At 49.8% G+C, this 82,329-nt stretch carries 64 protein-coding genes (1 of these 64 cut by a window edge); 8 read left to right on the top strand and 56 right to left on the bottom strand.

The window, feature by feature from the left end:
- Positions 1–140: 140 nt before the first annotated feature.
- The 4 genes from WFK81_RS28145 to WFK81_RS28130 form a co-directional block, all read right to left on the bottom strand.
- The gene (locus WFK81_RS28145; protein ID WP_336790471.1) at positions 141–920 is read right to left on the bottom strand and encodes an AraC family transcriptional regulator; all 780 of its coding nucleotides are present in this window, start codon (positions 918–920) and stop codon (positions 141–143) included.
- Between the two features lie 18 nt (positions 921–938).
- Positions 939–1,514 (bottom strand): LysE family translocator, encoded by a 576-nt coding sequence (locus WFK81_RS28140; RefSeq protein WP_336790469.1) that lies wholly within the window; start codon positions 1,512–1,514, stop codon positions 939–941.
- A gap of 74 nt (positions 1,515–1,588) precedes the next feature.
- Complete coding sequence (locus WFK81_RS28135) at positions 1,589–2,470, bottom strand: nicotianamine synthase family protein (RefSeq protein ID WP_336790467.1); 882 nt, start codon at positions 2,468–2,470, stop codon at positions 1,589–1,591.
- A gap of 76 nt (positions 2,471–2,546) precedes the next feature.
- The gene (locus tag WFK81_RS28130; protein WP_336790465.1) at positions 2,547–3,464 is read right to left on the bottom strand and encodes a glycoside hydrolase family 43 protein; all 918 of its coding nucleotides are present in this window, start codon (positions 3,462–3,464) and stop codon (positions 2,547–2,549) included.
- 187 nt (positions 3,465–3,651) lie between these two features.
- On the opposite strand from WFK81_RS28130, the gene WFK81_RS28125 reads away from it, so the two are divergent.
- Positions 3,652–4,176, top strand: coding sequence for a hypothetical protein (locus tag WFK81_RS28125; protein ID WP_336790463.1), 525 nt, complete (start codon positions 3,652–3,654; stop codon positions 4,174–4,176).
- On the opposite strand, the gene WFK81_RS28120 is transcribed toward WFK81_RS28125, so the two are convergent.
- From WFK81_RS28120 to WFK81_RS28035, 18 genes are all read right to left on the bottom strand, one after another.
- On the bottom strand, positions 4,163–5,353 hold the full coding sequence (locus WFK81_RS28120) for a Ger(x)C family spore germination protein (protein WP_336790461.1): 1,191 nt from the start codon (positions 5,351–5,353) through the stop codon (positions 4,163–4,165). The genes WFK81_RS28125 and WFK81_RS28120 overlap by 14 nt on opposite strands.
- A complete protein-coding gene (locus tag WFK81_RS28115) occupies positions 5,340–6,464 on the bottom strand; it encodes a GerAB/ArcD/ProY family transporter (RefSeq protein WP_336790460.1) in 1,125 nt (374 codons plus the stop codon). The genes WFK81_RS28120 and WFK81_RS28115 overlap by 14 nt, the downstream gene beginning before the upstream one ends.
- Positions 6,465–6,478: 14 nt before the next feature.
- Positions 6,479–8,101, bottom strand: coding sequence for a spore germination protein (locus WFK81_RS28110; RefSeq protein ID WP_336790458.1), 1,623 nt, complete (start codon positions 8,099–8,101; stop codon positions 6,479–6,481).
- 185 nt (positions 8,102–8,286) lie between these two features.
- A complete protein-coding gene (araD, locus tag WFK81_RS28105; RefSeq protein WP_336790480.1) occupies positions 8,287–8,979 on the bottom strand; it encodes an L-ribulose-5-phosphate 4-epimerase in 693 nt (230 codons plus the stop codon).
- A 97-nt stretch (positions 8,980–9,076) separates the two neighbouring features.
- Positions 9,077–10,174 (bottom strand): GntR family transcriptional regulator, encoded by a 1,098-nt coding sequence (locus WFK81_RS28100; RefSeq protein WP_336790456.1) that lies wholly within the window; start codon positions 10,172–10,174, stop codon positions 9,077–9,079.
- Positions 10,175–10,300: 126 nt separating this feature from the next.
- On the bottom strand, positions 10,301–11,899 hold the full coding sequence (locus tag WFK81_RS28095) for a xylulokinase (protein WP_336790454.1): 1,599 nt from the start codon (positions 11,897–11,899) through the stop codon (positions 10,301–10,303).
- Positions 11,900–12,018: 119 nt separating this feature from the next.
- On the bottom strand, positions 12,019–13,230 hold the full coding sequence (locus WFK81_RS28090; RefSeq protein ID WP_336790452.1) for an SGNH/GDSL hydrolase family protein: 1,212 nt from the start codon (positions 13,228–13,230) through the stop codon (positions 12,019–12,021).
- A gap of 27 nt (positions 13,231–13,257) precedes the next feature.
- Positions 13,258–15,600, bottom strand: a complete 2,343-nt coding sequence (locus WFK81_RS28085; RefSeq protein WP_336790450.1) for a glycosyl hydrolase family 95 catalytic domain-containing protein — start codon at positions 15,598–15,600, stop codon at positions 13,258–13,260.
- Positions 15,601–15,615: 15 nt separating this feature from the next.
- Positions 15,616–16,860, bottom strand: coding sequence for an endo-1,4-beta-xylanase (locus WFK81_RS28080; RefSeq protein ID WP_336790448.1), 1,245 nt, complete (start codon positions 16,858–16,860; stop codon positions 15,616–15,618).
- A gap of 107 nt (positions 16,861–16,967) precedes the next feature.
- The gene (locus WFK81_RS28075) at positions 16,968–17,912 is read right to left on the bottom strand and encodes a carbohydrate ABC transporter permease (protein ID WP_336790479.1); all 945 of its coding nucleotides are present in this window, start codon (positions 17,910–17,912) and stop codon (positions 16,968–16,970) included.
- Between the two features lie 16 nt (positions 17,913–17,928).
- Positions 17,929–18,834 carry a carbohydrate ABC transporter permease gene (locus WFK81_RS28070; RefSeq protein ID WP_442956104.1) on the bottom strand — a complete coding sequence of 302 codons (906 nt, stop codon included), beginning with the start codon at positions 18,832–18,834 and terminating at the stop codon, positions 17,929–17,931.
- 5 nt (positions 18,835–18,839) lie between these two features.
- Entirely contained in the window at positions 18,840–21,386 is a 2,547-nt protein-coding gene (locus tag WFK81_RS28065) for a DUF5696 domain-containing protein (protein WP_336790444.1), read from the bottom strand.
- A 16-nt stretch (positions 21,387–21,402) separates the two neighbouring features.
- A complete protein-coding gene (locus WFK81_RS28060; RefSeq protein WP_336790442.1) occupies positions 21,403–22,038 on the bottom strand; it encodes a YIP1 family protein in 636 nt (211 codons plus the stop codon).
- Complete coding sequence (locus WFK81_RS28055) at positions 22,010–23,473, bottom strand: hypothetical protein (protein ID WP_336790440.1); 1,464 nt, start codon at positions 23,471–23,473, stop codon at positions 22,010–22,012. The genes WFK81_RS28060 and WFK81_RS28055 overlap by 29 nt, the downstream gene beginning before the upstream one ends.
- Before the next feature lie 16 nt (positions 23,474–23,489).
- On the bottom strand, positions 23,490–24,362 hold the full coding sequence (locus WFK81_RS28050) for a carbohydrate ABC transporter permease (RefSeq protein ID WP_336790438.1): 873 nt from the start codon (positions 24,360–24,362) through the stop codon (positions 23,490–23,492).
- A 1-nt stretch (position 24,363) separates the two neighbouring features.
- Entirely contained in the window at positions 24,364–25,335 is a 972-nt protein-coding gene (locus tag WFK81_RS28045) for a carbohydrate ABC transporter permease (protein ID WP_336790436.1), read from the bottom strand.
- A 15-nt stretch (positions 25,336–25,350) separates the two neighbouring features.
- Complete coding sequence (locus WFK81_RS28040) at positions 25,351–28,245, bottom strand: extracellular solute-binding protein (RefSeq protein ID WP_336790477.1); 2,895 nt, start codon at positions 28,243–28,245, stop codon at positions 25,351–25,353.
- A gap of 115 nt (positions 28,246–28,360) precedes the next feature.
- Entirely contained in the window at positions 28,361–29,752 is a 1,392-nt protein-coding gene (locus WFK81_RS28035) for an extracellular solute-binding protein (protein WP_336790434.1), read from the bottom strand.
- A gap of 260 nt (positions 29,753–30,012) precedes the next feature.
- Between WFK81_RS28035 and WFK81_RS28030 the strand changes: the two genes are divergently transcribed.
- On the top strand, positions 30,013–30,768 hold the full coding sequence (locus WFK81_RS28030; protein WP_336790432.1) for a helix-turn-helix domain-containing protein: 756 nt from the start codon (positions 30,013–30,015) through the stop codon (positions 30,766–30,768).
- Positions 30,769–30,894: 126 nt separating this feature from the next.
- Here WFK81_RS28030 and WFK81_RS28025 read toward each other — a convergent pair whose 3' ends face one another.
- From WFK81_RS28025 to WFK81_RS27965, 13 genes are all read right to left on the bottom strand, one after another.
- Positions 30,895–33,576 carry an endo-1,4-beta-xylanase gene (locus WFK81_RS28025; protein ID WP_336790430.1) on the bottom strand — a complete coding sequence of 894 codons (2,682 nt, stop codon included), beginning with the start codon at positions 33,574–33,576 and terminating at the stop codon, positions 30,895–30,897.
- Positions 33,577–33,699: 123 nt separating this feature from the next.
- Complete coding sequence (locus WFK81_RS28020) at positions 33,700–34,584, bottom strand: ABC transporter ATP-binding protein (protein ID WP_336790428.1); 885 nt, start codon at positions 34,582–34,584, stop codon at positions 33,700–33,702.
- A gap of 3 nt (positions 34,585–34,587) precedes the next feature.
- Positions 34,588–37,458 (bottom strand): ABC transporter permease, encoded by a 2,871-nt coding sequence (locus WFK81_RS28015; protein ID WP_336790426.1) that lies wholly within the window; start codon positions 37,456–37,458, stop codon positions 34,588–34,590.
- A gap of 51 nt (positions 37,459–37,509) precedes the next feature.
- Entirely contained in the window at positions 37,510–38,571 is a 1,062-nt protein-coding gene (locus WFK81_RS28010) for an efflux RND transporter periplasmic adaptor subunit (RefSeq protein WP_336790423.1), read from the bottom strand.
- A complete protein-coding gene (locus tag WFK81_RS28005; RefSeq protein ID WP_336790421.1) occupies positions 38,525–39,262 on the bottom strand; it encodes an ABC transporter ATP-binding protein in 738 nt (245 codons plus the stop codon). The genes WFK81_RS28010 and WFK81_RS28005 overlap by 47 nt, the downstream gene beginning before the upstream one ends.
- A 190-nt stretch (positions 39,263–39,452) precedes the next feature.
- Complete coding sequence (locus WFK81_RS28000) at positions 39,453–40,463, bottom strand: endo-1,4-beta-xylanase (RefSeq protein ID WP_336790419.1); 1,011 nt, start codon at positions 40,461–40,463, stop codon at positions 39,453–39,455.
- A gap of 21 nt (positions 40,464–40,484) precedes the next feature.
- Positions 40,485–41,999, bottom strand: a complete 1,515-nt coding sequence (locus WFK81_RS27995; protein ID WP_336790417.1) for a glycoside hydrolase family 43 protein — start codon at positions 41,997–41,999, stop codon at positions 40,485–40,487.
- Positions 42,000–42,037: 38 nt separating this feature from the next.
- Positions 42,038–42,535, bottom strand: a complete 498-nt coding sequence (locus tag WFK81_RS27990; protein WP_336790415.1) for a DUF1854 domain-containing protein — start codon at positions 42,533–42,535, stop codon at positions 42,038–42,040.
- The gene (locus tag WFK81_RS27985) at positions 42,535–44,727 is read right to left on the bottom strand and encodes an ABC transporter ATP-binding protein (RefSeq protein ID WP_336790413.1); all 2,193 of its coding nucleotides are present in this window, start codon (positions 44,725–44,727) and stop codon (positions 42,535–42,537) included. Before WFK81_RS27985 ends, WFK81_RS27990 begins: the two co-directional genes overlap by 1 nt.
- A 218-nt stretch (positions 44,728–44,945) precedes the next feature.
- Positions 44,946–46,376, bottom strand: coding sequence for a glycoside hydrolase family 43 protein (locus WFK81_RS27980; protein WP_336790411.1), 1,431 nt, complete (start codon positions 46,374–46,376; stop codon positions 44,946–44,948).
- A gap of 112 nt (positions 46,377–46,488) precedes the next feature.
- A complete protein-coding gene (locus tag WFK81_RS27975; protein WP_336790409.1) occupies positions 46,489–48,132 on the bottom strand; it encodes a response regulator transcription factor in 1,644 nt (547 codons plus the stop codon).
- Entirely contained in the window at positions 48,125–49,873 is a 1,749-nt protein-coding gene (locus WFK81_RS27970; protein ID WP_336790407.1) for a sensor histidine kinase, read from the bottom strand. The genes WFK81_RS27975 and WFK81_RS27970 overlap by 8 nt, the downstream gene beginning before the upstream one ends.
- 4 nt (positions 49,874–49,877) lie before the next feature.
- Complete coding sequence (locus tag WFK81_RS27965; protein WP_336790405.1) at positions 49,878–51,551, bottom strand: extracellular solute-binding protein; 1,674 nt, start codon at positions 51,549–51,551, stop codon at positions 49,878–49,880.
- Between the two features lie 252 nt (positions 51,552–51,803).
- On the opposite strand from WFK81_RS27965, the gene WFK81_RS27960 reads away from it, so the two are divergent.
- Positions 51,804–53,510 carry an RICIN domain-containing protein gene (locus WFK81_RS27960; RefSeq protein WP_336790404.1) on the top strand — a complete coding sequence of 569 codons (1,707 nt, stop codon included), beginning with the start codon at positions 51,804–51,806 and terminating at the stop codon, positions 53,508–53,510.
- Positions 53,511–53,858: 348 nt separating this feature from the next.
- Positions 53,859–54,680: a helix-turn-helix transcriptional regulator gene (locus WFK81_RS27955; RefSeq protein WP_336790402.1), complete on the top strand. Its 822-nt coding sequence runs from the start codon at positions 53,859–53,861 to the stop codon at positions 54,678–54,680.
- On the opposite strand, the gene WFK81_RS27950 is transcribed toward WFK81_RS27955, so the two are convergent.
- From WFK81_RS27950 to WFK81_RS27935, 4 genes are all read right to left on the bottom strand, one after another.
- Positions 54,649–56,187, bottom strand: coding sequence for a carboxylesterase/lipase family protein (locus WFK81_RS27950; protein WP_336790400.1), 1,539 nt, complete (start codon positions 56,185–56,187; stop codon positions 54,649–54,651). The genes WFK81_RS27955 and WFK81_RS27950 overlap by 32 nt on opposite strands.
- 76 nt (positions 56,188–56,263) lie before the next feature.
- The gene (locus tag WFK81_RS27945) at positions 56,264–58,054 is read right to left on the bottom strand and encodes a hypothetical protein (RefSeq protein WP_336790398.1); all 1,791 of its coding nucleotides are present in this window, start codon (positions 58,052–58,054) and stop codon (positions 56,264–56,266) included.
- A gap of 43 nt (positions 58,055–58,097) precedes the next feature.
- The gene (locus tag WFK81_RS27940) at positions 58,098–59,009 is read right to left on the bottom strand and encodes a carbohydrate ABC transporter permease (protein WP_336790396.1); all 912 of its coding nucleotides are present in this window, start codon (positions 59,007–59,009) and stop codon (positions 58,098–58,100) included.
- Entirely contained in the window at positions 59,006–59,860 is an 855-nt protein-coding gene (locus WFK81_RS27935) for an ABC transporter permease subunit (RefSeq protein WP_336790394.1), read from the bottom strand. Before WFK81_RS27935 ends, WFK81_RS27940 begins: the two co-directional genes overlap by 4 nt.
- 422 nt (positions 59,861–60,282) lie before the next feature.
- Here WFK81_RS27935 and WFK81_RS27930 point away from each other — a divergent pair, with 422 nt between their 5' ends.
- Entirely contained in the window at positions 60,283–61,215 is a 933-nt protein-coding gene (locus WFK81_RS27930) for a cation diffusion facilitator family transporter (protein ID WP_336790392.1), read from the top strand.
- Positions 61,216–61,303: 88 nt separating this feature from the next.
- On the opposite strand, the gene WFK81_RS27925 is transcribed toward WFK81_RS27930, so the two are convergent.
- The 13 genes from WFK81_RS27925 to WFK81_RS27865 all read right to left on the bottom strand — a co-directional run bounded on the left by WFK81_RS27925 (position 61,304) and on the right by WFK81_RS27865 (position 72,322).
- Positions 61,304–61,906 carry a hypothetical protein gene (locus WFK81_RS27925; RefSeq protein ID WP_336790390.1) on the bottom strand — a complete coding sequence of 201 codons (603 nt, stop codon included), beginning with the start codon at positions 61,904–61,906 and terminating at the stop codon, positions 61,304–61,306.
- Between the two features lie 171 nt (positions 61,907–62,077).
- A complete protein-coding gene (locus WFK81_RS27920; RefSeq protein ID WP_336790388.1) occupies positions 62,078–62,647 on the bottom strand; it encodes an SF0329 family protein in 570 nt (189 codons plus the stop codon).
- A 112-nt stretch (positions 62,648–62,759) separates the two neighbouring features.
- The gene (locus tag WFK81_RS27915; RefSeq protein ID WP_336790386.1) at positions 62,760–63,659 is read right to left on the bottom strand and encodes a response regulator; all 900 of its coding nucleotides are present in this window, start codon (positions 63,657–63,659) and stop codon (positions 62,760–62,762) included.
- Positions 63,660–63,665: 6 nt separating this feature from the next.
- On the bottom strand, positions 63,666–64,919 hold the full coding sequence (locus WFK81_RS27910) for a sensor histidine kinase (RefSeq protein ID WP_336790384.1): 1,254 nt from the start codon (positions 64,917–64,919) through the stop codon (positions 63,666–63,668).
- Positions 64,920–64,996: 77 nt separating this feature from the next.
- Complete coding sequence (locus WFK81_RS27905) at positions 64,997–65,647, bottom strand: amino acid ABC transporter permease (protein ID WP_336790382.1); 651 nt, start codon at positions 65,645–65,647, stop codon at positions 64,997–64,999.
- A gap of 42 nt (positions 65,648–65,689) precedes the next feature.
- Positions 65,690–66,343 carry an amino acid ABC transporter permease gene (locus WFK81_RS27900; protein ID WP_336790380.1) on the bottom strand — a complete coding sequence of 218 codons (654 nt, stop codon included), beginning with the start codon at positions 66,341–66,343 and terminating at the stop codon, positions 65,690–65,692.
- 75 nt (positions 66,344–66,418) lie between these two features.
- The gene (locus WFK81_RS27895) at positions 66,419–67,267 is read right to left on the bottom strand and encodes a glutamate ABC transporter substrate-binding protein (protein ID WP_336790378.1); all 849 of its coding nucleotides are present in this window, start codon (positions 67,265–67,267) and stop codon (positions 66,419–66,421) included.
- 68 nt (positions 67,268–67,335) lie between these two features.
- Entirely contained in the window at positions 67,336–68,064 is a 729-nt protein-coding gene (locus WFK81_RS27890) for an amino acid ABC transporter ATP-binding protein (RefSeq protein ID WP_336790376.1), read from the bottom strand.
- 242 nt (positions 68,065–68,306) lie between these two features.
- On the bottom strand, positions 68,307–68,621 hold the full coding sequence (locus WFK81_RS27885; RefSeq protein WP_336790374.1) for a hypothetical protein: 315 nt from the start codon (positions 68,619–68,621) through the stop codon (positions 68,307–68,309).
- Positions 68,618–68,983 carry a DUF6864 domain-containing function gene (locus WFK81_RS27880; RefSeq protein ID WP_336790372.1) on the bottom strand — a complete coding sequence of 122 codons (366 nt, stop codon included), beginning with the start codon at positions 68,981–68,983 and terminating at the stop codon, positions 68,618–68,620. Before WFK81_RS27880 ends, WFK81_RS27885 begins: the two co-directional genes overlap by 4 nt.
- A gap of 149 nt (positions 68,984–69,132) precedes the next feature.
- Positions 69,133–69,951, bottom strand: coding sequence for a carbohydrate ABC transporter permease (locus tag WFK81_RS27875; RefSeq protein ID WP_127490645.1), 819 nt, complete (start codon positions 69,949–69,951; stop codon positions 69,133–69,135).
- Positions 69,952–70,863, bottom strand: a complete 912-nt coding sequence (locus tag WFK81_RS27870; protein WP_336790370.1) for a carbohydrate ABC transporter permease — start codon at positions 70,861–70,863, stop codon at positions 69,952–69,954.
- A 91-nt stretch (positions 70,864–70,954) separates the two neighbouring features.
- The gene (locus tag WFK81_RS27865; protein WP_336790368.1) at positions 70,955–72,322 is read right to left on the bottom strand and encodes an extracellular solute-binding protein; all 1,368 of its coding nucleotides are present in this window, start codon (positions 72,320–72,322) and stop codon (positions 70,955–70,957) included.
- 168 nt (positions 72,323–72,490) lie between these two features.
- Between WFK81_RS27865 and WFK81_RS27860 the strand changes: the two genes are divergently transcribed.
- Together WFK81_RS27860 and WFK81_RS27855 are read left to right on the top strand one after the other, a co-directional pair.
- The gene (locus tag WFK81_RS27860) at positions 72,491–74,044 is read left to right on the top strand and encodes a helix-turn-helix domain-containing protein (protein ID WP_336790366.1); all 1,554 of its coding nucleotides are present in this window, start codon (positions 72,491–72,493) and stop codon (positions 74,042–74,044) included.
- Complete coding sequence (locus WFK81_RS27855; protein WP_336790364.1) at positions 74,041–75,795, top strand: sensor histidine kinase; 1,755 nt, start codon at positions 74,041–74,043, stop codon at positions 75,793–75,795. The genes WFK81_RS27860 and WFK81_RS27855 overlap by 4 nt, the downstream gene beginning before the upstream one ends.
- A 43-nt stretch (positions 75,796–75,838) precedes the next feature.
- On the opposite strand, the gene WFK81_RS27850 is transcribed toward WFK81_RS27855, so the two are convergent.
- The 4 genes from WFK81_RS27850 to WFK81_RS27835 all read right to left on the bottom strand — a co-directional run bounded on the left by WFK81_RS27850 (position 75,839) and on the right by WFK81_RS27835 (position 81,123).
- Positions 75,839–76,669, bottom strand: a complete 831-nt coding sequence (locus WFK81_RS27850) for a carbohydrate ABC transporter permease (protein WP_336790362.1) — start codon at positions 76,667–76,669, stop codon at positions 75,839–75,841.
- 12 nt (positions 76,670–76,681) lie between these two features.
- Positions 76,682–77,581 (bottom strand): carbohydrate ABC transporter permease, encoded by a 900-nt coding sequence (locus WFK81_RS27845; protein WP_336790360.1) that lies wholly within the window; start codon positions 77,579–77,581, stop codon positions 76,682–76,684.
- Positions 77,582–77,662: 81 nt separating this feature from the next.
- Positions 77,663–78,976, bottom strand: a complete 1,314-nt coding sequence (locus WFK81_RS27840) for an ABC transporter substrate-binding protein (RefSeq protein WP_336790358.1) — start codon at positions 78,974–78,976, stop codon at positions 77,663–77,665.
- A 53-nt stretch (positions 78,977–79,029) separates the two neighbouring features.
- Positions 79,030–81,123, bottom strand: coding sequence for an amylo-alpha-1,6-glucosidase (locus tag WFK81_RS27835; RefSeq protein WP_336790356.1), 2,094 nt, complete (start codon positions 81,121–81,123; stop codon positions 79,030–79,032).
- Between the two features lie 238 nt (positions 81,124–81,361).
- Between WFK81_RS27835 and WFK81_RS27830 the strand changes: the two genes are divergently transcribed.
- Positions 81,362–82,329, top strand: the 5' portion of a protein-coding gene (locus WFK81_RS27830; protein WP_336790354.1) for a LacI family DNA-binding transcriptional regulator. 49 nt of this gene lie beyond the right edge of the window; 968 of the gene's 1,017 nt are visible here — the first part of the coding sequence; its start codon is at positions 81,362–81,364; its stop codon lies beyond the right edge, outside the window.

Below are 82,329 nucleotides of genomic sequence, written 5' to 3'. Positions count from 1 at the left end.
TTCAGATTCCGCCTCACGGCGGACACCCTTGCTCTTGGCTAACGGTAGGCGTTCGCCAGCCCCCGTTCGGGACTTTCACCCTAGAGATGACGCCCATGCTGGGCGTACACAAAAATAACGGTTAAGCAGCTGCTTAACCGTTATTGGAAATGCGAGATATAGTCAAAAGCCGTTGTGCCGTAGACGCTCTTGAAATGTTTATTCAGATGAGTCAAATCCACGAAACCGCATGCGGCTACCGCCGAATAAATATCCTTGCTGCTCTCGATAAGCTGCTTGGCCCTTTCGATCTTGCTGTTTAGAAAATATTGATACGGCGATATCCCGGTATGAGCCTTGAATAATCGGATAAGCTGGTATTTTGACAATCCCAGCTCCATGCAAATCTCATCCAGCTTCAGGACATGCTCCAGGTTGGCGTGAATCATGTCTTTCGCTTTTCTGATCAAGGCATGATCCTGTCGCGTGCGGAAAGTCGAAAGGCTGGAATCAGCAAGGCGATCCGTTAGAGCAAGCAAAAATTCGCTGCACAACGCTTCATCCTTTTCGCTTAAGATCGCATTCGTTAAATTCAGAACCCTGTGCTCCAGTTCCCGGTCGTACACGATAGGATTTGAAAACCGAACAATCTCCTTCTTCTCCATAACCTCGAGCAGCAGCTGCGGCTCAATATACAGCATGACGTAATCAAGCCCCGCCTCGTCATGCGCCATTCCGTCATGCGTCTGTTCCGGATTAAACAGCATAACGCCGTTCTTATGGGATAACTGCAGGCTGCCGTCCAGGTTATAACGCTGAATGCCGCGCAAGGTAACGCCGATGGCATATTCCCGATGGGCATGCTTCTTATATTTAAACTCCGTCATGGTAGCCGATAACGCGGTAATGCCGGCCGACTTTTTATAAATAAACCACTCCATCTTATTCACCTCGCAAAGCTATACCCAAATCATAACGGCAGCGTAAGTTAAAAATAAAGCCATAACCAGATTAGCACCCGTATGATGCTTCTGCAAAAACGTTTTGAAGACTGTTCCGAAGAGAACCCATGTAAAAAAGGCCGCAAATCCGATCAAAGTGATGGCTGCAATACCAACGGACACTCCCGTAAACCCGCTATAAGTGGGCAAAATAAACGCCGGGATAACGGTTAACGCAAACAAAACGGTCTTGGGATTCAAAAACTGCAGCAGGACGCCAAACCGAAAGGAAGCATTTTGGTTGACGTCCGATTCCGAATGCCGGCTTCGGACCATCCGGTAAGCGAGATAGACCATATAGGCGCTTCCGATAACCTGGAGGACCGTAATAAACTTTGGCATTACCGTCAGAAGCACCGAATTTAACGCGGCCGAACAGACAAGCAGCAAACCAAAGCCAATCGTCGATCCATAAGAGAAGATCATCGCCTTTTTCGTTCCCGCGTTTTTTACGGTGGACAAGATCAGAATATTCGTTGGTCCTGGTGTAAACGTGGCAACCAGACAATAAACAAAAAAAGATGTAGTATCCATGAGAAGCCGCTCCTTTCACGCTCTTCTCATATCCTACATCCGAATGGAAATCGCCTATAGTATATTATTGCAGCTTATTCTAAGCCTTTGTGCTTCAAAAATAAAGTGGAATTGATGACCAAACCCTCGTCAGGCTGCGTCCGTCCAACGATATGCCATCCTTGGCTGCGGAGATCCTCCTCATCAATCGCTTCATACATAATCTGTTTCATTCCCTCAGCGGTTCGCATGGCGACCAGGGAATCCGAGGCGGTGCGGCTTATCTGTTCCAGCACGGCCTGCTTGTTTCTCACAAGACTGGCGACAAAGATCCGGTTATACGAGCCGTAATCGAAATTCGCTCCATTCTCCAATACGACCCTTACTTTTGCCGCGAATTCCATATGCTCGAGCAAAGTGCGGGACGCCTCGTAAGCCACTATGTCTTTCTCCAGGCAGACTACCTCCACACCGCTAAACAGATGCAGAATCATGGGACTTAGCGGCATAGGCCCGCTGCCCACAAACACAATGGGAGAACGTTCCGTTTGACGGCTTGTATCGGTAAACCGACGGAGGGCATCCAGTTCCCGCTTAACAAGTGCTATGTAAACCGGCCAATTCGGGAGACTTTTTACGGCGTCCAGAACGGAATCCTTCGTTTGGCAAGCCTGTCTGGAATCGCTGAGCTCGGTAAGAAACTCGGCTTCCGAGAGCTTATCCTGCAGCTGGCGCTGATGCGCTTGAATATACTCGCTGCTCAGAACGGCTTGTACCTCCTCCGGCAAATAACGGGAACGCAGCTGAAGAAAAAGGCGGCTAATGACGTTTGTTACCAATTGATTTGCCGGAGACAAATCTATTTCCTTCTGAAGAAGCTCATTGGCTTCGCGGATAAAAGCGATAAAGTCTTCAACGACCTGCCATCTTGGCAGGCTGCCCTCAGGCAACACGGATCCCGCAGAGTATACTTCCATTTGCCCAACTCTCCTTCATTCTGCATTACTGAGAATATATTCAACAGAATCAGAATGTAGAAGATTTGTCCGCAGATTACAGTTTACGGGCCAGAACGCCTTCGAAGGTGATTTTCACGGGACGAATCGTATTGTCTTCGTTAAAGTATAGCGGATCGATGCATACCACCCGGTGGTTCGAAGCCGTTTCGGTTAACGGGCGCCTGTGGTAGACAATGTAATACTCGTCCGTATCCGGGATTTGAATATATCCGTGATGCCCCGCCCCGGTCGCTACTTCCGGATCCTGCTGCAAGATGGTATCAATCCTCTCGAAAGGTCCTAGCGGCGAATCCGCAAGCGCATAGGCTACCCGATAATGAGGACCGCCCCATCCGCCTTCCGCCCACATAAAGACATACCTGCCGTTCCGCTTGATCATGCAAGGTCCTTCCACATAGTCCTTTGGCGTTACTTCGCGATAGACGGTTCCGTCCTCGAATGGAAGCAGGCTGATCATATCCTCTCCTAGCAAGGCGACATTGCAATGTCCCCAACCTCCGTAGTAGAGGTACACCTGTCCGTCCTCATCACGAAAAACATGCGGATCGATAGGCTGCGCGCCATGATGGAACCGGTCAATCAGCGGTTTGCCAATCGCATCGCGGAACGGTCCCTCCGGACGGTCCGCGACTCCGACGCCGATGCCCCCAAGCTCATCGTTGCTTTGAATATCGTTTGCCGAGAAATAGATATAATATTTGCCGTTGCTCTCAATCGGCGAAGGGGCCCACACCGCTTTATCCGCCCACTTGAAATCTTTCTTGTCTAGAACCCGTTCTACCTTGGTCCAGTTGACAAGATCGTCGGAATAGAACGCGTCCAGAAACAGCTGTTCTTCGTATTTCGCCGAATAAGTCGGGTAAATCCAATACCGCCCTTCAAAGATTCTTGCTTCCGGGTCGGCATACCAGCCAGGGAAAACGGGGTTACCGGATGTAAGGCTATTATTCATGGATTATTCCTCCTAATAGAAATGAATGCAGTAAACTTTCATCTACTAGAATAAAGTCAATCCGCCAAGATTGTAAGCCCTTTCTTATTGGATTACAGAAAAAAATACGGCAGGTTTAAAAAGAAGCCGATCGGTGAATGCTGATCGAATACCCTTCCCCCGTATCATGGTTATAGGAGACGTCCGCATGGATATAAACAACAATCCGTTGGTAAAAAAGGCTTATGCAAGCCCCAAATTAAGACAACACCTCTTAAACAAAGGCACGATGTTTCTATATTGCGATTATGCAGGCTTCCCTTTGCACAAGGCTTACGGGGCCGCTTGTTGTACCGTTTTTGACCGGACGATCAGCCTATCCGCCAAGAAGCTGCCGATTTCAGAGGATCACGGCTCAAACTACGGCGAGATCATGGCGATTATTTTCAGCCTGGAAACCCTTGCGGCAGCAAGAGCAGGATTAGAGCATCAGCCTAAAATCGCCGTCGTTTACACCGACTGCATCCGCATTCCGCATTTGCTGGCGCATCCGCAAGCTGAGGGGGAGCCGGGAAGAAAGGAACTGTTAACCGCTTTGGCTAAGTTCAACCGCAGACTCCCCGATATCAAGCTTCAGATCAAATACATAAGCAAGCATAAGAAAAACAACTGCCTGCATCGACTGGCTCATAATGCCGCCCGAGAGGCTGCGCGTTCGTTTATTTTGTCGTAGAGCCATAATCGGTCACTCGCAGATCGATATCCAAGTTAACTTTCGAAGCGCTGAACGTGTCATCCCAGTTGGCTTTGACCTCTTTCCATAGCTTTGGCTTCTGGATCCTCACTGCCTCGCCGAATTTGGCTACATCCACCTTATAGCGGGTCTGCATGGAGGCCAGCAAATGCTCCATCATGCTCGTCAGCTTGCTCTTAAATAACTTCTCTGCCTCTTTCTGATAGGACCTCAAGGAAGGGTCCGCCTCTAAATCCCAGTCTTCGCTGATCCTGCCTTCGGTTTCAACGCGGACCCTGAAGGTGATCCGGTTGTCTTTATCCGTCTCTACCCGGATACGGGTTTTCATGGCTTTCATCTCGTAGGTGATTGGATTATCATGCTCATCGTTGGTTTTGATCGTGCCGCTATCCCCTTGGTTTGTCAGCCAGTTGACGCATTCCACGTCTTCCTGCGACAAATTCCCGATCCAGCGTCCGGTATCCCCTTTGATAATGCCGGCTCCCGAGAATTCGATATGTTTTTTGGCCTGAATAATATTCTGAAGAATAAAGCTTTGTTTGGAATGCATCAAGGCATCCAGATCCGTCAGTAGAACGGCGTCCATAATCTTGCTTGTCCGGAACTGGTTATGCACAACATCGTTAATATAGAAAGACGGTACCTCGTCGGGAGTTTTTGTCGTTATGGCTTGTATGGCCTTGCCCGAGCTAAGAAAAATCTTCACGCTTGGCCGAATATCGTTATCGCGAAGCATAAAATTCGTCACCTGCCTGATGCTCCTCTCTTGAAGCAGCTGCGTGGAGATCACGATAATTTTCAAGTGATGGCCAATAATAGGCTTATTCAAGCGAAGGGAAAACTGGCGAAAGATCTCGAGAATGGAATCGCCGGTTCCCGTAATATTCGTATAAGGCGAAGTCTTGCCCTTTGTTTCATCCTTGGACCCGACCTTCAAGGGCACAATTTGAACCGTCGCCGTTATTTTATTCTGCTTGGAATAGCTTCCTCCCTCTTGTTCAAGTTCTTTTTCCACCGGGCTCTCATTATTGCCACTGTCTAACGCCATCCCCGCATAAATCGCAAGGTCTTCAATCTCATTGCTGCTCCAGCAGCCGGATTGCGTGATCAGAAATGCTGCGGCAAGCAGCAGTACCGGAAACCTAAGTCTTCTCATGCCGAGTACCGCCTTTGGATCTTATAAGAGCAATAAGCGTAAGACTGACGGGAAACAAAATAAACAAAAGGACGCTAAAATATCCGATGTCATCTCCAAGCCTGAACAGCTCATTAATATTTTTGGGAACCATGGCCGCAAGGAAGATAACCGGTACTAGCGCAAAAATAACCGGTTTGTAAGGAAGGTTGAACAATTGCGACAGACCAAGGGATGAATTGTAAAAGAAGCTGCTGTAGTTGCAGAACATCTGCATCAGCCAAATGACCATTAGAGGGAATTCGAACCGTTCGAAGAGAAACCCCGTAATCTCAAAGCTTCGGATCAGATCAATCGTTGGCCATGTACTGGTCACTGCCGAATCGACGGACAAACCGCCAATGACCATAATAATGGTAATAAAATAAATGCCGGCAGGAATGGCGATTCCGGTCAGCATCGCTTTTAGCGCCTGCTTTGGATGTTCCAATTTTGCCACAAGCGTCATGACGACCTCACACCCCGAGTAGACGAGAATGGTGGATTTCAACCCCTTGATAACGGGAAAGATTCCGTCGCCAAGAACCGGTCTCAAATTGTCGATATGAAATAACCTCAAGCTCAGCACATAGGAAACAATCAGAATAAACAAGCTGATGGGAAATACAACCTGACCCACCCGCGCGATTGCATTAATGCCTCCTCGAACCAAATAAGCGCCTAGCCAAATAAACGGAATTATGATCGCCCAGATCGGCGTGCCTTCCAGCAAATAAAACATCGTTACCTCCGACATCGCGCGAATCTCGAAGCCCGCAATTACGATGTAATACAGGATTAATAACAGGCACCATAAAATTCCGGGATACCGGCCTGCCAAGATTTGCGTATATTGATAGACGGTCTTGCCCGGAAAGCGCAGACTTAATTTAACCATCAGCGTTACAACAAGCATAATGATCAGGCCGCCCATCAGAACGGATATCCAGCTGTCAGGCGTTTTTACCGTCTCGCTGACGCTTCTTGGCAAGGTCAGAATGCCCGCTCCCAGCATCGAATTATTTAAAACCAGCGCCGCCTGCGAAGATGTGATTTTGTCGTCCGGCGCAAGAAATGATTTTGAAACAGACATCGTTTCCCTCGATTCTACCTGCGTTTGTTTTGTATCGTTTTCATTAGCTTTGGTCTCCTCTTCATCAAGAAGATCGGTACGCGCAGGAAGAAATCCTTCCAATCGCTCCAGCGGTATGGGCTTAACGGAGTTAGATAGGGAACGCCAAAGCTTTTTAGCTTGGATAAGTGACTGCAGATCAGCAAGAAGAACAGGATGGTTCCAAACATGCCTAGAATCGAGGCGAACAGCATCGCGACGAACCGGAGGAGCCGAAGCGTAATCCCCGCGCTGTAGACCGGAATCGAGAAGGAGGATATCGCTGTTACCGCAACAACGATAACAAGAAATGGACTGACGATCCCCGCTTGCACCGCCGCTTCCCCGATAACAAGACCGCCTACGATCCCCATCGCGGGTCCAATCGGCTTCGGCAGCCGAATTCCCGCTTCTCTCAATAATTCGATGGAAATTTCCAGAATCATAACCTCGATCAAAGCCGGAAAAGGAACGTTCTGCCTCGTTTCAATAATCGTTAAGGCAAGCTCCGTAGGAATTAATCCCGGATGAAAGGAAATAAACGAAATATAAAGGGATGGGGCCATGACCGCAATAAAGGCAGCCAAAAACCGCAGCATTCGCAACAGGGAACCGGGCAGCCAGCGTTCGAAATAATCCTCCGGGGACTGCAGCAGCATGCTGAATGTAACGGGAACAATCAGAGCAAACGGCGTGCCGTCCAGCAAAATCGCAATTCTGCCTTCGAGCAGCGCTGCGATAACCCGGTCTGGACGCTCCGTATTTTGGATTTGCTGAAAAGGACTTAAATAATTATCCTCAATCAATTGTTCAATGTAACCGGACTCGGCAGCAAAGTCGAGCTTGACCTTTTCGATCCGGTCGTTAACCTCTTTCAATAAATCCGGGTTTACGATTTGATCCAAATATACGATGGCCAGCTCCTTCTGAATGGTGTGGCCAACCGTATAACTTCGGATTTGCAAGTTTTCCGTAACTCCCTGCTTTCTCAGCATAGCCGTGTTTACGTTTATATCTTCCGTAAAGCCAATGCGGGATCCGCGCAGCAGAGATTCGGATACCGGCTCCGTTATATCGCGGGCGGGTCCGCTTGGCGGATTGATCAGCAAGCCTTCATTGTGACCGTCAATTATTAGAGCCAAATAGCCAAACAAGATGGCTTTCTTAAGCTCCTCCATGGAAGAGGTCGCATGAGCCGAGCTCGTCGGTAAACGGTTTATGATCGGGAGAGGGAGATTGGCTTCGGTATCCTGCAGCATTTGCATAATCCCCAGCTTAAGCACTTGATCCTCCTGCATGCCCTTTACAAAAATGAGAGCGGCACGGACCTTTGCATTCCCCATGGTTAATTCGCGTATGACGACATCGCTGTTTACCCCAACCGTGCTCCGGATATTATCCATATTGGCATCGTAATTTGCGGTAATGGGATCACTAGGCGTTGCATTGTCCGAGGAAGAATTTAAGCTTGTTGCCCCGCCAGAAGAGACCAGCTTATCATCAGCAAGCGAAACCAGCGATTTGTACAGCCAGTAAAGCAGAATGGGAACGACAAGAGCTATTAACGCCTGGAAAAACACGCTCCATCCCGGAATATGGGATTTAATAGAAGACAACATCCATAATCATTCCTTTGATTGCTCTTACTCTGGCGTCAATGGCATCGTATGAATAATATTCCTTATTTGGATTTTAATATACAGGAGTGGCCCGAGAGACCTGGTGTAGGGATAGAACAAAAAAAGACAATTCCCTTCTGCGAACAGAAGAAAATTGTCTTGATCTGCGGAGCATGTACGCTTCGCTATTTGGTTTGTCCGTAATAAGCATTTGCCCCGTGTTTCCGGAGAAAATGCTTGTCGAGAAGAGACTGATCCATCGGCTTAACATCCGGATTAAGATTATAGGCATGAAGGGCCATCTTGGCTACTTCTTCCAGCACTACCGCGTTATGAACGGCTTCATGAGGATCTTTGCCCCAGTTAAACGGCGCGTGGCTGTTCACGAGCACGCTTGGAATCATCATCGGATCTTTATCCTTGAACGTCTCAACAATAACGTTGCCCGTCTCAAGCTCATATGCGCTCTCGATCTCCGCGCGTGTCATGGCGCGGGTAACCGGGATTTCACCGTAGAAATAATCGGCATGCGTGGTGCCAAGCGCAGGAATGCCGCGGCCGGCTTGGGCCCAGCTTGTCGCCCACGGAGAATGCGTGTGCACGATACCGCCAATATGCGGAAATGCTTTATATAGGACAAGATGGGTTGGCGTATCCGAGGATGGCCGGAGATCGCCTTCCACCTTATTTCCCTCAAGATCAACAACAACGAGATCCTCCAGCTTCAGCTTATCGTAAGGCACCCCGCTCGGTTTGATGACTACAAGGCCGCTTTCCCGATCGATACCGCTCACATTTCCCCAGGTAAATGTAACAAGACCATACTTAGGCAAATCTAAGTTGGCTTCCAATACCTCTTGCTTTAACCGCTCCAGCATGATGCTCATCCTTTCGTCGAACTTCATTTTCAATGTCATTATACACTTGTACGTACATGTTTTCTACAATTATTTTCCCTTGCCCTACGACTTGTCATTACATCTTGCGGGTGGATTCCCTAATAATCAAACTTGGCTTGTATATTTGGGATTCCGGAACCGACGCCCCGCCGCTTTCAATCAGCTCGAATAACATCCTTGCGGCATCCTCACCCATTTCCGACTTCGGATGAACAAGCGTCGTCAGCTTCACTTCGGAAGCCGTTGCAAGCGGTGAATCGTCAAACCCTACGATGGATATATTGTGCGGTACCGATAATCCGGCTTGGCGGATCACATCAAGCAGCTGCAAGGCCAGCTCGTCATTGTAGCAGACGAAAGCCGTTGGCCGCTCCTCCTCCGGCAGCGACAGAAGCCGCGCTGCTTCCGCAACCGGCTTCTCCGCTTTCTCCTCCGTCCGGTAAGCCACTACAAATTCCGGCGGAAGCAGACAGCCCTCCTGCTGATGCGCGCGCATAAAGCCTTTGAGGCGCAGTACCCCCTGCTGGTCATCCGTCTTGAAAAATCCGACGATCCGGCGATGTCCCAGCTCGAGCAAATGCTGCGCTGCCGTTCTGCCGCCTTCTTCATCGTCAATAACGAGGGAAGGGCAGCTGATTTCCGGGTATCTGGCGTTAATCATGACATAAGGGATTCGCCGGTTGTTAAGCGCGAGAAAATAAGCGAGGTTTGGGTTTCCTTCCGCGCTTTTGGTCGGTTCGATAATTAATCCGCTTAGCGGCTGGCTGGTTAACATCGACAGGCTTTCCCGTTCCCTGCCCTTGTCGTTATCCGTGCTGGAGAGCATAAGCCGGTAACCTTTAGCGCGAATCGCCGCTTCCGTCCCCCGAACGATATGCGGGAAAATATAATCCGAAATATACGTCGTTATGAGACCTATCGTCTGCGTTTCCACGCGGCTCTCGCTTTCCCGCGCATCCGCAACGAAGGTACCCTTTCCTTGCAGGCGGTACAGCCTGCCTTCCTTCTCAAGCTCGCCAAGCGTTTGGCGGACCGTTTGCCTGCTTAACCCGAATTGTTCGGAAATCTCGTTCTCTGAAGGCATCTGTTCATTGGGCTGCAGCTTCCCCGTATCCAGCCATACCAATATTTCTTTCTTCAGCTGAATGTATTTCGGCAATGATTTTTCTTTCATGAACTTGCCCCTTTGCTAGCTTGTCTGCACGATTCTGCGATATGAGTATAGATTAACAAATCAGAGCCAGGAAATACTACTCCTGGCTCCAATCGTTTCGACTATCCGCACGCGCGGGATAACGGCTTATTTCAAATATTCAACGGCGGCTCTTTCAATGGAAAGTCCCGCCTTATACCGTTTCATAAAGACTTCAAAGCCATCTACATCCTTCGGATCAGGGGAAACCTGCGAGCCGGCTTTGCCCGCAAACACCTTCCCGTTCAGGAAGCCTTCCAGCGTTTCGTTCTCTGTTTTGTTCATCATATAGGAAGCAAGCAAGGCGATCCCCCACGCTCCGCCTTCGCCCGCTGTCTCCATTACGGATACGGGAACGTTCAGAGCGCCCGCCATGATCTTCTGGCCAACGCCTTCCGTCTTGAATAAACCGCCATGACCCAGAATCTGGTCCAGCTTTACTTCCTCTTCTTTAAGAAGAATATCCATGCCGATCTTCAGCGCTCCAAGTGCCGTAAACAAATGGACGCGCATGAAATTCGCCAGATTGAAGTTACTCTCCGAGGAACGCACAAACAATGGACGGCCTTCTTCGAAATGCGTCATGTGCTCGCCCGAGAGATAGCCGTAAGCAAGCAGACCGCCGCCATCCGGATCGCCTTGCAGAGCCAAGTTGTACAAAGTACCGTACAGCTTGTTTGCGTCAACGTCCAGGCCCATTACCTTGGCAAATTCGTCAAACAGGCCAACCCATGCATTCAGATCGGACGAACAGTTGTTGGAGTGAGCCATGGCGACCAGATTGCCGGTAGGCGTCGTAACGAGGTCGATTTCATCATAGGCCTTGGACAGTTCCTTCTCCAGAACAACCATCGCAAATACCGACGTTCCCGCGGACACGTTGCCCGTGCGCTTCGCGATACTGTTTGTCGCAACCATGCCGGTTCCGGCGTCGCCTTCGGCAGGGCAGAACGGAATTCCCGCCTGCAGCTCTCCCGACACGTCCAGCAGCTTCGCGCCTTCCTCTGTCAGTACGCCGGCATGTTCGCCGGCAACCAATACCTGCGGCAAAATATCCTCGAGCTTCCAAGGGAGCTCTTTCGCCGCAATCCGCTCGTTGAATTGATTAATCATCGTTTCGCTAAAGCTGCCCTTATGGATATCAATCGGGAATACGCCGGATGCTTCGCCTACGCCAAGAACCTTCCGGCCGGTCAATTTCCAGTGAATGTACCCCGCCAGAGTGGTCAGGAAATGAATGTCCGCAATATGCGCTTCTTGATTCAGAATCGCTTGATACAGATGGGCAATGCTCCACCGCTGAGGAATATGGAAATTAAACAATTCGCTCAGCTCCGCCGAAGCCTGCTCCGTTATATTATTTCTCCACGTACGGAATGGAACGAGCTGATTGCCGGCCTGATCAAACACCATATAGCCGTGCATCATTCCGCTAAAACCAATGGCGCCAATCGTTTGCAAAGCCACGCCATACCGCTGCTTCACATCGCCCGCCATCTTCAGGTAGCTGTCTTGAACGCCCTTCCAAATATCCTCCAGGCTGTACGTCCAAATATTATTGAGGTAGCTGTTCTCCCAGTCATGACTGCCCGATGCAATTGGCGTATTGTCTTCACCGATGAGAACTGCTTTAATCCGGGTAGAACCCAGCTCGATTCCAAGTACTGTTTTGCCGTTCTTAATAGCCTCTCTCACATCAAGACTCATGTTTGTTCCTCCATTATGATTAATGAATTTTGAATGAAGTTCGGTATAACTAACTTGTCTGTAGACAGTATAACATCATCGCAACTTGTATGTACATGTTTATGTGTTTATTAACCTTCTTATCTTACAAACCCGAAGCCAAGAATCGTAAACCGCTTATTCTCATTGCCAGCCGCCATATTGACTTCTACCGTATGTTCTTTCGAAGCAAGTTCCCGATACAAAATAACGGCGTGGCAGCGCGTCCACCCGACTGTATGGGATTCGGCCACCCGTACAAGCTTTCCGTCGACCCGGATATCGGCGTTTCCGAAATCATCGCTCCCGGAATTTTTATAAATGAGGAGCAGGCTTTTGCTATGAATCGTCATGGTGAAGCTCTCGTTTCCGGCTTCCGGTGTACGCATCCAATTGAAAGGGAACAGGGGCGTGCCCGTGGGATGGTCATCCATTTCGGCAAACTGCAGCTCGGAATCATAAGCATGAAAACTGCCTTCCGCCAGGATGGCTATTTCTTCGAAATTGTTCCGATCCAGCAATTGTACGTTTGCAAAATCATTGCCGTAAACGGGCGGCTTATTAAGGAGCATGTCCTCCTCATTTGGTGCATGTTTGTCGGTTTCAGAGAATAACCAGCTTAAACAATCGGCCATAATGCGGTGCCCCGCGTTGGTAGGATGATAAATGTCGCTGAAAAATTGCTGCTTGGAGATGACATGGCCTTCTTCCTTTGATTTGTAGAACTGCTCCGTCACTGCATCCTTCACGCTTACCATGGGCAGACCATATTGCTTGCCGACAAGGGAAAGCCGGTCCTGCAAATTCCAATCGTTCTCAAACACGCTGAACAGCAGGATAACGGCTGGCGCATTGCGAGCGGCAAGAGCTTTAAGCACGAGACTTTCGTAGCAAACTCCATTTGTCTCATCGTCGGCATCGTTGACAGCAAATTCAACGACGACAATATCAGGCTCAGCCTCCCCGTCTCTTCGTACGTCGCGGTCATAACGAATCATGCCCAGCTCGGAAGGCGTGCCTCCGACTCCCGCTTTGATCAAACGGATATGATCGCCCCCGTCTTTACCAAACCTCTCTTTGAAAGCGGTATAGGTTAGGTAAGCGTAGCAGCCGGTGTGGAGAGGCTCAGCTCCCGCCCCATGCGTGATCGATCCGCCAATAAAAGCAATCGTAACATCATCGCCTCTCTTCGCCTTGGCAATCGCGGCTTTCAGCCGCTTATTATTGCCTTTGTCAAGCAATGATTTCGCAATCATATTGCGATAAGTCTTCGAGCCAAAATCAACAGGCTCCTCGGAAGCATATAGGGTCATCGTTATTCTCCTCTCATAGGTTCGATTTCATTTCCCAGCGATATAGCAGTATTCCGCCTTATAGCTGCCTCCGAGCACATAAACTTTCCCCTCCTCGGCATCGAATGCAACCGCTCCATCCTCTTTAGGATCGAAAATAACGGGAAGGTCATCGCAGGACACGAGGAAGACGGCAGCGGAAAGGACCACGCAGCGTCCGGTAAATGCTGCCTGAATGCAGGCATCCCATCGACCGCTGCTGTCCCACTCCAAATCGACCGTATATCCTCCACGGGCTTTCAACCCCGTTATTTTTCCTTCCGCCCAGGCTTCCGGTAAAGCCGGAAGGAGATTCAGCTCGCCGGCGTGACTTTGCAGCAGCATTTCGGCAATTCCCGCCGTTCCACCGAAATTGCCGTCAATTTGAAACGGCGGATGATTGTCAAATAAATTCGGGAGGGTGGAATGACGAAGCAGCGCCAGCACATTCCGGTACGTTTCTTCGCCGTCCCCAAGACGTGCCCAAAAATTAATGAGCCAAGCCCGGCTCCAGCCGGTATGCCCTCCGCCGTTTGCAAGCCTGCGCTGCAGCGTTACCCGTGCCGCTTCGGCTAATTCCGGTGTCCCGCGAACCGTGAACTGGCTGCCCGGGTACAAAGCAAACAAATGCGAGATATGGCGATGCCCGGGTTCCGCTTCTTCATAATCCTCAAGCCATTCCTGAATTTGGCCATATCTCCCAATCCCGGTCTTCGGCAGCTTTGCTCTCGCGTCAATTAACTGCCCCCTGAAATCCTCGTCCAACTCAAGCAGAGTTGAAGCCTCAATACAGCATGTAAATAGTTCGTGCAGGATTTGGCTGTCCATCGCGGGACCATAACATAAAGTGCCGGATTCTCCGTTCGGCAGGATATACGTATTCTCCGGAGAAACGGAAGGATTGGTTACCAATCGGCCATCCGGCAGCTCCGTCAAATAATCCAAGAAAAATAGTGCCGCTTCCTTCATCGTTCCATAACGCTTAGCAAGAAACGACTTATTCCCCGTGAAGCTATAGTGCTCCCAGATATGGAGGCACAGCCAAGCAGCCCCCATTGGCCAATAGGTTGCCGGCAAATAAATATCCTGCGGCGCCGTATCCGCCCAAATATCCGTATTATGGTGCGCGACAAAGCCGCGGCAGCCGTACATCTCGGCCGCCGTAACGCGTCCCGGCTCCCTCATTCGCTCGATATGATCAAACAGCGGCTCGTGGCATTCGGACAAGTTGCCGATTTCCGCAGGCCAATAATTCATCTGGGTATTGATATTAATCGTAAACTTGCTATCCCATGGAGGCGTTAGGCTGTCATTCCATATCCCCTGCAGGTTGGCCGGCAACGAGCCGGGGCGGCTGGAGGAAATTAACAGATAGCGGCCAAATTGAAAATATAAGCCCAGCAGGTCGTGGTCTTCTTGCCCTTCCCGCATCCGTTCAAGCCGCATATCGGTTGGCAGTAAAGCGATATCATTCTCCCGATCGTTTGAGCGGCTGCCCAGGCTTATGGAAACTCGGTTGAACAAAGAACGAAAGTCCTCCGCATGACGTCTGCGCAGCTGCTCGTATGAATAAGACGATGCCTCGTCAATAATCCGCTTGCATTCGGAAGCCGGGTCCTCATAACGGAATGAGGTGGATGCCGACAAGAGCAACGTCATGCTTTGCGCGCCTTCGATAATCATAAATTCACCGGTAATCTTGGCTGTACCGCCTTCAGGCAGAACGCGAAGAGCTGCGGCATAACGAACGCCGCCCTCGCCGCCGGCTTTGCCGAGTACTCGCAGCGCCGTTTCGTCTATTCGTTCCGTTTGATCCAAATGCCTGTTTCGAATCCCCGCTAACCGGACATCCAAGGACAGCCCGGCCGGACAATCGGTGGATAGGCGAACGACGAGAATTTGATCCGGGTAACTGGCAAATACTTCTCTCGTATAGCTGAATCCGCCTTTATTAAAGCTGACTCGAACTATTCCTTCGCTCAAGTCAAGCTCCCTGCGATAATTGGTTATTTCTCCGGCAGAATTCGTCATGGTCAGATGGAGATCGCCCAAAGGCAAATAATGTCTTTGCGATTCCGGCACGCCCGACAGACTAATGGCCGCGAGGCGGTTTGCCTCGCTTAATCTTCCTTCCAACAGCAGCTTTCGGATCTGGGGCAAATTCGCCAGCGCATCCGGATTGTTTCGGTTAACCGGCCCGCCGAACCACAGGCTGTCCTCGTTTAATTGCAATCTTTCCCCGTCCGGACTGCCGAATACCATAGCTCCTAATCTTCCGTTTCCGACCGGCAGCGCTTCGTCCCACTTGGCTGCAGGCTTGTTGAACCATATTTTTGGATTCATGCTCTTCATGTTCTCTACCTCCGGTTAATCAAGCTTTGATGGATCCGCTATTGCCCAGAAAGCGGGCTTTGCTTGCAGCTTTTTATCAAAGAGCAGCGGCGCTTCCGTCCGTTCGACAGGGAATGTGCTGAGCCAGGTATGATCGTCGGCGATTCCCCAGAACACAACGGCGCTCACAAGCCCTTTATTAGACTTTAAGGCTTCGAATAATTCCTTGTAACGCTCCGCCTGTTTCCGTAAAATTTCTTCCGGCACTTGGTCTCCGAAATCGGTGCGGTCGTTCCAATTATAGAGGCTCATATCAAGCTCGGTAATCTGATTATCGAGCCCCAGCTCCTTGAATTTTTTCATAGAATCGATAATGTTCAATATGGCAGGGCTATAAATGCTGATATGGGTCTGATGGCCGACGCCGTCTATCGGAACGCCTTTATCCAACATCTCTTTAACCAAAGCATACAAGCGATCGCGCTTTCTCGGATCATCCGTGCCATAGTCATTGATATACAGCTTTATTCCGGGCCCTCCCGCATCCCTCGCCGCGCGAAAAGCTGTTTCAATATAATCGGTTCCCGTAATTTTGTACCAATTGCTGTTCCGCATACCGTCAGGATCAGCCGGTTCTATGACTTCATTAACAACGTCCCAATATTGGATATCCTCCTTGTAACGTCCCACGATTGCCCGAATATGAGCATCCAGACGGCCCAGCAGAAGCTTCTTGTTGGCTTCCCGCTTCTTGGCATCGGTCTCGTCAACCATCGGCTTTCCGTCTGCGTCAAGGAAGAACCAATCCGGCACCTGGTTATGCCATACGAGAGTATGGAAGCGAACCGCCATGCCGTTTGCCTTGGCGAACGCAACGATCCGATCGGCCTGCTCCCATTGGAACTGGCCCTCAATCGGCTGGATGGAGGCCGGTTTCATAGCATTCTCCGCGACAACCATATTCACCTGCTTCTTCATGAGCTCCGCCGACAACCCGCTTGTCTGGCCGGGCTCAAGAGCGGCTCCAATAAAAAACTCCTCCTTGAACGTATCCGCAAGCGACGGAATATCCGTCTGGACGGATGGAGAGTTAACCTCGGCAGACTGCTTGGCCGGCTCCGTGCCGGGATCTGGCTTTTCAGAAGCTGGTGATTCGTCAATCTTTGCCGTAACGGGAGCTTCGACGGTTTCACCGGATTTATTCAACGCCAGCACCAAAATAACAGCGGTCAGAATAATTGCTGAAAGAATAAATGCTGGGCTCTTGCGAAAAGGAAACATAAGAAACCTTCTTTCTATTGAAATGAGAAAACCTCTACCTCGGCCGCTCGAAGAAGAGCGGCCGCGTATAGAGGCAGGTTTTATCGACAAAAACAATTCGTTTTGAATTACCCGACAAGTCCCGTCCGTTCAATGCTTTCAACGAAATATCGCTGTACGAACAGATATAAAACAATAAGCGGCAGTATCGCCAGCAAAATCCCCGTGTCCTGTACCATGCTCAAGTAGAAAGGATCCTTGGCAGAAGCGTCGTTTCCGAGAATGATAGACAGGTTATAAGGCAAGGAAGACAGCTGCGTCGACATGACGTTGCTCGAGGTCAAATACGTTGTGGTAAAGAAGCTGTCGTTCCATTGCCAGACAAAAGAGAACAGCAGGACCGTAATAATGGAAGGAACCGCGTTAGGCAGCATAATCCGCAGAAAAGTCTGCCCGACGCTTGCTCCGTCCATGTAGGCTGCTTCCTCCACTTCCCTCGGAATTCCACGGAAAAACTGGCGAAAAATAAAGATGTACAGACCGGCTTTCAAGGAGTTCGCCGTAATGGACGTCAGGATAAACGGCCAATACGAATTCAGCAGATTCACGGATTTCCCCGTAATAAGGGGGATCAAACCCATTAGAGTAAAGTCCTTTAGATTCAGGTACATCGGGATAAGAATTGTCGTCGGCGGCACCATGATAGTTAGAATGACTCCCGCAAACAGCAGATTGCTGCCCCTGAACTTCAATCTCGCAAAAGCGTAACCCGCCAGCGCGCAAGAAATGGCCGTTAAAATGGTCGTTGTCGCCGACAAAGTAAACGTGTTGAGCAGCGTTTTCCAGTAGTCCATGATGGATATGGCATTCTTGAAATTCTCAAGGGAATAATGCTCCGGTATCCAAACGACAATAGGCGAATATAGATCGGTTTTTGCTTTGATGGCGGTAGATATCTTTTGAATAATCGGATACAGAATGACAAATGACAGGCCGGCAATCAGCACGAGCCGAACAAACGACCAAACCCAGCGTTTCCAGCTTTCAAGCGATAACAATCGGGCTAGGATCAACAAAATCACCTGCTTTCTATTCTTGGTAGAAGACCTTCTTCGAAACAATATAGGAGCTGATAAGCAGGATCAGCATAATAGAAACGAAGTACAGCCAAGCCATTGCCGAGCTCAGTCCGAAATCAAAGTTGGTAAAGCCCGTTTCTTTGATCAGATCCGTCATGTCGTTCCGCGAGAAAGAATCAATAATGGTATAGATCATATTGACCAGAATGAGCGGGCTGACCATCGGGAAAGTAATCTTCCAGAACGACTTGTAGCCCGTTGCCCCTTCCATCTTGGAAGCTTCGTAAAGCTGCGGAGAGATCGTCTGGATGCCGGCCAGGAAGATCAGAATCTGCACGCCCGATTGACTGACAATCTGGTAGATCCGTTCCACCGCGCTAGTCAAATAATTAACGATGCTCTCGCTTACGCCCGCATCCTGCATCAATCCTGCCAGCTCATAGGCACCTAAAGCATGGATAGCTCCGCCCGTGCCCTGATTCTGGTCATTGACGGCTTGGACAAGACTGGAAGTCTCCAGCGTCATAATGACTCCCGATGCTAGAATGACCGGCAGGAAGAATATCGAACGGGCAATTGAACGGCCGATAAATTTCTGGTTCAGGAGAACGGCCAGGAACAAGCTGAAAATAACGATTAACGGGACGTTAACGACCATGTTAAGAATCGATTCCGTCAAGGTACGGTTGAAGCTTGTATTTACGGTCAAGGCATTTACATAGTTTTTGAAGCCGATAAAACTGATCTGAATCCCCGATGAATTCGCATCAATCTTGCTGAGACTATACCGGAAAGAGTTGATCAGAGGAATAATAAAGAAAAAGATAAACCCAAGCAGCCAGGGTAAAACGAACAGAAAGCCAAGCAGAGCTTTCTGCTCCGCATAGGTTCGTTGCTTCATGCCGAGCTTTAGCATTCGTTTCAAGATTGGTCACCACCCGTCAAGTAACTCTCGGCTTCTATCGTCTTGCCATCCACATTCACTTGAGAACGGTTATAGTTGACAATGATAGATATCCCGTTGCCGTATACCGTTTTATACACGCCTTCCTGCAGCTTCTCATGACCGGTAATCGGCTCATTCCGGACATTCCGGAGCACCTTGTTGACCTCCTGATACATGGTTGCCGCTTTGTCCAGCCAGAGCTTATAGTTCACCGCGTACAGCTCGTTATGGTCCGTGTCCTTGACGGTATAGTTCGGCTCGTAAATCCATTCGAAATAAACATTTGCTCCATATTCCAGGCATTTCAGAATGTATTGCTTTTCATTCGTATAATTCGAGAGATTGTACGGCCTGCCGGTATACTCGACATTGCCGCGAATAACCATTTGATAGAACGGGATCTGCTCATCCTCGAGCTTAAACCCGCTATTGCCCATCGGCGCATTCGTTATGTCCGAAAGATACGGCAGCGCGTAGGCATTGCCGCCGTTGCCCATCACCTGCAAACCCTGCAGCTTCGCCAGCGCTTCGCGCGAGATCTGCTCCGATTCCGTCCGGTCTATTTGGTTATGCTTTCGGTAATCGCTATTCAACTGATTGGCGAGGTCTCGCAACGAGATGCCTGGTACCTCGAATTTTCCGAGTCCCTTTAAAGCCGATTCCACATAGCTCTCCACCAGCCTCGGGGTAACAATATAAGACGGGCTCTTCGCTATATCCCGGCGATTTAACGCCAGATCTACCGGGTAAAGGACGGCAGGGTCCCCTCTCAGCGTTCGGGATGCCGATTTGGTCTCATTAAAATCGGCGCCCGTATTCGCTGTAAGAACCGCAACATCGGGAAATAACGTGACGCCGTTACCCGCTGCAAACGAAGCAAAGTCCTTCAGCCCTTTGCTGCCCCCAATCTCATCGTCAACGTCAATGGATTTGGGCACTTTATGATCCACGCCGCCGTTGAACCAGCCGGCATATTTCAGCTTAATCTGATGCACGTCAAGCTGGTTCATCTGATTAATGATATCCTTGGCCTCGCTAAAGGTGGTGAGCGATTCAAGAGCCCTGTAAGGTATGCCCATGAAATGTTTTTTGTCCGAAATGCTGCCATCAAGCTGAAGATAGAAAGGGATATCCTCCTTGACGGAGACTGTTCCCTGCGCCGGGAGCGCCTTGTTCTGCGTCAAATACTCCTTGTAATAGCTCGCCATTCCCTGATAATTGGCATCCTCGCCGCTTAGGAAAGCATAACGGACAACGAAATCGGATTTCATCGGGTTTTCTTGAAACTTGGGAAGGGAACGCTGCTGACCGTTTGCGTCAAGCGTAACCTGGCCTTTATTGATGACATTAAAACTTGGGTAAACATAGTTGTAGCTGTTTAACCTTCCGCTTATATCCGCATTAATCGTAGCCACAGACTCCCCCTCTTCAATAATGCCGAGGAAAGCGCTGTCCCCGCGGATGATCCCGAATACCGGAAGTCTTACCGCTTCTTCTCTTGCCGCATCTTCCGTCCTCGCCGTTGTATTGTCTTGCCCGTAAACAACCTGCTGATAGGAAGGATAGCGGGTTTTCCCGCTGTTAAAGTTAATCAGGGCGCCGGAGCCATCCGGAACAAGCATCGAGCCTTTATCCCCTGTTCCGCCCGCTCCGAAGAAATTGAGGAAAGACACGCTATTGACCGGGTACTCTTCCGGGTATTGGATGTCGGCCACCGGAACGGAAGCAACGAGACTGTTGCCGTCCAAAGCGTACTTTATAGTCGCTTTAAAAATTCTCGGCGCGGTTTTCTCTTGGGTGAAATGAAGCTCCTCCATATCCTGTTTAAGGTCTTCTTCGGTATAACCCGCGGCTTCGATCGCTTTTAACGCACGGTCTAGCTGAAGACCGTTTAACGCGCTGTCATTTCTTTCGTAGGCCGTCTTCTCCTTGTTTTCTTTGTAAGCGATTTTTAATGCGCGCTGCCCGGTTTTATCCAGCTTCTTGTTTAATGATTCAAAGCGCTCGACACTCATCATTTTCGGCATATCCTCAACCGTCTTCTCCATCTTGCCGAATTGATAAGTCACGCTAAGCCCGTTTGGAAGCTTCTCCATGCTGATCTGTTTATTAACGACGCTGTCCGTATAGGAGTTAATCGAATTGAGCTGCCCGAAGCTATTGTAAAAATCCAGCTTGATCTGGGACGATAACAAATCCTTGTTTACGCCTGCCGCAACGGAATCGTCATTTCGGCCCGGAGGGTTGCTGCGCCACACCTCTCCGCTTTGCTTATGAAGTACGGCAATTTCGCCGGTCTGATCATCCGCGAATAACCGGAGCTGATCATTCTCCGCCACTCCTTTCATGTCAGCAAGCCGGGGGTCCGAGAAGGCTCCGCTCAAAGCCTTGCCTTTTGTAAAAGCCATAACGGCTTGGTCTGCCTCTCCGGTCTGGTTGCCCGGCGCGGAGTCCGAGCATCCGGCAATCACCATCGCAACCAGACAGCAACCGGTCAGCAGGCTTATTCCGGTCTTATTCATTTATAAAGCCTCCTCCCTAACGCCTGAGCACGATTTCTTGGTGTATAACCTGCACAAAAGCAACCATCTGCTGAATTAAACTAAAAAACAGTAAACATAAGAACGCCATAAACGCCATTGCCGCAATCGTCAGAAGTATCGTCCCGATCGTCTTCGACGGCGAATATTGCTGCACGGTCATGTTACCGACAAACAGCAGATACGCACACCACAGCACGGAGACGCTGTTGAAAAAATGATAAAAGGACACTTCCTCCAAGGAAATCAGGTTGCTAAGCCCTATCCAAGGCAATTGAATGAGGAGCAGCGGCACCAAGGCAAAGCAGGTCGAGGTGAAAATATCGACAAATTTGCCTTCCCCGTCCATTAAGGTGGTAAGAGACCAGTTGGCTATCGACCAGAATAAGACAGGCACAATTACATACAGGCACTCCATCAGACTGTTTATATTGTCCGGATATACGATATTGACCACGAATCCGCTGTATTGCGTCTGCATAATTTTCATAACGATCAGCAGAAACAAGACGGAAAAGGAAATGATCAGATTCAGCTTCCGGCTGCGTTCATACTTTAACTCCCAGAAACCGTTAAAAGGGTGAAAAATCAGGTACAACGGATATTTATAGAGCTCTCTGCTTAATGAAGGCAACCTTTTTCCCTCCTCTCCGCTTCCGGTATTTGCCTACTCCATACCAACCAATGCCGAGCAGTACAACCCCTGTCATAATGCCCGGGAAATACTCGCGAAGCACTTCTTTCCTATAGAGCAGGAACGCTTTGGAATATCCTCTCTGATCCATGCTTTTCTTAAAATATTTCATGGCTTCGCGGTAATCGCCTTGCCGCAGCAGCGCTTTGCCTATTCCCGCATAGGCAAATTCAAGATTTGCGTTCATGCTGATTGTTTCCTGGTACAACGCAAACGCCTTATCCTCGTCGCCATTGTAATAGGCTCTTACAGCCTCATTTAGCGTTCTGCCGTATTCGGTTGTCTGAAATACGGTAATTTCTCCAAGCGCTTTATCCAGGACAAGAAATTCATCTCCAAGCCTTTCAATCGCAACAGGCGTGTTGAATTGTCCCATCTGATTGCCTAACCCACCGAACACATAGAGCAAATGGCCATCTCCGTCATAAGTAAAAATTCTGCCCCGTTTTGCGTCAAGGATGGAATAAATCTCGCTGTCGCCAACGTCTATGTCAATTAGACGGGATGGTCCCGTAGCGCTCATGTAGCGAATATCGCCTTCCGGAGCAAAATAGCCGTTTCGCCGCAAAATATCATTGCCCTGGGCATTCAGCTTTTTCACATTCCCGCTGTCCTGGCCGTTAGTCGCGTAAATAAAGCCTTCCTGATCAATGTCCAAGTTGGTAAACTCGGTTGGCGTAAACATCACCATCTGGCTTCGCTGCGCTTTCGTCGACAGCATCTTCCATAAATAATCGGTCGGATTAAAGGAAACCCGGTTGGCTCCAACAAACGAGGTGAACGTGCCGTCGGGGCTAAATTCCATAAATCCGTCATATACACCGGCCGACATGGCATAAATGCGTTGAGCTTTATCGACGACAACCCGGACGGGCTGAAAGTCGAATTTTTCGGACAGCATATCGGATTTGGGAGCATCGATAATTTTGACAAGCTTGTTATCGCGATCGAGATGCACAATCCGTTTATTGCCGGTATCGGCTACCACAAGTTCCTTGCTGTCCGTAACAAACAGCCCTTGAGGGTTATTGAAGGTCTCTTCTTTTCCGTCCCGGATAAAAGAGCTGATCGTCTGCACCGGCTGAAATTTATCGTTCAGCACAACGACGCGGTTATGGCCCGAATCCAGCACGTAAACTTGCCGATCCCCGGTCACATGGAAGTCGCTTGGCTCTTTAAAAGCGCCTGCTCCCATGCTTTCGCCGTTCCACAATGCATTCGCCTGATAGGCAGCCGGAGCCGCGGTTGTCAGCCCCCAATAGGAATAGTTATAGGATTCCGCCCCGTCCGCAGCCATTACCCTGGTGCTTCCCGCGCTTATGCCCAATAACAAGGAAAGCGCAAGGATGAGAAATATTTTTTTCTGTATCTGCATCAAGCAGGACTCCCTTCTACTCTTTCATTCCCGAGGTTGCCATCGTCTGGATGACACTGCTCTGGGAGATGATAAAGAGCGTGATTGGAACGACCATCAGGATAAGCGCAACAGCGGCGCCAACGCCTGCCCTGGCAATGCCTCCAAGCGCTATTTGTCCTAGTGCGTAGTGAAGTGTCTTCAGATTCTCGCTGTAAATAAAGTTGCCTCCGTCTGAGCCCCACAGCATAGGAAATTGAAGAATCATAAGAGTCAGCCAAGCCGGCTTCACATTAGGCATAACAATCTGCCAATAAATCCGATACTCGCTGGCCCCGTCGATCTTGGCCGCTTCCACCAGCGCATCCGGAATCTGCTCCATGAATTGCTTCATCAGGAATAATCCCAGAGGGAAAGCCAAGGATGGAACAATAATCGATAAATGCGTATTGATCCAGCCTAACCAGGACATGACCATGTAGTTTGGAATTGCCGTAACCGTACCGGAGAACATCAAGGACAATACGACCGCCGAGAAAATAATCTGGGATCCCGGGAATTTATGTTTCGCCAGCGGATACGCGGCCGCTGACGCAAACAGAATATGACCGAAGGTCCCGACCAGCGTAATGACAAGCGTATTGGCAATATAACGGGACAACGGAACCCAGGAATTCCCCATTAAAGCAAACAAGTCGAAGAAGTTGTCGAGCGTCGGATTATTAACCATAATTCTCGGCGGGAATATAAACAGCTCGTCGAGCGGCTTGAATGCGTTATTGACGGCATAGACCAGCGGTATAGCCATAAACAAGCCAAATACGGCAAGGAGCAGGAATAACAAAAAGCTGACGGTGAAGGAACGGTTAAGCTTTTTTTGAATCCGGAAAGCTGCTGTCCAACTGTTCAAATCACTCACCGACCTTTCTTAGAAGCCTCTGGGTCAGCTTGTTGGCCCCCACCATGATCAGGAACAGCACCGTCGCAATGGCTGAAGCGTAACCCATCTCAAAACGGATGGTGCCGTAATCCATCAAATGCGTCACGATCGTATGCGCGGCGTAATTGACGCTTGGGAAGCCCGCCAGAGCAATGGAGACATCCGCCACGGCGAACGAAGCCGTGATCTGCAAGACGGCACCGAATAATAATTGGGGTCTCATCGAAGGAAGCGTGATGAACCACAGCTCCTGCCACCGGTTGCGGATGCCATCCACTGCGCCTGCTTCAACCAGTGATTTATCGATGGTCTGAAGCCCTGCTATAAAGGCCAGAAAGCTGGTGCCCAAGCTAAGCCATAACTGCACGATAATGACGATCGTAAGGATGTATTTTTCATTGGTCAGCCATTGGATAGGTTCGAGAATAAATCCGAATTTAATGAGGAAACCGTTCAAATAACCGTAACGGTCACCGGAAAACACGATAAGCCAAATGAAATACACATTACCCGAAATCGATGGTGCATAAAAAATCAAGGTCATAACGGCGCGGATCTTCGGCGATAGCTCATTAATGATCCAGGCAAACAGGAAACAGGCGAAATAGCTTATGGGTCCCGTAATAATGGCGAACATAAAGGTATTGCGCAAGGCAATCATAAAGACGTCATCATTCAAGAACAGCCTGGAGTAATTGTCCCAGCCTACGAATCTCGGAAATTCGAGCATATTGAAATAGAAAAAGCTGAGACACATCGAAAATACAACCGGAATAATGGTAAACAGGGTGAAAATAATCATGTACGGGCTCATCAGGATATAGTAATGCTTGCTTCTTTTTATCTCTTTGAACGCTTGCGCCCACTTGGATACCTTAACCGGCTGCCGGAGGAGATCAGGCCCGGGAACAGGTACGGATACGGTTTGACTCGTTTCAGGCATCGATTTCACCTCTGGCTAGTTTGGTAGTTTAAATTCTTTTCGCTTTATCGCGATTTCATCATTGATGTATAAGATATAGTCGGATAAAGCCTCGCGGGGATTCTCATTGCCGTTGACGACTTTGCGGAAGGCATTATCCAGATGGCGTCCGGTGAAATATCCGCCCGGAACCTGAGGAATCCCTTCAACCCATTGCCACTGGCTTTCAAGATTTTGATAATCCTTCACCGGCCAAGGCAGTTCCTCCAGCGCTTCGATGTTAGCGGTCGGATACCGTGCGGCTTCGCCAAGCAGTCCCTCCATCTCGCGTCCAAATGCAATTTGCGTTTCTTTGCTGGTCCACCATTTCATAAACGTCCATGACGCGTCTTTATCCTTGGCATTCTCGAGCATCATGACAGAGGTTGTATGGCTGGCCACTTCATGATTGACCGTGCCGTCCGGCAATTCCGTTCCGGGCACCACGGTGAAGTCCCACAATCCTTTAATTTCCGGCGCCATAACCGTCAGATTGTTATACGTCGTGTAATCCGCAATTCCGATTGGCATTTCTCCGGTACGGAACCTGTTCGGGAAGTCCGCTTTCAACGGAAACTTGTAGTTGGTATAGAACTGCGTCCATTTTTTAAAGACCTCCATCGAAATATCCGAATCAAGCGCGCTCTTCTTGTCGTCATCGGAATAAAACTTGCCGTTGTTCTGATAGAGCATCATGGAAAAAGCGGCATTTGGCGTAAGATTCGCGTTGTTCGTCACATCGTCGATTGGCAGGAAAAACTCCATATTATGCTTCTGCAGGACCGAGATCATGTTGTAAACGTCCTGCCAGGTTTTTGGAGGCTTTAAGCCGATTTCCTCCAGAACGTCTTTCCGGTAGAACAGCATGGGGAACGTCTGCTGCTCCGGCAATGCGTATACCCCACCGCCGTATTTGTAAGGAACCAGCGCGCTTTCGTTGAACCTTGAAGCCACATCCTTGAAATCAGGGAACACGGACAAGTCCGCCGCCGCTTTCCTCATCGCATAGTTGACCGGTACGTCCTCCCCTATCTGCATGGCAACATCGGGCCCTTCGTCAGCCAGCGTCGCAGGCAGAAGAATATTGGCCGGAACAAGCCTGAGCTTCACCGAAATGCCGGACTCCGGCGTAAAGCTTTCGTCAATCAAGCTCTTTAATACCTGCGCCTGGTCCCTGCCCGTCGTGATCCATACGGTAATCGATTTATCGCTTTGCTTCGTATTGCCGATGCTGTCGTAGTCCTCCGTATACGAGGCCAGCAGGCCGCCAAGCTCATGCTTTACTTTTTGGCCAAACGTCGCCTGAGCTCTTGGCAGCTTGGAATCAGGCGACGATACAATCAGATAATCCAAGGTCAAAGGTTGAACGCGCACGTTCAAAATCCATGTCCCAAGTCCGCCTACATTTGTTTTGAACGCGATCAATCGTTTAGCCACCGTTTCCGGTTTTGCGGCCATCTCTTCAAGCTGGCTCACCATTGTATCGAGTACCGCCACTTTATCGCTATGTTCGCCTGTAGACTGTTCAAGGTAATCGGCAACGCTTTTAATCGCCGCCGCTTGCGTTCTGAAGACCTCAGTCATTTCCGGAATCCGCTTCTCAAGCTGATAATCGCGATAGGGATCCGGAGAGTTGGAGGTAATGATCAGAATCTTTCTGTATATCTCATTAAGCTGCAGGACGCTTGATTCAATCGTCTGTAGCAGCGGAGCGATCTCGCCTAGGGATACGGACAGACGAAGCGTATGCTTGCCTTTTGTTAAATGGAATAGATAGGGTTCCGTCCCGCCCATCACGTCCATTTTCCAATCCATACCGAAATTAAACGGAATCTGCTTCATTTCTTTGAAAGGATATTCGCCGTCAATCATGAGACTGCGCGTGCTGTACACGCCGCGAAGCTGATCCTGTTTTCTTTTTAATGCAATCTGGTACAATCCGTCTTCCTTCGCATCCACTTCCCACTCCAGCCACTGTCCCGGAAGCTTCCAGTTCACGCCGCCGATTGCGTTAATCCTGATCTTCGATACGGCGTAAGGAATAACGGCCGGACTTGACTTGTCAGACAACGGATACAGCGTTGGAGACGATTTGAGCACCGCATCCTCGGCCTGAATCATCAAGTACTGATTTTTGACAGGCTTAAGGCCTTCCGCCTCATAATCCTTTTTCACGTCCTCATAGGATTTGACCGGTTTCTCCTGATACAGCTCGATATAGTCAATTGCCATCGGCTCCCGCGAAGCCGTAAGAGTAATCTTCTGCATGCCTTGGTCGAAGTGAAACAAATAGGGGTCCTCGTAATAGCCTTCGCTGTCCATTAAAGGTTTAAGCTGCCACATGGGCTTCTCCACTTGTCTCGGACGCAGATCGTTCCCGCGGTCATCCCGTTTGATTCCGGCATCGCGGTTGCCCCATAACCGGTCAAACAGCAAATCCTCCGCCCCGGTAAACGGCAGTTCATCATTAATGGCAAGCTTGCGTTCAATTGCGGAGCTTTTGCCATCAATGGGGTAGTAATGGATTCGCACATTATATAATCCTGCTGTTTCCACGGGAACTTTCCAGCTAATGGAACCCGTGTCCGGCGTAATAACCGCTTTCCCGTCAAGCCCATCCGGATGATCGGCCACTTCGAAACCTTCTCCAACGGTATCCGTGAAGCTTTCGCCTTCTATACGGATAACCTTCGACGGCCTATTATCGCCAGAGAAGCTTTTCAGGTATTCGGTATAACCGTCTTTATCACCTGAATCGGTAATCGCCTGAAACCCGCCCATGGCCTGAGCGCGTCCGTTATTCGGCTGACCCGAAGGGTAGAAAGCCCAAATGGACAAAAAAAATACGAGTAGAACCAGTATGGCAATTCCGTAGCGCTTTCTTCTTTTGATGCTCAACTCTGCTCCCCTCCTGCGGCAAGAGATTTCATTTCAGCAACAGTCCCCACCTGAGATCATTCAAATGAGAGATCGTTCAAATGGGGACTGTCGCTACGAGCTTTACTGATTACTTTTTGTAGACCTCATCAATGGCAGCCTGGGCCTGCGCTTTATACTTGTCGATAACGGTGGATACCGAATTGCCCGAAGTCAATTCCCCGATCATGTCGTAGTAAGGGAATTTAGGGAATGTCGCGCTGTCGAGCACCAGCATGCCTGCGCCTGCGTCGCGGGCGTTTTTGATATCGTTCTCGTCGGTGAAATTGCTCTCCAGCGTCGCTTGGTCCGGATAGTCGTAAATCGAATCGATGTCGTTGATCTTCTCCCAGATGTATATCAGCTGATCGGGATTCTGGACACTTTTCGGAATGGTCAGAGCTTGGAACGCGCCTTCAGCGGAATGGTAAGCAGTTGCGCTTGGACCTTTCGGGAATGGCACAAAGCCGATATCGTAATCCTTCATGTCCGTTTTTAAGCCGCCAATCTCATACATGGCTCCCGCGTACATAAGCGTATTGCCTTGACGGAAAAATTGTCCCGGCTCCGTCCAGTCCCCGCCTTCCGTTGGCCGGGCAACCTTCTCGGTTGCCAGCTTGGACAGGAAGTTAAATACCTCAACGGTCTTCGGATCGTCCAGATTTTGCTTATCCCCGTTGGTCAGGCTCGTTTCGTTGGATACCAGCGCAGGATCCATAAAGCCGGCCGACGCAAGTCCCCATGTATCGAGCTTGCCGTCATTATTCGTATCTTTGTTCGCTTCTTTTGCGACTTGAGTAAACGTATCCCAATTCCAGTTGTCCTCGCTCACGTACTCCTGAGGAGATTTAATGCCAAGCTTGTTCAAAAGGGTACGGTTATAAAAAATGCCGGTAATCAAATTGCCTTGTCCTTCGGAGAAAGCATACCCGCGGCCATTGTACGACATAAATTCGGAGGCTTTCGGATTAAATACTTTCGTATTTTTCGTGTATTCGTCTACCGGCCATAACAGATCCTGCTGCACCAAAGTCGGAATGGTGTAGTTTTTACCCAGACGCACAATGTCGCCAAGCGGCTCGCCAGCAAGCAGAGAAGCGACAACCTTTTGCTGGTATTCGCCATAATCGACCGCTACGAACTCCATCTTGAAATTATGCTTTTTCTCAAGCTCCTCCAGATTCTTCTTCCGCTGGATATTGTCCGGATTGTCTTCGCCAATCGTCATATCCCACCAGGACACAACCTTGATGGTCCGCCCGCCCATGTCGAAATCCATCTCTGGCGATGAAGCATCCTCTTCCGCATTGCCTGCGTTGTTTGACGCCGCGGCGTTATTGTAGGCTGTTGCGTTACTGCTTGCGGGCGTATCCGTGTTTTTCCCGCTTCCATTTCCGTTTTTGCTGCCGCCACCGCTGCATGCGGTTAAAGAAGCAGCCAGCACCAAAGTCGACAGCATCATAACCGTCTTTCTCACTTGCATATTGGTCCCCCCTAAAATGGTTTACAGGAAAAAGTGTAGCGCTTACATTTCGGAGCAACAACCTGCCGGTCCATAGATCAATGACCTGTCAATTTATAGGTTTCGAGGAATGGCGCGGCTTGTCGGGTATCCCTGAACCGAAGAGGTAAACAAATGGATGATGGATAAAAAAATGCACATTGTCACCTGCCCAAGTCTTGAACAATAATAAAAACCATAATCCGTCAGAGACAATCCTACAGAAAGCGAGGTTCGGCTTTATGTATAAAGCATTGCTTGTTCATCCCGACGCGATATCGAGAGAAGAGACCAGATTGATGCTACCTTGGGAGCAGTACGGCTTCCGGCTTCATGACTATGCGGATTCTCTCTCTGACGCTCAAGCTATTCTCCGTACGCAGACGTTCGACCTTATTCTTATAGATCTCAAATTCTCGCAGACTATCGGAATGCAGATCTGCGAACAGATCCGCGAACATAGCCGTGTCTCTATTATTCTTTTGGGGGGCAGTCATGATTTCCAGCTGCTGAGGAAAGCAATGGCCTTACAAGTAAGCGATTACATAGCCGATCCCGTACTGCCGGAGGATCTGGCGGCCAGCCTGTACAAGGTAAAGAAAGAACTGGATGTACAGCCTGCCCATTCCAAGCGGTTAACCTTAAGCTACGAAAATAAAAAAAATCAAAATCCGTCCATCATTGATTTGGTCAAGCAATACGTTCAGGAGCGGCTTCACGAGAATATTACGTTAAAAAAAATCTCAAACATGCTTCACTTTAACTGCGCTTATCTTGGCCAGAAATTCAAAGATCAAGAAAGCATGTCGTTTAACGAATATCTGCTTCAACAGCGAATGGAGAAGGCAAAGTTTCTTTTGGAGCAAACGGATATGAGAATCTATGAGATAGCCAATCAAGTGGGGTACACGGAAATTGATTGGTTCTATAAGAAATTCAAGGAATATACCGGCTCAAGCGCCAATGAATACCGTAAGCAAAGTACCGTATTCGCCTAATGGATTATTGCGGAACATTAATTTCGTAAGCGCTTGCAAATAATTTGATGAACCGTCTGTAAAAAAACGAGGGGTCCCATAAGTCATGAAAATGACGATGGGACACCTCGTTTTTTCTTTTTCTATTTACTTTGTTCCTGACAGCTTCAACAGCCCAAAGCCGGAAGTGTTCGTATAAGACAGGCCGGAACGGTCATTCCAGATCGCCACGCTGTCTCGTTTCCCGTCGCCGTCTTCATCATTGTTAACCTGTACGTCAAAGCCAATGATTGCTCCTGCAGCAGGCGGAGCACCGTTCCATTTAATGGAGGCTTCCACCAGATAACCGTTAGCCGTACGTTTTACCGCGGATGACAGATTGCCGCTTAAAGAGCCCGGATTTACGCTTTGCTCGTTGTCGAAGTTAATCCGGTATTGTCCGTCATCGGCCTGATAGCTGGCGGTTCCTCCCTTATTCTGATCGACGAATATTTCTACCGAGTCCTGCTCCCATACGTTTGGACTTGCCTTGGACAAGAGCGAGTCCGTCACTTCCGCGAGTACGTATAAACGTCCTGCATCCCACAGTGTTCTAACCTTTGCTTGCGCTCCTTTTGTCCCTTGCACCCATCTGTCCGTTGTAATGATATTGGCCTTGCTCCAGACGGAATCTATTGTTCCGTCTATAACGGGAGTTCCGTTCGGAGCTTCCGTAAATTGAGGCCCTTCTACTAGGGTTAAGACGCCAAATTTGGACGTATCCGAATCCTGCGAACCCGTTCTGTCGTTCCAGGAGGTTTTGGTTGTCGTGCTTCCCGCTTTATCAACAACGCGAACATCAAGACCAAGCTTTTTATTAAGAGATAAGCCATCAACCGGAATGGCCGCTTCGATCCGGTATCCTCCTTCTGCAAGCTTCACCGCTTTGTATTCGGCAGGTTTGCCCGGATTCGCACCGCTCCGGCGGAACGTGTATTTCTTGTCGTCCTCTTCGTATGCGGTTGTTTTCCCGTTATTGCCGTCTATGAATACTTCTACCGCATCATTGCCGTTCGTGCTTGTATCCGATACGTCAACCGCGATATAAAGCCGGTCCGCATCCCATAACGTCTTGTAGGTTGCCACGGGAGTTCCTTCATTCAGGATGGAAACCGCCGGAGACTTGCTCCACGCATCCTCCAGCTTTCCGTCGATAACCGCACTAGCGTTAGCGGCCGTTGTTTGCTGAATGTCTACCGGAAGCTTGCTTGGATCAACTAATGCCCAATAGGCATATTTCGCCTGCAGCCTTTCGTCAAAGAGCAGCGGCCAATTATTGCGGTTGACCGGGAAGGTGCGCAGCCAAGTATTCAAATCGTCCTTGCCCCAGAATATAACGGCGGTTAACTGGTCTGCATGCTTCCTGAATACGTCGAAAATTTCCTTATACCGCTTCGCCTGTTTGATTTGAAGCTCGAGAGGGAATGTGTCGTAAGCATCATTGTCATTGGTATAAACGCTCATATCGAGCTCGGTTATCTGCTGCTCAATGTTCAAATCCGTAAACGCCTGTATCATATCATCGAGCTCTTGAACCTGCGGAGACTCAATTCCGATATGCGTCTGATGGCCGACGCCGTCAACGGGAATGCCTTTATCCTTTAGCCGTTTAATTAAATCATGAAGATCCTGCCGCTTCTCCGGCATGTTCGTATTGTAGTCGTTAATAAACAGCTTTGCATTTGGATCCGCTTCATGGGCATATTCGAAGGCCTTCTCGATAAATTCTTCTCCTGCGATTTTGTACCATAAGCTATTGCGGAGACCTCCCGGCTGTTTATCACCTGGCTCAAGCACCTCGTTAACAACGTCCCAGGCATAGATTTTGCCCTTGTAGCGGCCAACGACCGTCTCAATATGGCGCTTCATCCTGGCGAACAGCAGCTCTTTGCTTGCCAGGTTTCCATTCTCGTCGTAAAACACCCAATTCGGAGTTTGGGAATGCCAGATCAGCGTGTGACCGCGCATGGCAATACCGTTCTGCACCGCAAAATCAACAATCTTGTCCGAGCGGGTGAAGTTGAACTGTCCCTCCTGCGGCTCCGTAGCATCCCATTTCAGCTCATTGCCGGCAGTCAAGCTGTTGAAATGCTTCTTCACCAATTGCGCATCCGGACTATTGGAATCTTCGATTTCATTAACCAATACCGCTGTTCCAAGCTTGAAATCATCCTTAAAAACATCCTTCAGGGACGGAATATCCTGCTGGATAACGATTGGTTCCGGTTCCGGAAGCTGTTCCATGGAAAAATCGTCTACATAGAAGTCGAGCGTTGGGTTAGAGGATGCTTCAAAATAAACGGAAAGGCTTTCGATCGGTTGTTTTAATTGATATTGACCGCTAAATTTCGCCCAGCCGTCTGCCGTAACATTCCCGGAAGTGACTCCTTCATAATACGTTGTTCCGTTTGTCGTACGCTGAACCGTCATGGACACCGATGAAGCCGCCGTGCCTGCCGGAAGCTTGACCCAGGCGCTTAGCGCATAGGTTTTCCCTTCCGTCATAATGGATGTGACATCAAGCTGCGGGCCGTTCCAGCTTTGCGATCTTCCCGTTACTTGAAGACCGTATGTCCCTGTGTGTGCCGCGGCTCCCGAAGCTGCAAGCACTTCATTGCCTCCGCGTCCATGCCAGCCTTGAACCGTGCCATCCTCGAAATCCGTTACCACTTTCACCGTGCTTGCTTCCGCTTCCGCCTGTTTCGGCAGCATGGTTAGCGACATGGACGCCATCATCAGAGCGATGGCAAGCAGCCCCGAAAAATAACGCTTCAAACCTTGTTTCATCATTAAATACATCTCACCTTTCACCTCTTGTATATTCCATTAAACCGCCCCTTGCGGGGCGGATCATGGCATAGCCCTAGCAGCGCTCATGGTGTCTGTTGCATCAGCCTTCCCAGCCTCTTTTCGTTACTTCCCTTCCTGGGGATAAAGAATAATCCGCCCTTCCTCCATTTGGACACGTACTTTGTTGCTGTCTTTGAACCCTTGTTCATTCAGATAACCTGCGGGAATCTGAAGTCGCCCCGCTTTATCGAGAACGGCGTATTCAATATGGCTTTCTTGCTCGGCAAGAAGATGCTCGGCATCCAGTCTGGCGAGCTCATCGGCATACGATTCTCTTCGGATCATCTCGGCGGAGGTTTTGCCGTCCCGAATTTGCACAACCCGATTAACCTTGCGGGCAAGCAGCGGATCGTGGGTAACAATGACAATCGTAATGCCTAACGTCTGATTCAGATTCCTAAACAAATCAAGTACCTGTTCAGACGTTTTCGTATCCAGGGAGCCTGTTGGTTCATCGGCAAGAAGCAGCTTGGGCTCGTTTGCCAGAGCAATGGCAATCGCCACTCGCTGCTGCTCTCCTCCGGAAAGCTCGCTGAGCTTGTTTTTCAATCGATGGCCAAGCCCAACCGCTTCAAGCAGCTCGATCGCCCGCATTCTGCGGCGTCTGCCTTTCAACAGAATAGGCAGCTCCACATTCTCCAGGGCGGTCAGATAAGGGATGAGATTGCGCGCGTTATTCTGCCATACGAAACCAACCGTCTCCCGCTTATAGCTCACCAGCTCCTTCTCGCCAAATGCCAGTAAGTCCTTACCGTCCACAAACAGCTTTCCCGCAGATGGTTTATCAAGGCCTCCGAGCATATTGAGCAGAGTAGATTTTCCGCTTCCCGAGTTGCCGATAATGGCCATCAGCTCTCCGGCTTCCACCGTCATGTCCAGCCCTTGCAAAGCAACGACCTCGAGATCGGCGGTTTTGTAAATCTTGACAAGCTCCTCGCATTTGATCACCGTTTATTCCTCCCCCAGCTTCAGCGCTTGGGCAATTCGAGTCCGGGACAGCCGGTAGCCAAGTATAAGCAGACCAACTGTTAGAGTGAAGCCAACGATACCGTAAAGCTGCAAATAATCGCTCAGCTTATAGACAATTTCGAACGGCGGGACCTGCTCTGCCGTTGCGAACGACATTTCGAACAACGGAACAAACAGCTCGCTGATCATATTGCCTATTACCACGCCGATAATGACCGCTGCTCCGGAAGTAAGAAGCTGCTCGCTGAGCAGCATCCCGATAATTTGCGGGAAAGGGATCCCCATCGCCCGCAAAACCCCGTATTGCAGCGTACGGCCGGATAAAGCGAGCACCCAGAACAATAGGAAGCCAAAGAAGCTGATCAGCATCGATATCGCGAAGCCAAGCGTCATCACTCCGTTAATCGCAAGCCGGAATGGATCGTTTTTGGAAGCAATCAGCTCCTGCCTTGCATCATGAAGACTAGTAATATTCATTTTCGATGAGGTTAATTGGTCATAAATCGATTGGCTGGAGATGCCCTCCTTCAATTTAAGCCATACCTCGTAAGGCTCTACCGCCAGCCTGTTCTGAATCGTACTTAGATTGCCAACGATAAGATTAGGCTTTGCGGGTTTTTCTTCTCCATCGGCAGCGGAAGGAAGAGGATTCCAGCCCGGCCAATAATCAATAATGCCATAAACGGTAAACATGGCTTCATCCAGTCCGTCCCAATAAACCGAGATCGGATCTCCGGGCTTTACCTTCGCGGCATCGGCCAATGACTTCGAGATCAGAACCGCCTTTGGATTGGTTGCGATAAGATTGAGATAGCTGTTCATTGGATAATCAAGAAGATTGTCCTTCATCCAGGCGGTTTGACCAAAATCCATCGTATCGATCCCAACCAGAGTGGCAGCCCCGTTTGTTTTTTTCGCGCTGCCCGCGCTGAATCTCGCCCCTTCCTTCCGGAATACTTTTGCCGTTGCTTGAACGCCCTTCAGCTCCCGAAACGGCTCGAAAGGCGGTTCGGTATATTGAACTTGCCTATAGCCGGATTCTTGCGCGTTCTGAACCTGAGGCTCGGCCCCTTGCATAATTGGCGGTGGAGCATCGCTCTCCCAACGCGTAGTCAAGGTCATATCCGCGCCGATGTTATATTGGATTTTACTATCCATGTTATCGTTGATGGTCCGAGCCGCATTGGCACTGAACAGTCCGGTCGACACCGTCAGAACCAGGAATACCTTGATCGTCAGATACTGGCCCGATGAGCGGCTGATTTGAATCAGCGTATTATACAGAGCCGGCGGCCACCACTTACGCCCCGCCCAATAAACAAGCCGAATAAACCATGGATAGATCCTTAGCACCAGCAGTCCGGCTCCCAACGCAAATAGCGCGGGCATCAGAAACAGCAGCGGATCCACCTGCAGGGCATCCGAATTCAGGGCTAGACGCTTCAAATCCTCCTGCCTGTTATTGAAATTGTAGAGCAGATACAGAGCTAGACCGACAAGGAGTATGTCGATGCCCGTCTTGTGCCAGAAGGACATCCTGGTCAGTCTGGCCGCCTGCTGCTTATGATTCACGATCGATACTCGGGTCGCCAAAAACGCCGGGATTAAGATAAGAAGGATTGCTCCGGCTACTGCCGCTGCAGCTAAACGGTAAGCATTGCTCGTCAAATTAACGTCAAGCGCAGAACGCTGCACAAATTCCAGAAATCCGCCCGATGCTCCAAGCACTTTCGTAAAAGCGACGCCAAGAAAAGGCCCAACGGCAAGCGCGCTTATTCCTAGCATCAGGCTTTCAAGCGAATAGGCTGTCATAATTTGCAGCCGGCTTGCTCCACGGCTTCGGAGCACGGATATTTCCGTCTTCTGCCGCTCAATGACGAGATTGGCCGCCATATACAAGTAAAAAGCAAGCATGAGCATAACCGGGGAGTACAAAGACAGCATCATAACGTCAAGCTTTTCTTGCTTGCCCTGAAAGGAAGCGATCGTTTCACTCGCCGGAATATTAACCTCCGCCGATCCAAGCTTGCCGCGGAAATAACTGCGGACCGCCCGGTTGGCTTCGGAAAAAGCTTCGATTTTATCTATGCTCATCTGTTTGTAATCCAAAGCATAACGCCACTCCAGATCGGATATTCTTACCTTGCCGTCCTTCGAAACGAATTCGCGCTCGAATTGCTGAAAAGGAATCAAAAATCCGTCGGGTTCATCCGTTGCCAAAAAAGGCAGATAAGGATCTGCTGCCGGATCGGTATCGATAATTCCAACCGGTATGACCTTTAACAGCTGCTTATCCGGCGTCTCTGCCACAAGCTCTTCACCCAAATCCCGCTTGACGGAATTAAGGAACTTTTGCGTAACTACCGCTTCAAACAAACCGTCCGTGCGGTCAACCGGCATCCGGCCGTCAATCAGGCGAACCCGCTTCTCCATATCGGACAGTGATTTGAATCCCCCTGTTGTCTTCTGCGTCTTCTGTTCCTGTTCGGATGCATCCGCCCCGTACACTTTCATCTTCTGAGTGAAACGCTGCTGATAGAAGGACAGCGCTTCAAGCCCCATAAGCTCCGGAAGCGACTGTATGTAACGATCTGCACGATGAATTGCGTCGACGGTTTTCTGGTCCATCTTGTTGGAAGATACGGATGTACTGACCCGTACGTATCCCGGATATACAAAGTTTTTGCTTTGGACACCCTGAAGCTCCTTCTGCAAAGTCCGCTCAAGGATAGCATCGGAATAGAGCGGCATCGAGCTGAACAAGGCCACGCATACGGTTAGACCGAACCACAAATTCAGCTGCAGCCATTTGTTATTTGCCATCTTGCGGAGAATCATAGTCCATAATGCCATGCATACACCTCATTCTCGTGCCCTGTCGCCAGACCCGGGCTCATTGTAGCGTCAATTGTTCAGAATAACCTTCTGTCCTTCCTCCAATCCCTTCACGATTTCCGCCTCGGTAGGAGTCGTTAGTCCAACTTCGACGTCGACTTCTTTTTTGCGATCGCCGTCTGCAATTTGGACGTAAGAACGTCCCATATAGGAACGGATTGCTTTGCGAGGGAGCACGATCGCATTTTCCCGTTTTTGAAGTTCAATGGTCATATCCGCGCTATGTCCGATTTGAATGCCTTCGGGAGGGTTGTCGATCCCCATAACGACGGTAACGGCACTACTGTTCGATTTTGCCTGATCGGTCGTAATGGGAGCGTTGGATGGCGATTGCAGCACTTTGCCGGCATAGTCTTTTCCCTTGTACTTCAAATGGACAGGCATCCCCGCTTCGACGCCAAGCACATCCTTCGCATCGGATGCCGTATAGGTCAATTGCATGCTGGATGGGTCCGCCACGGTTACAATGTTCTGATAGGCATTTACCCGGTCGCCTGTTTTGATAGAATCAACGAAAATGACCGTTCCCCCTATAGGCGACAACAGTTGGGATTTGCGCAGCCGGCTTTCCATGGCCTGCAGAGACAGCTGCTCCCGTTCCAGATCGATTTCTTTCAGGCGCTTTTCGGTACCGGAGGCTCCGTTCTGGACCGCTTCGCTGTATAGAAGCTGTACCCGTTCTACGTTCAGCTTCTGCAGCCGAACTTGCAGCTCCAGATCATCCGTCTCCAATTCTGCCAGCAATTCGCCGGCTTTCACCTGTTGACCGGGAGTAACGTTTACGGATTTCAATTGACCGCCGGACTCCGTGAAAGAAAGCGTCTTCACCTTAGAAGAGATAAAGATTGCGGTTCCCTTGAGCGCGGTCTGGATACTGCCTCGGGCTGCCACTACGTAATCCAGCTTTTCTTGCACCGGCTGAATAAGCGGAGGCTGCAAGGCAGCTTCCTCTTGCGGGAGCAGTGAGCAGCCTGACAGCGTAATCGCGGTTATAGCAAAGACGGCTGACCGTTTCGTTATCGGATTAAATAAGAGGCGTTTGATTTGTTGTTTTAGATACAATTTTTCCATCCTCCAATGCAATAACATGATCGACGAGCTCCATAATCCCCGGGTCGTGGGTGGTAAGCAGAATCGTCATTCCGGAACGGTTGACCAAATCCCTGAATACGCGCATCACCTGCAGACCCATCCGGCTGTCCAATTCAGCGGTTGGCTCGTCAGCAATCAGCAGAGCAGGTCCATGCGCAATCGCTCGCGCGATAGCCACCCGCTGCTGTTCTCCCCCGGACAATTCCATCGGCCGGTGCTTCATCCGCTCCCGCATGCCTACCCGTTCGAGCGCCCGCTCGGCTGCTTCGCGATTCCCCTTTACCGGTGTTCCCGCAATTCGCAGCCCGAACTCCACATTCTCATAAGCTGACATAAGCGGGATCAGCCCAAACGACTGAAAGACTAGCCCGAATTCCTTCCGGCGCAAGGCGTTTCGCTCTTTCCCGGATAATCCGGTCACTTGTTCCCCCCGAAAAAAAACCTGCCCTTCGGTAGGCTCGTCGAGCGCGCTCAAAATATTTAACAAGGTTGTTTTACCGGAACCCGAACGTCCTTTCAGCGCTACCATAGAGCCTGCGGTTATCTCAAGATGAATATCCGTCAACGCCGTAACTCCGGCATTTCCTTTCCCAAACACCCGCTTTATGCCTGTTGCCCGGAGCAGTGTCTCTTCGCTTGTCTCTGTCTGCGCTGCCTGTATAGCCGGCATTTTTGTTCCCCCTTTCCCTCTTGCGACCGCTTTTTCTTCTTTCTTAAAAAGTGTAGTGCTTACAGAAAGAGGCAACAACCTGTCGTCCTTTGGTATAACACCTGCCAAGATATAGATTGTGCCGTACAGTTATAAACAAAAAAAAGCACGTTCCATGATTTGGAACGCGCTCTCGTCTTCCCCCTTTGCACTACATACCAATTATCCCCTTAATTGCTGCTTTGGGGCGCTGCTCCGTATCGAATAGCAGCGGCCAGTTCTTTCTCCCTCTCACGGGAAAATGATCCAGCCAGGTATAATCATCCGCCGCCCCCCAGAAGGTTACGCCCGTCAGTACCTCCTTATATTCCCGGAACAGTTCGAAAAATTGCTTGTATCTCTGTTCCTGAAGCCGCATCATTTCAGCCGTTGGCGCTGTTAGATCGGTACGTCGGTCATCAAAAGCGAAGACGGATACGTCCATCTCCGTGACCTGAAGCTTTAATCCAAGGGATGCGTAACGCTCGATGGCTTCCCTGATAAGATCCAAAGACGGGTCGTACAGATTCCAGTGTGCCTGAAGACCAATGCCATGAACGGGAGTGCCGTTATCAAGCAACGATTTCACCAGGGAAAAGATCTTCTCTCTTTTGCCGGGATTGCATTCATTGTAGTCGTTATAGAATAGAAGCGCCTCAGGATCCGCCTCGTGCGCGAACCGGAATGCCTGCTCGATATAATCCTCTCCGATGCCATGCAGCCATTTGGAAGGGCGCAAACTCTCTTCGCCATCATCCGTCACCGCTTCGTTAACGACATCCCAACAGTAAACGGCATCCTTATATCTCTTCACAACCGTGTCCATGTGGGACTTCATGCGGGCAAGCAGCATTTCTCTTCCTGCCATTCCGCCATTGCCGTCCTCAAATACCCAGTCTGGCGTCTGATTATGCCAAATAAGCGTATGGCCTCTAAGCTTCATGCCATTCTCGCGGGCAAAGCCTGCAATCCGGTCTGCCCGATCGAAGGTATACAGATGCTCCTCCGGATGAAGGCTTTCGAATTTCATCTCATTCTCGGCGGTTAAGCTGTTGTAATGCTGCTTCAGCAGCCCGCTTTGACTTACAATCGTACGGTGGTTGACGGCCGCTCCAATCAGGAAATCATTCTGAAAAGCTTCGGCTAGCGACTGCCCGCTTCGCTTCATCGGTGCATCATTCATCTTTGAAAACCCCTCTTTCTTCTAACGGAATGTGGCAAAACGGAAATAATCAAAATCGACATAACCTCCGGACTGCTCTGTTGCATAATTAAACAAGCCGATCCGGTACCCCATGAAATGATCCAGCGTATATTTCATTTGCAAAGGCCGTCCGATGGAAGTCCATTCCTCCCCGTCCGCCGAGTAATAGAAATTAGCAAGATCGATGCTGTCGCGGAAATCGAAGTCGATTTTGAGATGAATGACGCCGCCCCCATAGGGCTGCTTCTCCAACGTTTCCATCCCGCCGTCACCGCGGTTCATCCCCATGACGACAAAGCGCTCCCCGCCGTTTTCCGCCTGAACGCCAACCGTGCCATACTGGCCCTGCAGGGCAACCAGACCGGCGTGATCTCCAACCTTCATATGGGACAAATCCATCACCGTTCGTCCGCTGCAAGCCGGACCTTCCGTTCTTTGCGTTAACGTATTTCGGGCAAGCAGGACGTTGTCGGCCAATTGGCTTGTCTCTAACCGCAAATAACCCGGTCTTGCCGTTACCGACCAACGCGAATGGTCCGGATTATGATTCCACTGCCAATTTAAGGCCAGCTTGTTTGTTGCGTAATTGAATTCATCGGTGATAACAAGTGATTTGGCAGCCGATTCTGGCAGGTTAGCTTCGAAGGAGACCGGCGCGTTTGAGCCATCCTCGCCAATCACCGGCCAGCCGTCCCGCCAAGTCATCGGCAGGATGCAAGGAATGCGCCCGACCGCGTCATGATCCTGAAAGAGGAAGGCGAACCATTCCCCTGACGGCGAATCTACAATCCCGCCTTGAGCAACGCCCTTGTTGCGGTAGCCGAGATCATCGTCCAGCATGACCTTATACTCATATGGCCCGAGCAGCTCCTTCGAGCGGTAGCACAGCTCTCTGCGGCGGCCATGTCCCGTTCTTGGCCAATCGATGAAAAACAAATAATAATAGCCATTCAACTTGTAAGCATGACAGCCTTCCATGCGCAGGCCGATTCCGTCCCGTTCCCCTTCAAGCAGCAGCTGCCGGATTCCGTCCGGCTTGATTGCAGTGGCGTCGGAAGTTAATTCGGTTATAAAGATGTCCCCATTGCCGCTGAACACAAAGACCCGTTCCTCATCAAAGAGCAGCGCAGGATCGTGCAGAAGCCCCTTGATTACGGAGCGCTTCCACGGCCCGTTCTCGATATCCTCGGTCCGGTAAATATAGAATTGCTGCGTATCGTTGCAGGAGAAACAGACGTAATAGATTCCGTTATGGTAGCGAAGGCTGGATGCCCAGGCCCCTTTGCCGTATATTCCTTTGCCATCGGACAAATTATGGGCGGCATTGTCTTCGATCCTGTCGAAGACGTAACTCACAATCTCCCAATCCTTTAGATTAACCGATTTCATAATCGGACAGCCCGGCATCGAATGCATGCTGGTGCTAATCATATAAAAGACATTGTCTACGCGAATGATATCGATATCGGGCACATCCGCCCAAATAACGGGGTTCGTTATAACGGTGCCGTTCATTTAAAGGTCCCCTCTCGTCCTTAAATCTTATTCGATGCCTATAGGACATCTTTAAGCTGTCGCCTGCTGTGCGCGTCAAGACTTTTCCAATCGGTAATTTCACAGCGTTTGCCGTTCATGTCTGTCAGAACGATCCGGCTGCCTCCCGGAAATTGAAGATGCTCATGCAAATTTCTCATCGTCAGCCGTGTTTCTCCCAGATGGGTCATAACTTCCCATACCCACAAATCCGATTTAAACTTCACGCTGGCGATATGTTGTACCTTAGGAAGAAAATAACGGAATTGAAGCTCCTTATCCAGTTCGGCTGCGCATTCGGCAGACAATTCCGCAATATTGCGGATAACGCCAAGCTCCTCCCCGCCAGCGGTTCTTACCGAAATATATTCGGAGGCATAACGGAAAGGAAAGGTTCGATAAATAACCAGCTCTTCGTACGGTTTACCGTCCACTACGCCTTGCAGAACGCCGCCATTGCCCCGGCTGAAGTAAATCTCTTCCGGCTTGAACAGCCGGATATCATAAACGTCTGCCATCAGCCTTCAACCCCCTTAATTTGGGACAGCTCTTTCTGCGCATCCACAAGCTTGCGGTAAAACCCTTTTTCCTTTCCAAGAAGCTCTTCATGGGTGCCGACCTCAACGATTGTGCCATGATCCAATACGACCAGCCGGTCCGCATTGCGGAGAGTAGAAAGCCGGTGGGCGATGGCAAAGGTTGTTCGCCCTTGGATGAGCCTGGAAATCGCATCCTGGATTTGTTTTTCCGTTTCCGTATCAACGGATGCCGTCGCTTCGTCCAGAATCAGAATACGCGGGTCATGGATAATGGCCCTCGCTATCGCTACACGCTGCTTCTCGCCGCCGGAAAGCTTATGTCCCCGTTCCCCCACGCGCGTGTCGTATCCATCCGGCAGACGGACAATAAACTCATGCGCGTTGGCAATTTTAGCCGCACGCATAATCTCCTCCGGCGACGCATCCGGCTTCGAATAGGCAATATTATCGGCAATGGAGCCGTCGAACAGAAACGTTTCCTGAAGGACGACGCCGATCTGCTTCCGCAAATCGGATTGGCTGATCTGCCGGATCGGGATACCGTCGATATAAATATCTCCTTCATCCGTATCATAGAACCGGCAGATCAGATTAATAAACGTCGACTTGCCAGCCCCGGAATGCCCAACTAGACCAATCATTTCGCCCTGCTTCACTTGGAGATTGACGTCTTTCAGCACGGGGTGATGCTTTTCGTAACCATAGGTGACCCTATCGAATCTAACGATACCTTGAATGGTGCCGATTGCTGCCGGCCGACTAGCCTCCGGAACCTCCGACGGCGTATCCATGATCTCGAATACCCGGTGGGCGGCGGCCATCGCATTGCTTGCCCAGTTGATCATTTGACTGACCCATTGCAAAGGTCCAAACAACATGCCGAGGTAAGCAACGAGAGCCATGAGAACGCCAAGCTGCATGTCGTCATGCAGCACTTTATTGCCGCCGTTATACCAGATAAGCAGCGTCCCTATTCCTGCAATTAAATTAAAAGCCGGGAACATGAACTGCCATAGCCCCTCCATCCGGATGTTGTTCCGAACGACTTCGACATTGGCGCTTGCGTAACGGCCCATCTCCTCCCGTTCCCTGCCGAATGCTTTCACGACGCGGATGCCCTGCAGCGAGTCGCCGACAAGCGTATTCAAACGGAAGATTGAGCGCCATTGTTGATACCAGCGTCGTCCAATCTTTGGCCAGATCGTCATCGACACCGCGATCATAACCGGTACTGGAAGCAGAGCGAACAGCGAAAGCTTCCAGTCCAAGCTCAGCATAATAACGAATATCGCGACTATTCGCAGCGATTCCCCGCACACGAAAATAACCCCGTCCGTCATGAACTGCCGCATCGATTCCGAGTCGCTGTTTACGCGGCCGATAAACTGGGAAGTTTGCCGGCGGTCGAAGAAAGAGATGGAAAGGCGCATTAACGCACCGTATATATCTTTGCGCAGATCTCCCATCAGCTTGGAGCCTACCCAGACACCGATATACCCCCTTACCGTCTGCATGACCGACAGCATCAAGGTTGTCGCTCCCAAGCCTAGAATAAGAAACAATAAGATTGAACCCTTATTCTGAGCCTGAAGCACATCGTCGATAATGACTTTTGTCAAATAAGGCGGAATCAGCTCCACGAACGTGGTCAGTATAAGCATACAGGCCGCTGCTGCCAGATGTCCTTTATACGGCTTGGCGTAGCGGAGCATTCTGGCGGCTGCTTTGCCGCTGTTCATGCAAAGCTGGCAAACCTTCGTGCCCTCATGAAGCGGATTGCCGCAGGTTGGACAATGCTTCGGAATATCCCGCTCCGACAATACCGGCAGCTCTTCGCTCTTCGCCAGCGCGCTGATCAGCTTTGCCGCAAAATTGAATACCGGCGTCAAAGCTGCCGTATAGCGCGCTATAACAACGGGAGCGTCATAGGTGTCTGCTAACAGCATGCCTCCCCCTACCGCTCCGACAGCTCGCGCGGCTTTCAACTCGCTTATTTCAAATTTTAATGCCGGCGAACCGTCCTTCTGCCAAACCCTGATGTCCTGGTCTGTCACCGCCAGCCATTGCTCCCCAAAGCAGCCATCGAACAACAGATCGGTCTTCACGCTAAAAAGCAATTCTCCCGTCACCTGCTTCAACAGCTGCTCGGGCAGTTGATCCATGATGGACATAGTCCCCTCCCGCTTCGTTGAATATTGCCGTAACTTCTTCACCTCTTATGGTAATAGTGAACAAGGAAAGTTTAGCTCTATGCCGTAAGCTCTAACAACCTGCCGGATTACGGTTCTCTTACCCGTCAAGTTATAGATATCTGGCCGATGTATAACATAGCTGCTTTAAAAAAAGACCGCGGCCATTCCCGCCGCGATCTCCCTTCACAATACCCTGCTTACCGGCTGAACTGCCAGCTATGCAGCTTGAACAGCTTGCTGCCTTGCTTGCCTTTGAACACCAGATACAGGTCATGCGTACCTTCCGCGCCCGTTACTTTGGTTTGATATTCTACGCCTTCCGCCCCCGTAGGCTGGATCTGTAAGGTTCCGATCAGCTTGCCGTCCGCGGCATCCAGCCGCAGCTCGATAACAGCGGCAGAGCCCGCCCCCGATACAACCGCGGCAAATGTACGAGCGCCTTCGCTGCCGAAATCAACCTTCGATAAAGCGATCCAATCTCCGCTGTCAATATCCGTGACGGACATGCTGCCGTCGGAAGAAGCCTCCGTTGCGATTCCCGCGTTCCATCCCATCGTTGCCGCTTCTACGCGCTCATAAGGCTGAAAAACTTGAATTTGGGGAACTCCTTCGTAATTCGCCGTAATCTCTTGAATGGACTGGTCGGCATCCTGGAACTTAACTTCATTTAGATGAGTGGAACGATACCCCTTCGGAACCCCCATTGCCTTGGATAAAGTCTGGGCATGATAAGCCATATACCAAGCATCCTTAAATTCGAACATAGCATGATGGTTATTGCCGCCTACTCCAAAGAAATGCCCGGGATTTTTCAGAATCGTACCGCGGTATGTCCACGGTCCCATCGGGCTATCGCTAGTCATATACGCAATCTCGCCTGCCGGGGGACTGCCTTCCGGACGCTCGCCATTATAAAAGTTGGAACAATAAGTGAAATAATAAATGCCGTTATGCTTGTTAATCCCCGCATCTTCGAACATAAACGGCGCGGGAATAACCTGAGCTTCGCCTACAACGCTGACCATATCCTCGCCCAGCTCCATCACCCGGGCCGTATCCGGCCATTCATCCTTTCCTTCCGGCACGCCGCCTCCAAAGTAAATATACGCCTTGCCGTCATCATCGACAAGAACCGCCGGATCGAATAACCAGGTCACTTTCTCCACGCCGGGCGTCGATCTTAAGATAAGCGCTTTTCCGATGGGATCTTTCCAAGGCCCGATCGGGCTATCGCCCTCCAGCACGCCAATCCCGCTGGCATTGTTGGCGAAGTAGAGGAAAAATTTATCTTGTCCGTTGATCACTTTATGAGCAATCGCGGGAGCCCAGGATTGCGTTGCCCATTTGGCTGCTCCTTCAGGACCTGCAACCGTAATGACTCCATGATCGGTCCAATTCACCAAATCCGCTGAGGAGATAACACCAATCTTGTTAATATTGCCGTACGTATTATCCTTGACGCTTCCGTCCTCGCCGTATTCCAGGACGTCATTCGTCATGTAAAGATAAACCCGTCCGTCAAAGACAAGGGCGTAAGGGTCCGCTCCAAACTTATGGGATACAAGCGGATTTCCTTGAGACGGGATTTTGCCAACCGCACTCGCAAGCTTAACCTGTAATTCTTCCATGGATAATTCCTCCCGATTCGAATAATGAGATGTTATTAATAAAGCTAGAACTGCCGTAAGGAAACCAAGCTGCAAAGCCATCCTTAGGATATGCCGTTTCATAAAAACCCCCTTAAGCCGGAGCTAGGGCATCCCGATATTCCTGCGGCGTCATGCCGGTAGCCTTTTTGAAAAACCTAGTAAAGGAATGAGCCGCTTCATACCCGACTTTGACGGCGACTTCCCGCACCTTAAGTTCGTCCTCCTTCAACAGCTCCTTCGCTTTTCTTACCCTGCAAGTGTCAATGTATTCCGATAAATTGACGCCGCATTCCTGTTTGAAAAACCGGGATAAATAAGAAGGATTGAAATAGTTAAGCTCCGCCAATCGGACAAGCGACAAATCCTCGCTTAAATGGTCATTGATATACTCGCAGATTTTTCCGATTACGCTGGCTGCATTTTCTTTGCTCTCCAGGCTTTTAACCTGAACCAGCTCTTCGGTTATCTGCTTTAAGTATTGAACAGCCTCTTGCATGGAGGAATGCTCCTCCAGGCGCATCAGCTTGCAATAATCGCTAATCTCTCCGCAAAGCCCATTCCGGTTAATATACGTGAACAGAGTAAGCGCGATGGAATAATAGATTTCCATTTTCCGATTGACCGTACTGTTTTCATGCAGCATGACCATGCTTAATTCTTCGAACGTTTCCATGAATTTCTCCGCTTTGCCTGCTTCAAGAAACCCGGCAAGCATTTCTGCTTTCGAAGAAACCTGTCCTTCTTCCTTGGTTTGCTGCTCGCGCCGATCTTCCAGCCGTTCCCCGCGATCCGTTACAATAATGGCCATGCCTGTTCCGCCGATCTTCATGAGCTGAAGCTGACGGAGCCGTTCGTATTGCCGATTCATCTCATCCCAATTGCAGAAATTCCCGCTGAGCGTAAAGGCCAAAGGCAGGCCAAGCGATTGAAGGCAGGTTTCCTGAATCAACTCCAAAGTACCTTCCAGATAGCGAACCAGATGATTATTAAATTTCTGTTCCTCGTCCTCATAGGGCTGCAGCAGCCATAAAAGATCGCCTTGTTTGTCTATGATGCCGATATGCCTCGTTTTTTCGGACAAATAGGAATTGCACACGATCCTTGCCTTTGTAACCATCCCGCTTCTCTCGATGTAAGAAGCATGCTCCGGATACGTTAAATGCCCCCGTACAAGAAGGATTGGAGCACCGGGATCAAGCCCGATGTTCATTTTATCGAATTCATCTCTTAGTCTCTCCTCGCATAAGCCTTGCCCACTGCTTTCCTGAAGCAGATGACGAATGTAATCGCCTTGTGCCGCCTGTTCAATCGCAAATAGCTGCTCGCGGGATTGCTCCAGCATTTTGCCCATTTGATTCTCGTATTCGATTTCCTCCATGACTTCCCGTACGGTTGCCGTAACCTTTTCATAGCCCTCCGTCTTCAGCAGGTAACGAACCTTTGGCATCTGAATAGCCTTGTAGGCATAGTCAAACTCGCTGAAGCCTGTCAGGAAAATAACTTTGCTTCTTGGCCAGAACGCTTGAATTTCCTCGGAGAGCTCTAAACCGCTCATGCCGGGCATGCTGATATCGGTGAGCACGATATCGATCCTTGTCCGCGCCATCCACTGCAAAGCTTCCTTGGCAGAGTAGGCTTTGCATACATCGAGCTTCTCCGGCATCAGCCGATGGAACACCTCGTACAGCGAGTCGGTAATAATGTCTTCGTCATCCACAATCAATAATCTATACAAGCCCACCAGCCCCCTCAAGCTTGATTCTGATTTCCACCTTCATGCCATTGAGCTCGCTTCTGGACAAATAAAGACCGCTGCCTTCCCCATAGGTCAGCATAATTCGCCGATGAATGTTGATCATGCCGGTCATTTCGCCGGATTCGCCTTTGCTGTCCAATCTCGCCTGCAGCATTTCAAGCCTTTCATCGCCCAGGGGATGATCGCCGTTATTCTCAACAATAACTCTTGCTTCCTCTTGATCCATGCCGAAGGAAACGCGGAGCAAACCTTCATTGGTCATTTTCTCCAGGCTATGTTCATAGGCATTCTCGATTATGGGCTGAATAATCAGCCTTGGCACGCGGATTCGCTCCATATCCTTGGGCAGCTCATCAAACTCAACCTTGATTCTTCTGGAGAACCGGAGCTTCTGAATTTCGGTATACATTCTGGAGTGCCGGGCTTCTTCGGCCAGCAGGACGTTGTCCTCCCCGTTCCGGGTAATAAAACGATAATATTCGCCAAGCATATTCGTAAAAAGCTCTACCCGCTCCAAATCGCCGGTTTTTGCCAATGAGTTCAGAATAAAAAAGCTGTTGTACAAAAAATGCGGTTTAATCTGGGATTGAAGCTGCTTCAGCTCTGCCTTTTGCATCATCATCGTTTGTTTGAAATCCTGATCGATCAACGTCTGCAGCTTACTAATCATCTGGTTGAACCGGTTATACAAATAGCCGAATTCATCCTTCTTCTCATGGTCAATGTGAATGTCGAGTGCACCTCCTTCCATCTTTCTGAAGCTCTGTACCAGCAGCAGCAAAGGCTTATGAACAAACTTGTAGGTAGAAAAAGCATAAATAACAATAGCGCAGCAAGAGGTCAGCGCAAACACCCACGCCCAGTTGTTAAATCCGTTCAGAGGCTTCTTTACCACCGATTCTGGCAGATAAGTTACGACGGATAATCCAAGCGGCTCGGAATATGCTTTGTCCAAATGGTAGTTTTTGCTGTCAATGCGCGTAACCAGGGTGTTCTCCTTCGTTTGGAGAGCCTCAAACACATAACTGCGCAAAACCTCGGAGGTGTCCGCGTTGCTGGCCAACGTATACCCTGTACGGTTTGAAATGAGAAAGGAACCGCTTTCGGGATAGACGCTGATTTGCTGCAAAGACTCTCTCAGCTTTTCCATATCCAGCTCAATCTGGACGATATAAATAGGCTCGCCTTCCTTGCCTCCGTACTTAGCCGCGCTTAAGTGAAGGGCGTCATTGTACCGAATCAAGCGCTCTTCCTTCTTGTCGACCTCATTGCGGAAAAAATCGAAGCTAAGCCGATTGAAATCGTCAACTCCGTTGCTTGAAGAGATGGTCTTCTCAATGGTGCGTATATGAACCGATATGTCCTTAATATATACACTGCTGTTCTTAATAGAGGTAAAGCGGTGAAGCAAATAATCGATGTTTGCCTTCTTATCCGCGTTGTCCATCAAATTCCAGGTTACCGCCAATTTATTCAAATCATTGTCCTGCAAAATATCGTATTGCTGAATCTCCAGCCATTCAATCTGATGATCCAAGTCTTCTAGATAATAGGAAAGCTGGGCAGCCGTATTTTTCGATATTTCGTTGCTTGCATTTGCATAACTCCAGTTATACAGATATACACCTAGTAGAATAATAGGCAGGATAACAACCAAATTCGTTATAATTAGCCGGACAAATAAGGCATTGCGCCATGAATTAGCGGGCAGTCTTAACAAGTGATTACCTCCGTTGTTCATACCACTGATTGACCTCAGCTGTTATTTTGTCGCCGCCCAGCTTGTACCAGTCCTTTACGAATTGGTCGAAGTCATCGATTGGTCTGCCCAAAATAATATTCATGTAGGTTTCGTTTTGCAGATCGCTAAGAATTTGCTGCTTGTCAATCATGGTATCCGTAGGAGCGCCAACAAAGCTCTCGTACAGCAGCTGATTGTTTTGTTCGTACTGATTAATGATCGAAAAAGCGCCCGTTGGGCCATAGGTTTTATACCAGCCCCACCCGGATTCGCCAACATCTCCAGACAAATAATCGTCCATTCTCTTCTTGATGTATACCGCTTCGTCTTTCAGCTTCGCGAAATTACCCGACTTTCGAGCCTCTTCAATCTGCTTGTAAGCCTCCAGGTTCTTTCTTGTCGGAGATGGAGTAACCGGTGATAGCTGCCACACCGCGTATGTGTTGTTATAATACTTCTCGTATTCCGCCGTCTCACCCCAGTTCTTCTCCAGATGCAGATTAAACAGCTTAACGATAGCCTCGGGATGCTCATAGCCCTTTCTAACGGCGAAGAAAGTGTTCGTGTTGAATTTAAGCGGTACCTTAGGCGCTTGTCCCGTAGCTGAAACAATGGGAAAAGCCTGCCAGTCTGCTTGCGGATCATGATCGCGGCTTGATTGAACGAGAAACGAGGCCCACTGCTCCCCATAGATCATGCCGATTTTTCCTGCCTTAATGAGATCGCCAGCCTTCTCACCGTCTTTCAAGGCGAATTCGGGGTCAAGCTGTCCTTGACTATATATCCCCTGGATAACCTGTAATGCCGTTTTGACTTCCGGCTGGATACCTCCGTACACAAGCTTTCCTTGCTTATCCTTGAGCCATATATTCGGAAAAGCATCATAACCGGCCATAAGATCTACAAGCCCCATGACCGGATCCCCCAAATACTTGGTCGCAGCAAGGCCATAGGTATCGTTCTGGCCGTTTCGATCGGGATCTTCCTCTGTAAACGCTTTCGAAATTGCCAATAAATCGTTCATGCTTTTTGGCGGTGCCAGTCCCAGCTCCTTAAGCCAATCCGTTCGGATCCATAATACATCGGCATCTTCAATCGAGGAGCTGGTCTGCGGAATGCCCATCAGCTTGCCGTCTATCGTAGCCGTCTCAAAGGGGCCGTCGCCTTCCTCGCTAAGTACTTTTTGCGTTAACGGGGAAGCAAATTTGTCATACACTTCCGTCAAATCTTCGATTAGCCCCGCATTGCTGAGCTCTCTAAGCTGCTGTGCATTTACCTGAATAACGTCCGGAATGTTGCCGGAAGCAATGGATGCGCCGAACTTTTGACTGTATAAATCCCCTTTAGCCGTCCAATCATACTTAATTTTGATTCCCAGAACTTCCTCGTCAAGCCTTGTCCAACGGTTATCCTCCAGCGTTTCTCCCGGCAAGCTCGCAATTAAGTCTTCTAATCCTTCACCGACTTCGCGGACAAAGGAAAGCTCAATCGGTGAATCGAAACGGCTTAGTGAAGGATCCGTATACGTAACGGGAGCCGGCCCGCGACTCTCTTCCGGTGGCGTTATATGGCTATCTTTCTTGCATGCAGATAAGGCTGATAGAAGAATCAGTGCCGTCAGCATTAGCTTTACCTTGTTTGTCCTTGGTTTTGGCATCCGCAACAGGATTACCCCTTTTCACTCGGGCGCAGCTGCGACGAGTCGTATGATATTCATTATCTTGGTTGGAACCCGATAATACAATACGCATCTTTTTATGTCGTTACCCGTTGTTTACTTTTTCTTTAATTATATCATTTATCAGGTTAACCCCCATAATAAGACAGGTGTTCAGTAGCTTTCCCCTAGTAGTACACTCGTTTGCGGAAGCGCTTTCCAATAAACAAAAAACAAAGGAGTTGGTTATTAATGAACAGCATCAAATCAAGCCGGCTTTTAAAACTGTTCACTTTGTTAGCCCTCATGCTAACGCCATTATTATTGAACAGTCATCCCGTCAGAGCATGGTCCGGAATGACCACATCAAAGCTTCATGTCAGCGGCAATCAGCTGGTAAACAGCAGCGGGCAGCCGGTCGTTCTAAGCGGTTGGCATCAGCCTACCGGGTCCTACTGGACCTACCAGGACAGCAGTTACTATCTGAATCAATACGGCGGAAATAGACATGCCGCGGTTCTCGCTTATTTGAAGGACATTACCGATACGTTTACGGATACCTCAAATAAATACGGCAATAATCACGGTTGGTATATGAATCAGGTCCGCCTGTTTATCGACCGCGAAGATATGGGGGACGTTGCCGCCGGCACCTATAATTTCGCAGGGCTGCAATCGGTTACCCAAGACGTGATCATTCCGTACATCAATTATGCCAAGACTAAAGGAGTCTACGTTACGCTTGGTCTTGATTTCACTATCCTTAATAACCAGGCTACAACGCAAGCCAATCTGGACAAGTTCAATCAAATCTGGGGTTATCTATCCTCCCAGCCGGCGATCAAGAGTGCGGATAACGTCATGTTCGAGCTCATTAATGAGCCCGTTCAGGCTTATGCCAACGGTGCGTGGGGAGGCAACCCCGCTCAAAGCGACTTTGTTGCTTACTGGAATTCGCTTAAGAATTTCCAGAATTCGATGATTTCCACCATTCGCAATAACGGAGCGGATAACGTCATTTGGGCGGCAGGGCTTGGCTGGGATCAGTATTATCAGCTTTGCGCCTCCTACCCGCTGACGGATCCGCTTAACAATTACGGCTATGCGGTGCACTGGTATCCGGGGTATGGCGCCCACGACGACTATACCGCTTTGCAGCAAATTTGGGATGATACCATCAAGCCTTGCGCCAACAGCTACCCGATCAATATTACCGAGACCACCTGGTTTAAAACGCAGCCGGGAGACTCTTCCTATTGGGAGCTGTTTAACGGTTCCAACGAGGGCTTCGGCAAAAATACGAAAGCGATTTTCACCGCTGCCGGCAATGTCAGCATGGCCGTTCATATGAATGGCTTCCTGCTTGAACCCGGAGCCAGAAGCTCGTTCGCGGATCCAACCGCGGGGTTGAAATACGACGGCAATACGGCGAGAGACGGCATGGCCCGATTCATTTTCGAATGGTACTACGAGCGGGCGCAATGGCATCCATGGAACGGGATTTGGAACGGGCTGCAATCCGGTTCGACTTACAAACTGTTGAACCGGGCTTCCGGCAAAGCGCTTGAGGTGCCCGGCGGACAAAACACAAACGCGCTGCAGCTTCAGCAATATACGGATAATGGTGCAGCCGCTCAGCAGTGGGTTATTACGGATCAAGGCACATATAACAATTATTACAAGCTCGCAAGCGTCAGCTCGTCGGACGGAAAAGTCATGGATGTCCGCAATGGCACTAAAAACAACGGAGAGGCCATTCAGCTGATGTCCGATTTCAACAATACGGCGCAGCAGTTCCGGCTGATCAAATTAAGCAACGGTTACTGGAGCATCATCAATGTTAACAGCAACAAAGCAGTCGAAGTCGCCAATTCCTCTACCGCCAACTCTGCCCTCATCCAACAAAATCTGTACCGGGGCAATCTGAATCAGCAGTGGCAGCTCGTGAAGGTTAAATAATGAAATAGAACCGGGGCAGCGATCTCCTGCCCCGGTTCTTCGATTGAAACAAATTGTGGAGCTTTATCGAAAAAGTAATTGAGAAAAATGGTATAGATCATTTTTCCATACCGGCCAATCATGTCCTCCGTTTTCCTCGTACCCTAGATGAGAGATTCAATTCATTCAGCTTCCCGCATGATACTTCTTTTCCCCGGCAAATTCTATTCCTCCTGTTCAAAAATCTTGCATTATAATAGCAACTCCTAAAGAATGTATATTTCATTCTTGAAAGTTTACGTTTATCCTATTTCATTATGGATCTTTCTTACAGTAGGAATATGCCGTAGTAAAAGGAGAGGCTAACGGATGAACCATATCCACTATGTGGGAAGCGATGCTGAGCATGACAGCAATTTTATCTTTGATATTCCTCAAGGCCATCACTGCTGGCTGCTAGTCATTACCAAAACCCCGGCCCAATTCTGGGTAAACGGGGAGCTCCAACAATATCCCTCGCATAGCGCTGTCCTGTACCGGGCACATCAGAAAATCTATTATAAGGCTTGTACCGATAAATACGTAAATGACTGGATTCGCTTTGAATCGGACGAACCGTACGTTTCTAGCACATCACTGCCTTTTGGCATTCCATTCTCCCTGGATGATCCGGATTACTGCCATAAGCTGTTCGAACTGCTTGTCATCGAGCACAATTTCGATAGAGATTGCAAGAAATCCTCAATAGATTATTTACTCCGGACCCTGTTCAACAAGCTTCTTGAGTCTTATTGCCATGACGGCTTTACAACGCAATACTACGATATATTACGGCTGCGGGCTGCTATTCAGAATAGCCCGGGCGATCATTGGACGGTTCCGAAAATGGCGGAGCGCCTCCGGATCAGCCCGGGCTATCTGCAAACCCTTTACAAAAAAACATTCGGGATATCTTGCATCGAGGATGTCATCAGTTGCCGTATTCGGCTTGCCAAAGAATATTTGTTCCAAGGCTCCCAAACCATCAATGAAGTTGCTTACCGATGCGGCTATCAAAATGTGGAACATTTCTGCCGGCAATTCAAACAAGTGACCGGCTGCTCGCCGAAAAAGTTCCAGTTACAGGCCAGCCGCCTCCAACAGGTTCGGGGTGAGCCGGTTATTTTGCCTGAATCAACCGATTGGCTTTAAAATATTCCGTTACGAGGAACTTTATCGTTTCATTCGGCTGTTCCTCGTCAAACTCCGCTGCATCCGCGAACTTCATCCCAAACGGAGCATCCGGCGTAAAGGGCCTCCAGTACGGCATCTCTTCTCCGGTTGAATCTAACCCGTTTGGATCGCCGGTACGGATGAAGTTCGCCCAATAGTTGCACATTTGCCGGGCGAGATCGTAATGTTTGCCAACGAATGGTCTCCAGCATTTGGCAAGAGTCTCGAAGAAGAACCACAGATCAACCGAATGGAATGTTCCGGGATTATCCCATCCGGGGATCTCGGCATCGAAATTGTAATAGTAAAGCGGCGTTTTTCCCCCCGTATCGGCATTCGCCTGGCCTGCAATCCGAATCGCGTATTCAATGCCGTTTACCGAGGCCTTCTTAATGATTTCTTCAAGGTTCCCCGATTCGTATTCGCATAGCTTCAGGAACGTTTCAGCATCGTCGCCGAACAATTTGACGGCCATCTGTTGAAATTCCTCCAGCGATCCCGCTTGCGGAACGCTGAAAAACTCCGACGATGTATGACCAAGCATGACCGGTACCTGCAAACGCTTGTTTTGAAGGAATAGCTCCAGCGAGTTTCCCACGTTGAATGTATGATCTACGACGGTCCCCCAGAATGCTTGATATTCCACAATCTTATCCCGTAAATAGACGGCATCTAGACTTCGTGCTTCTTCCAGCGAAGTTACCCCAAGATAGTCGAAGAACTGGATGCCTTCCTGCTCGGCTTCCTCCAGCGTACGGAGAAACCGTGGCATTCCGGCGTTCGGGTATAACGGGGCAAACATTCCGCTCTGAACAATCGCTCTCTGAAAAAGTCCGTTGTTCTGAGGTGAAACCAGCTGGTTCATGACACTGCCGCCGCCAGCTGATTGTCCGCCAATCGTAATATTGTCCGGATCCCCTCCGAAAGCCGCGATATTACGTTGCACCCATCTTGTAGCGGCCTGCTGGTCGAGGTGGCCGAAGTTTGCGGGCGCATCCGGCGCTTCTGCCGTAATTTCGGGATGGCATAGAAATCCGAAAGCATTCAATCGATAGCTGATGGTAACCACAACAATCCCTCTTCGGGCAATGCGTTCGCCATCGAACTCCATTTCGGACGGATGACCAACCTGGAGACCGCCGCCGAAGTACCATACAAACACGGGCAGCTTTTCGTCAACGCTTTTAGCCGGGGTCCAAACGTTCAAGTAGAGACAATCCTCGCTCATCGCAATATCCGGCTCCACGGCCCATTCCCGCGTATAAATATTATTATCGTCAAGTTCCTGTCTGACCTGCAGCGGGATCGGCGAATATTCGTAAGCTTTCAATACGCCATCCCAATGGTTGGCCGGCTGCGGGGCGCGCCAGCGATTTTCTCCTACAGGCGGTGCGGCAAAAGGGATCCCTTTAAAACTTGTAATTCGTGGATCTGCCGCGGGCAGTCCTTGTACGACACCGGTTTCGATTTTAACGACTCTTAGCATGTTTCATTTCCCCCTTCACGAAATTACGAGAGGGATGCGATAAACATACATCCCTCTCATCCGTTAGAATATTGGTTTACTTACCGGCTGTGGCGTCTGCGCGCATTTTAACGATTTTTTGAGCTCTAGCGGTATCTGTAGCCAGAACATCGTTCCATCCGAGTCCAACCACATCGCTTTTCATTTTTGTCCATAGCTGATCGAATTCTTCCTGGTTCTTCGCAAAGACCATCTTCCAGGATGTATTCTTGACATAATCGGAAATCTGGCTTCGTTTGTTCTTAATATCGGAGGAATCGCTTCCAAGACTTGTATTAATATTCGGCACAATGTCAATCATTTTGTTCTTGATATAATAGTCGGTAGGATTGGTTGCACTATAAGTATTCTGCCAATCTGTCGTGAGCGCTGTTTTGTTTGCTTCTATCGTAGAGCTCCAATAGTTGTTGTTATAAAATTCTCCTGTGTCCGGATCCTTAACAAAATCGCTCATGATCATGCTGTTAATCTTGCTCTGACCGTCCTGATAGCCGCCGCCGCCATACTGATCCGGAACCGGCGTATTTTTCTGGAAGGCGGTTTGACCCACTTCCGTCAGTTTGAACTTGCCGTCAGCCGTCTTCTCATAGTTAAACCCTTCAAATCCGCTAGTATAATAACGCAGTCCTTCGGGAGAAACCGTCCAGTCCAGAAACTCCATAATTCTCTCCGGCTCCTTGGCTTTCGAACCGATGGCGAATACTCTTCCGTTCCCATAATAAGCATCGCTGCTTTGAATAAGATGGGTATCGGCGATCGGAACAGCTACGTTGCCGTCCCCTTTCTGGCCTCTTTCAATCGAGTTATAGAAGCCTCTCTGCCAGGAGTACCATAAGAGCATAACTTGCTTGTTGGTCAGCTTCTCCGCCACTTTATTCCAATCCTGCGACGCGGAATCGGGATCTACGAGTCCCATTTGATTCGCCGTGAAATAGAATTGCAGAATTTTCTTGTACATGCTGTTATCGTCTATGAGAGGGACGATATCGCCTTTGGCATTTAACTGAATCGTCGATGTACCGTCCGGCTGCTCATAGCCGTACCAGTTGCTGAGCCAGCGAACGTTCTCCATGCTTCCGCCGTCCCAGTCCTTCCATAATGTAATCGGAACAATCTTCTTGCCGTCGGGAGTCGTCGGGTATTTCTGCTGCATGGCCTTTAATACATTAAGCAAATCCGTCAAATTATTAAGCTTTGGCGCTCCCACACCCTTGTAATAGTCCCAAGGCATAATTGGGCTGGAATAAGGGATTTCCTCGGAGAACGTGGTTGGAGACGTATCTGCTTCGAAAGTCGGCATCGCATAAATTTTTCCGTCCGGATTCACCTTATCAAAGGCCGTATTAAAAGGCTTGAAATGATTATCCACGTATTTGGAAAGATATTGCGTATTTTTGAGCTTATCCGTAATATCCATAACGAGTCCTGCCGGTATTAATTCCTCCAGCTGACTGTTATCTACGATTAGGAGGTCACCCAAATTTCCTGCGGCCGTTCTGGTTTTGTACAGCTGATCGCCGGCAACCTGCGGGGCAAGAATGTTCAGCGTAATATTAAACTTATCCTTGATGAGCTTGCCGTACCAGCCAGTCTGTTCGCCTTGGTAATTGGCTGCATTATCGTAGACCGTAATGGTCAACGGCTTGCTGTGATCGATTCCTTTGCCAGGCTGGGATGCGTCTGTACCGTTGCTAGGCTTCGATGACGCATTTGATGTTGATTGGGGAGCGCCGTTATTGCTTTGGCACCCGGTTAATGCTGCCGACAACAAGAAGATGCCTGTAACCGATAGCAAAGACCATTTCCTTACCGCTCTATTACTTCTCATTTACAACCCCCCGATTACGTTTAATGTATTATAATGGCGCGAGTTAGCCTTTCACTGCGCCAATCATAATCCCTTTTACAAAGAATCTTTGGAAAATCGGATACACGAGAAGGATTGGGGCCACGACAATAATCGTGACGGTCATCCGAATCGACGTGGTGGTCTGCTTGGTTGCCAGGCTTGCCATTGCTGTCGAACCGGCATTTTGCAAGTTAACCATTGTTGAAAGCGAGCTCGCCTGGTTAATGTAGTTGTAGAGAATGAACTGCAGACTATACAGCTTGCTGTCGGTTACGAGCAGCAGCGTATCCTGAAAGGAATTCCACTGATCAACCGCCGAGAATATGGCAACCGTAGCCAGGATAGGCTTGCTTATCGGCAGCATTATTCTGAAGAAAAGCGTCATAATGCCTGCACCGTCAATACTTGCGGCCTGCTGTAATTCTTTAGGTGTTGATTCCACGAAGGTTTTGACCAGTATGATAAAGAACGGAGCAACGATTGTCGGAAGGACATACGCCAAAAAGTTATTGGTCAGGTGCAGATTCTTCATGGTTAAATACCATGGAATGATTCCGGCATTAAAAAACATGGTAATAACGGTGAACCGATACCAGAAGCTTCTGCCCCACATATCCTCCTGAGTAAACATAAATCCAAGGAAAGCGGAAGCGCCTACGGTTAGCGATGTGCCAATGATGGTCCGGCTTAATGAAATCAAAGTAGCATCCCATAGTCCGGGAATCTTGAACACGTCCACATAGTTTTGGAAATGAATATGCTTTGGAAGAAATACAATATCGCCTCTTGCGCTGATATCGTTCGCGCTAATGGTGTTGATAATAATCGAATAAAAAGGATATACGCAGATGAGAGCAAACAAGGAAAACAAAGTATAAATCAAGACGGAAATCAATCTGTCGGTTAAGCTGACCTGCATTTTAACTCTACTCATACGATGCTCTCCCCTCTCATCATCTTGGACATCTTGTTCACGGAAAAGAGAAGCACAACGCTAATCAAGCTCTTCAGCATGCTGATTGCGACGGACACCGAATAGCTGCCGCCTCCCATCGCAAGGTTGTACACGTACAAGTCCAATACCTGTATGGAGTCTTTGTTAAACGCATTCTGAAATACGAAGTATTGCTCAAGTCCGTTATTTAGGAAGCTCGCAATTTGCAGCATCAACAATACAAAGTAGGTTGGCAGCATGCTTGGCAGCACAACATACCGAATAATCTGCATTCTTGTCGCCCCGTCAACATGCGCGGCTTCATAAAGGGAGTCGTCTATCCCCATAATGGCAGCTATATACAGGATTGCGGACCAGCCCAAGGCTTTCCAGGTTGTCCACATCCACATGGTAAGCCACACGTGGTCAGAGCTTTGCAGGAACAAGATCGGCTGATCGATAAATCCAAGCAGCTTCAAAAGGCCGTTAATAATCCCTTCGCTAGAAAACATGGAGAACGCCAACGAATAAACCAATACCCAGCTGATGAAGTTCGGGAGAGTCGTTACGGTTTGGATGAATTTCCTGAACCTAACGGCCTTAATCTCCGTCAAGAAGATCGCGAAGATCATGGGAAGCCAGGAGAACAGCAGGCTTAGGCCGCTCATGCCGAACGTATTTTTGATAACCTGCAGAACCTGATCGATCTTCACCTGATTTTCAACCAGGGAATGAAACCACTTAAGTCCAACAAACGGCGATTTGGATAAAGGAATGGGAGGCATATAGTCAAAGAATGCGTATACCCATCCGTAGAGCGGATAATAGGCGAAAATTGCCAACAAAATCATAAAGGGAAGTATGTATAGAAATTTGGCGATTGATGTTTTTCTCTTTTTGTAATTAATAACCCTCACTACAGCACACCACCCGGATTCAAATTAAACTAATTATTTCAATATTCTGAATCATTTGATTGTGGGCAGGGACCTCCTCTTCATAAATGTGCAGCGGAATCAGCCCTTTTTTGTTAGCGCTTTCAATCAGCTCAATGAAGTCAGTATAAAATATCCGATTATTCAAAACAATGAACTATCCTCATCGATTATTGATCTATTCTTAGGTTCTGCTTCGCCTCGGATCAACACAACTGAGAATGAATATTCCTTCTGTTATCCATACAATGTTCATTTGAACGTTTAGCGGCGAAAGGCATATACTTAAGCTACACATTTATTTATAATCATTCTAATCTAGAAAAGGAGTGAGTAAGATGAACAAAGGAGACTATCATCATCTGCCGCATGTGAAAGAGCAGTCCACATCCAAAAAAACGCTGTGGCTCACCTTGACGTTAACTTCGTTATTTACCGCAATTGAAATTACGGGCGGCTTATTGTCCGGCTCGCTTGCTCTGCTTTCCGATTCGGCGCATATGGTATCCGATGTGCTCGCGCTTGGCTTAAGCATGTTCGCCATCTATATGGCGTCGCGGCAGCCTACCAGCCAATACACCTTCGGGTTCGTCCGGTTCGAGATTATGGCTTCATTCTTGAATGGCTTGGCGCTGGTGGCTATAGCCGTGTTTATATGGTTCGAAGGCATTCAACGGCTAATCCATCCTCAGCCGGTAGATATGGGCCTCATGCTTGTCATTGCCGTAATCGGTTTGGTGGTGAACGTTGTACTTACTATAATTTTGCACCGAAGCACAAAAGAAGAAGAAAATCTTAATGTCAAAAGCGCGTTATGGCACTTCATAGGCGACACGCTCAGCTCGGCAGGGGTCATCGTATCGGCCGTCTTGATGAAAGCCACGGGCATTCTAATCTTCGACCCCCTCATAAGCATGGTGATTGGCGGCATTATCGCGGTCGGCGGTTTAAAAATTATAAAAGAATCCTACGTTATTCTGATGGAAGCAGTGCCTGAGCAATTTGATCTGGAGGCGATACGCGAGGATTTGAGCAGCGTAGCTGGGGTATTAGACGTGCATGATATGCACCTGTGGGCCTTATCGACGGATCATTATTCCCTGACCGCCCATGTCCTTGCGCATTCCAATACCCAGCCTTACTGCATTACTCTCGCCTTGAATGAATTGCTGAAAGAGAAATACGGCATCATTCATTCAACCATCCAGATTGAGCACGCCGCCATTCATCATCATGGCGAATACGGCCGGCAATTTTTAACGTTAACGTGATAAAACAAGCAAACGTTATCGAAATCGGCCCAGAAAATAACAGAACTCACAGCGGGCTTCTGCCGCCGTGAGTTCACTGAAAGGTTAGTTATGCTGCCCGATTCTCGGCCGACTGGGACGCCCGTCGTTCCATCAGCCAAACCAGTCCCCAGAATACGATTGTACTGAGTAACGCGATAATCGCCGAACCGCCGGCATGAATAATCGCCGCAACGGCAAACGCGGTTGCCAGCAGGAAATGAATTTTTCGCAAATGCTTGTTCTTGACACGGCGGATTAAAAAACCGTAAACGGCCAATGAAAGCAGCAGCGCAAATCCTGCTATGCCTGTATAGGTATCATCCTTAATCCTCGCTTGGGTAAGGAAATATATGCCGTGGGCGGCGATCAACGCCAGCGCTGCGTAACCGGCGAGTTGATGCGCTCTGTCAAAAAGCTTGACCAGCTTCTTCACAAGAGGAGATGGCGATCTGCGTCTTAGCTTCAAGCGAAACCATGCAAAACTAACGGCGCCGCACCAGACGGCAATCGTTCCCATTGTTTTGAATATGCCCTCGCTTCCCCTTTCTCCGGGTCTTAATCCTGGAGGGCCGCCTTGATGGACGACGCCAAAAAACGCGTAAAGGATTAAGGAAAGACTTGCAAGCGCTATAACAACGGCGGGAACAAATACGCTACGACTATGTTTCATGTTTTTCCCTTCTCTCTTCAACATTTGATTCAGTATATAAGGCAAGTATTAAATAGATCTTAAGAATTCATTATTCTCTTATTATCTCTGTAAGTCCGCATAAAAAAACAGTCCATAACGCATGCATGGACTTGTCCAATTAAAGCGTATTGGCCCGCCTTTTAATTATGGTCACAATGTACTAAGCCGCAGTTCATAGAAATATTGAACGATGGGATGCTTTAACTTGATCTTATCGCTCATGTTTAGAATCCGTTTCTTCCCTACCCGTCTGTCAACCAACGCCAGTATATTCAATAAGATCTCATTGCTCTCTATGCTCTCCTCTATGGAAAGAGACAAAAATTTATTGGCTATAACGACAAAGTTTGATTTGCTTAGGGTTGTCTGTGCCGACAAAAGCTCCTTTGCAAGCTCACCTATTTTTCTGCCTCTTGCCATAACTTTCAACCGGTCCTCCGGAACTAGCCCCTTGGTATCTTTTCTGACGGCTTCAATCTCCTCATTGTTAATCGGGATTTGGATTTGCGGATCATTCTTGATTTCCTGCTCCGTCTGATACCATCTGATTGACGTAGTTGCATCGCTCATATTAAAGACGTTCTTTTTATCCACGGCCATATAACAAAGACCTGCTTTATCGGGTAGATAACGGTAGCTCGTTGCTCGGTATTCGACCCTCCCCAATAATGCAGGACTAAGAAAACTTTCCAGTTGCTGCTTCAATTTACTCCAGGACATGCAATGCCTCCAATAGTCTTTACTTCATATCCATCATACAATAAGCAGCGCTTCAATCCTACTAAGTTAACTAAAAGGCCGCAACCTTGGATGGGGTTGCAGCCTTTTTTGTTTACTGATGTTTCATTTTATCCAGCGTTTCCAAGTAAAGCACTTGAAGAAATTTCTTGATATTGACTTTGCGCTTCTCCTGCGGACATTTCTCGTCGATTTCTCTCATCTTGAGACGCACGTCCTCGAAATCGAAATAAAGCGGCGCGTAATGCTCGAACTTCGGATGGCTGTAATCCGTGAGTCCGATGCTGGCCAAGTTGGATAAAGCGGCGATGACGGTCCGGCGAACGCGCTGCTCGACCGCCTTCCCTTCCTTCTCGAAGTCGCAGCCTTCCGGCTTGCTCGCCCGGGCTCCGGCCTCGTACAACGATTTCAGCGGCGGGAAGCCCCCGCCTTGATGCCGCCGAATCAGCCATGACATCATCTCGATGATGTCATGGCTTCCGCTCTCCCCGACGATACCCATGTCCATTAAGATCATCCGCATGATTTCTTTGGCATCAATCTTCTTCCGTGTGCCATCGGGCTCCGGATTCAGGTCATCCAGCTTCGCGATCGATTGTTTGATTTCCTTCAGATAACGGGCCATTCGCCATTGCTCGCTTACTTTGCCAAGCACGGCTTTCACTTCAACCCGGTTAATCGGCTTCTGGATATAAAATTCAATGCCCGCTTGATACGCTTTGCTGATCATTTCTTTATTCTCGATCTGCGAGATCATGACATACTTGCCCCCGTACCCTTCCTGTTTCAGCCGCGAGATCGTTTCGATTCCGTCCTGGTCCGGCATCAATAGATCAATGAGCACGACATCGGGGTTCTCGTCAAGCACAAGCCGCTTCCCTTCAACGCCGCCCGACGCCATTCCCAGCACCTCGCCGACGCCGCCTTTCTCGATAATCGTCTGCAGCATACGTCTGCTTACCGCATCATCGTCGACAATACAGAAAGATAGCACTAGCGCCTACACTCCCTTCTTCAACTTAAAGGTCGGAAATGCCGCGACGAACGTGGTTTCCGCTTCCCGCCCAAGTTCCATCAGGAGGAATCTGCCCTTGAACGAGCCAACGATATCGCGGACATGCGAGAGGCCAATGCCGGTCGCGGCGACGCCTTCCTGATTGAACTTGGTCGTAAACCCGGGCTCAAACACCATATCCTTATCCTGTTCGGCGATCCCCGTCCCCGTATCGCTGACGGTAAACAAGGTTTCACCATCGCGTTCGCTAACGCGGATGCGTATCTTTCCAAGGCGCTCGATGGCTTCGACCGAGTTGGCCGTCAAATTGTTAAGCACGGTGATTAGCGGTATGTAGTGTGCGGTCAGGTAATCGATGCAGACGTCCTTCTCGATTCGCACCTCTTTGTTCAGCATCCGGCTGTACTCGCCGTTTGACTTAACCACAAGCTCGACGATCTCCGCCAATGTCATTTCCGGGGCGCTCTCCAAGTCGGAGAGCTTCATCAGTCCGGCCAGTATTCGCTGCGAATCCTTCTTCACCTCGTGAATCTGCTGGGTAATCCCGAGAACGGACCGGCCGTAGTCGTTCAGCCCTTCTTTGACCAGTTGACCGTACAGATCATGGCTCTTTGCGGTAATCCGTTCGATTAGATCCATTGATTTGCGCAAATAGAAGACCTCGCCATAGAGCCCGCTTCCGACATTGATCATCTGTTCTATCCGTTTTTGCTGTTCGGCGTGAACGCTCCGCATTTGGTGCACGGCGATGCTGCTGTAGATGCCCGTCGTAAAATAGCTGCGCACTACGGCAATAACCGAAATCAACATCCACTGATTGGTTTGAAAATACGGCAGTCCGAATGCGACGCTGCGCATCAGCAGCTCCGCTTCATTGGAGACAATGTCGATCAGCGACACGCACGCGCCGAGAATAAGCGGATTCCACTGATGCAATCTGCGTTGAATGAGGGCCATTCCGGCCGCGAAGACGATGTAATAGAGCATAGCGGAGAAGTGAGTCTTTAAGCTGCCCGGAAGATAGAACGTGCCGTCCGAGGCAGCTCCGTCAAAAGATACCCGAAACAGCAGCACCGTCGCGCCTGCGGCGATCCCCGTCCGCCAATAAGGCAGATGGCTCATCAACAGAAGCAGGAACAGAAAGGCGCTGCTGCCAAGACCGATGCGAAAGTCCTGGCCGATGAACGGGTTGATTTTGATCTCCCCCGCAACCGCTACGACGATGGTGACGACGGTCATTTGCATGCTTTCGGATTTGGACCAATTTGGTATGGCTATAGGAATGACCCCCACCGGGATCTAAAGTCCGAGGATGCTTAGCCCCATTTATTTTCCAGGCGCCTAGCCGCAAGCGACAGCGCGTAGTTGATTGCGAAATACAAGACGGCCACGAGTGCGAGAATCGGAAGGGTATAATCGAAATTTTGCGCGATGACGATTTTCGAATTGTGCATCAGCTCAGGCAGGGATATAACGATGGCTAGCGACGTGTCCTTAAGCAGGGAGATGAACTGGCTCACGATTGGCGGCACCATGCGCCTCAATCCCTGCGGGAGCACGATATGCCAAACCGTTTGCGTATAAGTAAGTCCCGACGAGCGGGCGGCTTCGACCTGGCCTTTCGGGATGGAGCTTAGTCCGCTACGCACGATTTCCGAGATCATGGCGGCTTCGAATACCGCCAGACCAACGATAGCCGAGCTCATGACCCCCAGCTTGAGACCAACGTCCGGCATTGCGAAATAGGTGAAAAACAAAATCAACAGCAGCGGCAAATTGCGGATAAACTCGACGATCACGCCGAGAATGCGGGATACGACCGGAATTTTCATATAACGCAGCGTTCCGGTGATGCTGCCCAGCACGAAGCTCAGCACAATCGCGATGAAAGCAACCCAGAGCGTGATGCCGAAGCCTTTCATGATGAAGATGAGATTATGGTATGAGAAAGCGCCAGCAATGTCCATCCGCCGATCCTCCTAAAAGTTATTTGCGAATTTTGCGTTCTTCTATCCGTTCTTGGCCAACCTTCGTTCGAGCTTCAGCGCCGCAAAGCTTAAAGGAAGGGTCAGAACGAGATACAGCGCCGCAACGAAGATATAAGTATCAAAGGTCGCGTACGTCTTGCTGGCCACCTGATCGCCATAATACATCAAGTCGAATCCGGCAAAGACGCCAAGAATCGACGAGTTCTTCACAAGGTTTATGAATTGGTTGCTGAGCGGCGGAATGACGATTTTGATGGCCTGCGGAAGCACGACATGCCGCATCGTCCGCATGTACGTCAATCCCGACGCTCTGGCTGCCTCCGTCTGTCCGGTCGGAATGCTCATGATGCCCGCCCGGATTGCTTCGGCAACGAAGGAAGCCGTATATACCATTAGTCCGGCCGTGCCGCAGATGAAGCCGCTTAACGTCACGCCGAGCGAAGGCAGGCCGTAATAAAACACAAAAACGACTAGCAAAAGCGGTATATTCCGAATAAACTCGACGTAAGCCGTCCCGATCCACCTAAGCGGCTTGACGGACGCAATACGGAATACGGCGATGATCGTCCCAAGCGCGAAGCTCCCGAGTAAAGCAATGACGCTCGCCCAGATCGTGTTGCCAAACCCTTTCATATAGATTTCGAAGTTGTCTGTAAAAATCGATATGTCCGGCATGCTGCTCCCTCCCGCTATTCCCGATATGCAGAGGATGGGTGGCGCTCGGCTACCCATCCTCTTGTTTGCAGACCTCTATTCCCCGGACGGCGCTTTACCTATCCACTTCTCGTAAATCTTGTCGTATTCGCCGCTGTCGTAGAGCTTCTTCAATCCAGCGTTTACGCTATTCAGAAGATCGGTTGAGCCTTTCTTGATCGCAATGCCGTACGGCTCGTCGGTGAACGGCTCTCCGACAACCTCATAGTTCGGGTCCTGAACGGCCATGCCGTACAAAATGGCGTTATCGGTCGTCAGCGTATCGCCTTGACCGGCTTTGAGCGCGCTAAACGCGTCCTGGTAATTATCGAACTCCAGGATGGTCGCGTCCGGCGCCTTCGCTTTAATGTTGTCGACCGAGGTCGAGCCTTTCACGGCCAATACTTTCGTGCCTTTCTTGATGTCGTCAATGCTCTTGATTGGACTTCCTTTCTTCACCAAAAGGGACTGGCCCGCCTTAAAGTACACGTCGGAGAAATCGACTTCTTTCTTGCGCTCTTCCGTAATCGTCATCGTAGCGACGATCATATCGATATCGTTGTTGTTCAACATTGGAATGCGCGTTTTGGAAGTGACTTCCTTCAGCTCGATCTTGGTCTCGTCGCCGAGAATCTCCTTGGCGAGCGCCTTGGCGATGTCGACGTCGAAGCCTTCGACGTTGCCGCTCGCCGGATCCTTGAGGCCGAACAGCTTCGTGTCATACTTAACGCCGACAACGAGTTTCCCCCGGTTCTTGATGCTCTCCAGCGCCGAAACCGCTTCGGACGTTGACTCCCCGTTCGCGCCGTTGCCGTTCCCTCCTTTATTGCTGCCGCATCCGGCCAATAATGCCGTGGCAAGAAACGTCAGTGCAATGCCCAGCGTCATCCAACTTCTTTTCTTCATAACTTGAAACCCCTCTCCGTTATGGAATTGCATGGTTTTGGCAACATGGTTCGCCCTAGCTCAAGACTTTAGTGCCGCAGCACGCGATTAAGAAACAAACGCGCCCTTTCTTCCCGAGGCTGCTCGAAGAATTCCTCCGGCGGAGAGATTTCGACGATTTGCCCTTTGTCCATAAAGACGACGCGGTCCGCCACTTCGCGTGCGAAACCCATCTCGTGCGTAACGACGACCATCGTCATCCCTTCTTGCGCCAAGGTCTTCATAACATCCAGCACTTCCCCCACCATTTCCGGATCAAGCGCGGAGGTTGGCTCATCAAAAAGCATGATCTTTGGCTTCATGGCCAGCGCTCTGGCGATTGCCACGCGCTGTTGTTGTCCCCCGGACAGCTGCGAAGGAAACGCGCCCGCCTTGTCCGCGATGCCGACTTTCTCCAAATACATCCTGGCCGTATCCGCCGCATGCGGCTTCGGCACGCCAAGCGCCTTCATTGGAGCGAGCGTAATATTGTCGATCACTTTCATATGAGGATAGAGATTGAAGTGCTGGAACACCATGCCGATTTCCCGGCGCAGCTTGTTGATGTCGGCTTTCTTATCGGCAACATTGACTTCATTGACGGTCAAACGGCCGCTCGTGATCGCTTCCAATCGGTTGATGCAGCGGAGGAGAGTACTCTTCCCCGAACCGGAAGGCCCGACCACAACGACGACTTCACCCTGCGCGATTCGAAGATCGATGCCTTTAAGCACATGAAAATCGCCATAATGCTTCTCCACTTGCTGAAATTCAATCAACGCAATCCCCCTTTCCGGTACCTTGCCCCTCTGATGGACAGGCTGTGTTAGGTTAAATAACATACTGTGTAGACAACTATATGGAAAACCTACGAAATCCTAACGAATCCGACATCAAATTTATGTTTTTTATATAGACGAACGTGTTTCTTCTTTATTTACAACGTCAAAGAAGCCCCCATCGCTGGGGGCCTCTTGAAACTTGAAACAGTCGTCCTCTTCCGGATCACCTGATGCTGCGACTAGGCTCCGTTTTCCTTCGACCTGGATCCGATCAAGTAACCGATAATCGTCGATTCGACGGGAAGCACCACAAGCGTCCACATTTCCTTTAAGCCGAAGTCGGGCGAACGGTATTGGTCGGGAATCAGCGTATAAACCAGCGCAATAAGAAGAACGCCAAGCGATATCGTACCGACGATATACAGACGCACGTTCTCGCCCGAACCGAAAAATTTGCCAAGGAAGCCAAGCTCGGCTTTGCGCTTGTCGTTCTCCGCGTTCACCGCGATGATCTTGCTGGCTACCCGCGGGTCCTGAATTTCGATTTTATTCATGCCGGCCCGACCTCCTCGCCCGCATAGAAAGTGAAGGCCAACGCCCAAGACGACGAATCGTAATTAACAGTCACTTCGTAACGCAAAGATAGTTTGCGGTTATTCAATACGCCGAGCTCGATGATATCTTGATTGCCGATCGGCTTGCCCCGCGGAAAATTTACGCAGGCGATGCGGACTTCGTTGTAACGGACCAACCTAATATCCGTCATATAGTCGTCTCGTTCCGATTCGAATTCAATGCAAAACACGAAAGTCAGCGGATCGTTCTCTTCCGACAACACGACTTCGATCGGATTCATTCCGTAGGCGAGCACGCGGCCGTAATACACGGCTTCGAATCCGCCGGACTTAATTTTCATCGTTATCCCTCCGCGGCAATCTGTCATCGAACAAGCTCATTAATACAGTGTACGAGCAGGTGCGCGAGTTCATGTCAATCGATAATGGAACATAAAAAAACGAGCCCACGGAATTCAAATTCCATGGGCTGCGTTATTAATTTCAGCGTTTACCCTTTTACCGATCCGGCCGTTAAACCCCGAATGAAGCTTTTCGAGCCAATTGCGAATAGAACAAGCACCGGCAGCGTTCCGATCGACAGTCCAAGGATTTGCGCCGCGAGATCGGTTCTATACGCGGAACCCAGCGTCGTAATGCCAAGCGGGATGGTGTACATCTCCGGCTTGTTAATGACGATTAACGGCAGCAGGTAGTTATTCCATGACCAGAGGAAGACCAGCAGCGACAGCGTTGTTAATGCCGGATAAATAAAGGACAACACGATCCGGAAGAAGATCCCCAGATCCGAACAGCCGTCGATGCGCGCGCTTTCGATTACTTCGACCGGTACCGCGCCTCGTATAAACTGGGTCATCCAGTACACGCCAAACGCGTTTGCCACCCAAGGCAGAATAAGCGGCATCAGCGTATCGGAAAGATTCAGATAGCGCATCTCGATGACGTATGCGACCAGGCCAAGCTGGCCCGGAATCATCATTGTCAGCAGAACGGCCCCGAAAATTTTCGATTTAAACTTAAAATCGTATTTCGCGAACGCAAATCCGGCAAGCGCGCTGACGAACACCGACAGCAGCGTGCTGGCAGCCGAGACGACAAAGCTGTTCCAATAGGCTAGGTCAAACCGGCTCGCCGCAACCGTCTTGAAATTTTCCGCAAGATAGTTGCCGGGATAAAGCACGATTTTCGTAAAAAGATCCTCGTTCTTGTAGGTGCCCATCACTATCATAATGTAAAACGGCAGCAGGGCGACGATCGACAGCAGCGCGATACCGACCGTCGCAGTAACCGTACGCGATCGTGTACTCATTTAGGATTCCTCCCTGTAGAACTTGGTGCCAACAAACGAGAACACGGCAATAATGACGCAAAGCCCATAAGCAATCGCCGCACCTAGTCCGTAACGAGTCGTACTGCCGAATGCCGTATCATACATATTCCAGACGGTCGTCAAGCAGCAGCGTTCCGGTCCGCCGATGACGGCGGACGCCGAGCCCATTCCCGCGCCGCCAAGCAGCAGCATCGGTTCCTCGAGCAATTGGAAGCCGCCGATGATTCCCGTAATGGCAACGAAGGTTGTGACCGGTCGAAGCAGTGGCAGCGTTATGGTCCAGAACGATTTCATGCCGGTCGCCCCGTCGACGGCAGCAGCCTCATGCAAGTCTTTCGATATGTTCGCAAGCCCCGCAAGATAAAAGATCATCGTGTAGCCAAAGCCCTTCCAGAAAAGCATCAGGATGATGACGATACGGGCATACATCGGTTCGCCCAGCCAATAGATCCCTTCGTCGATAAGACCGAATTCGACTAGCAGCTTATTGACAAAGCCGGCCTGCCAGTCGAATAGCAGATTAAACATGAGGCCAACCGCAACCGGCGTAACGATGTACGGCAGGAAGTTGACGAGCTGGAAAAAGGCTTTCCACTTGACGAATCTGCTGTAAAGCAGCGAAGCAATCGCAAGGCCAAAGGCCATTTGAAGCGGCAGCGATACGGCCACGAACAGCAGCGTATTCCCGACTGACGTGAAGAAGTAGGAGTCGGGATTAAACAGAAAGGCATAGTTGTCCAGCCCAACGAACGTTTTTTTGCCAATCCCGTTCCAGCTCGTCAGGCTCACATAGAACGAAAACAGGATTGGAATCAGGCCAAAGGCCGCGTAGAACAGCATATACGGTGACAGAAAAAGATACGGCGCCCATTTTCGCTTCACCACGTCCATCATTCTCACTCCGATCGTTATAGGGTCGCGGAAAGCGCAAAGAGCGGCCGCCCGGCCGCTCCCAGCGTCTTCTCCACATTCGGGCGCGCCGTTATCCGAACGTGATGCCCGGAACTTTCGCCTTCAGCTCTTTTTGGATCCGGTCCATCGCCTGCTCCACGCCGAAGCTTTTATCCTTCGCGAGGGTCTGCAGCACAATGCTCATCGCTTCGTCAAGCACCTGGTCGTTCAAGTTCTCGGCGACGTCGGTCGTCACCGCGGAGATGTCCACGAAGAACTTCTTCCCGATATCCTGGCTGCCAAAGTTCTCCCAAGTCCAATTAGAGAATTCTTTATTCTGGTACGCCTCTTTGAAATGGGTAAATACGCCGTCTTTCTTCTGCGCATCCGCGCCTGCCTGCGACATCGAAGTAAACTCGATCCATTTCCATGCGAGCTCGGCGTTCTTGGCGCCTTTCGGAATGCCGTGCGACGAACCGCCCCGTATAAAGCCGCCCTCCGGCGCGACCATCAGCGCCCACCTGTCGGGCTTTTTGTCATTTGGTCCAATGACATACTGCGGCATCCAGACCGGGCTCGGCGTAAACATATATTTATCGCCGCCAAACGAAGCGTTCCAGGCCGGCGTCCATTGGTCCAGCTTGTCTACAATGCCCGCATCGCGAAACTGGACAAGCCGTGTAACTATGCTTTGAAGCAGCTGAACGTTTAACTTGTTATCCTCGAAGTAAGGCTCATCCCGCTGGCCCTTCAGAATATCGTATACGCCGCCTAAGCTCGGGAACATCATGACCTTGCCGCCGCTCTTGTCCAGAACTTCTTTGCCTTTGGCGATAAATGCGTCCCAGTCCGGCAGCATGCCTTCCATCTCTTCGGGATTGTCCGTACCCAGATACTCCTTGGCCAGCGACTTGATATAAGCAACTCCGGCAACGCTCATATCGTCCGGAATAGCGACCAGATGATCATTCATAGAGAATGCCGGAGCGTCGTAGTCGAATAACACGTTGCGGTCCGCATTATAGGGATCGGCTTCTAAATCTTGCAAGATATCCATGCTGAAAATCTTTGCCTTCTGCCCGCGTTCGATCCGAATAACGTCCGGCAGCTCGCCGCCCGAGGCGATCGTGGTCTGCAGCTTCTTCGGCACATCCGCCGCTTCGACCTGCACCCGTTTAATTTTGATCCCCGGATATTTCTCGTTAAAAGCCGCTATCGACGTCGGATGTTCCGGCTCCCAGGTCCATAACACGAACTCCCCTGTAAGTTCCTTGTTGCCTCCATCTGCTACAGCACCGTTATTCTCTGTTTCTGCCGCCGGTGTGCTAGTTTTGACGTTTCCGCCGCTGTTGCCTCCGCTATTCCCGCCGCTTCCGCCTGAACATGCGGCAAGCAAACTAACAAGAGTCAAAGCGGTCATTGCCTGCGCGATTCCTCTTCCCCATTTCGAACGACGCATCCCAAATCCTCCCTTAGGTTTTTGGTTACGCTCTCATCATATACAAGTCACTATGAAAGCGTAAACATAACAAAACTGCACTTTTGGTCGGGATTCTGCACTTTGCTTCACCGGCCTTATTACGTAGAGTATAATGGATTCAAATATGGACATGGGAGGCTTCCTTCGATGAAGATCATATTGGTGGATGATGAACGCATTGCCCTGGAGCATATACGAACGCTAATACCATGGGAAGAGAATGGATATGAGATCGCAGCTGTGGCAACAAACGGCCGAAGCGCGCTGCGGCTCTGCGAAGAGCATCGTCCCCAAATCATGATCGTGGATATCCGCATGCCGGTCATGGACGGTCTAGAGCTTATACGAGCGGTAGCCGAGCGCGGCTGGGGCGTCCACTTTATCGTGATGAGCGCGTACGAGGATTTTAATTACGCCCGCCAGGCGATTTCGCTCGGCTGCGTATCGAGCTACCTTGTCAAGCACGAGGTTGATCGCGACAAACTTATCCTGGAGCTTGCGAAGGCAAAGCTCGCTTGGGAAATAAGCGAGCGGCAGCGCAAGCTCTCCCGCTCCGAGCAGCTGAAGGAAGCTTTCTTCGCCGGCGGCCAGCCTGCCAAGCACGGCGGTCATATCGCGCGTCCGCCGCTATGCGCGCTGCTCTTGCAAGCAGATGTGCCGTTCACGACAATTCCAGCCGTCTCGTCGCTACCCGATACTAGCGGGACTACGGGATGGACGGAAGGCTTTAAACATGCGGAGAAACCAGACTGGGAATTGATTGGGGAATTCGCGCATGGGCCTGGCCGGCTGGTTGCGTTGTACGAGCAGCGCGATAAAAGCGCCTCCGTGCAGCGTGAGGCCTTTTACAGGCTCGCATCGGTTGTGCAGCATGGGCTCGAAGACCGGCTTGGCCACACCGTCTCGCTCTATCTCGCGTTCGAATGCACCGATACCGCGCATCTGCCTGTCTTGATTCGCAAGCTCGAAGACGCCGCTCGACACACGGTATTCTCAGGCCGTGGCGTACTCGCATGCGCGGATGATCTTCCTCTGCCGGTCCGTATGGCGGCTGTAAACGCGGACAGCAGCCGCCGTTGGCTTGACGCGTCGGCAGCCTATTTCATGCGAGAAGATTACGGCAATTTTGAAAGCGTTATCAAGGAATGGTTCAACAGTCTCTCCCAACCGGAATGGAACTTGAACGGTTTGTACGAAGCTATTCGCGCGCTCACCGCCCTGTACCGCGAACGGCTTGCGGCACTGGGACTTCCCGAAGCGGATCCGCTCGATCCAAGAACCGCCGGACCCTTGTATCATGTAGCCGGCATACGCGACCGGCTCCTCTGTGCTTTCCGCGAGCTGGGCGAGCAAGGATCGGCTGCCCTCAAACCGCTGTCGCCGAAGCTGCTGCAAGCGTTACGCTACCTCCATGCCCATTTCCAGGACGAGATCGGTGTCGAGGATGCCGCTATCGCAACCGGCATTAGCGCAAGATATTTGCACGAACTATTTAAGCGGGAGCTAAACCGCACTTTTCTGGACTACTTAACCGAATACCGAATTAAACAAGCTAAATTAATCCTTATGCGCGAGGACGCCAAAATGGCGGAAGTCTGCGCTCGCGTCGGCTACCGTTCTCCCCAGCATTTCAGTCAGGTATTCAAGCGGCTGACCGGCGTTCTCCCTCACCAGTTCCGAGCAAAGGAGCAGGCCCGATGACCAGGCTTCGCACCGTCATTTTCTGGAGAATCGTTATCGTTGCTGCCGTCAGCTTCCTGCTGTCCATAGCTTTTACCTACTACTACTATAATCATATCCTGATCGGCCAAATGATGCGGGAGGACAAAGGGAAGCTGAGCCAGACGGTTCGACAGCTCGACTACATGTCCGATGATATTTCGAAATTTACGTTAACGCTTATCATTGCCGAGCAGCTGCAGGAGTTCTACAAAACGTATGATAAGCTGGATACGTTTGATCAGTTCAAGGCTTTGCAGAGCACGTTCAAATTCGTTGACGGTTATAAGGGGCTCCGCAAGGAGGTCACGAGCTATGCGCTCGTCCTCCCGGACGGGCGAGTATTCTGGAACGCGGCTGGCAACGACAGCTATTTCAGCGAGCGCTTGAAGGAGCCGTGGTACTTGAATTTCGTCCAGTCCGGAATCGAGTACGGCTTCACCGAGCCTCACCGGATGCTTGCGGACCAGAAGCCGTCTTCCGAGACAACGATCATTAGCTATATCGTAACGGTGAGGGATATCGAGAAGCCCGGGCAGACGATCGGTAAATTCATCGTCAATCTCGACTACAGCCATTTTCAGTCGCTGCTCGACTTCAGTCCTTTCGGCAATTTAACCTGGCTAGGCGAATCCGGCGACGTGCTCTATGTTAAGCCGAATGACGGCGAGCAAGCGGTATCCCGGCTCGTTCACGATCTTGATGACGGCACGAACAAGGAAGGCGCATTTCTCGTAAATAACGGCTACCTGCTTGTCGACCGGTTCGAAACGTCCGGCTGGCGGCTGGCCACCTTCATCCCGCAATCGTCGTTGTTCGACCGGGCTAAGATCGTTTTATATCTGCTCGGCTTCTTCACGCTCGTCAGCACTTCGCTTATCCTTGCCCTTATGATTCCGGCCATCCTCCGCATTACTCGTCCGGTCATGCGGCTGTATAATGCGATGAATGCCGTATCGAGCGGCAATTTGCAGGTATCCGTGCAGATCAATACCGGAGACGAGATAGAGAAGCTGGGAAACGGGTTTAACCGGATGACAAGCCAGCTGAGAACTCATATCGAGGAATCGATCAAGCACGAGAAAGACAAACGCGAGCTCCAAATGGAGCTGCTGTTGTCGCAGCTTAATCCGCATTTTGTGTACAACACGCTGAATGCCGTTATTTACATGGCACAAAAACAAGGGAATGAGGACATCGTCCGCATGGTCTCCGCTTTTATCCGCGTGCTTCAGGACGCGGTTCGGACGGGCGGAGATAATATGCTCGTCCCGCTCCGCGACGAAGTCGCGCTGCTTAGAGATTATATAGATATTCAATCCTATCGGTATGCCGATATGTTCAAGGTCGAGTGGGCGCTGGAGGATCGGTCGCTTCATTGTCTTGTGCCGCGCATACTCATTCAGCCGTTTGTCGAAAACGCTATTTTCCACGGCATATGTCCAAAGGACGAGCGTGGTAAGATTCGTATAGCCGCTTACGAATCCGAAAGCCAGCTCCTGCTTACCATTGAGGACGATGGAGTCGGAATCGAGCCGGAGCGGCTGCAGAGGATTTGGGAATCGCATGAGAAAAAGAGCAGCCCAGGGCTCAGGCACATCGGCCTCCATAATACGAAGAGACGGCTGGAGCATTTGTTCGGAAGCCTTGCGTCCGTACAAATCGATAGCGAGGCTGGTCGGGGCACCCGTGTCTCGATTAGGCTTCCTAAGGTGAGCAAAATTAACCTTTGAAAAAAAAAGCCGGACCTCCTAGTCGGAGATTCCGGCTTTCTTGCTATTTACCGCCAGTAAACGTTATTCCCTTGATAAAGAAACGGTTGAAGAAAGCATAAATGAGGAGCGCGGGAAGCGTGAATACCATGGATGCAGCCATAATGTAGTTCCAGTGGCTAATGTATTGTCCCTTAAAGGTATTCAGGCCAAGCGTCAGCGTGAACATCGATTTATCGGACATAAACATGAGGGGCTTCAAGAACTCGTTCCAAGCTCCCATAAACACGAATATGGTCTGGGCGGCCAGAGCCGGTACCGCTAGCGGCAATGCGATCCTGAAAAAGACGCCGAACCGGTTAAGGCCATCCATCGCCGCAGCCTCCTCGAGCTCCTTCGGAAAACCGAGGAAAAATTGCCGCATCATAAAAATGAATGTCGCATTCGCCATCATGGGCAGCGTTAAAGCCGCGTAAGTGTTCAATAAATCGAGCTGCTTCATGATTAGGTAAGCCGGTACAATGGTCAATTGACCCGGAATCATCTGTACGGCAAGGATAAGAATAAACATTATTTTGTTTCCCGCAAAATCAATTCGCGCCAGGGCGTAACCCGCCATGGAATTAAACAAGATATTGCACACGGTTGCAACTACCGCAATCAATGCACTGTTGTACATCCATCTCAGGAAGAGCGGCTCTTTTACGAATATGTCATAGTAATTTTGAAAAGTGAAATGTTTGGGAATAAAGCTGATGCCGCCTGATACAATTTCGCTTAACGGCTTGAACGAAGAGGATAACGCCCATAAAAAAGGCAACACCGTAACGCAGCCATAAACGAACAGAAGGAAATACAGGATTGCTTTTCCCCATTTGGTTTGTTGAAAGACCAATTTAATCCCCTCCTAATTCAATTTCTCTTCGGCGAACAGCTTGCGTTGAATCAGTGTAACAATCATGATGACCGCAGCCAGCATGACAGCCAAAGCAGAAGCGTAACCGAATTCGAGGTTTTTGAACGCGTATTGATAAATAAGCAGCGCTACCGTTAAGGTCGAATTATTAGGACCGCCTGAGCCTGCGGAGAAAATATAAGATTGATCAAAGAGCTGGAATGTTCCGATAATCCCCATTACAACCGTAAAGAAGGTTGCAGGCTTAAGCAGCGGGAGCGTAATAGAGAGGAATCTCCGCCATCCCCCTGCACCGTCAAGCATCGCAGACTCATAGAGCGCGTCAGGAATATCCTGCAATGCCGCCAAGAACACAACCATGAAAAAAGGAGCGGTAGACCATATATTCATAAGCATAATCGCCTTCATGGCGACCGCAGGATCTCCAAGCCAGTTGTAGCCATGCAAACCTACGAGTTCGAGGATGCGGTTCAATAGACCGTTGGAATTGTAAATCCACATAAAGATAAGAGACAATACAGCCGATGACGTTACGGTCGGCATAAAAAATACAATCCGGAAAAAGTTCTTGTACTTCAGCTTTGCATGTAAAATAACGGCAAGCAAAATAGCAAACGCCGTCTGCAGCGGTACGACAAAAAGCGCAAACGAAGCGGTATTCTTAAGCGCAATCCAAGCGCGTTCGTCCCCGCCCATACGGGTAAAGTTGTCAACCCCCACCCATTTATAGCTGACGTCGCCAAGCAAATTCACTTTATGCCCGGACAAGTAGAGCGAATAGAAAACGGGCAAAAACAAAAATGTACCAAGGACTAGAATCGTTGGGAGCAAAAACAGATAGCCTGTAATATTATTATTCAGCTTCCTTCTCCATGAAGAAACACGGGTCATGCTGCATCTTCTCCTTTCGAACAGAATCAAGAAAGGAGGGAGGAGAATTCTCCCTCCCCTTTCATTTCTCTTTTCGTTCGATTACTTCGCTGCCTTTATTTCCTTGTTAGCAACGTCTTCCGCTTTCTTCATCGCATCCTCAAGCTTCGAGTTCCCCATAAAGGTGTCCACGAATTGATTGTTGAAGTTGTTCATGATCGTTGGCAAGGTAGAACCCGCTTGCCATGGCGTTGCATAGGAAGCTCCGGCAACGATTGCGCCGCGCAGCTCGTCTTTATCATATCCCAGTTCCTGAGCGACCGATTTACGGGTCGGAAGCGCAAAGCCTTTGCTGGTCCAAGTCTTCATGCCTTCTTTGCCTGTCAGATAAGAGATCAGCTGCCATGCGGCTTGTTTTTGCTTGGATTCCTTATTCATCACATAAGCAACCGTAAAGGCCATTGTGCCCTTTTTGCCGTTTACGGTAGGAAGCTCGGCTGTTGCGTAATCCAGATCCTTGTAGTTGGACTCCAGGAATGGAATGGCCCAGTTTCCTTCGAATACGATAGAGGCTTTTCCTTGGCCAAACATCTCGCCGCCCCAGCCTGCGCCAACTTCCTTCGGCTCACCCGACGATTTGTCTACGCTGTGCATATCCGTAACAAGCTGCAATCCCTTAAGAGCTTCCGGAGATGCAAACGTCGCGTTGCCTTCTTCGTCGGAGACTTTGCCGCCAAACGCCTGAATCATGAACATTTGGCGGGCCAGTTCAGGCGCAACGCCGAAACCGAAACGTACCGTTTTGTCTCCCTCTTTTTTCGTCAGCTTGATGGCATCCTCTTTCAGTTCATCCCATGTTGTTGGAGGCGCCGCAATTCCTGCTTCCGCAAAATCCTTTTTATTATAGAACATAGCCAAGGTAGAGAAGTCTTTAGGGAAACCGTAAGATACGCCGTCTTTTTTGAAAGCGTCTACCATCGGCTGTTCAAAGTCAGCAACGTCAAACTCCGGAGTTACATAGCTGTCCAGCGGCTCCAATACATTCCGCTCAATTAGACCGGGAGCCTCGAATGCATCCAGATAGAAGACGTCCGGACCCTCTCCGCCAATAAGTCTTGTCTTGATAACATCCATGTATTGATCGGCGATAACCTCGTATTTAACTTTAATATTAGGATTTTTGTCTTCGAACTCTTTCAGCGTTTGATTCAGCAATTCCTGCTCTTCCGGACTTGCTCCCCATCCGGCAAGCGTTACGGTAACCGGCTCCGCTGCCGGTGCTTTTGTTGCATTTCCTGCTGCGTTATTGGTAGCTTCAGTTCCTTTGTTTGTTTCCTCAGCATTGTTGCCGCAGGCCGTTAACGACAGAGAAGCAGCCAGCATTAACGATACAGCCATATATCCCGTTTTTTTCATGATACAAACAACCTCCCTAATGAATTTTTATATATAAACAATTGCGTGAAACCTTATACCAGCTGCAGGTCATATCCCGTCAAGTTTGAAAGAATTTCTACCTCAGGCTTATCCGGCCCGCGGGTAATGCGGATGCTGAGCGTGCCGTCTCCGATATGAAGCTGATTCACTTGAAGCTCATTCATGCCCTCCAGCAGCAACGGTCTGATCGTAATCCGGCGGGCAAGCGCATCCGGCTCCAGACCAAGCAGCGCCTGCACGAAAGTAAGCGGCGTACCGGCAGCCCAAGCCTGCGGTGAGCAAGCAACGGGATACGGAACAGGATAGCCGAGCGTATCGTCATACCCGCAGAACAGCTCGGGCAGTCTGTAATATTCGAATTTTTCGGCAGCGTGCAATAAGCCTTGCATAACCGTTATGGCCTCGTTAGTAAAGCCGGACTTGCTAAGACCCAGCAAGCACAAGGAATTGTCATGCGGCCAAACGCTTCCGTCATGGTAGCTCATCGGATTGTAGCCGGATGAAGACGTGCTCATCGTCCGAATACCGTAGCCCCCGAACATGTCCGGAGCGATTAGACGCTCTGCGACATCCTTCGCCCGCTCCGGCGAAGCAATTCCGGACATGAGGATATGACCGGCGTTCGAAGTGACGGACTCGACGCGTTGTTTGTTCTTATCCAAGGCAATGGCGTAAAACCGCTCGTCTTCCATCCAAAAATCGTTCTCGAACCGCGCCCGAAGCTCTTGCGCGTCCAGCTCCATCCTGTTCGCCTGTTCCGTCAGTCCCAAGCTTCTAAAGATTGGCGCAAGTCTTGTAAGCGCCTGGTATACGTAGCCTTGAACTTCAACAAGCGCGATTGGGGCCTCCGCATAATCGCCATTGCGGTGAACGACGGAATCTGCGGAATCCTTCCATCCTTGGTTCGCGATGCCTTTGGATGACTTCTGGTAATATTCCACGAAGGAATCCTGATCGCTGTCGCCATACTCTCTTACCCACTCAAGCGCTGCCTGAAGATGAGGCATCAAGGCAATGATGAATTCGGAATCACCGGTCCAATGATAGTATTCGGCCGCTAGCAGCAAGAATAATGGCGTCGCGTCTATCGTTCCGTAATAAGGCGTAAACGGAACTTGATTCGTCTTTGCCAATTCGCCAAACCTGATTTCATGCATAACCTTGCCAGGCTGTTCGTCCCGCCATTCATCCTCCTTCGTCCCCTGATGCGATGCCATCGTAAGCAAGGTCCCGCGGGCGATATTCGGATTCAAGGACAACATTTGCAGAGCGGCAATTAAGCTGTCTCGTCCAAAAGGTACGGAGAACCATGGCAGTCCGGCAACGGGAAACGGCCCATGGCCAAGATCGGTCAGCAGTACGCGCAAGTCTTGAACTCCGCGATCGTACAGCTTGTCGAATAGGGGCAGATCACTCCGTATGGAGGTTGACGTACCGTTCCACTCGGCATATGAGGATTTGAGCTTATTCATAGCCTCGTTTGGTTCATGGTAAGCCGGCTCTTGCCCGTCAATGATCGGCGCAATAAAGAAAGCGATTTCAAATTCTTCTTGATGATTCAGCTTTACATCGAAATGCAGCTCTCCGCTCTCGCTTCTCCGGCTCTCATCCTTATTCCATGCGATCCTGGTCTCGCGGCGAATGCCATCCGCTCCAAGATAGCCGATCACTCTTTCCCTATGGGCGTACCGATCGGGAGTTTTATTGCCGAGCTCGCCGTGCTGGAAACCGCGGACTACAAACATGTCGGCATAATCCGCATCCAGCAGCACCGAGAAGTCGAATGCAACTGCTTTCGGATAATAACTGGTAAGCTTATAAGTTTCGTACAACGCGCCTTCGAAAATAAAGCGCTTTCGTTCAATCTCAACGGACTCCCGCCACAAAATAAGCTCTCCGTTATTCTCCATATGAGGATTAGTGAGGCGGATCGTGGAAATATAGTTCTCCTCGGCGGCTGAGGACAATAGCACCGGACTTTGACCGTTGATTCGAATCTCCATCTTGCTCAGAAAACGGGTATCGTTCGTGTAGAGGCCTTTCCCTGAAGCATCGCCCTCGCGAATATCCCCGTTCCTGTCCGTCATGAGAAACAAATCATTTTCTTTGATGACTAGGTAATCCAAGTTTCTCCCTCATTTCTATCGTTGTAGCAGCAAAAACATATTTATCCGAAACGTTTCGGAAATAGAACAAAAAAAATTGAAGCTGCAGTCTTCAAAAGTGCGTTTCTCTAATCCCTCTCTTTCCAAAACGTTTCGGATACTTTATAATCGAATTATAGATCAAGTTGTAAGCATTTACAAGCATGAATTTTATAAATAAATGGTTGTTCTTTATCTCAATTTCTTGTGGAGGCAGGATATGGTTACGATTAAAGATATAGCAAAATCCGCGGGGGTCTCTGTAACGACGGTATCCCGTGCATTAAACGGCTATGACGATGTCAATGAAGGCACCAGACTTAAAATAAAAACGATAGCGGAACGGTTGGGGTACAGCCCGAACATGGCGGCACGGTCCCTCATCTCCAAAAAGACAAAGACGCTTGGACTGCTGTTATCCAACGTGACAAGAGACAGCTCCAAGGATAATATTGCCTACGAGGTATTATGCGGAATAAATGATCGTTCCGGCGAGCTCGATTACGATCTTGTCCTATTCAGCACAACTCCCCAGAAGCAAATTATGAAATCATACAAAACCTTATGCCAGGAGCGAGGCGTGGACGGAGTCATCATTATGGGAATCCGTTTGGATGATCCCTATCTCAAAGAGGTTGTGTCTTCCGATATTCCTTGCGTTCTCATTGATATTAAGCTGGAGGGGCCAAATGTCGGGTATGTGACTTCCGACAACACAAACGGCGCGTTTGAAGCCGTCAATCACCTTCTGGAGCTGGGCCATCGTCATATTGCTTTCATCAATGGCCATGCGCAAGCCGACGTCAGTTTGCTCAGGCAAGAGGGGTACCGTCAAGCTCTTGAGCAGCATGGCCTATCCTTTGACGGCTCGCTCGTGTTCAACGGACAATTCTCCGAGCAAGGCGGACGCGAGGCTGCCAAACGCGTTATTGCCGCCAAGCCGCAAGTAACCGCTATATTTTGCGCAAGCGACTTAATGGCAATTGGGGCCATGCAGGGAGTCAGGGACATGGAGAAAAAAGTTCCCGAGGACATCTCTATTATTGGCTTTGACAACATCAACCTTACCGAATATTGCAGGCCGGCGCTTACTACCGTCCACCAGCATAAATACGAGCTTGGCTATCATGCCGCGCAGCTCTTGATCGATATGCTGGAAGGCAAAGAAACGAACCATCATATTACGCT

This window comes from Paenibacillus sp. MMO-177 (genome assembly GCF_037147795.1).
In the GTDB taxonomy this organism is placed as follows: Bacteria; Bacillota; Bacilli; order Paenibacillales; family Paenibacillaceae; genus Pristimantibacillus.
Note: the sequence above shows the minus strand (reverse complement) of the source record. Positions and strands in the feature narration are given on the sequence as shown.

Excerpts from the sequence above, each read along its gene's own strand:
- WFK81_RS28145 (WP_336790471.1), bottom strand. The coding sequence starts at position 920 with ATGGAGTGGTTTATTTATAAAAAGTCGGCCGGCATTACCGCGTTATCG.
- WFK81_RS28140 (WP_336790469.1), bottom strand. The coding sequence starts at position 1,514 with ATGGATACTACATCTTTTTTTGTTTATTGTCTGGTTGCCACGTTTACA.
- WFK81_RS28135 (WP_336790467.1), bottom strand. The coding sequence starts at position 2,470 with ATGGAAGTATACTCTGCGGGATCCGTGTTGCCTGAGGGCAGCCTGCCA.
- WFK81_RS28130 (WP_336790465.1), bottom strand. The coding sequence starts at position 3,464 with ATGAATAATAGCCTTACATCCGGTAACCCCGTTTTCCCTGGCTGGTAT.
- WFK81_RS28125 (WP_336790463.1), top strand. The coding sequence starts at position 3,652 with ATGGATATAAACAACAATCCGTTGGTAAAAAAGGCTTATGCAAGCCCC.
- WFK81_RS28120 (WP_336790461.1), bottom strand. The coding sequence starts at position 5,353 with ATGAGAAGACTTAGGTTTCCGGTACTGCTGCTTGCCGCAGCATTTCTG.
- WFK81_RS28115 (WP_336790460.1), bottom strand. The coding sequence starts at position 6,464 with ATGTCTGTTTCAAAATCATTTCTTGCGCCGGACGACAAAATCACATCT.
- WFK81_RS28110 (WP_336790458.1), bottom strand. The coding sequence starts at position 8,101 with ATGTTGTCTTCTATTAAATCCCATATTCCGGGATGGAGCGTGTTTTTC.
- araD (WP_336790480.1), bottom strand. The coding sequence starts at position 8,979 with ATGCTGGAGCGGTTAAAGCAAGAGGTATTGGAAGCCAACTTAGATTTG.
- WFK81_RS28100 (WP_336790456.1), bottom strand. The coding sequence starts at position 10,174 with ATGAAAGAAAAATCATTGCCGAAATACATTCAGCTGAAGAAAGAAATA.
- WFK81_RS28095 (WP_336790454.1), bottom strand. The coding sequence starts at position 11,899 with ATGAGTCTTGATGTGAGAGAGGCTATTAAGAACGGCAAAACAGTACTT.
- WFK81_RS28090 (WP_336790452.1), bottom strand. The coding sequence starts at position 13,230 with ATGACCCTATATGCTTCCGAGGAGCCTGTTGATTTTGGCTCGAAGACT.
- WFK81_RS28085 (WP_336790450.1), bottom strand. The coding sequence starts at position 15,600 with ATGAAGAGCATGAATCCAAAAATATGGTTCAACAAGCCTGCAGCCAAG.
- WFK81_RS28080 (WP_336790448.1), bottom strand. The coding sequence starts at position 16,860 with ATGTTTCCTTTTCGCAAGAGCCCAGCATTTATTCTTTCAGCAATTATT.
- WFK81_RS28070 (WP_442956104.1), bottom strand. The coding sequence starts at position 18,834 with ATGCTAAAGCTCGGCATGAAGCAACGAACCTATGCGGAGCAGAAAGCT.
- WFK81_RS28065 (WP_336790444.1), bottom strand. The coding sequence starts at position 21,386 with ATGAATAAGACCGGAATAAGCCTGCTGACCGGTTGCTGTCTGGTTGCG.
- WFK81_RS28055 (WP_336790440.1), bottom strand. The coding sequence starts at position 23,473 with ATGCAGATACAGAAAAAAATATTTCTCATCCTTGCGCTTTCCTTGTTA.
- WFK81_RS28045 (WP_336790436.1), bottom strand. The coding sequence starts at position 25,335 with ATGCCTGAAACGAGTCAAACCGTATCCGTACCTGTTCCCGGGCCTGAT.
- WFK81_RS28035 (WP_336790434.1), bottom strand. The coding sequence starts at position 29,752 with ATGCAAGTGAGAAAGACGGTTATGATGCTGTCGACTTTGGTGCTGGCT.
- WFK81_RS28030 (WP_336790432.1), top strand. The coding sequence starts at position 30,013 with ATGTATAAAGCATTGCTTGTTCATCCCGACGCGATATCGAGAGAAGAG.
- WFK81_RS28025 (WP_336790430.1), bottom strand. The coding sequence starts at position 33,576 with ATGATGAAACAAGGTTTGAAGCGTTATTTTTCGGGGCTGCTTGCCATC.
- WFK81_RS28015 (WP_336790426.1), bottom strand. The coding sequence starts at position 37,458 with ATGGCATTATGGACTATGATTCTCCGCAAGATGGCAAATAACAAATGG.
- WFK81_RS28010 (WP_336790423.1), bottom strand. The coding sequence starts at position 38,571 with ATGGAAAAATTGTATCTAAAACAACAAATCAAACGCCTCTTATTTAAT.
- WFK81_RS28005 (WP_336790421.1), bottom strand. The coding sequence starts at position 39,262 with ATGCCGGCTATACAGGCAGCGCAGACAGAGACAAGCGAAGAGACACTG.
- WFK81_RS28000 (WP_336790419.1), bottom strand. The coding sequence starts at position 40,463 with ATGAATGATGCACCGATGAAGCGAAGCGGGCAGTCGCTAGCCGAAGCT.
- WFK81_RS27995 (WP_336790417.1), bottom strand. The coding sequence starts at position 41,999 with ATGAACGGCACCGTTATAACGAACCCCGTTATTTGGGCGGATGTGCCC.
- WFK81_RS27990 (WP_336790415.1), bottom strand. The coding sequence starts at position 42,535 with ATGGCAGACGTTTATGATATCCGGCTGTTCAAGCCGGAAGAGATTTAC.
- WFK81_RS27985 (WP_336790413.1), bottom strand. The coding sequence starts at position 44,727 with ATGTCCATCATGGATCAACTGCCCGAGCAGCTGTTGAAGCAGGTGACG.
- WFK81_RS27980 (WP_336790411.1), bottom strand. The coding sequence starts at position 46,376 with ATGGAAGAATTACAGGTTAAGCTTGCGAGTGCGGTTGGCAAAATCCCG.
- WFK81_RS27965 (WP_336790405.1), bottom strand. The coding sequence starts at position 51,551 with ATGCCAAAACCAAGGACAAACAAGGTAAAGCTAATGCTGACGGCACTG.
- WFK81_RS27960 (WP_336790404.1), top strand. The coding sequence starts at position 51,804 with ATGAACAGCATCAAATCAAGCCGGCTTTTAAAACTGTTCACTTTGTTA.
- WFK81_RS27955 (WP_336790402.1), top strand. The coding sequence starts at position 53,859 with ATGAACCATATCCACTATGTGGGAAGCGATGCTGAGCATGACAGCAAT.
- WFK81_RS27950 (WP_336790400.1), bottom strand. The coding sequence starts at position 56,187 with ATGCTAAGAGTCGTTAAAATCGAAACCGGTGTCGTACAAGGACTGCCC.
- WFK81_RS27945 (WP_336790398.1), bottom strand. The coding sequence starts at position 58,054 with ATGAGAAGTAATAGAGCGGTAAGGAAATGGTCTTTGCTATCGGTTACA.
- WFK81_RS27940 (WP_336790396.1), bottom strand. The coding sequence starts at position 59,009 with ATGAGTAGAGTTAAAATGCAGGTCAGCTTAACCGACAGATTGATTTCC.
- WFK81_RS27935 (WP_336790394.1), bottom strand. The coding sequence starts at position 59,860 with ATGATTTTGTTGGCAATTTTCGCCTATTATCCGCTCTACGGATGGGTA.
- WFK81_RS27930 (WP_336790392.1), top strand. The coding sequence starts at position 60,283 with ATGAACAAAGGAGACTATCATCATCTGCCGCATGTGAAAGAGCAGTCC.
- WFK81_RS27925 (WP_336790390.1), bottom strand. The coding sequence starts at position 61,906 with ATGAAACATAGTCGTAGCGTATTTGTTCCCGCCGTTGTTATAGCGCTT.
- WFK81_RS27920 (WP_336790388.1), bottom strand. The coding sequence starts at position 62,647 with ATGTCCTGGAGTAAATTGAAGCAGCAACTGGAAAGTTTTCTTAGTCCT.
- WFK81_RS27910 (WP_336790384.1), bottom strand. The coding sequence starts at position 64,919 with ATGACCGTCGTCACCATCGTCGTAGCGGTTGCGGGGGAGATCAAAATC.
- WFK81_RS27905 (WP_336790382.1), bottom strand. The coding sequence starts at position 65,647 with ATGGACATTGCTGGCGCTTTCTCATACCATAATCTCATCTTCATCATG.
- WFK81_RS27900 (WP_336790380.1), bottom strand. The coding sequence starts at position 66,343 with ATGCCGGACATATCGATTTTTACAGACAACTTCGAAATCTATATGAAA.
- WFK81_RS27895 (WP_336790378.1), bottom strand. The coding sequence starts at position 67,267 with ATGAAGAAAAGAAGTTGGATGACGCTGGGCATTGCACTGACGTTTCTT.
- WFK81_RS27885 (WP_336790374.1), bottom strand. The coding sequence starts at position 68,621 with ATGAATAAAATCGAAATTCAGGACCCGCGGGTAGCCAGCAAGATCATC.
- WFK81_RS27880 (WP_336790372.1), bottom strand. The coding sequence starts at position 68,983 with ATGAAAATTAAGTCCGGCGGATTCGAAGCCGTGTATTACGGCCGCGTG.
- WFK81_RS27875 (WP_127490645.1), bottom strand. The coding sequence starts at position 69,951 with ATGAGTACACGATCGCGTACGGTTACTGCGACGGTCGGTATCGCGCTG.
- WFK81_RS27870 (WP_336790370.1), bottom strand. The coding sequence starts at position 70,863 with ATGGACGTGGTGAAGCGAAAATGGGCGCCGTATCTTTTTCTGTCACCG.
- WFK81_RS27865 (WP_336790368.1), bottom strand. The coding sequence starts at position 72,322 with ATGCGTCGTTCGAAATGGGGAAGAGGAATCGCGCAGGCAATGACCGCT.
- WFK81_RS27860 (WP_336790366.1), top strand. The coding sequence starts at position 72,491 with ATGAAGATCATATTGGTGGATGATGAACGCATTGCCCTGGAGCATATA.
- WFK81_RS27855 (WP_336790364.1), top strand. The coding sequence starts at position 74,041 with ATGACCAGGCTTCGCACCGTCATTTTCTGGAGAATCGTTATCGTTGCT.
- WFK81_RS27845 (WP_336790360.1), bottom strand. The coding sequence starts at position 77,581 with ATGACCCGTGTTTCTTCATGGAGAAGGAAGCTGAATAATAATATTACA.
- WFK81_RS27840 (WP_336790358.1), bottom strand. The coding sequence starts at position 78,976 with ATGAAAAAAACGGGATATATGGCTGTATCGTTAATGCTGGCTGCTTCT.